Source organism: Ruegeria sp. CH10, from assembly GCF_056537125.1.
This window is the reverse complement of the sequence record NZ_JBQFQY010000001.1, coordinates 1-113,327: the sequence shown is the minus strand read 5'-3', so window position 1 is coordinate 113,327 and position 113,327 is coordinate 1. Positions and strand designations below refer to the sequence as shown.

Below are 113,327 nucleotides of genomic sequence, written 5' to 3'. Positions count from 1 at the left end.
GGTGCGATTGCACCTGCGCCGGAGTCCCCAGCGCCAGCATCGCACCGTCGGCCATCGCCAGCACCCGGTCGGATACGCCCGAGACCAGCCCCATGTCATGTTCGACCATAAGCACCGTGATCCCCATCTGCCGCCGGATATCGTCGATCCACCAGCGCATATCCGTGGTCTCTTCGACCGACAGGCCCGAGGCCGGTTCGTCCAGCAACAGCAGCTTGGGGTCGGTGGCCAGCGCGCGGGCGACCTCGACCACTTTGCGCACACCATAAGGAAGGCCCGAGATCATCTTGTCGCGATACGCCTGCAAATCGAGGAAATCGATGATCTGCTCGACCTTTTCACGGTTCTCGATCTCTTGTCGTCGGGCCGAGGGTAAGAACAGCACCTCGGACAGCAGGTTGGTCTTGCGATGGCGGTGCCGCCCGACCAGCAGGTTCTGCAGCACGGTGGCATGTTCGAACAGCTCAATGTTCTGGAACGTGCGCGCCACGCCATAAGCTGCCACGCCCGAGGGTTTGACCTGCAACAGATCATGCCCGTCAAAACGGATCGATCCGTCAAACGGGTCATAGAACCGCGAGATCAGGTTGAACACGGTCGATTTGCCCGCGCCATTGGGGCCAACGATGGCAAAGACCTCACCTTCTTCGACCGAAAAGGACAGGTCGTTCACCGCCGTCAGGCCGCCGAATTTCAGGGTGACGTTCTGGAACGCGAGCAGGCTCATCTCAGGCGCTCCGTCTTAAGGTAGGATTTCTGCCGTTTGAACATGTCCTTGCGGTAGAAGGGGAACAACTCAAACCAGGTGCGGATTTTCAGCCAGCGCCCGTACATGCCCATCGGTTCGAACAGGATGAACGCGATAAGGATCATTCCAAAGATGCCAAACTCCAGCCCTGGAATGGCAACAGTGTTGCCGCCGAACAAAGCGCCGACATATTCCTTTGAGATCGATAGAAACTGAGGCAGGAAACCGATGACAATCGCGCCCAGAAACGCGCCGTGAATCGACCCCAGCCCGCCGATTACGATCATCATCAGCAACTGGATTGAGATCAAAACGCTGAACGTCTCATTGTTGAACGCGCCCGAGAACATGCCCATCAACGCGCCTGCCCAACCCGAGACCGCGCAAGACAGCGCGAATGAAATCATCTTGGTCCGCGCGATATCGATACCCATCGCCTGCGCCGAGACCTCGGAATCGCGCACAGCGATGAAGCTGCGCCCCAAAGGTGCACGCAGCAGGTTGATGTATCCCAGCGTCACCAGAACGGCGACAACCAGCACCAACCAGAAAAAGGGGGCAGGGGTGCCCCAACGATCGATGGTCAGGCCAAAAATATCGACCCCGCCGATGAACTTGCCGCCAACGCCGCCCGTGATCGGTTCGGCCAGAACGATGACGTCATCCATCAGGATCGACAACGCCATGGTGAAGATCGCCAGATAGATGCCATGCAGTCGCAGGGCGGGGATTGCGACGGTTACGCCCGCAATGCCGGTCAAGATACCGGCCAGTGGAAAGGCGATCAAAAACGGCACGCCCGCCTCAAGCAAGATGACATTTGCATAGCACCCAAAGGCCAGAAACGCGGCGTGGCCCAGACTGACTTGACCGGTATGGCCGGTCAGCACCATCAGGCCCAGACCGGCAATGGCCCAGATCAGGACGTTTGTCAGCTCACCCAGATAAAAATCGTCCAGCCACCACGGGGCCGCCGCGACGACCGCCAGCAAGATCAGGTAGAGGCCCAGTTGATAGCCATCTTTCCAAGGGCGGATGTCCTGCATGTAGCTGGTTTTGAAAACGATCCGCATGCCCCTAGACCTTTTTGACCCGAACCTGACTGAACAGCCCGTTGGGCCGGAAGATCAGTACGGCCAGCAGCAACGCATAAGGCGCGATCTGGCTATAGCCTGCGGCGACATAGCGGCTGGCGAAGGGTTCGATGACACCAACGATCAGCCCTCCGGCCAGCGCGCCGGGCAGGCTGCCGAAACCGCCAATAACGGCGGCGGCAAAGGCCTTAATCCCCAGCAGACCCGTGGTCGGGTCGACAGACCCTTTGGCGGCGAACAGAATGCCGGCGATCCCGGCCACAACACCCGCCAAACCCCAGATAAAGCCCTGCACCCGTTTGACAGGAACGCCCATGTAATACGCCGCCAACTGGTTTTGTGAGGCCCCCTGCATCGCCAGACCCAGCTTGGTGCGGCTGAAGAAGACATACAGCCCCCAGGTCAACAGGATGGTGACGATGATGACAGCCACATCCTCCATCCCCAGAACCAGCCCGCCGAACCGCACCTCTTTCCCGGCCAGCGGGTTCTGCAGCGTCTGCGGCTCATGCCCCCAGATCAGCCCGGCCACAAAGCGGATCACAAAGCCCAAAGCGATGGTCAGGATCACCACAGCGGTCTGGCTTTCTCCGAACAGCCGTCGGATGATCAGACGATCCAAAAGATACCCAAGCGCGCCCATGATCCCCAATGAGATTGGCAGCGCCAGCCAGAAAGGCAGCCCCATATATTCGGTGTTTGTCAGTCCGATGGTGACAAAGGCCCCCAACATCATGAAATCGCCCTGCGCGAAATTCACCGCTTCGGTCGCTTTGTAAATCAGAACAAATCCAAGCGCGATCAGGCCGTAGACACAGCCATTCGCCAGCCCGCTGATTAGCAGCTGCGCGTTGTCCAAGTTCACCTCCCAATACCGGTTTGCCCGGCGTTGTTGATGCCGCAGAGGTCGCTGCGCCCCCAAGGCTTGGGATCACTATGGCGTGATTATCACCTTTCCGTCACTCTTTTTCAGCGCGCCCGCCAGATCAGAGACCACATTTCGCAGCGCAAGCCGTTCAGAAACATCGGTTTTCCATCGTCCGTCTGCAAATCGGGCCTGCACCTCGGACACAACGCGCATCTGATCGGCCGGAGGGGTTGAGGTCATCCATTTCGTCAGCCAGAACCCCTCGATCCGTTTGCCCATAAAGATCAACTGGCCCATCTGCGTGAGCTTCGGCAACTCGGCGCTCAGCTTGCCATAGCACACCCACCGGGCGCCGTTCGGCATGGCGCAAAACACCTGCTCCGAAAGCTGATCGGCAACTGCGTCCAGAAACACGCGGGGTTTCAGCTGTTGGCTGAGGGACGCAAATTGCTCGGGCATATCCGGGTCCGAAGTCACCAGCACCGCATAGGCTCCCAGATCCTGCAAAGCGCTGACGGCCTCAGCGCGGCGGACCAGCGCGATGGGCTTCAACCCCAGATCGCGCCCGAGGCTGCACATCAGTTTGCCCAACTGACTGGTCGCAGCCGAGACAACAAACGCATCGCCCGCCGCCCTTGCAATATCAACCATCGCCATTGCGGTCATCGGATTTACGATCTGGGCGGACCCGTCATCGTCCGAGATGTCAGGGCGCAGGGGGATGCACATCAAAGCCTGCGTGACCACATATTCCGCCCAGGCACCGGCGGCGGCGACAAAAGCCACGCGCTGACCCTGCAGGGCCTCAGCCCCAGCGCCGGTGGCCACCACATCTCCGCAGCCTTCGAACCCGGCAGCGGCCCCTTGGACACGCGGCTGTCCGTATTCGCCCTTGATGAAATGGATGTCGGACGGGTTCACCGATGCGGCGCGTAGTCGGATCAATACTTCACCCGGCCCGGGGTTGGGAACAGGCAGCTCTGCCTCGGCCAACCAATCAGACGCGTCCTCAAGTGACGGCCCTGTAGCCTGGCCGGAATAGCCATCCTGAGTTTGAATAACGGCAAACATGGTTGCTGGCAGGTCGGGCATGGGGGCTCCTTCAGAAATCCTTGCGACGGGGTATCTGTCGCAGTTCGGCAAAGCGAATTCTCCGCTTTGCCGTTTGTCTTGCAGCGAAACAAATACCACGGAACGGGTCAACGCTCCGCGTGTGTGACCTTACGCAAGGGGTTCGGTCACTGTCCGCTCAGCAAAGTTCTGAGCTCTTGCAGTTTGATCGCGATGGTTTCCGGCGATGCCTGGATATCCTCCAGAATCTGGATGGCCTGTGTTTTCATCTCTTGCGCCAGATCGCTGTCCTCGATCGAGGTCATCACCGTGTCATAGTCAAAATTCTCAAGCGACAAGGCGCCGCTTTCGATCCAGCTGTTCAGAAGGTCCTGACCCTGATTGGCCAGTGCGGCCGCATCCTCACCAGCCTGGTTGGCCAGATCGGTTGCTGCTTCGCTGGCTTGTTCTGCCGCGTCCGATGCCTGATCGACAAGGGATGAGGCCGCGTCACTGGCTTGCTCGGAAACTGAGCTTGCCGCTTCACTGACGGCATCCCCTACGTCTTGTGCCGCTGTTTCCAATTGCTCAGCAGGGGTGGGTTCAGGTTGGGTCAGGTAATAATAGGCGCCAGCGCCAAGTCCGGCGATGACGACTGCAAGTAATAGAGTACGCGACATGAGAGTCTCCTTTGGAAAATGTGCCGCCTTGGTGATGGGATTCTAACCGAAGGCAAAGGGGGAAATCCCTGAAACTATTTTCATTTCCATGGATTGAGCCGGGGTTCGCCGGTCCGGCCAATACGGACGGCAACAACATGCCGGATCATTGGATCAAACGAAGTGCGCGTGTGATCAAAGGCTGTCTGCGCACGGGCGTGTTCGACGTTGACCTAACACTTTTGGTCATTCGGCCTGACGGCTGGACGTACGATACCGTTCGGAGGTTTCATAATAGTCATCGAACCCAATCCTGCGGCGCAGTTCTGAGAACTCCATCAATCCGGGGCGCTCGTCGTTGCGCATTGCGCCAAGGGTCTGGACCATGGCCTGCATTGCAACGGCCATCAAAGACAGCGGATAGGCGGCAATGGAATAGCCAATGTCACGCAACACCGCGTTCGGCAGGTCGGGGGTTTCGCCGCCCTCAACGATATTGGCCATCTTTGGGCCGGGCAGGGCGCTGCAGATCACCCGCATCTCAACCTCGGTCTTGGGGGCTTCGACAAACAGGATGTCCGCCCCAAGTTCGGCAAAGCGTTCCGCCCGGGCGATTGCCTCGGACATGCCGTGTTCGTGGCGCGCATCGGTCCGTGCAAGGATCATGATATCTTGACCGGCCTCTTGCAGCTCGGTCTGTGCATCCACCGCAGCGCGGATGCGGTCATAGGCTTCATCACGGCTCACAACGGCCTTGCCCGGCGTGTGACCACAGCGTTTGGGGGCCAGTTGGTCCTCGATCATTACCGCCGCACAGCCAGCGCGGGCAAAGCCCTCAACCGTGCGGCGGACATTCATGGCGTTTCCATAACCGGTATCGCCATCTCCGATCAGGGGTATATTGACCGCGCCCGCAATGTTGCGGGCCTGATCCAGAACCTCACCATAGCTCATCAGGCCCAGATCGGGTTCGCCAATCCTGCTGGCCGATGCTGCAAAGCCTGACATGAAGGTCAGATCATAGCCTTCCTGCGCGATGAGTTTCGCGGACAGCGCGTCAAAACAGCAGGGCATGATGTGACAGCGATCTTGTTGCAAAAGGCTTCGCAAGCGCGCGGTTTGGGTCATTTTATCACCACTTAAACGGAATATAGAGGGCCAGATCAGGCCACAGGTAAAGAATGATTGCTGTCACCAATAACAGAGCGAGAAACGGTAAAACACCCTTGGCTACGTCACCCAACGACGCGCGGGCAACAGCCTGAATGACATACAGGTTTAGCCCTACAGGCGGCGTGATCAAGGCGCATTCCACCATGATCACCATGAAGATGCCGAACCAGATCGGATCGAACCCCAGCGCCATGGCTGCGGGCAGCAGGACAGGGGTCATGATCAGGATCATCGACAGGGCCTCAAACACCAGCCCCATCAGCAGCAGAATGACCGAAACCAGCAGGATGAACACAAGCGCACCGTCGATATTGCTGGCGATAAAAGCCGAGATGTCCTGCGGAATCCGATAAAGCGCGATGGCTTTGCCGAAAATCTTGGCCCCAGCGATGATCAGCAGGATCGCGGCCGTTGTGATGGCACTGTCGCGAATGGCCTCCCACAGTTTCGACCATGTCAGAGTGCGCAGGATCAGCCCTGTGATCAAAAGCGCGGCTGCAAAGCCGACGGCGGCGGCCTCGGTCGGGGTGAATGCCCCTGAGTAAAGCCCAAGGACGATCAGCAGCGCCAGCGCCAGCGAAGGTGTCGCGCGCAGAGAGGCGTCGATCCTCTGCCTGCGGTCGGCCTTTGGTACAGGTGTGTAGCTGTCGGAAAACCGTGCATGGATCATTGCAAATCCCACGAACAGCGCGACCAGCAACAGACCCGGGCCGATGCCTGCCAGAAACAGGGCGATCACGGATTCCTCGGCCACAAATCCGAAGACGATCATCGGAATGGAGGGCGGGATCAGGATGCCCAGCGTGCCGCCCGCCGCCAACAGGCCGTAGACAAAGCGGCGCTCGTACCCTCGGCTGACCATTTCGGGGATCGCCACCGTTCCGATCGTGGCCGCGGTTGCCACGGATGAGCCGGAAATCGCGGCGAATAGCCCGCAGCTGAGGATCGTCGCAACCGCCAGCCCACCGGGCCAGTGCCCGACCCACGCCTGTACCGCTGCAAACAGGTCTCGACCCACACCGCCTTTCAACAGCACATTGGACATCAACAGGAACAGAGGCACTGCAAGCAGGATGAACCCGTCCAGCGTCGACAGAATGGCCTGTGGCGCCATAAGCGGTGAGAACCCGCCCAAGAGCAGCATTCCCAGCCCGATCCCGCCAAGGGCAAAAGCCACCGGCACGCCGATTAGAAGCAAGCCAAACAGGCAGATAAGGATCAGCAGGATCGTCATTCGTGGCTGCTCCCCAATGTTGTCAGGTCGCGTGTCTTCAGGCTCAGCAATTCGACGACGGATTGTGCGATGAGTAGGGCGAAGCCAACGGGAACAGAAAGCTCAGCAATCCAGATCGGCAAGTTCAGCAACGAGCCCGTCGTGCGGCCCCGGATCAGACTTTCAAAGAAAATCTGCCACCCCCAGATCACGACAACGACCGAGAACGCAATGATGACAAGCAGGGCCACGACCACACAGACCTGCTGCGCCGGTTTGGGCAGCAGGTTTGTGACCGCATTCACGGTGATATGTCGGCGTTGATGCAGCACCCAACCCATCGCCAGAAGACACCCCCAGATCAGGCAGAGCTGGCTGAGTTCGGCTGCCCAGATCGTGGGACGGGTAAAGAAATACCGCGCGACGACCTCATAGGTCAGCATCGCACCGGTCGCGGCCAGTAGAATTGCCCCAAGCACACCAGCCCAGAGCGAAAGGGTTGTGACAAATTTCATGATGATCTCATCGGGCGACCGGGTGGGTCGCCCGCAATTGCGAGGTTGCGATCAGTTTCCGGCCGCCTCAAGAACGGCCTCGCCTGCATCACCGGCCGACGCCACATAGGCGTCGTAAACAGGCTGAGCCACCGCTTTCCAGGCGGCCAGATCCTCATCGCTCAGCTCCACGATGGTCATCCCGTTTTCTGCGGCGGCGGCATAGGCGTCGGCCTCGATCTGAGCCATGCGGTCGCGCACATCCGCCTGAGCCACGGCCGCTGCATCAGTGATATGACCCCGAATATCTTCGGGCAGACTGTCCCACCATTCGGTGTTGACGACCACGACAAACTCAATATCCGCGTGGTTGGTGACGGTGATGGTGTCCATAACCTCCCACAGCTTGCGGGATTTCACGCCGGACACACCGGTCATCCCCACATCCACCGTGCCACGCTGATAGGCCAGATACTGTTCTGAGCCCGAAATCAGCGTCGGCGCACCACCCGCCGCCGTCACGAAATCACCCAGCGTTTTGCCGAAAACGCGGACCTTCTTTCCCTCCATATCCGCAGGGGTTTTGATCGGCCCACCATTGGACAGCATGATCGCACCGCCATAAGCCTGCCAATAGAGGATCTGACCGCCGGTCTCGGCAACTTCGGCCTCAATCGTGGTGCGGACCGGGCTGCCTTCGGCGACGGCGGCGCGCACCTTGTCTTCAGTGTTCAGCAGGAACGGCATGTAGAACACATCGACGACAGGCGCATCACCAACGTATCGGGTCAACGAGGCCACACCAGCCTCAATCGCGCCCGAGCCAACAGCGGCGGGAACTTCCTTGTCTTTGTAGAGGGTCGCGCTGTCGTAAATCTCGACATCAATTGCGCCGCCGGTGCGCTCTTCGACTTCTTTTTCGAACATCAAAAGGTTTTGACCAAGATGGCTTTTCAACGGCAGCTGAAGCGAAATCCGCATCTTTTCCTGCGCGTGCGCGCCGCTTGCCAAAACACCAAGACCTAATGCGGCCGTCACAATCAATTTACGCATCATTTTTCCTCCCATTGGTGGTTCAGCACACGCGAGGCTGGCTGCCACGGGGCATAAGTATCAATATGATGCTAATCAGACAAACCCTGTTTTCGATGAAAGCCCGGACAACAGTCTGTTTTATGGCCAGTTTTCCCGATCACCCGCAAACGAACACAGATAGAAACGCCCGAAAAGGCGGTTTGGAACAGTGATACAAGCCAGGGAAAGTGGCGGAGAGACAGGGATTCGAACCCTGGGTGGGCTTGCACCCACAACGGTTTTCGAGACCGCCCCGTTCGACCACTCCGGCACCTCTCCGCGGGGGGCTGTGAGGGGGGATTTAGTCAGGAACGCGCAGGGGTGCAAGCAGAAAATTCCCTAAATTCACTATGACGGGATTTTCCATTGCCAGATGGCTTAAAACGCCTAGGATTCCGCACATGACACATCTTATGCGCCGCCTTACCGTTTTCACCGCCTCTCTGGTTTTGGCCTTTGCCACAGTGACCTTGCCCGCATCCGCGGCCAGTCGCGACCGGATCGAAGCGTTTCTGACCACAACCGGCTTTGACGTCGCGCTGGAAAGCATCGCGCTGGCCTCGGCATCGGCCCCGCAGATGCTGGGGATCGATCCCGACGGGTTTGGGTCGGACTGGTCTCGGCTGACCGAAGAAGTGTTCAACACCGAAGAAATGCACGAAATTGCCGTTTCGATTCTTGAACAGACACTCAGCGATGAGGCGCTGACCCATGCGGTGGGATTCTACGCCTCGGATTTGGGTCAGCGTCTGGTCGAGGCCGAAAATGCCTCGCATATGGTGGAAGATGACGATGCCAAGCAGCAAGAAGGGCAGGAGATCGTTTCTGACCTGATCAAAGAAGGTTCCTCCCGCGTCGAAAGCATCAAGCGTATGAACGCCGCAATTGATTCCAGCGATACGGCGCTGCGGGCATTGCAGGAAATTCAGGTCCGGTTTCTGCTGGCAGCCAGCGCATCCGGCGTGATCGATCTGCAATTGGGTGCCGATGACCTGAGAGAGATGATGCGGCAGAATGAGGCGGGCATGCGCCAGGCGCTGCAGATTTCCGCTCTGGCCGGGTCGGCCTATACGTATCAGGGTTTCTCGGACGATGACATCATCGCCTATGCTGAGGCGCTTGAGCAGCCCCTGATGCAAGAGGTTTACGAGCTGCTGAATGCCATTCAGTATGAGATCATGGCGATGAAGTTCGAAGTTCTGGCCGCCCGCATGGCCGAGCTGCACCCTGCACAGGATATCTGATGAGACTGTTTTCTGCAGCGTTGGCCTTGTGTCTTTCAAGCGCGCCACTGCTGGCCAATGAGAAGGTCGAGCAGCTGATGACTGCCTTGCAGCTTGATCAGACAATCGAGGTTCTGCGCGACGAGGGCCGCGCGATGAGCGAAGAGTTGCAGGAGGATTTTCTCAACAATGCCGGTGGTCCTGTTTTTCATCAGCAGGTGGATCGTATCTTTGATGCCGAGACGATGCGTTTCCATATCGTTGAGGCATTCGAACAAACCCTTACCGAACAGCAACTGGATCGCGCCATTTTGTTTTTTGAAAGTGATCTTGGCCAAACCCTCGTGTCGCTTGAGATCACCGCGCGCATCGCGCTTGGCGACGAAGCCATCGAAGACATGGCTCAGGACACCTATGAAAACGCCGATCCGGATGCTGAGACCTATCGCCTGATCGAAGAGTATATTCAGGTCAACAATCTGATCGATGAAAACGTTCAGAACGCCATCAGTGCCGATTTCAACTTTTTCCGGGGTCTGAATCTGTCTGAAGGGCTGGATGAAACCGAATTGCTGGCGCAGTTGCTTGCCCAAAAGGACGACACGACCGAAAGCACACGAACATGGCTGTATTCTTTCTTTCTGTTGGCCTATAGCCCGCTGACTGATGCCCAGATGCGCGAGAATATCGCGTTCTCCCGTACTGAGACGGGCAGGGCGGTGAATGAAGCCTTGTTCGTGAGTTTCGATCGCATGTACGACAACATCTATTTTCAACTGGGCGAGGCAGTTGGACAGGTCCTGAAAGGGTCAGACCTTTAAGCCTGCATTTGATGTTGACTTTCCCCCGCAATCTATGGATAAGCGCGCATCCCGGCCGGTTCTTCCGCGCCGGGTCTCGTTATTATTGACCCAAAGGGCGTGGCCCAACGGGTCGTCACACAGCCCGAAAAGGGCGCGCTGTTCGAGGTGGCGAAAGCCAGCAACACCCAATCGGGGACCACAGAACGCGGGTTAGAAAAGGAAAGACGCATGTTTGCGGTCCTCAAGACTGGCGGCAAGCAGTACAAGGTTCAGGCGGGCGATGTGCTCCGTGTTGAAAAGCTGGCTGCCGACGCAGGTGAAAAAGTTCAATTCAACGATGTTCTGATGCTGGGCGGTGACGCTCCGGTTGTTGGCGCACCTTTCGTTGAAGGCGCAGGCGTTCAGGCCGAAGTGATCGAACAGATCAAAGGTGACAAGGTCATCAAATTCGTCAAGCGCCGTCGTAAGCACAGCTCGAAGCGTACCGTTGGCCACCGTCAGAAACTGACCCTGGTCAAGATCACCGACATTCTGGCGTCGGGCGCTGACAAGTCGGGCATCAAAGCGGCTACCGGTTCGGCACCGGCTGGCGAAGCGGCACCTGCTGCAAAGCCTGCCAAGAAAGCTGCTGCCAAGGCAGAAGCACCCGCCGCCGCTGCAGCGGCTGCTGACGATCTGACCAAGCTGAACGGTGTCGGCCCCGCCGCTGCCAAAAAGCTGAACGACGCTGGTATCGAGAGCTTTGCCGCTCTGGCTGCCTTGTCGGACGAGCAGATTGCTGCTATCGACACCATCAAAGTGAAGCCCGAATGGGTTGAGCAAGCCAAAGAGCTGGCTCAAGGCTAAGGAGAGAGAGAATGGCACATAAAAAAGCTGGCGGTTCCTCCCGTAACGGTCGCGACTCAGCAGGTCGCCGCCTTGGCGTGAAACTGTATGGTGGCCAGGCAGCCATCGCAGGCAACATCATTGTGCGTCAGCGCGGCACCAAGTTCTGGCCGGGCGAAGGCGTGGGCATGGGCAAAGATCACACCATCTTTGCAACTGTTGATGGCGCCGTGAAGTTCCACAAGGGACTCAAAAACCGCACCTTTATTTCGGTCCTGCCAGTGGCGGAGGCCGCAGAGTAAGCCGAAACCCATAAGGTTTGAAAATAATGGGGGACCGGCAGAAATTGCCGGTCCCCTTTCTCGTTTTAACGCAGTTTTGATCTATGAGCCTGATGACTGACCCAACGCGCACTATGCCGTCCTTGTTCCAAGGTCGGATCGCCCACGCGGTTGAAGATCGTCTGGGCCGAAAATATCTGATGTGGACGCTGGCCGGCTTTGCCGTTGCCCGCGCAATTTACGTGTTGTTCGGAGGAGGACCGCACTGATGAAACTTGAGGCAATCATAAATCAGCCGGTGATTGAAACCGAGCGGTTCGACCTGCGCCCGTTGCGCCGGTCGGATATGGGTCTCATTGAACACTATGCCGGTGACGAACGCGTGGCGCGCATGACCACGTCGATTCCGCACCCGTTGCCGCCGGGCTCGATCGAGGCGTTTGTGACGCGCGCTATGTCCGAAGACCGGGACGAAGACGTCTGGGCGATGGACGCCACCAAGGATGGTGGCCCCGAACTGATCGGCCTGATCTCGCTGACCCGTCTGGACCGCAACCAGTCCGAGGTCGGCTATTGGGTCGCGCCCATCTATTGGAACACGGGTATTGCTTCGCTTGCCGTAGAAACGCTGGTCAAGGCCAACCCGCTTGAGAACGCCAACATGTTCGCCAGCGTGTTTCAGGACAATCCGGCTTCGGCGCGGGTGCTGACCCATTGCGGGTTTGAATATCTGGGCGATGCAGAAAGCTATTCGGTGGCGCGCGATGCGAATGTGCCCACCTGGACATATACCAAGAAACTCTGACTTGTGGCCGATGGGGCCTTTGCAGTAGGGGACAGTCATGAAATTTCTCGATCTTGCAAAGGTCTACATCCGGTCCGGGGCCGGAGGTGGCGGCTGCGTCAGCTTTCGGCGCGAAAAATACATTGAATATGGCGGCCCTGACGGCGGTGACGGCGGCAAAGGCGGCTCGGTCTGGGTTGAGGTCGTGGACAGCCTGAATACGCTGATCGACTTCCGCTATCAGCAGCATTTCTTTGCCAAGAACGGCCAGCCTGGTCGCGGCCAGCAACGCACCGGCAAGGATGGTGACGACATCGTCCTGCGCGTGCCTGTCGGGACCGAAATTCTGGACGAGGACGAAGAAACCGTCATCTGCGACCTGACCGAGGTCGGGCAGCGCGTGCTGCTGGCCAAGGGCGGCAATGGCGGTTTCGGCAACCTGCATTTCAAATCGGCCACCAACCAGGCTCCACGCCGCGCCAATCCGGGGCAGGCAGGGATTGACCGCACCATCTGGCTACGGCTGAAGCTGATTGCCGATGTGGGACTGTTGGGCATGCCCAATGCGGGCAAATCGACCTTTTTGGCGGCCACCTCGAATGCGCGACCCAAGATTGCGGATTATCCGTTCACCACTCTGCACCCAAATCTGGGAGTTGTGGGGGTTGATAACGTCGAATTCGTCGTCGCTGACATCCCCGGCCTGATCGAAGGCGCCCATGAGGGCCGCGGGATCGGAGACCGTTTTCTGGGTCATGTCGAACGCTGCGCCGTGTTGCTGCATCTGGTCGATGGCACTTCGGAAACCGTGGCCGAAGATTACCGCACCATCATTCATGAGCTTGAAGCCTATGGCGGTGAGCTGGCCGATAAACCCCGCATCACCGTGTTGAACAAAGTCGACGCGCTGGATGATGAGGAACGCGAACTGGCTAAGGCGGAGTTGGAAGAGGCCGTGGGCGGCCCCGTCATGACCATGTCCGGCGTGGCGCATGTGGGCGTGACCGATGTTCTGCGGGCCTTGCGTGCGCAGATCGACGACAACCGCGTCCGCCACAAACCCGCTGAGGAGGCCGCGCCTTGGCAACCCTGACGTCTGCAAAGCGTCTTGTTGTAAAGATCGGGTCTGCCTTGCTGGTGGATCGGAATACAGGGTTGTTGCGGTCGGATTGGCTGCATTCGCTGGCGCAGGACGTGGCGTGGCTCAAGGGGCAGGGGACGGATGTAATTCTGGTGTCATCCGGGTCGATTGCGCTGGGGCGTGGGGTGCTGGGCCTTCCGATGCAGACCTTGCCGCTGGAACAATCGCAGGCCGCCGCAGCCGTGGGTCAAATCCGGCTGGCCCGCGCCTATGAAGAGGTTCTGGCCCCCCACAATATCACCACCGCTCAGGTGCTGGTCACGCTGGAAGACAGCGCGGATCGACGGCGCTACCTGAATTCGCGCGCCACGCTTGAAACCTTGCTTGGCCTCGGCGTTGTGCCGATTGTCAACGAAAATGACACAGTAGCCACGGATGAAATCCGTTACGGCGACAATGATCGCCTGGCTGCCCAGATCGCGGTGACCGTGGGCGCAGATCAGCTGATCCTATTGTCGGATGTCGATGGGTTCTACACGGGCAACCCGTCCGAGGATGCCTCGGCCACGCGCTATGATGTGATCGAAGACATCACGCCCGAGATTGAGGCCATGGCCGGTGATGCGGGGTCGGGCCTGTCCAAGGGCGGGATGAAGACCAAACTGCTGGCCGCCAAGATGGCAACGGCTGCGGGCTGTGATATGGCCATTACTGAAGGATCGCCCATCAACCCGCTGAAAACGCTGGAAAACGGTGCGAACTGCACGTGGTTCACGGCGACGGTTGATCCGCATGCTGCCCGCAAACGCTGGATCTCGGCCATGAAGCCACGGGGTGAGATCGTGGTCGACGCTGGCGCCGCCACAGCGCTTGGCAATGGCAAGAGCCTGCTGCCTGCGGGTATTGTCGAAGTGACCGGCGATTTCGGGCGCGGCGATCCGGTGGCGATCATCGATCCGCAGGCCCGGCGACTGGCACAGGGCCTCAGCCGCTATACCGCGCAAGAAGCGGATGCAATCAAAGGGCGCAAATCATCCGAGATCGAGGCGACGCTGGGCTATCCGGGCCGCGCCGTCCTGATCCACCGGGACGATCTGGCGCTGTAAGACAACAGGAAAGGCATCAAAGATGAAGGATTTCGACAGCATTCCCGCCCTGATGGCCGATCTGGGGGCACGGGCCAAAGCCGCCTCGGCTGAACTGGCCTTTGCCACTGCCGAACGCAAGCACGCCGCTCTGATTGCTGCGGCGGATGCGGTCTGGGCCAATCGCGCCGAGATCATCGAAGCCAACCTGAAAGACCTGGAATTCGGCCGCGAAAAGGGTCTGAGCCCGGCGATGATGGACCGTCTGATGCTGGATGAATCCCGCATTCAGGGCATGGTCGACGGTCTGCGCACGGTTGCGGATCAGGCCGATCCGGTGGGCGAGGTTCTGACCGAATGGGATATGCCCACGGGCCTGAATATTCAGCGCGTCCGCACGCCTCTGGGTGTGATCGGCGTGATCTATGAAAGCCGACCGAACGTCACTGCGGATGCCGGAGCGTTGTGCCTGAAATCCGGGAACGCGGTGATCCTGCGCGGCGGGTCCGAGAGTTTTCACTCGTCAGGCGCGATCCACGCCTGTCTGGTTCAGGGCCTGAAGGCCGCGAACCTGCCCGAAGATGCCATTCAGCTTATCCCGACCCGCGATCGTGCCGCCGTTCAGGAACTGCTGACCCTGACCGATTATGTCGACGTGATCGTGCCGCGCGGCGGCAAAGGTCTGGTTGGTCTGGTACAGCGTGAGGCGCGGGTGCCTGTTTTCGCACATCTCGAAGGCATCGTGCATATCTATATCGACAAGGCCGCGGACCCTAAAAAAACACTGGACGTTGTGCTGAACGCCAAGACCCGGCGCACAGGGATTTGTGGCGCGGCTGAATGCCTGCTGATCCATCAGGACATCGCTGAAACGCTGGGCCGGGATGTGATCGCGGCCCTGATGGCCGCCGGCGTTGAGGTCCACGCCCACGGCGCGCTGGCCGTGGATGGCACGGTTGCGGCCACGGCGGAAGACTGGGGCAAAGAGTTTCTGGACAGCATCATTGCCGCCAAACCGGTCGAAGACATCGATGCGGCCATCGCGCATATCCGTCAGTATGGATCGAACCACACTGATTGCATCATGACCGAAGACGCGCAGGCCGCAGCCCACTTCTTTGAACGTCTGGACAGCGCCATTCTGATGCACAACGCCTCGACCCAATTTGCTGATGGTGGCGAATTTGGCATGGGGGCCGAGATCGGCATCGCCACCGGCAAGATGCACGCACGGGGCCCCGTTGGGGCGGCTCAGCTGACCAGCTTCAAATATCTGGTTCGTGGTAACGGCACGACCCGGTCTTAAAACCGGATCGCAACACGGGTTGAGGTCGTCTCGGCCTTGACCCGCCGACCCATTGCCGTCGCGGTTTCGGGCAACAGGGCGAACTGAACCTGCGCGGGAGTGACCTTTTTGGGGAACCGCCCGCTGGGCAGGTTCTTCCACAAGTCAGCATCAACGCTCAACTTATCCGCTGAGCCGGTCACGGCCCAGTCATTGCCCGAAGTGGTGATGGTGACTTCGCCGCCAAACGGCATCGCGCTTTCGCAGCACATCATTGCCAGGAAGGCCAGTTTGACCTGATTGCGCGGAACGGGCTCGGTCAGGTTCCAGTTAACCCGCACACGCCCGGCGCGCTCAATATCCTTAAGCAGGTCGGTGACCTCGGTCCGACCCAGAGGCTGATCGCTGGCCGCGCCGAATGCCACGCGAAAAAATCTGATCCTGGCGCCCGCACTTCCAACACTGCCCGAGATCAGCTCCATCTCGGGGCCTTGGGTTGTGCCAACCATTTCAAGCAGTTCCAGGCCGTTGGTAATCGCCCCGATCGGGCTGATCAGATCGTGACAAATCCGCGAGCCGATCAATTCAGCCAGGTTGACCTCTTTTGCACGCATGCGTACCTCCTGCTGTATCTGCCGCCTGAGCCGGAGCCACCGATGACAGACCTCAATGCTATTCTTGCACCGGGCATGTATGTCCGCCACCCCGATTTCCCCGATTGGGGCATTGGACAGGTGCAGTCCAATATCGGGGGCAAAATCACCGTTAACTTTCGCGAGCAGGGGAAAGTGGTGATAGACGGAACACGCATTGCCCTGATGCCGGTCTTTGATCCGTGAAACTGGTTTAGGAATGGTTAACGCCACGCTGTTCGAGAGGCCGTACGGGCGATGTTGCCATTCCCCCGGCACCTGCGCTATCAGCGCTGAAACGATACGGAACCGCTGATGCCGGACACAGGCCCATCCTTCACCGTCAAACTTGCCGAGACCGAGGCCGACCTGCGCGCCGCGCAACGGCTGCGCTATGACGTGTTCGTACGCGAACTGGGGGGCGGAGGTGCATTGGTCGATCATGAGGCCGGGTTAGAGCAGGATCGCTTTGATCCTTATTTCGACCATATGCTGGCCATTGATGACCAGACCGACGAAACTGTTGGTGTTTACAGGCTGTTACCGGGCAAACGTGCTGCAGAATTGGGGCAGTTCTATTCCGAGGATGAATACGACCTGACCGTGCTGAAAACAAGCGGCCGCAAGCTGTTGGAACTGGGCCGGTCCTGCCTGCACCGCGACTACCGCGGGGGTACGGCGATGTATCATCTGTGGAATGGCTTGGCCGCCTACGTGGCTGAACGTCAGATCGAGGTGCTATTCGGCGTGGCCAGCTTTCACGGCACGGATGTGCAGGCGCTGGCGCAGCCCCTGTCCATGTTGCATCACAACCACCTCGCGCCGCCGGACCTGCGGGTGCGCGCCCAGCCTGAGGTGTTTCAAAGCATGAACCTGACAGCCCCCGAGGATCTGGACCGGCGTGCCGCAATGGTACAGGTGCCCGCGTTGATCAAAGCCTATCTGCGGCTTGGCGGCTTTGTGGGCGAGGGGGCCTTTGTCGATCATGCGTTCAACACCACCGATGTGTGCCTGATCCTCGACACTGCCCGCATGAACGAACGTCAGCGCCGCATCTATACCGGAGCCTGAAACAGTGAGCGATGCATCCTGGCATAGCGATGACGCGCCCGATCCGATTGACCTGGGGGTCACGGGCTGGGCACTGGCAATCCTGCGCGGGCTTCCGCTGGCACTGTTGGTGTTTGGAGGGCTGATCATCTTGTTGACCCTGCGTCTGTTCGAGCGCCCCATCTATGGCGTTCGCCGCCCGCTGACGCCCTTCATCACGCAATTTGTCTGCCGCAACGCCTTTCGTATCCTGGGCATCGGGTTTCGCACCTCGGGGCAGATGATGACGCAGCGTGGGGCTGTGGTGGCGAACCACTCCTCATGGCTGGACATATTCTCGCTCAACGCCCGTAAAAGGGTCTATTTCGTGTCCAAGGCCGAGGTCGCGAAATGGCCGGGGATTGGCTGGCTGGCACGTGCCACGGGAACAGTATTCATCGAACGTGACCGCAAGAAAGCGCGTGAACAGACCCTGCTGTTTCAGGAACGTCTGACCGCGGGGCACAAGCTGCTGTTTTTCCCCGAGGGGACCTCAACCGATGGATTGAGGGTTTTGCCCTTTAAAACAACGCTTTTTGCTGCGTTCTTTACTAATGAGCTGCGGGATTTCATGTATGTGCAGCCGGTTTCGGTGATCTATCACGCCCCGCGCGGGGAACCGGACCGGTTCTATGGCTGGTGGGGCGACATGGACTTCGCGCCGCATCTGTTGAAGACACTGGGCGCACGCAGACAGGGATCGGTTGAGGTGATTTACCACGCGCCAGCCAAGGTCAGCGACTTTGAAAACCGCAAGGCGCTGGCAGCCCATTGCGAAGAGGCAGTACGACACGCGCATTCTTTGGCAAGGCTCGAAAAATAAGGGCGAAAGCCCCTTGCGCTGCTTTAAAACCTGCCGTATATGCGCGCCATTCAAACCCGCAGGCGGGGTTTGGCCTTTTTGAGGGAGACATCCTCATCAAGACCGCCGGTTGGAGCATCCGCTTCTTTCACCCCCGCCAAGGCGTAAACCGGAAAAGGAAAATAGCATGGCTCTTCCCGAGTTCTCCATGCGTCAGCTGCTGGAAGCTGGCGTTCACTTTGGTCACCAGACACAGCGTTGGAATCCCCGCATGGGTCCGTTCATCTACGGCTCGCGCAATGGCATCCACATCATGGACCTGACCCAGACCGTTCCGATGCTGGATCAGGCGCTGCAGGCCGTTCGTGACACCGTTGCAAAAGGTGGCCGCGTTCTGTTCGTTGGCACCAAGCGTCAGGCCGCTGGCCCGATCGCCGAAGCTGCCGAAAAGTCGGCCCAGTACTACATGAACCACCGCTGGCTGGGCGGCACGCTGACCAACTGGAAAACCGTTTCCCAGTCGATCAACCGCCTGAACCAGATCGACGAAGCGATGGAATCGGGCGCCGAGGGCCTGACCAAGAAAGAGCGTCTGGGCATGGAGCGTGACCAGGCCAAGCTTCAGGCATCGCTGGGCGGTATCCGCGAGATGGGCGGCGTTCCTGACCTGCTGTTCGTCATCGACGTCAAAAAAGAAGCACTGGCCATCGCCGAAGCCAACAAGCTGGGTATCCCGGTTGTGGCTGTTGTCGACACCAACTGCTCGCCCGATGGTGTGGATTACATCATCCCCGGCAACGACGACGCAGCGCGCGCCATCTCTCTGTACTGTGATCTGGCCGCACGTGCCGCTCTGGACGGCATGACCGCTCAGATGGGTGCAGCAGGCGTTGACCTGGGTGCATTCGAAGAAGCACCGGTTGAAGAGGTTGTCGCAGAAGAAGCCCCGGCCGAAGCGTAAGCTGCCCGTCACGTAAATGACATATGGGGCAGGGTATGACCTGCCCCAATTCCGTTTGAATTGAGGAGAGCCTAAAGATGGCAATCACAGCAGCAATGGTGAAAGAACTGCGCGACTCGACCGGCGCAGGAATGATGGACGCGAAAAAAGCGCTGACCGAAACCGGCGGCAACATGGACGAGGCCGTTGACTGGCTGCGCACCAAAGGTCTGGCCAAAGCGGCCAAGAAATCGGGCCGTACTGCAGCTGAAGGTCTGGTTGCTGTTCACGTCAACGGTGGCAACGGTGTTGCTGTCGAAGTGAACTCGGAAACCGACTTCGTTGCGAAAAACGCCGAGTTCCAGGAAATGGTTGGCAAGATCGCATATGCAGCCGAAGGCGTTGCTGACGTTGACGCTCTGCTGGCGGCTGATCTGGGCGGCAAGAACGTTGCAGATACTCTGACCGACAAGATCGCCACCATCGGCGAGAACATGTCGGTGCGCCGTATGGCCAAACTGTCGGGCGACACCGTTGTGTCTTATGTCCACAATGCCGCGACCAACGGCATGGGCAAAATCGGCGTTCTGGTTGCTCTGACCGGTGGCGACGAGGCGATCGGCAAGCAGGTTGCGATGCACATCGCGGCAACCAACCCGCTTGGAATGACAGAAGATGATGTATCGGCTGATGTCATTGCTCGCGAAAAAGCTGTCTTTGTTGGCCAAGCAAAGGAAGCCGGAAAATCTGAAGCTGGTGTGGAGAGCTGGTCTAACAAACAAGTCGCGAAGTTCATCAAGGAAAACACTCTAGCGAACCAGAAGTTCGTCGTCGACACTAGTAAGACCGTTTTCGCAGCGGCCAAAGAAGCAGGCGCAACCATCACCGGCTTTATCCGTCTGGAAGTTGGCGAAGGCATCGTGGTCGAAAAAGAAGACTTCGCAGCCGAAGTTGCCAAGGCCGCTCAGGGCTAAGGAACATCGCCGGGTCCCGTTGGGGCCCGGTTTCCAAATAAGAACCGGTCGCGCTATGCGTGGCCGGTTTTTTTTGTTCCGGGAATCAAAAAGGGCGCCGTAGCGCCCGGGTAAAAGGATGAAATTGAGGGGCCCCGCATGATGGGGATGGTCGAGGCCCCCCAAAAATTCCGACACAGAGACGTGGACGAATAGACGCCCTGATATCAGAGCGACCGGAGAGCTTTGGAATTGCAAAGATCCGATCAAATGTTCCCTGGCTAAAGCCACCACTCACGGAACAATATCACTTTGCAACCGGGCCTCGGATTCGGAAAGTCATGATTTCCTTACCCTAGGTAAATTGACGCAATTTGGCGTCAATTTTTAGTCATTACGCTTCCATAACGAACATCTGATTCTGCAGGGCAGCTTTCAAAACGGCCTGGGCCGTGGTTTCGACTGACAGCGCCTCACGCGCGAGGCGCAGGTGCTTTTCGACCGTTGCCGCCGTCAGCCCCATCAAAAGGGCGATGTCCTGCGTTGTTTTGCCGTCTCCGACCCATTGCAGTGCTTCACGCTGGCGCTTGGTCAGGGCCCGGTTCGGCGCGTTGTAGGGCAGGGTGAGAATCTTGAGATGCGCAACGTTGTTCATCAGCAGGATTTCGTCGCCATGCTTGGCCCACGTGGCCTCCACCTCGTCCTGGCTTTTGGCATGGCCAGCCGACAGGGAAATCGCCCCCTTTGACCGCATGGAGACCGACGTAAAGCTGATCGTGTAGCCGAAGGTCACACCTTGCGAGCGGTTGAACTCCAACACGTCAAGTTCCTGCTTGGTCAACTTGCCGTTGGCGACCATATCCTGCGCGATGCTCCAGCTGGCGGCGCCTTCGTTTTGCAGCGCCCATTTGAGCATGGGGGCGTGAAAATACATGCCATCCCGCAGAAAACCGTCCAAGTAGCGTTTCTCGTGGTTGGTGAGGATCACAAAATCCTCGGGGTCGCCCAGAGAGGTCTCGGTTCGATATTGCGTGTACCCGTAAATGAGACGGTCAAAACCATAGCTTGCCATCTGACGGCAATGCGCATCCCAAAGCTCTTCCAAGGTTTTGGTATAGCTCAGGAAATGCAGATACTCGGCCAGCTTCATGCAGAAGCCCCGCGCTTAAGATGTGCGGCGAGAGCATCAAGGGCCAGAACATACCCCTGCGCGCCAAAGCCACAAATCTGGCCGATCGCGACCTTTGAGATGTACGAGACGTGTCGGAAACTTTCCCGCGCATGGATATTGGACAGGTGCACCTCGACAACCGGCAGTTCGACCGACGCAATCGCGTCCATCAGGGCGATGGATGTGTGGGTATAGGCCCCGGCGTTCAGGACGATACCGTCCTGCTGACCTTTTGCCGCATGGATTGCATCGATCAGCGCGCCTTCGTGGTTAGATTGAAAGCACGTGATTTCGAACCCAGCTTTGGCCCCATAGGTTACGCATAAATCTTCGACCATCGCCAGCGTGGTGCTGCCATAGACCTCGGGCTGGCGGGTTCCCAGAAGATTTAGGTTTGGTCCGTTTAAAATCAGAGCTTTGTGCATTGGTCCATCGATCCCATCACATGTTCATATGCATGAGTTAGCTTCAATGTCCACCTGCGAACCGGCGCAATAGGCGATGAGGTGCGCACCGGGTCATTCCGTGGACTCATCCTGAGGCATAGTCACAACAGTTTTCCCAAGCGCTGCGCGACCTGCCATGTGGCGCAAGGCGCCGGATGCGTCTTGTAGGGGGAAACGTGCGCTGATTCTCGGCCTGATCCGCCCTTCGGCGTATAGACGGAACAAATCCTTTACGTTTTGCGCATGCCCATCGGGATCACGAAACACCGACGCGCCCCAGAACACACCAACGATTTCACACCCTTTGAGCAGGGGCAGATTCAAAGGGATCTTTGGAATGCCAGCCGGAAAGCCGACCACAAGGTAACGCCCTTTCCAAGCCATGCTGCGCAGCGCAGGCTCGGCGTAATCCCCGCCAACCGCGTCATAAACGACATCCACACCCGTTGGACCGGCCAGAGCTTTGATATCCTGCGAGAATTTCTTTTGCTGATCTTTTGTCATGTCATGGGAATAGACAATGGTTTCATCCGCCCCAAGTTCCTTGCAGAAATCTGCCTTGTCCTTTGAGGAAACCGCCGCAATCACCCGCGCGCCGATGGCTTTGCCCAGCTCAATCGCCGCTGATCCAACTCCACCCGCCGCCCCAAGCACCAGCAAGGTTTCACCGGATTGCAAGGCGGCGCGATCTTTCAAGGCATGATAAGACGTGCCGTAGGTGAAAATGAAACAAGCCGCGTCCTCAAACGGCATTGTCTCTGGAAATTTGACAGCTGTCGCAGCCGGTATCGCGATATGGGTGGCAAAACCGCCGTGTCCCGTCAGGGCCAAAACACGATCTCCGACCTCAAGCCCGCTGACGCCTTCCCCCAGAGCCAGAACTTCTCCGGCAATTTCACCGCCGGGTGCAAAGGGGCGGGGTGGTTTGATCTGATAGCGATCTTCGATGATCAGCGTGTCTGGATAGTTGACGCCCGCCGCCCGGATTCCCACCAGAACCTGCCCGCGATCAGGTACAGGATCGGGCAGAGAGGTCGGTTCCAGACTGTCCGGTCCGCCCGGCGCGACGCTGAGTAAAGCTTGCATATCAGCCCTTTTACACTTGTTATTCCATCAAGAGGAGCTTTGGCGCAGCAACTGGTCTTGTCAAGAAATCACCCGGTCACTTGACGCGTGGTTCACGGGCCCGTTCTGGTCAACGAAAACAAGCAGGAGACGCCCATGACCCCCGATACGCTATTCTCATTGCAGGGAAAAACCGCTTTGGTGACCGGCGGGGCCACAGGCATTGGCCGAATGGCGGCCGAGGCATTGGTACGTGCCGGGGCACGCGTCCTGATCGCGTCGCGCAAAGCTGAGGCCTGTGAGGCTGTGGCCGCCGAATTGAACGCTCTGGACGCACCCGGACAGGCCGAAGGGTTTGGCGGCGACGTGGCCACGCAAGAGGGTGTTCAAGACTTGGTGTCCAAGGTTAAAGCCCGCACGGAAATCCTTGATATCCTGATGAACAATGCAGGCGTTAGCTGGGGTGCGCCCATGGGTCAGTTCCCCTTTGAGGCGTGGGATAAGGTTATGTCGGTCAATGTGGCCGGGTTGTTTGAACTGACCCAGAGGCTCTTGCCTATGTTGATCAAATCAGGTTCGGCCGATGACCCATCGCGCGTCGTCAATGTCGGTTCGGTCATGGGAGAGGTTCCCATGGGCGACGGCGCCTATAGCTATTCGGCGTCGAAAGCTGCTGTTTTGCACCTGACCAAGATCATGGCCAAGGAGTTCTCACCGCACCACGTCACCGTGAATGCGCTGGCACCCGGACCTTTCGTATCGCGCATGACCGCCTTTGCGACCGCCGATGAAAACACACGCGAAAGGGTTGGGAAATCGGTTCCTCTGGGGCGCGTGGGGCGTGAAGAGGATATTGCAGGCTGTATGTTGTTCCTGTGCGGTCGCGGTGGCAGCTATGTCACCGGCGCGGTGATCCCGGTTTCGGGCGGGATTAACGTTGTGACCGCCGGAAACATCTTTGCCGAAGCGCTTTAACCCATAAGACGGAGAGGCGGTATGAACAGCACGCAACTGGATGTCCCGGCGGTTGACAGCTATCTCAGCCAGCATCTGAGCGGCTACCGAGGGCCCCTGACGGCGACCAAGTTTACGGTGGGCCAATCCAACCCGACCTTTCTGCTGCAAACGCCTGAAAAGTCGTATGTCTTGCGCCGCAAGCCACCCGGCGCATTGTTGAAATCTGCCCACGCCGTTGACCGTGAATTTCGCGTGCAGTCTGCCTTGGCTGACAGCGCCGTGCCAGTCCCCCAAATGCATCTGCTGTGCGAGGGCACATCTGTCATCGGGTCTGAGTTTTATGTGATGGAGCATCTACAGGGTCGCATTTTCATGGACCCGACTCTTGAGGGTGAAACCAATAAAACACGCAGTGCCATACTGGACGAAATGAACCGGGTTCTGGCCGAACTACATCAGGTCGATATCGATGCGGTGGGCCTGTCCGATTACGGCCCACCCGGAAACTATTTCGAACGCCAGATCGGGCGCTGGATCAAGCAATACCGCGCCTCGGAAACCTCTGATATTGCTGATATGAATGCGCTGATGAAGGCGCTGGAAACGGCCATACCTGCGGACGATAACCAGAGAACTCTGGTGCATGGGGATTACCGTATCGACAACCTGATGTTTGAAGAAAACGGTACAAAATGTATCGGCGTGCTGGATTGGGAGTTGTCGACAATCGGTCACCCTTACGCAGACCTCGCCGCCGTTATCATGCAGTGGCGATTGCCACCGGGGGACCAGGGGCGTGGATTGGCGGGGATTGACCGCGCACAGCTGGGATTGCCGTCCGATCAGGCGTTTATCGACCAATATTGCGCCCGTCGCGGGTTGGACGGGATAGACAATTTCGGCTTCTACCTTGCCTTCAATTTCTTTCGTATGGCCGCGATTTTGCAGGGCGTTTTCAAACGGGCGCAGGACGGAAACGCCTCGGACCCGAAACGCGCCGCCGCGTTTGGCGCATATGTGCCGATCTTTGCCAAACACGGCCTGACGGCGCTGGAGACATGATTTTCCTGTCTTTTCGCCGCTTAAGCCCCCAAGATCACCACAAAGATCCACAGGGCACGTAACCGATGACGCAACTCGACCCCAAACGCCGGGCTAACATCACCGATTGGATGCAGCGATACGTGGATGATCGGAAATACGCGGGCAGTTCGCTTTTGGTAAAGCACAAGGGTGATGAGGTCTTTTTTCACGCCTGTGGTCAGCGGGATGTGGAAAGTAATCTGCCGTTTCAGCGCGACACGCTCGTCCGTCTTTATTCCATGACCAAACCTGTAACGAGTGTTGCTCTGATGATTTTGGTGGAACGCGGGTTGTTTCACCTCGACGCGCAACTGTCAGAATTCATACCAGAATTCAGCGATATGCAGGCCCTGATACCCGGTGCCACGCGATTGGATCAGACCGAGGATGCCCTCAGCCCGACACTGCATCAACTGCTTACGCATACAAGTGGGTTAAGCTATCCGTTCAATCCGGGTCTGCTTCCGCAGGCAATGGACGCTCAGGATCTGATCTTTAAACCGGATCAGGGGCAATTGGCGGACCGCGTTGCTGACGTGGCCCATCTGCCGCTGGCGTTTCAACCCGGCACGCGGTGGGAATATTCGGTGGCCACAGATGTGCTGGGCCGCGTGATTGAGGTTGTTTCAGGCATGTCCCTGGACCAGTTCTTTGCCAACGAAATTCTTGGGCCGCTCAACATGCGTGAAACCGGGTTCCGGGTGCCCGAGGGGGCAGGGGATCGGTTCGCCTCACTCTACACGCCCTTGGCCGGTGACGCGATGGCCCTGAATGCGGCGAAAACCGGCGGAGAAACACTACGCCTTGTTGATCAGGCCAGGTCATCGCCGTTCGAGCGCACCACGACCTTTTCCGGCGGTGGCGGTTTGGTCGGCACGATCGATGACTATTCTCGTTTTGCCGAAATGATCAGGGCGCATGGGCAGGGGAACGGTCAGAGAATTCTGGGATCAAAGACCGTAGATTACATGCTTATCAACCACTTACCGGGCGATATTGCATCTATGGGTCCGCAGAGTTTTGCCGAGCAACCTATGGAAGGTACAGGCTTCGGATTGGGCGGCGCAGTCGTTGTCGACCCGGGCAGAACGCGTGTGCCGGGCTCTGTCGGGGACTTCAGCTGGGGTGGTATGGCCTCCACCTTCTTTTGGGTTGATCCGGTAAACGACCTGACAGCGGTGTTCCTGACACAGTTGTCACCGTCCAGCTCGTACCCGTCACGCGCCGAGTTGAAAGGACTGGTGCGTGGCGCGTTGATCGATTGAATTCCAGGTCAGGGACCTTCCTCAAGCCGTTGATTAAGCTTGCGCATTCCGCCCAGCCACCGATCATAGTCAGTTGTTTTTAATTGCATATAATCGCGCACCTGGGGATGCGGTAGTATCAGAAATTCCTCGGCACGAATGGCGTCGATACACGCATCTGCGACATGTTCCGGCTCTAACATGCCATCGATTGCGGCAACGGATTGCTCATGTCCGCGCGTCATATCCGTGCGAACCGCCTGAGGGCAAAGGACCGAAACACGCAAACCCTTATGGCCATAAGTCAGCGACAACCACTCGGCAAATCCTACGGCGGCATGCTTGGACACGGCATATGGTGCTGCGCCCGGTTGGTTCAGCAAACCCGCGGCTGAGGCCGTGATCATAACATAGCCCGAACCACGCGCGACCATGCGTGGCACCAGATGACGTGCGGTCCAGACGTGAGACATTACGTTGATCTGCCACGTGCGGTTCCAGTCTTCGTCCAGCGCGTCACAGCCACCAAGCGTCAAAACTCCGGCATTGGCGCAGAACAGGTCAATTGGACCAACCGTGTCTTCGACGTTGGTGATCAAAGACTTAATGTCATCTTCATTGGACACATCACAGATGATCGGGTGGCCGCCAATCTCACGGGCTACGTTTTGAACGCCTTCGGCATTAATGTCCGAACAGACAACTGTTGCACCGTCACGCGCAAACCGTTCGGCCAATCCGCGCCCAATGCCGCGCGCGGCGCCGGTGACGACCACAGTTTTTCCACTGATCTCCATATCAAGTCTCCGAACATCTGATTGGCCTCCAAACGGTAACCAGAATTCAGAGTGGCGCAATGATGACCTGATGTTACCTTTTATTTAACATAATCATCATTACGCGAAGTATAAATTATTCTAGTAGAAGGCCTGCAATCCTGTTTGCGCGCGTCCCAGGATCAGCGCGTGCACGTCATGGGTGCCTTCATAGGTGTTCACCGTCTCAAGGTTGACCATGTGGCGAATGACCTGAAACTCCAAAGAAATCCCGTTGCCGCCGTGCATGTCACGCGACATACGCGCGATGTCCAGCGCCTTGCCGCAATTGTTGCGCTTGACGATCGAGATCATCTCGGGCGCGGCTTCGGCTTCGTCCATCAAACGCCCCACACGCAGGCTGCCTTGCAGCGCCAAGGCGATTTCGGTCTGCATATCTGCCAGTTTGCACTGGAACAGTTGTGTCTGCGCCAGTGGCCGATTGAATTGCTTTCTGTCCAGACCGTATTGACGCGCGGCGTGCCAGCAACTTTCGGCGGCACCCATAACGCCCCAGCTGATGCCATAGCGCGCTCGGTTCAGGCAGCCGAACGGACCTTTAAGGCCCTGCACATGCGGCAACAACGCGCTGTCGTCGACCTCAACACCGTCCAGAACAATCTCACCGGTGATGGAGGCCCGCAGGCTCATCTTGTTCTGAATTTTCGGAGCGCTCAGACCCTTGAGGCCCTTTTCCAGCACAAAGCCGCGAATTTTACCATCATGTGCGTCAGACTTGGCCCAAACCACAAATACATCAGCGATGGGCGAGTTTGAAATCCACATCTTGCTGCCGGTCAGGCGATAGCCGCCGTCGATCTTCTCGGCACGGGTTTTCATGCCTGCGGGGTCCGATCCGGCATCCGCTTCGGTCAGGCCGAAACACCCGATCCATTCACCGCTGGCCAGTTTCGGCAGGTATTTGCGGCGTTGTTCTTCGCTGCCATAGGCATAGATCGGGTACATGACCAGCGAGCTTTGAACCGACATCATCGAGCGGTAACCGGAATCGACACGCTCAACCTCACGCGCGACGAGACCGTATGAGACATACCCTGCCCCAAGACCACCGTATTCTTCTGGGATCGTCGTGCCCAGCAGACCCATTTCACCCATCTCACGAAAGATTTCAGGATCGGTTTCTTCGTTCTGGAAAGCGTCGGTCACACGCGGTTGCAGTTTTTCCTGCGCATAAGCCTGCGCGCTGGCTGCAATCATGCGTTCATCTTCTGTCAACTGATCGGACAGACGGAACGGGTCATCCCATGCGAATTGGCCCATGTCGGGCGCGTCTTTGGCACGCAATGCAGGCTTTGTGTCAGGGGCGTTCATGGTTTCTCTCCGCTCAGTCAGCTTGGTCGCAAACTAGCGCGGCTTATCCATAAAGGACAGAAAGAGTTTCGCATCTTTCTATGAGCAAAACTCATACCCCCTGCCCCGGATTTACCCCAGCGCGTAACCTGCGCCACGGACTGTTCGAACCGGATCATCGCCGCCATGTTGCGTCAGCGCCTTGCGCAGACGTCCGATATGAACGTCAACGGTACGCGTATCGACATAGATATCGCGGCCCCAGACCCGATCAAGCAGCTGCTCGCGGCTCCAGACCCGGCCCGGTTTTTCCATGAAGGTGCTCAGCAGGCGGAACTCGGTCGGGCCAAGCTTCAGCAGCTTGCTGTCCCGGCTGACTTTGTGCGTCTCGGAATCCAGAACAATGTCGCCGAATTCCAGACGTATTCCAACGGTTGCGGGACGCACGCGGCGCAGCTGGGTACGGACCCGCGCCATCAGCTCAACCACTGAATAGGGTTTGACCACATAGTCATCCGCACCTGTTTCCAAGCCGCGCACCTTGTCTACCTCTTCAGTGCGGGCCGACAGCATGATGATCGGGATCGACCGCGTGTCAGGGCGCGATTTCAGGCGGCGGCAGACCTCAATCCCGCTGAGGTTGGGCATCATCCAATCCAGAACGATGATATCGGGATGTTCCTCGTCGACCAGCAGCATGGCCTCATCACCACTGGCAGCCTTGGACACGCGAAACCCTTCGGCCTCAAGGTTATAAGCCAGCACTTCGCGCTGCGCCGGTTCGTCTTCAACGACCAGAACTGTAGGCTGATCAGCTGACATGACTTAGACCTCCTGCGGGGTGTGCGATGTGATATCGGCCTTGGGGCGCGCCTCGGCCGGGCGTTCGCCCGTCACCAGATAGACGACCTGCTCGGCGATTGCGGTCACGTGATCGCCCATACGCTCAATATTCTTGGCGATGAAATGCAGATGCATGCACGACGAGATATTGCGCGGATCTTCGGCCATGAAGGTCAGGAATTCGCGGAACAGGCCGTTATACATCTGGTCCACTTCTTCGTCACGATTGATGACGTCTGTGGCCAGTTCGGCATCGCGCTGAATATAGGCGTCCAGTGCGTCGCGCAGCATCACCTCAACCTCGCGCGCCATGCGACGCAAGGCAGCAGCGCTGCCGTTGATCTCGCCTGCATTGACCAGAACCGTGGTCCGTTTGGCGATGTTTTTGGCATAGTCGCCAATGCGTTCAAGGTTGCCCGCAACTTTCAGCACCGACAGAACCAGACGTAAATCGCTGGCGGTCGGAGCACGCAGCGCAATCAGACGCGCCGTTTCTTCGTCGATCAGCTCTTCCAACGCATCGATGGCTTTATCGCCCTGACGCACCTGCTGGGCCAGCTCTTCATCACGGGATTCCAGCGAGCGCGCGGCGCTCATGATGGCGGCTTCGACCAGCCCGCCCATTTTCATGATATGGGCCTGGATCGCTTCGAGGTCGCGGTCAAAGGCAGATGCAATATGTTGTTCGCTCATGATTCAGTACCTGTCCTCAGCCGATCCGGCCGGTGATGTAGCTTTCGGTGCGGGGATCTTCGGGGTTGGTAAATATCTGCCCCGTCTCACCGAACTCGACAAGGTTGCCGAGGTGGAAGAATGCTGTCTTTTGGCTGACCCGCGCGGCCTGTTGCATCGAGTGGGTCACGATCACCACCGAATAGCGCGAACGCAAATCGTCAATCAGTTCCTCGACCTGCGCGGTTGCAATTGGATCCAGCGCTGAACATGGCTCGTCCATAAGCAGAACTTCGGGCTCGGTCGCCACAGCGCGGGCGATGCACAGGCGCTGCTGCTGACCGCCGGACAGGCCAGTGCCGGGGGCGTCCAGACGATCCTTGACCTCATCCCAGATCGCGCCGCGACGCAGGGATTTCTCAACGATCTCATCCAGTTCCGCCTTGTTCTTGGCAAGGCCATGGATGCGCGGACCATAGGCCACGTTGTCATAGATCGACTTGGGGAACGGATTCGGCTTTTGGAACACCATGCCCACCTTGGCACGCAACTGCACCGGATCGACGCGCTTGTCATAGATATCCTCACCGTCCAGCAGGATATCGCCCTCGACCCGACAGATGTCGATCGTGTCGTTCATCCGGTTCAGACAGCGCAGGAACGTGGATTTGCCGCAGCCCGACGGGCCGATAAAGGCGGTCACGGTCTTGTCTTCGATCTGAACATCCACATCCTTGATGGCGTGGTTGTCGCCGTAATAGACCTGAACCTTGTTCGCGGCGATCTTGATGTCTTTGGAGTCCACGGCTCTCTCCACTCGTGTCATGTCGTTCATAATAAGCCTCCTACCAGCGGCGTTCAAAGCGGCGGCGCAGGATGATTGCGATGATATTCATGGTCAGCAGGAACATCAAAAGGATGATAATGCCGCCCCAGGCTTTCTCATAGAAACCCACATCGGCGCGGGCGGCCCAGGTATAGATTTGCGCAGGCATGGCCGAGTTCGGCTCGGTAAAGCCCGCCATGAAGCCATCGGGATAACCGCGGGCCACAAAGCCCACCATACCGATCAGCAGCAGCGGCGCGGTTTCTCCAAGCGCTTGCGCCAGACCAATGATGGTGCCGGTCAGGATACCGGGCGCGGCCAGCGGTAGAACGTGGTGGAACACCGCCTGCATTTTCGAAGCCCCTACCCCCAGCGCTGCATCGCGGATGGATGGCGGCACAGCCTTTAGCGAGGCACGGGTTGAGATAATGATTGTCGGCAGTGTCATCAGGGTCAGCACCAGACCACCGACCAAGGGCGCGGATTGCGGCAAGTGCATGAACTGGATGAATACTGCCAAACCCAGAATACCGAACACAATCGACGGAACAGCGGCCAGGTTGGAAATGTTGACCTCGATCAGGTCCGTAAACCGGTTCTGCGGTGCAAATTCCTCAAGATAGATCGACGCGGCGACACCAATGGGCAGTGACAGCCCCAATACCACCAGCATCATGAAGAACGAGCCCACAACCGAGGCACCGATACCAGCGCCTCCGGGGTTATCAACGCCGGAATCCGCACCGGTAATAAAGGGCCAATTGAACGCCTGTTTGATGATACCCGCCTCTTCCAGCGCATCCACCAGATCCAGATCGCTTAGCTGCAGAAAGCGGCTGTCTTGCAGGGTGTCACGCGAAACACGGCCTTTGAAGTAGCCGTCAACCCGGCTTGAGGCCGCCAGATCGAACTGTACCGGTTCGCCCAGTTTATCGGGGTTGTCGGCGTAAAAGGTACGGATCGTGCCACCAACTTTACCCAAAAGACGCTCGATCGCATCCTGATCGAAATCGACGGTGACGCCGCTTTCGTTCAGTTGATCGTTCAGCGCACCGATGAAGAGGTCGGAATAGGCTTTGGTCTTGAACAGGGTGCTTTCCGCCTCATCCCGCTGTGCGGGTGACAGGGTGAATTCGACACTGACCACGGTGCGCTGGAAGGCTGGTAAGCCTTGCGACAGGATCGACGCGAACAGAACGATCAGAAAGAAAAGCCCTGTCGCAATCGCAACGATGCCATAGGCGCGAAACCGTTTTTCTGCATTCGCACGCTTTTTTGTGCGCGCGTCCGTGTCCATCAACGAGGTCGCATGGCGACTTGGCTGAGGGCTGTCCATGCTTGCGTCGGTCATTCGTACTGCTCCCGATACTTACGCACGATGTAAAGGGCAAACACGTTTAGCCCCAGCGTGAGGATGAAAAGGGTCATGCCAAGTGCAAAGGCGACAAGGGCCTCTGGCGAGGCGAAATCCGCGTCGCCGGTCAATTGGCTGACGATTTTGGCGGTGACAGTTGTCATCGCCTCAAAGGGATTGAGGCTCAGGCGGGCAGCGGCCCCTGCCCCCAAGACCACGATCATGGTTTCACCGATGGCGCGCGACGCCGCCAGCAGGATCGCGCCGACGATCCCGGGCAAGGCTGCGGGCAGAACCACCTGACGGATGGTTTCGGACTGTGTCGCACCCAACCCGTAGGACCCGTCACGCATCGCTTGCGGTACCGCGTTGATAATGTCATCGGACAAGGAGGACACAAATGGGATCAGCATTATGCCCATCACAAGACCGGCAGTCATCACGGCCGTACCGGCCTTCATCCAGCCCAGCCCGTTGTCACCGAATACATCCAGCAAAAGCGGGCCGACTGTCAGCAATGCAAACAGACCGTAGACAATGGTTGGGATCCCGGCCAGAACCTCGAGCAGCGGCTTGGCAACAGAGCGCACACGAGACGACGCGTATTCACTGAGGTAGATCGCGGCAAACAGACCGATGGGCACGGCAACCAGCAGAGCCACCAGCGAGATGTAGAACGTGCCCCACAGCAGCGGGATGATCCCCAGATCCGAGGCACCACCGCGACCCGAGAAGCTGGGCGCCCAGGTTGTACCAAAGAAGAACTCGGACGCGGGGTAGAGTTTGAAGAACTCCCACGTGTTGAAAACCAGCGACAGTACAATTCCGATTGTTGTCAGGATGGCAATAGATGCGGCTGCAAGCAAAAGGACGCGGACGCCCTGCTCGACCACATTGCGCGCGCGGTATTCAGACTGTGTTTGGAACCAGCTGATTGCGGCCCCGAACAGAGCGACCAGAATGACGGCCCCCGTCATGATCCCGTAGCCGGTGGAGTTCATAACGCGGTAGCTTTGTGCGGCCCGCAGTACCGGCTGAGTGATCTCGGACGTCACCACTTGCCCGGCATCTTTCAACCGCTGGGTCATATCGGTTACATCCGCGCGCGCGTTGCGGGCCTGATCTTCAGAAATCAGCCCGGCGGCGACCGCGTTGTCCAGCCCGTCTGCGGTTCGGCGCACTTCGGCCATGACAAGGCTTAGGGACGATCCTTCTTTGACGGCCGTCTCGGGGATCATGTCCGAGACCTGAGAGGAAACATAAAGCGGCTGCGCCAGAAGCCAGATGATCAGCAGACCAAAGGCAGGCACAATCGCTTTGAGGGCAACATTTGCACCATAATAGGTTGGCAGCGAGTGCAGGTTCCTGCTGTCTCCGCCGGCGCTTTGCAGGGCGCGTGCGCGTCCTAAAACATAACCGACTGCGGCGATCGCAAGCACGATCAGAAAGAGCCATAGTATCGGCATGACACCCCCGTTAGGTCTTGGCTGGGTATTTCGGAAAACACAGTTGGGGGCGGCATAAGCTGCCGCCCCCGGTCATTCAAGCCAAAGGCGGGATTAGCTACCCGAACCCATGGTCACTTCGTTTGCAATCGCATCCTGAGTCTTTGCCAGCTCAGGGTCGGCAACCAGGCCATAGTTGGCCAGCGGGCCCGAACCACCTGCGATTTCGTCAGCAGTGAAGAACTGAGCGTATTCTTTCAGGCCGGGGATCACGCCGATATGCGCTTTCTTGACGTAGAAGAACAGCGGGCGCGACACAGGGTACTCACCCGACGCGATGGTCTCGGTCGACGGTGCGATACCGCCCATGGTGGCCACTTTCAGCTTGTCGGTGTTGTTTTCATAGAAAGCCAAACCGAACACGCCGATGCCGTTGGGGTTGGTGTCGATACGGGCCAGGGTCTCGGTGTAGTCACCATCGATGTCGACCGACTTGCCGTCGGTGCGCACGTCCAGGCATGCGTCTTCGGCGTCATCTTCGCTCATGCCGCCTGCGATCATGGCTTCCATGGCGCCAGTGGCTTCGCAGCCTTCCAGCAGAACTTTGTCTTCAAAGACTTCACGGGTGCCGTGCTTGGTGCCAGGGATGAACATCGCGATTTCAACATCCGGCAGATCGGCGTTGAACTCGGCCCAGCTGTTAAAGCTGTTGTCGACCAGCGCACCGTCTTTCATGACTTTCGAGCCGATGGCGTTGTAGATGTCGGCGGGTTCAAACGCGGTGAAGGACGGGCCGGACTGTTGGCTTGCGAATACGATGCCATCGTAACCGATGCGGACTTCCATGATGTCGGTCACGCCGTTTTCGGCACAGGCTTTGATCTCTTTTTCACGGATGGCGCGCGATGCGTTTGCAACGTCGATGGTGTTTTCGCCAACGCCCTCACAGAAACGCTTCAGGCCTGCCGACGAGCCGCCAGATTCGACAACCGGTGTCGGGAAATCGGTGTTCTCACCGAACAGTTCGGCAACGATCGAGGCATACGGCAGAACGGTCGACGAACCGGCGACCTGTACGTTGTCACGCGCAGCAGCAGTGGTTGCCGATACGGCAGCAATCGCCAGCGCAGAAGCCGACAGTTTAACAAAGGACATCTCAGTCTCCTTGAGAAATAGAACTATGATCATCCCCATGATGATCTTGCGGGCACCTCTAAGGACCGCGCGTAAGCCTTTTGTGACAGGTTTGTAACAGCTTTATGACAGTTGACGGGAAATCTGCGTTATCCACAACAAACCAGACATGCAGCATTCACATAGGTAAACGGAACTTTACCCGGATCAGGTGAATTTTACTGGTTTATCGGGGCAGTATGACAGTGAATGTCGTGCCTTTGCCAAGGTCACTTTCCACCCGCAGCCGCCCGCGATGGCGGTTGATGATGTGTTTGACGATGGCCAGCCCAAGACCCGTGCCCCCCAGTTGCCGCGATCTGTGGCTGTCCGCGCGATAGAATCGCTCGGTCAGACGGGGCAGATGAACGGAATCGATTCCCGGCCCCTTGTCGATCACCTGCACCCGGACCGCCGGACCGCGCAGCGCAGAATCGCGGTCTGACGTACCAACGCAGACTTCTACACTGCCGCCGCTGCCACCATATTTGATGCCGTTCTCGATCAGGTTGGTGAAAACCTGGCGCAGCTGATCATCATCCCCAGTCAGGGAAACGGCTTCATCCGGCGCACGCATGTTCAGATGCACCCGAGCGTCATCCGCCAGCGGGCGCAGAGAGTTCAGGGTGGATTGCAACAGACCCTTCAACTCCAGCTGTTCCTTGGGGCGCACCCGCTCTTCGCTTTCGACGCGGTTCAGGGACAACAGATCGCCCACCAGCCGATTCATGCGGTTGGCTTCATCCGTCATGATCTGCAAAAACCGCTCGCGGGCGGCCGGATCATCGCGGGCCGGGCCGCGCAGGGTTTCGATAAACCCCATCAACGCGGTCAGAGGGGTGCGCAATTCATGGCTGACGTTGGCGACGAAATCGCGGCGCATCTGGCTGGCTTGCTCAACATGGGTAATGTCCTGAAAGACCACCATCAACGCACCGCCGGATACGGCACCTACGCCGTTCATGTACCGGCATTCAACCTCGAACGTGGTGTCTTGGGCGCCGTCATTGGACAGGTGCCGTGTCTTTGCTGTGTTTTTGGTGCGCAGGCCCTGTTCAATCGCTTCGATCACCTGCGGCTGCCGCAGAATCGTCGCAAAATGGCGACCCGTGATGTTTTGCGACAACAGGGTCTTCGCGTCGGTATTGGCGGCAATGATCCGCTCGGTCTGATCCACCATCAGCGCAGGCATAGGAATAGCCGCGACAAATTCGGCCAGCAGGTCGTCTGACATCGTTCTGATCTTTCCGATTTAGACCACAGGCTTCATCTCATCGCGGAACCGCCGCATGTTCTGCTGATAATGCAACGCGCTGAGCGTGATTTTCTGTGCGGCGGCCTCATCCAACTGGCGCACGACCTTGCCGGGTGTGCCCATGACCAGTGAATTGTCGGGAATCTCTTTGCCTTCGGTAATCAGGGCCCCTGCCCCGATCAGACAGTTTTTCCCGATCCTGGCACCGTTCAGAACGATAGCGCCCATGCCGATCAGAGTATTTTCCCCAATCGTGCAGCCATGCAGCATGACCTTATGCCCAATTGTGCAGTTCTTGCCGATGCTCAGCGGGAATCCGGCGTCGATATGCATGACGCAATCTTCCTGTACGTTGCTGCCTTCGCCCACTCGAATCTCTTCGTGATCGGCGCGGATCGTGCAGCCAAACCAGACCGAGGCCCCCTGCTCCAAAACCACCTTGCCGATCAGGTTGGCATCCGGCGCGACCCAGGTGTCTTCATGTATCTGCGGCGCACGCGCGCCCAAGGCGTAGATGGTCATGACAGGCCCTCAAACTCATTTTGCAAGTTACGCACGTGATTTTGCAGGCGCGGCTGCTGGATGCGGCGCATGCGTTCAGCGGCTACGATGGTTTTCAGCTTGTCTTCGGTGCTGTCCAGATCGTCATTGACCAGCACGTAATCGTAATAGCCCCAGTGGCTGATCTCATCCCAGCTTTTCAGCATCCGTTTGGCGATCACGTCTTCGCTGTCCTGCCCGCGGGTTTCCAGACGGCGGCGCAGTTCGGGGATCGAGGGCGGCAGGATGAAAATCGACAGTGCGTGCTTGCCCAGATCCGAGTTTCTGATCTGCACCTCACCCTGCCAATCGACGTCAAACAGCACATCCCGGCCCGCATTGATCGACTCGCGCACCGGCCCGGCGGGCGAGCCGTAGAAATTTCCGAACACGTGCGCATGTTCCAACATCTGCCCGTCGGCCACCTGCTGTTTGAACTCATCTTCGGACAGGAAATAGTATTCGCGCCCGTGCTCCTCACCCGGACGTGGCGCGCGGGTGGTGGCCGAGATCGAAAACTCCAGCCCTTCATCCCAGGCCATCAATCGGCGGGCCAAGGTGGATTTCCCCGCGCCCGACGGCGAGGACAGGATGATAAGTAGCCCGCGGCGATCTGCCATGTCAGTGGTTCCCATTGTCATTCTACGTTCTGCACTTGCTCGCGCATCTGGTCTATTACGGCCTTCAACTCAAGCCCTACCGAGGTCAGATCAGCACTTTGGGCTTTGGAGCACAGCGTGTTTGCCTCGCGATTGAATTCCTGCATCAGAAAGTCCAGCTTGCGCCCCACGGCACCGTCCTGCGACAGCAGATCGCGGGCGGCCACCACATGGGCCTTGAGGCGGTCGATCTCTTCGGTGATGTCCGCCTTGACCGCGATCAGGGCCAGTTCCTGCGCAACGCGGTCCGGGTCTACGCCTTGCGCGTTGTCCATCACACGCGCCAGATTGTCCCGCAGCGCCTCGGCGGTTTTATCCTTGCGCAGCTCTGCCAGCTTAGCGGCCTGTTCGGTCAGGTCCGAGACTTGCGACAATTGCCCGTCCAGAATATCCGCCAGCGCGGCACCCTCGGTCTGACGCATGTCGACAAACGCCTGTAACAGCGCGCCGAATTCTTTGGACAGTTGCGCGACCAGCGGCGCGGGATCGTCCACGTCACTGCCAACCTCAAGCATGCCCTTGATCGCGATCAGTTCGGCCGCGGATGACGGGGCCAACGTAACGCCTGCGGCTGCGGCCATCTCTTGCGTGCGCGCAAGGGCCGTCAGGGCGGCGGACATGGCGTCTTCGTTCAGGGCCAATTCGGGTGTGGATTCGTCTCGGCTGAGCTTTAACGACAGGGTGACGTTGCCGCGGCTTAGGGCTTTTGAGGTCTGCGCCCGCAGCGCCGCCTCAAGCCCGGTCAGCCAATCGGGCACGCGCAGGCGCATATCCAGGCCCTTGCCGTTTACACTGCGCAGTTCCCACGTCCAGCTATGCGGGCCAAAGGCCCCCTTGCCCGAGGCGAAACCAGTCATGGATCTGATCATGCCTGCCCTTTCCGTCCTTGCCTTTTTTCTGCTTGCGCCCCGCACCTAATGCCATCGCCGGGGGCAGAGCAAGAGATTGCTGAGTTTGCGCCTATCGCCAGAAGTTAACCATTCGTTAAAGATTTCCTCCAAAATAGACATAACCCGTGTCAATCTGGCCAAAGCCAGCGACTGGTCGGACAAACCCGGCCCCGTTAGATGGCATTTTATGAAAATGACGGTCAATCGGCACTAGGGTGATGAGATGAAAGCCTTTTTTGGAAACGGCTCCGGGTCAAGTTTTGGAAAGATCGTCGCAATGGATCGTTTTGACAGCGGGCGCAGCCTTTCGCCCATCCGACAGGTCGAAGCGTATTGGACTGCGCTGTTAAGCGGTGACATTGTTCCCATGCGGTCGCAGATCGATCCGCGCGGGCTTGAGAATATTCTTGAATATACGTTCATCCTTGAACGGATCGCGCCCGGTCTTGCGCGGTTTCGTCTGGCCGGAAGCCATCTGAACACATTGGCTGGGATGGAGGTGCGCGGCATGCCCCTGACCGCCTTTTTCGAAGCATCCGCCCGGCAGGAGGTGACTGACACGCTGGAGCAGGTCTTTGCCCAACCCGCCATCGCCGATCTTGAGATGGTGTCGACCGGCCGCTTGGGCCGCACCCGCATGCAGGCCCGCATGATCCTGTTGCCGTTGAAAAGCGACCTTGGCGATGTCAGCCGCGTGTTGGGTGTTTTGGTCAGCGATGGCGCAATCGGGGCGACCCCTCGCCGGTTTACCGTGCCAAAGACCCGCGTCCGCGCCGTGTCGGACATTCAGGCCCCGCAGCCACAGCCCGAGCGTAAACTGGCCGGGTTTGCCGAGGATCAGGAAAATTTCAAGCAGCGCGGCGCGCATCTGCGGCTTGTGGCGTCGCGTGACGATTAAAGCCTGACGTTCATTCAATGCGCTCAGAAAGAAAAAGGCGGACCGAACTGGCCCGCCTTTTCTTTTTCGTTCGCAATTGCCCTTAGCTTGCAGCGCGTTTGCTGCGGTCCCGGCGCAGGTTGGTCAGCTCCTCTGCCACCAGGAAGGCCAGCTCAAGCGATTGCGACGCGTTCAGGCGCGGGTCACATGCGGTGTGGTACCGGTCCGAGAGATCCTCTTCGGTCACCGCCCGCACGCCACCGGTGCATTCGGTCACGTCCAGGCCGGTCATCTCGAAATGCACACCACCGGGGATCGTGCCCTCGGCCTGATGCACACCAAAGAAGTCGCGCACCTCGCGCAGGACCGAATCGAACGGACGGGTCTTGTAACCCGTGGCCGATTTGATCGTGTTGCCATGCATCGGGTCGCAGACCCAGGTGACCTTGGCCCCCTCTTCCTTGACGGCCTTGACCAGACGCGGCAGATGCTCGCCCGCTTTGCCCGCGCCGAAGCGCGCGATCAGGGTCAGGCGACCCTCTTCGTTTTCGGGGTTCAGCTTGGCCATCAGAACCTTGAGGTCTTCGGCTGTGGTCGTCGGACCGCATTTCAGACCGATCGGGTTCAGAACGCCACGGCAGAACTCCACATGTGCACCGTCCGGCTGACGGGTGCGGTCACCGATCCAAATCATGTGGCCCGACCCGGCCAGCCAGTTGCCCGAGGTCGAATCAAGACGGGTCAGCGCCTCTTCGTATTCCAGCAGCAGCCCTTCGTGGCTGGTGTAGAATTCTACGGTCGAGAATTCATGCGTGGTGTCGGCGTTGATCCCGGCGGCATCCATGAAATCAATGGAATCCTGAATGCGATCAGCGATCTCCGAATATTTCTGCACGTCCTGATCATCTGTGAACCCAAGGGTCCACGAATGCACCATGCTCATATCGGCGAAACCACCGGTTGAGAAGGCGCGCAGCAGGTTCAGCGTGGCAGCCGCCTGCGTGTAGGCCTGCAGCATCTTGCCGGGGTTCGGAATGCGCGCTTCGGGCGTGAAGGCCAGTTCGTTGATGATGTCACCGCGGTAGCTGGGCAACTCAACGCCATCCACCACCTCGGTCGGCGCGCTGCGCGGTTTGGCGAATTGTCCGGCCATACGGCCCACTTTGACCACCGGCACCTTGGCGCCATAGGTCAGAACCATCGCCATCTGCAGCATCACCTTGAACGTGTCACGGATCGCATCCGCGCTGAATTGCTCAAAGCTTTCTGCACAATCGCCGCCCTGCAGCAGGAAGGCTTCGCCGCGACCGGCGGCCCCCAACAGCTGCTTGAGCCGGCGCGCCTCACCGGCAAAGACCAGCGGCGGATACTGTGAAAGCTGGCCCTCGACCTTGGCCAGAGCGGCCGCGTCGGTATAGTCTGGCATCTGAACCCGGGGCTTGTTGCGCCAGTTCGTTTTTTGCCATTCGGTCATAGCTTTGATCTCCGCTGAAGTGTTCAGGTCGTCTCTATACAAAATGCAATGAAGAGTGACCATATCCCTTTTGCGCCCCTTGACGTCGTAAACAAGCTTTGATCATGGTGGCTGCCAAATCTGCCGCAGGGTTAAACCGACCATGCGCCGAATCAAGGACCCCTCGCCATGCAAGAGCAACGCCAAGTTGTCACGGTGGAAGACAAGAAATCCCACCCAAAGAACTTTGTATTTGTCCTGCTGGACAAGTTCTCGCTGCTGTCTTTTGCATCAGCGCTGGACAGCTTGCGCATTGCCAACCGCATGGCGGACAGAGAGCTTTACACGTGGACCCTGATGGGGGATGGCGGCGAGGTGGTGCAATGCTCGGCCGGTACATCGTTTCATCTGGATTCGGATCTGGTCGATCTGCAACGCGATGACGTCGTTCTGATCTGCGGCGGCGTGGATGTTCAGACCGCAACCACCAAACGGGTGCTGAATTGGGTCCGCCGCGAGGCGCGCCGGGGCTTGCGCATCGGCGGGTTGTGCACTGCAGCCTATACTTTGGCCAAAGCCGGTCTGCTGGACGGCAAGCGCGCCACGATCCACTGGGAGAACTCGGACAGTTTTGTCGAAGAATTCGACGAGGTCGAACTGACCAAATCGGTCTTCCTAATTGACGGCAACCGGATGACCACGGCGGGCGGTACATCCTCCATCGATCTGATGTTGAAGATCATCGCCGATGACTATGGCGAGGATCTGGCCAATGCCGTGGCAGATCAGATGATCTATTCTTCGATCCGAACCGACCAGGACACGCAGCGCCTGTCTACGCCAACCCGCATCGGCGTCCGGCACCCCAAGCTAAGCCAGGTGATCCTGATGATGGAGAAGAACATCGAAGAGCCGATCTCGCCTTCGATTCTGGCCAAGGACGTGGGCATGTCGACCCGGCAGCTTGAGCGGCTGTTCCGCCGCTATCTCAGCCGTTCGCCCAAGCGCTATTACATGGAATTGCGCCTGCACAAGGCCCGCAACCTGCTGATGCAAACGGATATGAGCGTGATTAATGTGGCGCTGGCCTGCGGCTTTGCATCCCCCAGCCATTTCTCAAAATGCTACCGGGCGCATTACAACACCACACCCTACCGCGAGCGCGGCGCACAGGGTGAGCGTCTTTCGGGCTGAGTTACGACGGATCGCCTTCGGGGCTCATGCGGTAAACGGCCCCTTCTCCCACGGAAATAAACCAGATCGCGCCGTCCGGGGCCTCGACAATATCGCGGACCCGGATCGTTTCCGGCCCTTTGATTTGCTCAACCTCGGATAGCGGATCACCGGTCAGGCGCGCGATATAGTCGAACTTGAGCGAGCCGACAAAAATGTTGCCCTCCCATTCCGGCCACAGCTTGCCCGAATAGACCATCAGGCCAGACGGCGCGATGGACGGGTCCCAATAGTGCTGCGGCTGCTCCAATCCGGGTTTTGATGTTCCTTCGCCGATCTTTTCGCCCGAATAATGCACACCATAAGAGATCACCGGCCACCCATAGTTCCGCCCCGGTAGGATCAGATTGACCTCATCCCCGCCACGCGCCCCATGTTCCGACGTCCAAAGATTACCCTCGGCGTCCAGACCCGCGCCCTGCGGGTTGCGGTGGCCATAGGACCAGATTTCCGACCGCACGTCGTCATCATTCACAAACGGATTGTCGTCAGGCACGGTGCCGTTGCGGTTAACGCGGATGATTGAACCGATGTGGTTCGATGTGTCCTGCGCCGCCGGCCGGTCGCCACGATCCCCGATTGTGACGAACAGCGTGCCATCCCGCGCCTCAACCACGCGCGATCCGAAATGCTTGCCGGTACGTCCGCCCGGGACAGCTTCGAAAACCACCCGCACCCGGGTCAGATGGGTGCCGTCTTCGGATAACCGCGCCACGGCCAGCGCGGTACCCGCCTTGCGGAACTGCCGTTTCGAGAAGGTCAGGAAAATCTCGCGCGTTTCCGGGAAATCGCGGGCAATGGTCACGTCCAATAACCCGCCCTGCCCATCTGCGGCCACCCGGGGCACGCCTTTCACGCGGTTTGTCTGCCCATCTTTGACATGAAGAAGATTGCCGTCGCGCTCGGTCACAAGGAACCCTTCCTCGGGCAGGATGCCGATAGCCCAGGGGGCATCAAGGTCCTGAACCATGGGTTTGACCTCTATCGGCCCGGCCGAGGTTTGCATCGTTTCGGCGCTCGCCAAACCAGCCGCCAGCGACAGAACCAGAATCAGGCTACCTTTGAACATCATTCCCTCCAGCATCGCATGACTGCCCACACAGCAACCATGCCAGCAAACCAATGCAGAGCCTAGCTGGCAACAACACATTTGTGTGAGGACTTTTCTTTTCCGAACAGCTTGCCTAGGGTCGTGCTCAGAACGAAGACGTTCCAACTTGGGAGTAACCACATGAAAAAGCTGCTTACCGCAACTGCAGCAACCGCCCTGCTGGCGGGCACCGCAATGGCCGACGATGTAAAACTGGGCGTTCTGTTCGGTTTCACCGGCCCGATTGAATCGCTGGCCCCTGCGATGGGTTCGGGCGCTGAAATGGCCATGGCCGAAGTCACCGAATCCGGCAAACTGCTGGACGGCGCAACCGTCACCGGCAGCCGCGCCGATACCGGTTGTATCGACAACGGTCTGGCCACCTCGAACGGGGAACGCATGATCGCCGATGGCGTCGCTGGTATCATCGGCGGAGACTGCTCGGGCGTGACCGGTGCAATCCTGCAGAACGTTGCGATCCCGAACGGCATGGTGATGATCTCGCCCTCGGCCACATCACCCGGTCTGTCGACCATGGAAGACAACGGCCTGTTCTTCCGCACCGCCCCGTCGGATGCGCGCGAAGGTCAGGTGATGGCCGACATCCTGAACGATCGTGGCATCAGCTCAATCGCGCTGACCTATACCAACAACGACTACGGCAAGGGTCTGGCAGATGCGATCCAGTCCTCGTTCGAGGCGTCGGGTGGCGAAGTCACCATCGTTGCCGCGCACGAAGACGGCAAAGCCGACTATTCCGCCGAAGTGGGCGCGCTGGCCTCGGCCGGTGGCGACATTCTGGTTGTCGCGGGCTACTTGGATCAGGGCGGTCTGGGCATCATCCAGTCGGCACTGGACAGCGGTGCATTTGACACCTTCGGTCTGCCCGGTGGCATGATCGGTGACTCGCTGCCTGCCAATGTTGGCCCCGACCTGAACGGCTCGTTCGGTCAGATTGCCGGTTCGGGTGGTGAAGGTGCTGAAAAGTACTTTGCCATGGCCGAAGCCGCAGGGTTCGACGGCTCGTCGCCCTATTCGCCGGAAAGCTATGACGCAGCTGCGCTGTTCATGCTGGCGATGCAGGCCGCAGGGTCGACCAACCCGGCCGAGTACGGCGCGAAAATCATGGACGTCGCCAACGCCCCGGGTGAGAAAATCTATCCCGGTGAGCTGGCCAAGGGCCTGGAGCTGCTGGCCGCAGGTCAGGACATCGACTATGTAGGTGCGTCCGGCGTTGAGCTGATCGGCCCCGGTGAAAGCGCGGGCTCGTATCGTGAGATCGAGGTGACCGACGGCGAAAACGCAACCGTCAACTTCCGTTGATTCTGCGTTAAAAGTCATAAAAACAAGCAGCCCGGGCCTTGTGTCCGGGCTGTTTCAATGACAAAAGCCCGCACCATTCGCACAGGGAAGTGGCAACAACGCCGGAAAACGGCGGCTAGGGGAAAAGATGATCGTCGTCGAAGACGTGCACAAGCATTTCGGCGGGTTTCATGCGGTGGACGGGGCATCGCTGGAAATCCAAAAGGGCTCGATCACCGGTCTGATCGGGCCGAACGGGGCCGGAAAAACCACTCTGTTCAATGTCATCGCGGGTGTCCTGCCGCCGACCAGCGGCAAGGTCTTTATGGATGGTGAGGATATCACCGGCCTGCCCCCGCATGAGCTGTTTCACAAGGGCCTGCTGCGCACGTTCCAGATCGCGCATGAGTTTTCCTCGATGACCTGCCGCGAGAACCTGATGATGGTACCCGGCGCGCAATCGGGTGAATCGCTGTGGAATACCTGGTTCGGGCGCAAGCGCATCGCGGATGAGGAACGTGCTTTGCGCGCCAAGGCCGATGAGGTGCTGGAGTTTCTGACCATCGAACATCTGGCCGACCACAAGGCGGGTCAGGTCTCGGGTGGGCAGAAGAAACTCCTGGAACTGGGTCGCACCATGATGGTCGACGCCAAGATCGTGTTTCTGGATGAGGTCGGCGCGGGCGTGAACCGTACCCTGCTGATGACCATCGCCGACACGATCCTGCGCCTGAACAAGGAACGCGGCTATACGTTCGTGGTCATCGAGCATGACATGGATTTCATCGGCAAGATCTGCGATCCGGTCATCTGTATGGCCGAAGGCAAGGTGCTGGCCGAGGGTAATCTGGACGAAATCAAAGCCAATGAGCTTGTGATCGAAGCCTATCTGGGCACCGGCCTCAAGAACAAAGACAAGCTGGAGGCGGGCGCATGAGCGACAACCCCTACCAGGATGACAAGGGCAACAAAGACGCCTCGATCACCAATACCCATGGGGTCGGTACCATGACCCCCGCTCATCCCAAAAGCGGTGAGACGCATAAGGTTGATGGCGGCCCCTTCCTGATCGGTGACACGATGACGGGCGGGTATGGCAAGGGCCCCGACATCCTGCACGACTGCACCATCGCCGTGGACAAGGGTGAAATTGCGGTGATCGTCGGCCCCAATGGCGCAGGCAAGTCCACTGCGATGAAAGCCGTGTTCGGCATGCTCGACGTGCGCTCGGGCGCGGTGCGGCTGGATGGTGAGGATATCACCAACCTCAGCCCACAAGACCGTGTGATGCGCGGCATGGGATTTGTGCCGCAGACCTCGAACATCTTCACCTCGATGACGGTGGAAGAGAATCTTGAGATGGGCGCCTTCATCCGCCGCGATGATATTTCGGGGACGATGGAGCAGGTCTATGACCTGTTCCCCATCCTGCGCGACAAGCGCAACCAAGCCGCCGGAGAGCTGTCGGGCGGTCAACGCCAGCAGGTCGCCGTGGGCCGCGCGCTGATGACCCAGCCCAAGGTGCTGATGCTGGACGAACCCACCGCCGGTGTCTCACCCATCGTGATGGATGAGCTGTTCGACCGCATCATTGAGGTTTCACGCACCGGGTTGCCGATCCTGATGGTCGAACAGAACGCCCGTCAGGCGTTAGAGATCGCGGACAAGGGATATGTGCTGGTTCAGGGGCGGAACGCCTATACCGGCACGGGCAAGGAACTGCTGGCCGATCCCGAAGTGCGTAAGAGTTTCTTGGGAGGGTGAGGATGGCCAAACTTGCTGCAACGTCTTTATTTCTCGCGATCTCGACTTCTGCCGCTTTGGCATATTCGGCACCGCAAAGCCTGTTCATGGAGTGGGAATGTACGATTGTTGAAAAATGTGACCACCAATTCCTATGTAAAAAAACCGATGAAGTTATCAGCGTAACCTACACATTTTTGGTTTATGATTTGCGAGGCATCGACCCGAGTGAGAGAGGCTCACTTTCCTTTCTCGATTGGCAGGAAGAGACGGTTTGGGTGGACTTCATAAACCCCAAAGCTGGCAAACTTCCTTTGCCCGTTTGGTACGCCGCAGATTTAGAGTACGCGCCCGAAGTAACCTTTAGTTTGCAAGATTGGCTGACTGGGAAACAGTCCTCCCCTTACGGCATAAGTTGGTTTGCGTTTGTCATGACCGGCGACGAAGAAGAGATTTACGAAAGCAGGGCGAATCTGGACACAAGTGACGACTTGCCCTGGGAAATAACCGTCTACAAAACTCATCATGGTGAGACCGGCACATATACCACCCAGAACCTACTCTGTGATACCAATAGGTAATCGACATGGACTTCCTCAACGCCCTTGTGGCGCTCTCCAACTTCGTTCTTGTTCCCGCAATCGCTTATGGCAGCCAGTTGGCGTTGGGCGCTCTGGGGGTGACGCTGATCTATGGCATCCTGCGGTTCTCGAACTTTGCCCATGGCGATACGATGGCCTTTGGTGCGATGATCGCCGTGCTGGTGACGTGGGGCCTGCAGGCCGCCGGGGTCAATTTCGGGCCGCTTCCGACCGCTCTGCTGGCCCTGCCCTTTGCCATTCTGGGCTGTATCGTTCTGGTGCTGATCACAGACCGGCTGGTTTACAGGTTCTACCGAGACCAAAAGGCCAAACCGGTCATACTGGTGATCGTGTCGATGGGTGTGATGTTCATCATGAACGGCCTCGTGCGGTTCATCATCGGGCCGGATGATCAACGGTTCTCGGACGGTGCAAGGTTCATCGTCTCGGCGCGGGATTTCAAGGAAATGACCGGGCTGCGTGAGGGGCTGGCGATCAAAACCTCTCAGGGCATTACCGTGGTTGTGGCCGTTCTGGCTGTGGTGCTGCTGTTCTGGTTCCTGAACAAAACCCGCACCGGAAAATCGATGCGCGCCTATTCGGATAACGAGGATCTGGCGCTGCTGTCCGGTATCAACCCCGAACGCGTGGTGATGATCACGTGGATCATCGTGGCCGCACTGGCGACCACGGCGGGGGTTCTGTACGGGCTGGACAAAAGCTTTAAGCCGTTTGTCTATTTTCAGCTTCTGCTGCCGATCTTTGCCTCGGCCATCGTGGGCGGCCTCGGCAACCCGCTGGGGGCCATCGCAGGCGGGTTCATCATCGCGTTTTCCGAGGTGACGATCACCTATGCCTGGAAAAAGGTCCTTACCTATCTGGCCCCCGAAAGCCTTGAGCCGTCGGGATTGGTCCAGTTCCTGTCCACCGATTATAAATTCGCCGTCAGCTTCGTTATCTTGCTGATTGTGTTGCTGTTTAAGCCCACGGGCCTGTTCAAGGGGAAAGCGGTATGACCGTGTCTGTCAAAAACACGCTGCTTTTCGTTGTCGTTGGTGGGCTGATCCTTCTGACCGGGTTCACGCAAAGCTGGAACGCCGCGATCCTGATCCTGAATATGGGGCTGATCTCGGCCATCATGGCGCTGGGCGTGAACCTGCAATGGGGGTTTGCGGGCCTTTTTAACGTCGGCGTTATGGGCTTTGTCGCGCTGGGCGGGTTGGCAGTTGTGCTGGTTTCAACCCCGCCGACGCCGGGGGCCTGGACCGCCGGTGGTTACGGCGTCATCCTTGCGCTGTTGCTGGGGGCCGCGACCGTCGTGGCCGCTGTCATGATCTCGCAAAAGATGCAGAAAGGCCGCGTTCGTACGCTGTCGATCATCGCGATCCTGATTGCGGGTTTCTTCATCTACCGCGCCGTGTTCGACCCTAATATCGCAGCGATTGAGGCGATTGATCCCGCCGTTGCGGGCAATATTGGCGGCCTGAACCTGCCCGTTCTGCTGGCTTGGCCTGCGGGCGGGCTCTTGGCCGCCGGGGCCGCGTGGCTGATCGGGAAAACCGCTCTGGGGCTGCGTTCGGACTATCTGGCGATTGCGACACTGGGCATTGCCGAAATCATCATCGCGATCATGAAAAACGAAGACTGGCTGGCCCGTGGGGTCAAGAATGTCTACGGCATCCCGCGCCCTTCGCCCGTGGTGGGCTATGAGGTTGAGTTACAACAAGACCCCTCATTCCTCGCGCGGGCCGATTGGCTTGGGATCGATCCGGTCACAGCCTCGACCCTGTCGGTCAAGCTGGGCTATTCGCTGCTGTTTACCATCGTGCTGCTGTTGCTGCTTTGGATGGCGCAGATGGCGTTGAAAAGCCCGTGGGGCCGCATGATGCGCGCCATTCGCGACAATGAGGTCGCGGCCGAGGCGATGGGCAAAGATGTCACCCGCCGCCACTTGCAGATTTTCGTTCTGGGCTCTGCCATTTGCGGCATTGCTGGTGCGATGATGACCACGCTGGATGGGCAGTTGACGCCGGGCACATACAACCCGCTGCGCTTTACCTTCCTGGTGTGGGTCATGGTGATTGTCGGCGGGTCGGGCAATAATTTCGGCGCCGTACTAGGGGCCTTTCTGATCTGGTTCCTGTGGGTTCAGGTCGAACCTATGGGGCTGTGGCTGATGAACCTGATCACCTCTGGACTGCCGGATGGCAGCGGGCTCAAATCGCATCTGATCGACAGCGCCGCGCATATGCGCCTGTTCACCATGGGTTTGATCCTGTTGATTGTCCTCAGATTCAGCCCAAGAGGTCTAATCCCCGAAAAATAGATCAAATTTCTGCTAAATTTTTGAAACCGCGCTGCGTCATCGGCGCGGTTTCTTGATTCATCTTCGGAACATGAATAGACCGAATGACAGTTGGGCACTGTCCGGACCCGCGCCAGATCGCCTTCACGTTAAATTAGTCAGTTCACGCTGATACTACAGGTCACCTTTCGAGAGTAAGAAGACGACACATGAAACCTTCGTATATCCCCAAGATTCTGCTGCTGCCGGTTGTGATCAGCCTGGCCGCCTGTATCCCCTCGCCCAAGGATTTTGAAACCGATCCGGTCACGATCCAGACCCCCAAAGGCGAAGTCACCTGTCAGCTGTACCGCCCTGATCGCGTTGTCTGGGACCGGGCGATTGATTTCCCGGCGACCAAAATGTCGGTCAGTGAGGCGGACGCCTATTGCCAACAGGAAGGCCAGCGTCAACTGGGCTGATGTGCTGCGCGCCGGGCGGACCTTTGGCAGCCCGGCGCCCCTGATCTATCTGGCGCGGAACAATCCGCCCAGAATTCCGCGAACGATGCGGCGCCCGGTTGTGCCTTTCAGCTCTTTGATAACCGCGTCGGTCATGGCGGTGGCAAATGTGTCTTTCTGCCGAGTCACGCGCGAAGAGGACCGCCCGACCCGACTGCCGGAATAGCGGCGCGCCGTTGCGAATTCTCGTTCTGCAACGGTTTGTGTTTCCTCCTGCTCTTCGGCCTCGGCGGCGGCTTGCGCGGCCTGATCTGACCGGGCCTGCAGGATTTCAAAGGCGGATTTTCGATCTTTCAAGGTCCCGTATTTGGCCTGCATTGGCGAGGCTGCCAAAATGGCCGTACGTTCGGCTGGCTCAATCGGTCCAAGCTGGCTGCCGGGCGGTCGGATCAACGTTCTTTCTACAACCCCCGGAACGCCCTTTTTCTGCAACATCGAGGTCACCGCCTCACCCACGCCGACCTCACGGATGGCGGCCTCGGTATCGAAAGCCGGGTTTTCGCGATAGGTCTCGGCGGCAAGGCGCAGATTCTTTCGGTCCCGAGCCGTAAAGGCGCGCAAGGCGTGCTGCACACGGTTGCCAAGCTGACCCAGAATATCCTCGGGAATATCCGCAGGGTTCTGCGAGATGAAATAGACCCCCACACCTTTGGAACGGATCAGCCGAGCCACTTGTTCAACCTTATCGACCAGTACCTTGGGCGCGTCTTCGAACAGCAGATGCGCCTCATCAAAGAAAAACACCAGTTTGGGTTTGTCGGGGTCGCCGACCTCGGGCAGTTCCTCGAACAGCTCGCTCAGCAACCACAGCAGGAACGTGGCATATAGCCTGGGCGACCCCATCAGCTTGTCCGAGGCGAGGATATTCACCATCCCCTGCCCATTTTCATCCGTGCGCATCAAATCCGCCAGTTCCAGTGCGGGTTCGCCAAACAGATTGGTGCCGCCCTGGTTTTCCAGCACCAGCAAGCGCCGCTGGATCGCCCCGATTGATGCGGTCGAGACATTGCCATAGCGCAAAGACAGCTGCGCGCGGTTCTCACCAATCCACACCAGCAACGCCTGCAAATCCTTGAGGTCCAGAAGCGGCATGCCTTCCTCATCTGCCACGCGGAATGCGATATTCAGAATACCTTCCTGCGCCTCGCTCAGATCCATGAGGCGCGACAACAACAGCGGACCCATCTCGGTCACGGTCGTGCGCACCGGGTGTCCTTGCTGTCCGAACAAATCCCAAAAGGTCACAGGGCATGCGGCATAGGCGTAGTCCTGAAACCCGATGCGGGTCGCACGATCCTGAAACGCCTGATGCAGCTTATGTGTCTCACTGCCCGCTTTGGCCAAACCAGACAGATCGCCTTTGACGTCGGATAAAAAGACCGGCACCCCCGCTTGCGAGAACCCCTCGGCCAATATCTGCAGCGTGACCGTCTTGCCGGTCCCCGTCGCACCGGCGATCAGCCCATGCCGGTTGGCATATTTCAGTGTCAGGGATTGAGGCTGGCTGTAGTCGTTACCCCCGCCACCGAGAAAGATGTTTTTGTTCATATCTGCAAGGCCTTAATTCTACCGATCTGCACCCAGCATACAAAGTTAACCTTTGACTGCGATAGTCTATTTGCCGCCCTCGTGGCCATTGGTTCGGGGCGGCAGACTTCCTCCCTGTCGACTGGCCGCGCCCTTGGGCGCGGTCTTTTTTAAGGAAATGCTGTAACAACCATTAAATTTCAGGTTAGCAGTTGACCGATGGCCCCGCCTTTCGTAACGTCTGCGCATAACTAAGTCGGCCAGTCCGACGGGGAGAAAATTTTTGAAGGGAGCCGCTCCACCGGCTCTCTTCTTTTTTGGGTAAGCCCAGCGAAAACGGCAAAAAAACGTTCACAACAATCCGATGGCGCAGGTTAAGACCTGACACTGTAGCCGAAGGATGGTATGAGCCAGAAAAAAGCTCAATCACTCTGCCGAGGCATTCATGATCAAGAAACTTATCCCCTTCACTGTGGTGGCCGCTGCGCTGTGCACTGGCGCTGTTTACGCACAAGAGGCACAACCCGAAAACGAAGTACCGCAGACCGAAGCCGGGTCCGAGCTTGACCTCGGCGAAAGCGGTCCCCGGGTTGGCGAGCAATATGTCAGAGAAGAATTCGAAGACTGGGACCTGACCTGTCTGAAGCTGGAAGAGGGCGAAGATCCGTGCCTGCTGCGCCAAATTCTGTCGGGACCGGAAGGCCAGCCAATCGCCGAGATTACCATCGAAAAGCTACCTGAAGGGATCGCAGCCGTGGGCGCGGCCAGCGTTACTGTTCCATTGGAAACAACGCTGCAAGCGCAAATTGCCATTTCGATCGATGGCGCACCGGGCAAACGCTACAACTATCATCACTGCAACCCGGTTGGGTGCGTGGCTCAACTGGGTTTCGCGCAGAATGATATCGACGCCATGAAGGCAGGAACAACCGCAACCATTTCATGGGTTTCGATCGTTCTCCCTCAGCAGTTGCAGCAGGCCGAAGTTTCTCTGGCCGGCTTTACCAAAGGGTTCGAAACGCTGACTCCGTTCCGGAGGTAATCGATGAAACGAACGTCGCCGCTGGGGCTATCCAGCGGCGATGTTCCATTGGCCTTCAGGCACGTTTTAGCGCCAATACAGCGTTTAATCCGCCAAACGCAAAGGCGTTACTGAGAACAACGTCAACCTTTGCCTCTCGGGCGACATTCGGCACCACATCCAACGCGCATTCGGGGTCGGGCTCTTCATAGCCAATGGTAGGAGCAATCACCCCATCCCGCAGTGCCATGATACAGGCCAACAGCTCAACCGCCCCGGTGCCGCCGATCAGGTGACCATGCATGGACTTTGTGGATGAGATCATCAGATCATCCGCATGCGGACCGAACACATCCGCAACAGCCGCGCATTCGGTTTTGTCATTGGCTGCCGTCCCGGTGCCGTGGGCGTTGATATAGCCCACCTGATCCGCATTCAGCCGCGCATCGGCCAAAGCTCCGGCCATGGCCCGTGCAGCCCCTTGTTTGCTGGGCATAACGATGTCCGACGCATCCGAGGACATGGCAAACCCCACGACCTCACACAGAATCTCGGCCCCGCGCGCCCGGGCGTGATCGTATTCCTCGAACACAAAAACACCCGCACCTTCGCCCTGAACCATGCCGTTCCGGTTCGCGCTGAACGGGCGGCAGGCGTCCTTGGACATCACGCGCAACCCTTCCCAGGCTTTCACGCCGCCAAAGCACAGCATCGATTCCGACCCACCGGTGACCATCGCCGGAGCCGCCCCGCTGCGCACCATCTGGAACGCCTGCGCCATTGCGTGGTTGGATGACGCGCATGCGGTGGAAACGGTAAAGCTGGGGCCTTTGAGGTTGTGTTCCATCGACACATGGCTGGCCGCTGCGTTGTTCATCAGCTTTGGCACAACAAAGGGATGCACCCGGTTCTTGCCGTCTTCATAGACCGACCGGTAATTGTCGTCCCAGGTCGACACACCGCCACCGGCCGTGCCCAGTACGACACCTGACCGGGCGGCAAGCTCACCGTTGAACTTGATACCGGACTGATCAATCGCCTCTTTCGCGGCGGTCAACGTGAATTGAGTGAACCGGTCGTAAAGGCTCATCTGTTGGCGGTTAAAACGGCCCTCGGCCTCAAACCCGCGCACCTGACCGCCGATTTTGATGGACAGGCGATCCACATCCCGAAACTCAAGCGGGGAAATCCCACAGCGCCCTTCGCGCATGGCCTCCAGCGTATCGGGAACGGAATGGCCCAGCGAGTTGATCGTCCCGGCGCCGGTAATGACTACGCGTTTCATCGGAGGGGATCAGACCTTTTCCGACACAAGCTTTTCGATACCGGCAATGATGGCCGCGACATTCGAGATATCGAAATCGCTGGCCTCGGGCTCGTTGGCGTTGAAGGGGACGGAAATGTCGAACTCTTCCTCGATGGCAAAGATGCTTTCGACCAGACCCAGACTGTCGATGCCCAGATCCTCAAGCGTGCTTTCGGGTGTGACATCCGAAGGCTCCAGCACGGCCTGCTCAGCAATGATTGCGATGACGCGGTCGGTGATGCTCATGTCGGTCCTCTGATTAACCCGTTGCGGATGATTTAATCGCTCGGGGGCTGTTTGAAAACCGCCTTTTTCAACGCCTCTACGTCACGCGCCATACGCGGCAGGCGACGCTGGGCTTTGTAGATTTCGGTATGGGTTGCCATCTTGATGCCCGGATAGCCCATGATCACACGGCCTGCGGGCACATTGGACAGAATCTTGGTGCCGCCGCCGGATATCACGCCGTCCCCAATAAAGATATTGTCGACTACGCCGGTCTGGCCGCCCAGAACCACGTTATTGCCGATCTCGACCGAGCCCGAAACACCGGTTTGCCCGCACAAAAGACAATCCTGCCCTACCCGCGTGTTGTGGCCGACATGAACCAGGTTATCCAGCTTGGATCCGCTGCCGATCTTGGTGTTGCGGATCGTGCCATTGTCGACGGTGCAGTTCGAGCCGACTTCAACATCATCCCCAATCTCAACCGCGCCCAATGAATGGATACGCAGCCAGCTTTGCGCCCGCGCATCGCCCTGATCTCCAAGGGTTTTCCGAGCATTCTCGGCCCCCGACACCTCGGGTGTGACATAGCTAAAGCCGTCGCCGCCGATCCGCGCACCGGGTTGCGCGATAAAGCGGTCGCCGATTTGCGCGCGCGCGCCGATGCTGACCATTTCGCGCAAAACCACATTATCACCCAGAACGGCATCCATGCCGATCACACAATGCGCGCCGATCACTGCGTTCTTGCCGATCCGAACCCGCGCACCGATCACCGCCAAAGGCGCTATCGAGGCCCCCTCACCAATCTCAGCCGTCGGGTCGATCACCGCCGAAGGGTGAATGCCCGGCTCAACCCCCTGCCCGCGATCCAGCATTGCGGTCACACCCGCCATTGCCATACGGGGGCGGGGCACGAAAATCGCAGCCTCCAGCCCCAATGTCTGCCAATCCGCACCTTCCCAAAGGATCGCCGCACGGGCTGAACCCTGGCTCAGCGCCTCGGCAAATTTGGGAGACATGGCCATCGCCAGATCTGACGTCGTCGCATCGCCGGGCTCAGCCGCACGGTTAATGATCAGGCTGGTGTCGCCCTCACTGGCCGCCCCAAGGGCGTCGGCGATTTGCTGGATGGTATACTGCATGTCGGGCTTCCCGGTTTAAGGACCTGCCCTGCTGATTACCCCTGAACGTCCGGCAGGACCACCCCTGCTTTCTGCAGAGCCGCCCAGATTTTTTCATCCCGCTCATAGACATCGCGACGGTACTGAACCTTGCCTTTGGGGCCGATGTAAGCGGTGCGGTAATCCAGATGGACCGGAACGTGCTGTTCCAGATGCACGGTCGTCTCTTTGCCCGAGTTCAGAATGCGGTGGAAAAACGCCTTTGGGTCCTCTTCCTGCTTGGCCAGCAGGGCATAGGCGAACTCAAAAGGTTGCGCCAGGCGGATACAGCCGTGCGAAAAGGCACGAACCTCACGCGCGAACAAGGATTTCTGAGGCGTATCATGCAGATAGATGTTGTATTGGTTCGGGAACATGAACTTCACCAGACCCAGCGCATTGCTTTTGCTGGGCGGCTGACGCATCGCAAACGGGAAGTTCCGCGCGGTGAACTGTGTGAAATCCACAGCGCCCCTGTCGACCTGACGCCCGCTGCGGTCAGTGATGTGGATATGCCCCACGGCGTTTGGATTTGACTGCAATTGCGGCAGGTATTCCTTGGTGATGATCGAGCGCGGCACGTACCAACTTGGGTTGATGACCATATGCTCCATCTCGTCCGAGAATTCGGGGCTGCGGCGGTCATGGACGTTTTTACCGATCACGGCGCGGGTTTCGAAAGTGACCAATCCGTCATCCACGATCTTGGCCGAGAAATCCGCCTGGTTGACCAGAATATGCCGTTCCCCCCGTTCGCGCGGCAACCAGCGTTCCCGTTCCAGGGCAACATAGACGGATTTCAGCCGCTCGGACGCGCTGCGGTTCAGTTCAGTGAGCGTGCCTTGCCCGGCCACCCCATCCGTTGCGAGGCCATGGTCGTTTTGAAAGGCCTGCACAGCCACCAGCAACGCATCGTCGAAATCTGGGTTTGCCGTCGGGCGCAGATACCCCATCGCCACCAGACGATTGCGCAGTTTTATGACATTGGGCCCCGTGTCGCCATGTTCCAGCTTGGCCACCGGAACCGTCGCGCCCCATCCCCCTTGTTTTATCAGGGACTCGAGCACGAGTTTCTGTTTCATCAATGCGCGATACTGGGTGGACTGCGGCGCAAGATCATCAAAATAGCTGTCGCCTTCGGCCGAAGCCAACGCCTTGAGGTGATCTTTGCCCGATGCCCGCTCAACCTCGCGTACAAGGCCGTCGTCGATCTCACCTGGGCGCAGCGCGCCCGATTGCAGGTTTTTGGCATATTCCACAAAAGCGCGGGTCAGCTGGATTTCAACGGCCCCCATATCCCGTGTCGTGCGCGCATTCTGCATCTGCTCCAAAAGCGCCTGAACGCTGTGGGACCCGCGCGGCAGCCCGTGCATATCCGTTGATGACAGAGCTTGAATCAGTCGTGCGCGCCTTGCCTTGTGATCTGCTGTTTCCCCCACCCAAAGCGGGGCGAATCCGTTTTCGCGATAAAACGCAGCAATCCCACTGCCTGCCGGAGCAAATTCGGCCACAGCCATCTGATAGGCGGTTTGCGACTGGGTCTGCGCACCCACAATCGAGGCCGACGCCAGAAAACATGCCGTTAAAAGAAAACCAGTACGTGTACGAAAACCTGACAACATGGGATGACCTTGATAATTCTCATTTTTTTCACGCTGGGAACGCGCTTTCTTACAATATGTTTGCGCCACAGGCGGGTTGTCTATTCACAAATGCATCACTTCACTGCATCTTTCCCCGCGTGATGCCACTTTGCATCGCCCGGCATCCTCGCAGGGCCAACTGCCTTTAAATCTTACAGAAAAACATCACCTGCGCAAAAAATTGCCGAAAATTCCCCCTTGAAAAGGTGAATATGAAAGACTTCTTGGCTGGTTTTCGCGTCTGTGCCATAAATTCGCCATCTGGGATGGGAAAAATTAAGAACGCGCGCGTAACATCGTGTGCAGGCAGGAACAGTACGGGACGAAACAAAATGACGAAGAGCAGTACTTCGGGCTTGACCCGGCGTGCCCTATTGGGTGCATTCGCAGCAACAGCAGTCATAGCCGCACCAACATATTCCAACGCAGCAGGGTTCCTTCGCGGTGGTGGCGATATTCGTCGCATTCGCATGTATTCCGGTCGCACCGGTGAGCGTATCGATATGATATATTGGGTCGATGGCAAGTACATCAAGGACGCTGTCAAAGAAGTGAACCACTTCATGCGCGACTGGCGTACCGATCAAGTCAAGGACATGGATCTGCGCACCATCGACATCATGGCAGCCTCGCACAACATGCTGGACGTCAACGAACCCTACATGCTGCTGTCCGGCTATCGTTCGCCGCAAACCAACGCCATGTTGCGATCCCGCTCGCGCCGGGTTGCCAAGAACTCGCTTCATATGAAGGGCCAAGCCGCTGATCTGCGTTTGTCGTCACGCTCGGTCTCGCAAATGGCTCGGGCGGCCATGTCCTGCCGCGCCGGTGGCGTTGGCAAATACTCCCGTTCCAATTTCGTCCATATGGATTGCGGTGAGGTCCGCAGCTGGGGCGGCTAATCCGCCACCATAGCATTTCAAAAACAGGCGCCTTTGGGTGTCTTTTTTTGATTCTGAATATTGGGCGCAATACCCATCAAGGTCGAACGGCGAATTGGAAGAATGGCGCACCTGAGAGGATTCGAACCTCTGGCCTCTGCCTTCGGAGGGCAGCGCTCTATCCAGCTGAGCTACAGGTGCCTTGGCCGTTAGCTAACCTTGTTCCGATCCGGGTGCAACTGCAAATCCACCCCGATCAGATAGGTTTCACGCAAACAGATCATGCGCCAATTCCAGCGCGTCGATCAGAGTGTCGACCTCATCCGTTGTATTATAAAGGCCGAAACTGGCGCGGCAGGTTGCCGTCACCCCAAGATGATCCATCAGTGGGCCAGCACAATGGTGCCCGGCGCGCACCGCGACGCCTTTTTTGTCCAGAATAGTCGACACGTCATGGGCATGCCCTGCCCCGTCCAGCGTAAAGCTGAAGATGGCCGCCTTGTCGGGGCGTGTGCCCTGGACCTGCAGCCAGTTCAGACCGGTCAGGCGTTGCATCGCATAGTCGCGAATCCCGGCCTCATGCGCCGAGATGTTCTCCATCCCCAGATCCATCATGTAATCCAGTGCGACACCCAGACCGATGGTTTGCACGATACCAGGGGTTCCGGCCTCAAACTTCATGGGCGGGTCGTTGTAGATCACCTGATCTTTGCTGACCTCTTTGATCATGTCACCGCCGCCGATAAAGGGGCGCATCTCGGCCATGCGCTCAGACTTGATATAGATCGCGCCCGAACCCGACGGACCATAAAGCTTGTGCCCGGTGATGGCATAAAAATCGCAGCCAATATCCTGCACGTTCACGGGCATATGCACCGCGCCCTGGCTGCCATCCACCAGCACCGGAACGCCCTTGGCATGGGCCCCTTCGGTGATCGCTTTGACATCGACAATTGTGCCCAGAACGTTGGAGCACTGGGTCACAGCCACCAGTTTGGTTTTCGGGCCGATTGCGTCGATCACCGCCTGCGGGTCCAGCCCGCCCTCGGCATCCGTGTCGACCCATTTCAGAACCACGCCCTGCCGTTCGCGCAGAAAATGCCAGGGCACGATGTTGGCGTGATGCTCCATGACCGACAAAACGATCTCATCCCCCGCCTTCAGGCGCGGCATGGCCCAGCCATAGGCCACAAGGTTGATGCCCTCGGTCGTGCCCGAGTTCAGGACGATCTCATCCTCATCCGCCGCGCCCAGAAAGCGCGCAATGGTGCCCCGCACGGATTCGTATTTCTCGGTCGCCAGATTGGACAGGTAATGCAACCCGCGATGAACGTTCGAGTATTCCTCGGCATAGGCGCGGGTCACCGCATCGATCACGACCCGCGGTTTTTGCGCCGAGGCGCCATTGTCCAGATAGGTCAGCGGCTTGCCGTTGACCTCGCGCGACAGGATCGGAAAATCGGCGCGGATTTTTTCTACGTCATACATGGTCTTTTTCGTTCCTATACCGGGCCGCTGGGCGCAAATGCGAGGACAAAGGGCACCGCCACCAGAGCGGACAGTAAGATGACCCCAAAGGATTTCCAGAGCGAACCGAATTTATGTGCTTCATTCAGGAAATGAAGCGAGACGTAAAGGCTCAAAACCGCAATGGCGAGCGTAATCATCAGGATCAGAAAAGGCATTACCAGCAGCGAGATCAATGTCAGAACCAGCCCGGCAATCTGCAGATATTGCACCCAGATCGTCAAAAGGAAGATGTCATCGAAACTGGCAACCCCGCCCAAAAGGCGCCCTATGATCAGAAAAGTGGCCACAGTCAGCATCATCGCACCTGCCGATCGGGCAAGGATCAGCACCACCGGATCGCTCTGCGGGGCCGTTTGGCCGTCGACCACCGGCAAAAACTGCCCGATAGCCAGTTGCAACAGGCAGCTTAGGACAACGGCAAGAAAAAATCCCAGCCAGAGAACCTCGCGCTGGGGGTTAATCGTCAGAAGGTACCGGGCGGTCTGGGCCGGGTTCGATACCGTCTGAACGGCAAGGTTAGCAAGCGATATCTGGGTCATTTCACCTGCCTTTGCGCATGCACCAGCCCGGCCAGCCAGAACCACAGGAACACCACAAACCACAGCGCGCCCACTGCCGTCAGCACCGGGCCCGAGCCGATGAAACCCGCGACCAGACCATGTAACAATAGCAATGGGGTCGAGGACAACAATGCCCAGAACAAGGCCAGACGTGCACCATAGGACGTGCCATGGCCACCAAACAACCGCGCCACCCCAAAGGATACAAACGACAGGACGTAAAAGAGCAACGGCAGCAGAAAAACCGTCCCAAACAGCGCGGCCCCCATCAGGGCGTTCAGCTCCAGCCCCTCAAGGTGCGCACGGCGGGCAAGGCCGGGCAGTTGCGCGATGAATGCCACCACGCAGAACCCCATGACAAAGATCAGCGCCCGGTCTTCCCGTTCACCCAATTCCAGAAGCCGACGCACCACGCGCCCCGGCCCCCGGTACGTGGCCACGATATCTGTAGTGACAGGCATTAGCTGTGACGCGCCAACCAGCCTTCCAGACGGGTCACGATCTCTTCGGCCAATGCGCTGTCTTCGATCTCGTCCACCGCCTCGGCCAGAAAGGCCAGTGTCAGCAGGTTGGTGGCCTCCTTCACAGGTACACCACGTGACCGCAGATAGAACAAAGCCGTTTCATCGATCGCCCCGGATGTCGACCCGTGCGAACACGCAACGTCATCGGCATAGATCTCAAGCTCCGGCTTGGCGAGGAACTGGCTGTCGTCATCCAACAGCAGAGACTGGCTGATCTGATACCCGTCCGTCTTCTGCGCGCCCTCTTTCACAAGGATTTTGCCCTGAAACACACCGGTCGCGCCATTGCGCAGCACCTTTTTGAACACCTGACGGCTTTCGCAATTCACCGCGTCATGGGTGATGAACACCGTATCGTCGTGGTGGAAGTCGCCGTCACCCACGCAGGCCCCGGCCACATGGGCCACCGCATCGTCACCGGTCAGTTCCACGATCTGTTCGTTGCGGGTCAGAACGCCATTCGCGGTCAGGGTAAAGGACTTATAGGTCGATTCCTTACCAAGGCGCGTGAACATATGCGTCACCGCGCGACGCTCATGATCGCGGCCTTGCGCACGGATGTGATGCAACGCGCCGGTGTCGGCGATGTCGATCTCCATGCACTTGTTGAAACGCGACGCCGCCGGGCCAACCTCAAGCACGGTCAGTTCGGCTTCGGGTTCAACGCGGATTATGTGGTGCAGCATCGCATCCGAATTCTCGGACGCATGGCGATAGACCAGACAGATGGGCTTTGACGGCTTGCCCGTCACGTGGATGGCCACACCATCCTTGGCAAAAGCCGTGTTCAACGCCGCCAGAGGGCGCTGCACAGGCACCTGCCCGCGCGCCTCAAGCGTACCGTAAAGTTGCTTGGCCCAGTGGATATCCTTGCCGCAGATATCCTCAATCCGGTCAATCTTGACGCCTTCGAGGCTCAGATCATCCGAGTCCTCGGGGCTGTAAACACCGTCGACGAACACGATCTTGAGGCTGTCGATGGCTGAAAACACCAGCGACTCGCCATCGTCAAACACCGCAGCCTGCGGCGCGTCCGCCGATACCAGCGTGTCGGGACGGGTGTATTTCCAGTATTCGTCGCGACGGCTGGGCAGGCCCATTTCCTGAACACGCGCAAGGGCATCTTCGCGCGCGGCGCGCGTGCAGCCGCCTTCGGGCAGCACCAGGGTCGCCAGACGCTCGTCCGTAACCGATTGTTTTGCTTGCGGTAAAGCCATCAGTTCACCTCGGCCAGAATGTCGGAATAGCCGTTATGCTCAACTTCCAGCGCCAGTTCCGGGCCGCCGGATTTGACGATGCGACCGTCTGCCATGATGTGCACGACATCGGGTTTGATGTGGTCCAGCAGGCGCTGATAGTGGGTGATCACCAGGAACCCGCGGCCTTCGTCGCGCAGGGCATTCACGCCCTCGGACACCAGCTTCATCGCGTCGACGTCTAGGCCCGAGTCGGTCTCGTCCAGAATGCACATCTTGGGTTCCAGCATGGCCATCTGCAGGATTTCGTTGCGCTTTTTCTCACCGCCCGAAAAGCCCACATTGACCGGGCGTTTCAGCATATCCGCATCGATTTTCAGCGACTTGGCCTTGGCGCGGACCTCTTTCAGGAAGTCAGCCGCCGACAGTTCCTCTTCGCCGCGTGCTTTGCGCTGTGCGTTCACGGCAGTTCGCAGGAAGGTCATGTTGCCAACGCCCGGAATTTCGACCGGGTACTGGAACGCCAGGAACACACCCGCGGCGGCGCGCTCCTCCGGCTCCATCTCCAACAGGTCTTCACCATCCAGAGTGGCCGAGCCTTCGGTGACCTCATAGCCATCGCGCCCCGACAGCACATAGCTGAGCGTCGACTTGCCCGAGCCGTTGGGCCCCATGATCGCGTGTACCTTACCGGCCTCAACCGTCAGGTCGACACCTTTGAGGATCTGCTTGTCTTCTTCTTCAAGCTGCACGTGCAGGTTCTTGATTTCCAGCATGTTTCTTCCTTTTCTCCCGACCGGGCGATGCGCGCTCCGGCCATTATCCCGATGTTTCAGGCCAGGCGGCGAACACGGCCCCGGACCCTCGATTCTGTTAGCCCCCTGCAGCCGCCAGGCGCAGTGCCAGCGATGCGACGCCAGCACCTATGAAAAAGGCTGCAATGGGTGCATTTCTTGCCCGACCCTTTTTGAAGGTCAGCAGCGCTTTTGCGCCCCAAATAATAAAGGCCATAAAGATCAGCCCGGACAGACCAGCCGTCAGCAGAACAGACTGAATGAAGTCTGGAACATCTGCAGCATCGACCTTCATCTTTTCATAATTGGCATTCGTGAACGCCAGTATCAGGCTGACAGCAAAGCCAAGCAGACCGCAAAAAAGCGTGGCAAGAATCCGCAGAACGGGACGCCGTTTTGGTCCTGCTGTTTGCTGGACTGTCGAGCCGCCAATGCCCGCCAGCAATACGGCAGAACCTTCGTTGGACTGAATACGTTCAATCCTGCTTTTGAAGTCCGAATTGCTCATGGGTCAGCCAACCGACCCTTCCAGCGAGATGGCGACCAGTTGCTGCGCTTCCATGGCAAACTCCATCGGCAGCGCTTGCAGCACGTCCTTGCAGAACCCGTTGACGACCAACGCCACGGCCTCTTCTTCGTCCATGCCACGCTGGCGGCAATAGAACAGCTGATCGTCATCCACCTTGGATGTCGTCGCCTCATGCTCCACACGGGACGAGTTGTTCTTGACCTCGATATACGGAACCGTATGCGCGCCGCATTTGTCGCCGATCAACAGGCTGTCACACTGGGTATAGTTGCGGCTGTCCTTGGCCTTCGGGTGCATCGAGACCAGCCCACGATAGGTGTTCTGCGCCTTGCCCGCGCTGATACCTTTGGACACGATCCGCGACTTGGTGTTCTTGCCCAGATGGATCATCTTGGTGCCGGTATCGGCCTGCTGGTAGTTGTTGGTGATCGCGATCGAATAGAACTCACCCTGGCTGTCATCGCCGCGCAGGATGCAGGACGGGTATTTCCAAGTCACGGCCGAACCGGTTTCAACCTGCGTCCACATCACCTTGGACCGGTCACCCCGGCAATCGGCGCGCTTGGTCACAAAATTATAGATGCCACCCTTGCCGTTCTCATCCCCGGGGAACCAATTCTGAACGGTCGAGTATTTCACCTCGGCGTCTTCTTCGACAATGATCTCAACCACCGCGGCATGCAGCTGCGCCGTGTCACGCTGGGGCGCAGTGCAGCCCTCAAGGTAGGACACGTATGAACCCTTGTCGGCAATGATCAGCGTGCGTTCGAACTGACCGGTGTTTTCTGCGTTGATGCGGAAATATGTGCTCAGCTCCATCGGGCAGCGCACGCCCGGCGGGATGTAGACGAACGAACCATCCGAGAACACGGCCGAGTTCAGCGTGGCATAATAGTTGTCGGACACAGGAACCACGGTGCCGAGATATTTCTTGACCAGCTCGGGATGTTCCTTGATCGCCTCAGAGATCGAGCAGAAGATCACGCCCGCTTTCTTCAATTCGGCCTGGAACGTCGTGCCCACGGATACCGAGTCAAACACCGCATCCACAGCAACCTTGCGGCCCTCTGCGGGGATGTCTTCAGCCCCCTCGACGCCGGCCAGAATCATCTGTTCTTTCAGAGGGATACCTAGCTTTTCGTATGTGGCCAGCAGCTTGGGGTCGACCTCATCCAGCGATTTGGGTTTTTCTTCCATCGATTTCGGACGGGCATAGTAGTACTGGTCCTGAAAATCGATCTCGGGATAGTCGACCATGGCCCAGTTCGGTTCTTCGATCTGCTTCCAGCGTTCGAACGCGGCCAGTCGCCATTCGGTCATCCATTCGGGTTCGTCGTTCTTGCCCGAAATCAGACGGACAATATCTTCGTTCAGCCCCTTGGGGGCATATTCCATCTCAATCTCGGTTTCCCAACCGTATTTATAGGTGCTTACATCGCGCACCGCATCCACGGTTTCCTGATCGACGCCTTCTTTTACTTGGGTCTGGTCCAAAGCGGCCATTTCCTTACTCTCCGTCAGATCACGCGGCACGCGCGCGATGTTTCTTTTCTTTTTCAAGCCACGCTTCGGCGAAACGCAGCACATCTTCTTCTACAGTTTCGGGCCCCAGCGACACGCGTATCGCACTGGCCGCGGTCACCTCGTCATATCCCATCGCGGTCAGCACTGCGCTGGCGCGCACCTTGCCGCTGGAACAGGCGGACCCTGCGCTGATGGCAAACCCGGCAAGGTCCATCTGCATGACCTGCGTTTCGCCCTTCCAGCCCGGGGTTGCAAAACACAGGGTGTTTGGCAGACGGCTCTGATCTTTCCCGACAAAAATAGTAGCTTTAGAACTGGCCTCAAGGGCCTTTTCTAGAATATTTCTAAATTCTTTGACCTGATCCCAAACGCCATTGGCCAGATCCCGTGCCGCCGCTTCAGCAGCGGCCCCGAAGCCCGCGATTCCAATGACATTTTCTGTCCCGGACCGGCGGCCCATTTCCTGTCCGCCACCTTTGATCTGCGCAGGCAAATCTGTGCCGCGTTTCATGACAACCGCGCCAACACCCTTGGGACCGCCCAGTTTATGGGCAGAAATCAGCGCCATCTGGCATCCCATCCAGTTGAACGCGACCGGCAATTTGCCAAACGCCTGCGTGGCATCCGTCACCGCCAGCCCATCCGGCAGTGTCTGCACGATGCCGGTTTCCGAATTCGCAAGTTGCAGGGTCGAGCGGCCCGGATCAGTCACCTGCACCTGACCGTCCTTTGAAACCGCCAAATCCTCAGAAATCCACGACCTTACGGCATCATGTTCGATAGCTGCGCCACGCAGGTCACGCCCAGCCAGCGCAAGTGCCGCCCCTTCGGTCGATCCCGAGGTAAAAACGATATCCGCACCATCTGCACCAAAGGCGGCGGCAATCTGGGCCCGCGCGCGTTCAACCAAGGCTTTGGCCGCCCGTCCTTCGGCATGGACCGAGGACGGGTTGCCGCAGACATCCATCGCAGCAATCATCGCCGCCCGGGCCTCGGGGCGCAGCGGCGTCGTTGCGTTATGATCCAGATAAACGCGAGTCACAGAGTCACCTTTTCCGATGCCGCAACGCCCGATATGTGCCGAAGCCCCAGCACCACGCTATTCATCCACCACGGCAAACAGGCTGGGGACCGCAGGGCACGGCGCCAGATCGTTCTTGATCACATCAGACAAGCGTGTCTGGTGCAGAAAAACGTAAACATTCGCGCTTAGGCTTTCCCATAGGCGGTTGGTCAGCGATTGCGCCCGGCTGCCGGACGACGCGCCCGAGGCACCCGCCCCTTTTTGCAGCGCATCGACGGTCTCATCCACCGCAGACAGAACCTCGACCACGCGAATTTCCGAGGCCGGGCGATTCAGACGATAGCCACCGCCGGGCCCGCGCACCGAGGACACCAAATCCGCCCGGCGCAGCTTGACAAAAAGCTGTTCGAGATAGGGCAGCGAGATGTCCTGACGTTCAGAAATTTCGCTGAGTGTAACCAGGGTGTTCTCGGGTTGAATCGCAATATCGGCCAACGCGACCATTGCATAGCGACCTTTGGTCGACAGCTTCATTCTTTTCCCCTTCTGGCTGGCACCGCGCGAAAACATTGACGCCGCCGCCACCAGTGCGTATCTCCGACGGACAGCGACTTGCGCAACGCAATATAATTAGAACCGTTCTAAGGTGCCCGAGCATAACCGTCAAGTATCTCGGGAGACCAGGAAGAAAAAGACAGGACCAAAGCACACATGCCCGAGGTGATTTTTCCCGGACCCGAAGGCCGCCTGGAAGGCCGTTACCACCCGCAAAAGGAAAAAGACGCACCGATCGCCATCGTGCTGCACCCGCATCCTCAGTTTGGCGGGACCATGAACAACAAGGTGGTCTATAATCTGCACTACGCGTTCTACAACATGGGCTTCACCGTGTTGCGCTTTAACTTTCGCGGCGTTGGCCGCAGCCAGGGCGAATATGACCAGGGCGTGGGTGAGCTGAGCGATGCGGCATCGGCTTTGGATTACCTGCAGTCGATGAACAACAACTCCAAGCATTGCTGGGTTGCTGGGTTCTCGTTCGGGGCATGGATCGGTATGCAACTGCTGATGCGCCGGCCCGAGATCACCGGGTTCATCAGCGTATCGCCGCCCGCGAACATGTACGACTTTTCCTTCCTAGCACCCTGCCCGTCCTCGGGTCTGATCATCAACGGATCGGCCGACCGTGTCGCGCCGCCCTCAGATACCACGGCGCTGGTGAACAAGCTGCACGAGCAAAAAGGCATCACCATCACCCATAACGAGGTGGAAGAAGCCGACCATTTCTTCCAGGATCGTCACATGGACACGCTGATTACCGATGTCAGCGACTATGTGAAACGCCGACTGACCGAGACCACACGCTGATGTCTGATACCATCATTATCCTGGCCTCCAAACTGGCCGAGGACACGATGAAAGTGATGGACGAAACCGGTGACGACCGCTTTTTTGTTGAGGTGGGCGAACTTCTGGGGGCGTCCTCGCAGACCTTGGAAGAGGCGTTCCTGACCGAAATCCGCGTGCGGCTGGCCGAACGCAAGGCCCGACAATTCGTGATCAAGCGGTTGTCGGACCATAGATCGAAAACCAAAGCGATTGAGTTGAAATGACCGAAAGACTGTCCGCGCAAATCGAATTCCTGAAACGCGCGGACGGCCTGAAATCGGTTGATCGCGCCAATTTCCTGTTGGATCAATCCCGTCCAGAAAATGCGGCGGAACACAGCTGGCAACTGGCCCTATGGGCGCTGGTGATGCAGCCTCTGGCCGATAAAACAGTCGACATCGACCGCGTGATCCGGATGCTGTTGCTGCATGATCTGGTTGAGATCATCGTCGGCGACCACCCTATCCATCTGCACACCGATTGGAGCGCGGTCGAACAGCAAGAACAAGTCGCGGCAGCCGAGCTGTTTGGCCTGTTGCCCCCGGATCAGTCGCAAGACTGTCTGAGCCTGTGGCAAGAGTTTGAGGCCGACCAAACCCCGGATGCGAAATTCGCCAAACAGCTGGACCGCTGCCAGCCGATGTTTCAGGTTCTGTGCGCATCCGACCCGCTGCCCGAACACCGTGCTATCGTGCAGGACAACCTGAATGGCGGGCGGGCAGCCTATCTGAAAACAGATTTCTCGCAGGCCCACGCGGCAGCGGAAAGCCTGTTGTTGGGCGACAAGCCTCAGGAAACACCGTTTTCATCGCGACTGGCCTTTCTGGCTGAGACAGACAAGTTGAAATCCGTCTACCGGGCCTCGCGCCTGCTGAATGGTGCGCGATTTGAGAACTCAGCCGAGCATTCGTGGCATATCATGCTCTATGCTTGGATATTGAGCGATCACGCGTCCACCGATGTTTCAATTGACCGCGTGCTGAGAATGCTGTTGCTGCATGATATTGTCGAGATCGATGCCGGAGACCACCCGATCCACGGTCATGTCGATCACGCCGCACAAGAGGCCGAGGAACAGGCCGCCGCAGATCGCCTGTTTGGCTTACTGCCTGAACAGCAACAATCCGAGTTCATGGCCTTGTGGCAGGAATTCGAAGCGGCCAACAGCGCGGATGCCCGGTTTGCGAAGGCGATTGACCGCTTTCAGGCCCCAATTGGCAATCTGGCAACCGGAGGCGGATCGTGGACCGATTATAACGTCACCTATGCCCAGATCGAACAGCGTGTCGGAACTCCGGTCAAACGCGGTGCGCCTGGCCTGTGGGCATGGCTAACACCGCAATTGCAAGAATTCTTTGCCACACCCGTCAGCTGAAAAAGAAAAAGAGGCCAAATGGCCTCTTTTTCCCCGAGCTTCGACAGACGCGAAAACCTTCGAAACTATCTAACCAATCAACAAACAGGCTGCATATTTGTCGACGGACCCCCCGTCAGCAAGCCACCCTTGCGTCATTTTCGAAGTCGAAAACCAAGACATTATGTCCTGAAAAACAGATGTTTCAATCTATGGATAAACAAAAAACATTTAAAAACAATTTCTTGTTACCATGAAGGCCAATTTCAAAATAGTAAGGTAATCCTGACTTTTCAAACCTTGTCAGGCGCGTGGCCCGGTCAGATTCAATGGCGCAAAAACTCCAGAATCTTCTTGCCCGCCCAGATGAATCCATGCTCAACCTCGGAAAACTGAGTTTGAGACTCCGACCGTGCCCAAAGCCTACCTGATCCTGATGCTGGCGGTTGCCGCTGAAACCATCGGAACCACCGCCTTGCAAGCCAGCCAGCAATTCAGCCGGTTCTGGCCTTCCGTTCTCGTCGTCGTCAGCTATGGCATCGCCTTTTACCTGCTGGGTTTGACGTTGAAATACATGCCGGTGGGCGTCGTTTACGCGATCTGGTCAGGACTTGGCATCTTTCTGATCGCAATCATCGGATTTGTCGTCTTCGGGCAAAAACTCGACTGGCCGGCGGTCATCGGGCTGGCGATGATTTTGGCGGGAATCCTGATCATTCACCTGTTTTCCAAGACCGCAGGCCACTGAGCATCGGTTAGGGCTGGCCTATTTGGTCAAACCGCGTTATGCGCGCGGCAACTTCCCGTTCAAAGGCTGACCTCATGGACCTGCGCAATATCGCAATCATCGCTCACGTGGACCACGGCAAAACGACCCTGGTGGATGAGCTGCTCAAACAATCCGGCGCGTTCCGGGAAAATCAGGCCGTGGCGGAACGTGCCATGGACAGCAACGATCTTGAGCGCGAGCGCGGGATCACCATCCTTGCCAAAGCCACCAGCGTCGAGTGGAAAGGCACGCGCATCAACATCGTCGACACCCCCGGTCACGCCGATTTCGGTGGCGAGGTTGAACGCATCCTGTCGATGGTCGACGGCGTTGTCCTGCTGGTCGATGCTGCCGAAGGCCCGATGCCGCAGACCAAGTTCGTGACCTCCAAGGCGCTGGCATTGGGTCTGCGTCCGATCGTGGTGCTGAACAAGGTCGACAAACCTGATGCCGAACCGGACCGCGCGCTGGATGAGTGTTTCGACCTGTTTGCCAACCTCGGTGCTGACGACGATCAGCTGGATTTCCCGGCCATGTACGCCTCGGGCCGGTCTGGCTGGGCCGACATGGAGCTGGATGGTCCCCGCAAGGATCTCACCGCCCTGTTTGACCTTATCGTCGACCACGTGCCCGCCCCCAAACAGGCTGACAAAAAAGACGAGCCGTTCCGTATGCTGGCCACGACCCTCGGCAGCGACCCCTTCATCGGTCGCATCCTGACCGGTCGTGTGGAAAGCGGCACGCTGAAGGCAGGTGACAGCCTCAAGGCGCTGTCGCGCGATGGCACGCTGATCGAGAACTTCCGTGCCTCGAAAATCCTGGCCTTCCGCGGTCTGGGCCAACAGCCCATCGACGTGGCCGAGGCCGGGGATATCGTCACCATCGCAGGCATGAGCAAAGCCACCGTGGCCGACTCGCTGGTCGCGCCGCAGGTGGAAGAGGCCCTGCCCGCGCAACCCATCGATCCGCCGACCATTACCGTGACCTTTGGCATCAACGATTCGCCGCTGGCCGGTCGTGACGGTAAAAAGGTGCAGTCCCGCGTGATCCGCGACCGTCTGATGAAAGAGGCCGAATCAAACGTCGCTATCCGCATCACCGACACTCCCGGCGGCGAAGCCTTCGAGGTCGCTGGCCGAGGCGAATTGCAAATGGGCGTTCTGATCGAGAATATGCGGCGCGAAGGGTTCGAACTCAGCATTTCGCGCCCGCAGGTCCTGTTCCGCGAAGAAGATGGTCAGCGCCTTGAGCCCATCGAAGAGGTCACCATCGACGTGGATGACGAATTCTCGGGCGCGGTGATCGAAAAGATAACCGGCGCGCGCAAAGGTGAGCTGGTCGAAATGCGCCCCGCCGGTGCCGGCAAAACCCGCATCATCGCCCACGTGCCCTCTCGCGGCCTGATCGGTTATCACGGCGAATTCCTGACTGACACCCGCGGCACCGGCGTGCTGAACCGCGTGTTCCACGACTGGGCCCCTCATAAAGGTCAGATTCCAGGCCGTCGCGCAGGCGTTCTGATCTCGATGGAGAACGGTCAGGCCGTCGCTTATGCGCTGTGGAACCTTGAGGAACGCGGGCGCATGTTCGTCGCCCCGCAGACCGATGTCTATCAGGGCATGGTGATCGGCGAGCATTCGCGCGACAACGATCTGGAGGTGAACCCGCTCAAGGGTAAAAAGCTGACCAACGTACGTGCCAGCGGATCGGATGATGCGGTTCGTCTGACACCGCATGTGCAGTTTTCATTGGAAGAGGCCATCGCATATATCGACGATGATGAGCTGGTCGAGGTCACGCCAAATGCGGTCCGTTTGCGCAAACGCTACCTGGATCCGCACGAGCGCAAACGCATGGCAAAATCTGCCTGAGGTTGACAGTGGCATAGTTCACAAATGCGAAACAATATGGCCATTGTGGCAGTTTTGCATCCATTTCTGCCCCTTATCTATCAGAAAAGCCCGCCCTTGTGGCGGGCTTTCTTGTTGTTTTTTGGTTAATTTCAACCCTTGCGTGTGAAGACGGGAGCGGTTCTTTACACACTCCCCTTGAAATTGTGACGAAAAGCGGATGTAATTAAGTTATAAATGTGGCACGATCCATTTTGATTAATCATGTGTCTCCGAAGTTAGTGTGACCAAGTGTAACGAGTTTTGAAGGAGTGGCGCTATGCGCGTGAAATCCCGTTTATTATCCATTGTGTTCGTTTCAGCGGCATTTCCGCTGGTAACATCAAGTGCGGCTTTTGCCGAAAGATGTAACATCAATACGGCCCGTCAGTCCGTGTCGACGGAAACCCTGTGTAACTGCACAGTCGTCGATACGCGCATGCTGCGGTACATACAACGCCGGGCAGATTTCGAAGACATCCTGGCCCGCACCCTGGACAGCTGCCCCGCGTTTGCAGCTGTACTTACTGACGTTCCAACAGCAACCACTGCAGCTTCGGACCGCGATGGAGAAGACGGCACTTCATCCGACGTCGACGGTGGTGATGGCGGCGACGGCGGTGGTGATGGCGGCGACGACGGCGGTGATGGTGGCGACGACGGCGGTGATGGTGGCGACGACGGCGGTGATGGTGGCGACGACGGTGGTGATGGCGGCGACGGAAACGGCGACGACAATGGCGGCGACGGAAACGGCGACGACAATGGCGGCGGCGGTAACGACGGCAACGGCGGCGGCGGCAACAATGGCGGCGGCGGCAACTCCGGTGACGGCAACGGCGGCAACAATGGCGGCGGTGGCAACGACGGCAACGGAAACGGCGGCAACAATGGCGGCGGTGGCAACTCCGGCGATGGCAATGGCGGCAACAATGGCGACGGCGGCAACTCTGGCGACGGAAACGGCGGCAACAATGGCGGCGGCGGCAACTCTGGCGACGGAAACGGCGGCAATAACGACGGCGGAAGCAACTCCGGTGACGGCAATGGCGGCAACAACGGCGGCGGCAGTAACTCCGGCAACGGCAATGGCGGCAACAACGGCGGCGGCAGTAACTCCGGCGACGGAAACGGCGGCAGCAACGGTGACGGAACTGACGGCGGATCAGGCGGCCAGGGTGGCGGCGGAGAATCTGGCGGCAACAGCGGCCAAGGCGGCGGTGGCAGCGCTGGTGGTAACGGTGGCCAGGGCGGCGGCGGAGCTGCAGGTGGCAGCGGTGGCCAAGGCGGTGTCTTCTGATCTGTCTCGTTTGATCCAGTGTTACCGCATTCTTTGCGGCACGAACAAACAGATGTGACTTGTTAAAGTGCAAAAGGGCGGCCCTACGGCTGCCCTTTTTCTAGCACCCCTGACAAACAGGCGCTGCGTTAGCTGCTAACATAGACGCCGACCCAGCTGCTCGGACGGCTGGGATTTTGCATTCTGAGAAACAGATAGTCTGTTGCAGACCACGGTTTGATCTGATTGGTTAGGTTGTCCAACACCAGATCCCCAGCCGCCGAACGATACACCAACACGGCATGCGAGTTGCGGCGCTTGTCCAGAACCGTTGCAATCAGCAACTTACTGGGATCAACACCGGCGCGGATCAAGTCACGCTTTTTCAACAGCGCAAAATCTTCGCAATCTCCGCCGCGCGAGGTCGGCAAGGCCCATCTTTCCGCAGTGCGATACTGCGAGAAATCCGTAACCGATCGCGTTGTCGCGTTCACCTTACGGTTAATCTGCCGAATTAGCTGCATTTCCTGCCGCGTGCTTATCCGCGCGGATGCCTTGGTTGAGCACGCCCAATTATACTGCCGACAGAGTTGGCGGGCACCACTGGGTGGTGGGGAAGCCGACACGCTACGCAAGAAACTGCTTTCGCTGGCACTTGCGGATGTGCCAATGCCTAAACCGCCAAAAGCAATAGCGGACACGACCAGCACACGACCGAATGACACGGCCGCTCGCGGGAAAACCTTTCTGAATTCCAAGTTCAAGGGATTCATGCCTGTTCCTCGATCATTATTCATCCTCAGGATTGCGGATAAACGAGACCGTACTGCGTTCGGGTTAACTATCAGTAGACGAGGTCGTTTGCGCAATCTGGGTAAACCGTGCAAGCGAAAAGAGGCGGAAATCCGTTCCGCATTTTGACCATTTCAGGCAAGAATTGAACCAAAATAGCCACAATCCCTATGATTGCGGCGCAAAAACTACTGCAAAGTCGCAGCGTAATAATATGTGACTAAATGATTTTCCACCGCTCATCAGGATGAACAAACACGACCATCCTGCTGACTTATTCTGTTGGCTGGAATCCGCTCACACAACCCTAAGGTGGCATAACTTTGCCAATGCGGTTCTAATCCGTGATCTCAACAACCACCAATTCACGCTCGCTGGCGCCGCGTGCATGGTCCAGTGCCTGTTGATATTGGGAGGAGTTGTAGCACTCGACAGCGGCCTCAACCGAAGGGAATCGGGCCACCACATTGCGTGGCCGCTCTTTCCCTTCCAGCTGAACATAGCGCGCGGCGCGGGCGATAAATTCTCCGCCATGCGCCGCAATGGCAGGGCCGGCCAGTTCAGCATACTTTGCGTAGGCTTCGGTATCCGTCACCGTAACATGAGCAATCCAGAGTGCGGGCATCTTACCCTCCCAATACGTTTTCTGCAGCTTTGATCGCCGCGTCCGAGTTCGAGGCGTCGCGCCCACCGCCCTGCGCCATGTCGGGACGTCCACCGCCGCCTTTGCCGCCCAGCTCGGCCACCGCTGCGCGGACCAGATCCACGGCAGACACCTTATCCGTCAGGTCAGTCGTCACACCAGCCGCGACGGCGGCCTTGCCACCGGCATCCGCGATCAGCAGCACGGCGCCCGAACCCATACGGCTTTTGTGTTCATCGATCAGCGCGGGCAGATCCTTGCCCGAAACACCGCTCAGCGCCTGAGCCAGAAAGGGCACGCCATTCACGTCGCGCGCCTCGGCACCGCCCTGCCCCGAACCACCGGCCATGGCCAGATCGCGACGCAGCTGGGCAACCTCGTTCTGCAACGCCTTGCGTTCGTCCAACAGCGATTTGACCCGGCTTACCACATCATCGGGCTGCGCCTTGAGTTCAGTTGCAATCTGACCAAGCCGTTGATCCTGCGCGGACAAATGGCGGAATGCCTCATCCCCGGTCAGGGCTTCGATCCGGCGCACGCCTGCACTGCTGGCGCTGTCGCCCAGCACAACAAAGGTCCCGATATCGCCGGTTTGGCGCACATGCGTGCCACCGCACAGCTCAATCGACCAGATTTCGCCATCCTGCCCTTTGCCAGTCGGGGCCTTGCCCATCGACACAACACGCACTTCGTCGCCGTATTTCTCACCGAACAGAGCCTGCGCGCCCAGTTCGCGCGCGTCGTCCGGCGTCATGATCCGGGTTTCCACGGTCGAGTTCTGGCGGATGAACTCATTCACCTCGCGCTCAACCTTCTGGATTTCCTCGGTGCTCAGCGCCCTGGAGTGGCTGAAATCGAACCGCAACCTGTCCGACGCATTCAGCGATCCGCGCTGCGCGACGTGATCGCCCAGCGTTTCCCGCAGTGCTTCGTGCAGCAGGTGTGTGGCCGAGTGGTTCGCGCGGATCGCGGAGCGGCGGGCATGATCGACCTCAAGCTCGACGCCGTCGCCTTTGGACAGCGTGCCCTGATTGACCGTCACCTGATGGGCATAGACCTTGCCCTCGGCAAATTTGCGGGTGTCTCCGACTTTGGCAACGTCCTGCAGATTTTCCAGCCGCCGGATTTCGCCACTATCCCCCACCTGGCCACCAGCCTCGCCATAAAACGGCGTTTGGTTCACGATGACCCAGCCCGTGCCGCCTGGTTCAATCTTGTCGACCAAAGCGCCATCAACGACCAGCGCGGCAATCTGACCCTCAGCTTTCTCGGTATCGTAACCCAGGAAATCGGTGGCCCCTGCGCTGTCGAGCACGTCGAACCACACGGCCTGATCGGCGGATTCACCCGACCCGGCCCAGGCCGCGCGGGCCTTGGCCTTTTGCTCGGCCATCGCGGCGTCGAACCCATCCGTATCGACATTGCGGCCTTTTTCGCGCAGCGCATCCTGCGTCAGGTCCAGCGGGAACCCGTATGTGTCATAAAGCTTGAACGCCGCATCGCCGGGCAGCGCAGCCCCTTCGGGCAGGCGGGCCACCTCGTCATCCAGCAGTTTCAGGCCCCGATCCAGCGTCTGCTTGAACCGCGTCTCTTCCAGCAGCAGCGTCTCTTCGATCAGAGGCTGCGCCTGCCCCAATTCTGAATACTGCGCACCCATCAGTTGCACGAGGCTGGGCACCAGACGGTGCATGACCGGGTCTTTTGCCCCCAGCAGATGCGCGTGCCGCATGGCGCGGCGCATGATCCGGCGCAGAACATAGCCGCGCCCGTCATTGCTGGGCATCACGCCATCCGCAATCAGGAACGAGGTCGAACGCAAATGATCCGCAATCACGCGGTGATGCACGTTCTGGTCGCCATAAGGATCAACGCCCGTGGCCTCTGCCGAAGCCTCGATCAACGTTTTGAACAGGTCGGTGTCATAGTTGTCATGGCTGCCCTGCAACAGAGCACCGATCCGCTCCAGCCCCATGCCGGTGTCGATCGACTGCATGTCGAGCTCCACCATTGAGCCGTCTTCGAACTGCTCGTTCTGCATGAAAACGATGTTCCAGATTTCAATGAACCGGTCGCCATCTTCCTCGGCCGAACCCGGAGGGCCGCCCCAGATGTGATCGCCATGGTCAAAGAAAATCTCGGTGCACGGACCGCAGGGGCCGGTCGGGCCCATCTGCCAGAAATTGTCGCTGGTGGCGATGCGGATGATCCGGTCCTCGGGCACGCCAACCTTTTTCCAGATCTCGAACGCCTCATCATCGGTATGGTAGACCGTCGTCAGCAGGCGGTTCTTGTCGATTCCGAATTCCTTGGTGATCAGCTCCCAGGCAAACGGGATCGCCTCATGCTTGAAGTAATCTCCGAACGAGAAATTCCCCAGCATTTCAAAGAATGTATGGTGGCGCGCGGTATAGCCCACGTTGTCCAGATCGTTATGCTTGCCGCCTGCACGCACGCATTTTTGCGCGGTGGTGGCGCGCGTGTAATCGCGCGTCTCAACGCCGGTGAACAGGTTCTTGAACTGCACCATGCCCGAGTTCACGAACATCAAGGTCGGGTCGTTGCGCGGGACCAGAGGGCTGGACGCCACCACCTCATGCCCCTGTTTGGCAAAGTAGTTCAGAAAGGTCGATCGGATATCGTTCAGCGTGGGCATTTGGGCTCTCTCAGCGCGCAATCATTTTGGTCCGCAAAGGTTTAGCCCTGTCCCACAGGATAGTCCACAGCCGAGGCGCCCGGAACGAAACAAGGCGGCCCTTTCGGACCGCCCTGCCATTCTAGGTCGCACTTGGGCTCTACGCCTCGAGGATATCGTCATCCTCGGCCACACCCGGGGGCATGTCGAACTCCAGCCCGTGTGCAGCGCGGATTTTGTCCTCAATCTCAAGCGCGGCGCGGCTGTTGTCGCGCAGGTATTGCTTGGCATTCTCACGCCCCTGCCCGATCCGCTCGTCGCCATAGCTGAACCATGACCCCGATTTCTCAACCACACCGGCCTTGACGCCCAGATCCAGCAGCTCACCCATTTTGCTGATGCCTTCGCCATACATGATGTCGAATTCCACCTGCTTGAACGGCGGTGCCACCTTGTTTTTGACGACTTTCACGCGGGTCTGGTTGCCAACAACCTCGTCCCGGTCCTTGATCGCGCCGATGCGACGGATATCCAGACGGACCGAACTGTAGAATTTCAGCGCGTTACCACCGGTTGTGGTTTCGGGACTTCCGAACATCACGCCGATTTTCATCCGAATCTGGTTGATGAAGATCACCATACAGTTCGAGCGGCTGATCGAACCGGTCAGCTTGCGCATCGCCTGGCTCATCAGGCGGGCCTGCACGCCCACGCTGCTGTCGCCCATATCGCCTTCAAGCTCAGATTTCGGCGTCAGCGCCGCGACCGAGTCGACCACGACCATGTTCACAGCCCCCGACCGCACCAGCGTATCGGTAATCTCCAACGCCTGCTCACCAGTGTCGGGCTGCGAAATCAGCAACTCATCCAGATCGACGCCCAGCTTGCGGGCATATTGCGGGTCCAGCGCGTGTTCCGCGTCCACAAAGGCGCAGACACCGCCGCGCTTTTGCTGTTCTGCGATACAATGCAGCGTCAACGTGGTCTTACCCGAGCTTTCAGGCCCATAAATCTCAACAATCCGGCCCATCGGCAGACCGCCAATCCCCAGCGCGATGTCCAGACCCAGCGATCCGGTCGAGCTGGCCTCGATATCCTGCTTGGCATCCTCGCCCAGCTTCATGATCGAGCCTTTGCCGAACTGCCGTTCAATCTGCGCCAGCGCGCTGTCGAGCGCCTTTTGCTTGTCTGCGTTTTTCTTGTCGCTCATCGTCAGAAGATCCGCCATTGTCCTGTCGCCTTCCCTTTTGTCACACCCTTGATCGGGCGGCAATCGCTGCTTTGTTCGCCTCTTGTTCCTTATGGGACCAAAAGTAGAACATTTCAATAAAAACTTACAGACCTCACTGTTGGGCAATTGTGTTAAAGAGTCGTTTACGCCAATCTGCAACAGTAGTGATACCAAACAAAAGGCACATAAATGCTTGTTTTCTATAAGGAACGCCTTGCGTTTCTGGCCGTTCCCAAGACAGGCAGCACCGCCTATCACTCGGCGCTAAAGGATCGTGCTGACTTTGTGGTGACGGGACCACCAGACCTGAAACACGCGCCGGTGCGCCGCTATGATCGCTTTTTCCAGAACATTTTCAGAAAAATGTACGACACCGAGATGGAGATTATGGCCGTTGTGCGTGAACCGATCGACTGGCTGGGCAGCTGGTACAAGTTTCGCAGCCGCGATGATCGGATCGGGCACCCCCATTCGACACACGACCTAAGCTTTGACGATTTCGTGCAGGCCTATATGCAAAACCCTCGCCCCGAATGCGCCGATGTTGGTAGCCAAAGCCAGTTCTTTCGCACCAGAAACAACGGGTTTGGCGCCAGCCGCGTGTTCAAATACGAAAACCAGGACAAGATCCTTGAGTTTCTGCAAGACCGCCTGAACATGCAGATTGAACTGAGACAAGAGAACGTCTCTCCCCATCGGGACCTGACCCTGACGCCCGAGACCGAGCGCGCCTTTCGCTCAGCGCACGCAGCTGAGTTCGCCTGTCACGAGGCCGCGCTTTAGTTCAATTGCTGAAACACTGTCTCGGTCAGTTGATTCAGAGAAAACGGCTTTGGCAGGAAGGTCGAATTGGCAATCTCGGGTCCTGAATCACCGAACGCTCCTTCGGTGTATCCCGACATAAAGACCACCTGAACATCCGGCCGCGTCTTCATCGCCTCACGCACCCAAGTGGGACCATCCATGCCGGGCATCACCACATCGGTGACAAAGACATCAACGCTCAGGCCCTCATCTTCGAGCAAGCGCAGCGCTTCTTCCGCCGACTCGGCCTCAAGCACCGTGTAGCCTTTTAGCCTGAGTGCACGGGTGGCAAAGGCGCGCACGGGGGCTTCGTCTTCAACCAGCAAAACCACGCCTTCCCCTTGCCGCGCTGTCTGCGCATCCTCCACGGCGGGTATCGCGGGCTGAACGTCCGGTCGAACCGTACAAACCGGCAAATAGACGATAAACTCCGTCCCATGCCCCTGCAGGCTGTCGACAAAGATGAAACCCCCTGTCTGTTTGACGATGCCGTAAACCGTAGACAACCCCAATCCGGTACCTTCACCGGTGCGCTTGGTGGTGTAAAACGGCTCAAACACCTTTTGCAGCTTGTCCGCAGGGATACCGACACCGCTGTCTATGACCTTGACCGTGACATACTCGCCGGGCTGAACCGTAGCCCGGTCGCGGGCCAGGGGTGTGTTCAAGACCACAACCTCGGTCTCGATCCGCACCTCTCCTCCGTCTGGCATGGCATCGCGTGCGTTCACCACGAGGTTCATCAACACCTGCTCCAGCTGCCGCTTGTCCGCCCGCACGGGTTTCAGAACCGGATCATGGCTGAGGATCAGGCGGACTTTCTCGCCCACCAATCGGTTGAGCAGATGGATCAGGTCCGAGATCGTGTCACGCAAGTCCAGAACCTCAGGCTGCAAGGTCTGCTTGCGCGAAAAGGCCAGCAACTGGCTGACCAGCGCCGCGGCCCGGTTGGCATTCTGGTTGATCTGAACCAAATCGCCATAATTCGGGTCATTCTGATCATGGCGCAATAGCAGCAAGTCGCAATGCCCTGATATCGCAGTCAGGAGGTTGTTGAAATCATGTGCAACGCCGCCCGCCAATTGCCCGACGGCCTGCATCTTTTGACCCTGCACAAATTGTGCTTCAAGCGTTTTCAGTTCGGTGGCATCGTTCAGGACAGCTATCAGTTGGACTTGCCCATCTGTCACAATCCGGTTCAGGGTGACCTGAACAAACACCTCTTTGTCACGGCGATTAAGACGCAGAAATTCGGATCGCGTGGCAGGCTCTTGCGCAGCCGTTCGCGTTAACCAGTCCAAAATGGGATACCCGAGACCGCACAACAGATGGTCTGCATTGGTTACGCCGGGCTCAATGTCCCCGATCAGCGCCAGGGCAAGCCGGTTGGCTTCCAGGATACATCCGTCCGGAGCCAGATGCAGCACCGGTACAGGAAGATCGGCAAAAGATGCGCCCGGGCTTTCTTGCCCCCCCGTGTCGATGGGCGCGATAAGCAGGTCACGGACACTGCCTGATCGCCCCAGTTCGCACACCACAGCCGAGACCGGGCCGGTTTCCGTTTGAACGTCAACAAACGCGCCCTGCGCGTGGATTTCACCAGAGATGACGTTGTGCAGTGTCTCTGGTCTGCGACCAAGCAGATGCGCCGCGGCATCGTTGATCCGCAAGACTGTGCCGTTGCGCCCTTCGGTCAAGACCGGAACGGCGGCGGTGTCCCACTGGCCAGACGTATCCAGATGAAACCGCCAGCAAAAACGACCGCCTCCCACGTCGAAAACGGAAACCGGCACAGTGGAACCAACGGTAACAATATCCTCACGCACTTTGCCGTAGATTTCCGCCTTGGATTGCAACCGCAGCAAAATCGATGACGGGTTGGCAAACAAGGACTTCAGGCTGCGTTCCAGTCGCGCTCCTGGAAAGGCTTGAAACTGCGTACGTGCTTCGGGATTGGCGGCCAGAATGACACCCTCTGCGCTTGTGATAACACTTGGGAAGGCGTCCTGGTCCGTAAACACTGCCATGGTTTTGACGGTTTGCCGGGCCTGGTACTCGGAGATTTTGCTTTTCAGAACGACCAGAAAAACCGCAGCCAACAAGGAAACGCCGGCCACGACAAATCCCGTCTGCCAGAGCCGAGGTACCACGCCCATTAACGGTGAGGCGATTAACACTGCTCCGATCAAAATCGGTGGCGTCAATCGCAGTCCGGTCGGGGTACCCTGAGAAGATGGATCGGCAAAAACTTCGGTAATATCGGTCATTTACAACTCAATTCGATAAGTGCCCGGACAAGCAACCTAAATATAGTTAATGACAGTTTAAGAAAAACCGGCATTTCTACCTTAAGTTGCTAAAGACCGAAACGTTATCGCGTCAAGTGTGCCGAGAAAAATCCATCTGTACCGTGGGAAACAAGCCATGTTTTCTGCAAACCCGCAGCCCAATCCGGGTTTTTGCGCAAAAAAGCGTCAACCACTGCGCCATTTTCATCTTCAAGCATCGAGCAGGTGGCATAGGCCAGAACACCACCCGGCGCGACCATGGGGGCAAGCTGGTTCAGAATACCCACCTGAATCTCTGTCAGTTCGTGCAGACGGTTTTCGGTCAAAGCCCATTTCCCCGCAGGTGCACGCCGCCACGACCCACTGCCCGAACAGGGTGCATCCACCAACACCACATCAAACGGCCCGTTTTGATCAACGTCTTTTAGCGTTAGGATTTCAACTTTGGCCCCGGCCCGGTCAGCCCTTGCGGGGATGTCGCGCATACGGGCGGGATTGATGTCATGGGCAAAAACCTGAACCCCCTGATGCGCGGCCAGCGCCAGCGATTTGCCACCACCGCCGGCGCAATAGTCCAGCACACGCAGCCCAGGGCGCAGGTCCAAAGCCGCAATAACGGCCTGACTGGCAGCGTCCTGCAATTCGACCAGACCACCGGAAAAAGCACGACTTTGGCCGATCTTGCGCGCCCCTTCGGTAACTTCCAGAGCTGTGTCACAGGCAGGATGCGGCGCAGCCTCGATCCCGTCACCGGCCAAAGCGGCAATAGCATCCGGGCGGGAGGTCTTAATCAGGTTCACCCGCAGATGCACGGGCGCGCGGCGCTGCAGTGCCTGTGCAACAGGCACAGTCTGATCGCCTAACGCGGCCTCAAACCGGGGCCAGAGCCATTCGGGAACGTCATACCGCTCTGCGTCCGAGACAAAGTCGCGCCCGACCTCATCTTCGGCGACAGGTTCAGGTGCATGGCGGATACCAGTGAACAGTTCGGCCACGTCGCCACCCAAGGCGCGAACGGCACCAATCATCATGCCGCGCCCGGTCTCAGCCCCGCCAAGCGCAGCGTAAGAGCGTTTGCAGCGCAGGGCGTCGAACACATGATCCCGCACAGCAGCGCGATCCTTGGAGCCCGCAAACCGGCTGCGCCGCGCCCAATTGGTAAGGGATTTTTCGACAGGTGCGCCCGACAGTATCTGATCAAGGATTTCGATGGCTGCCTGTATGCGTGCAGACGGTGTCATGAGGGTGTCCGATCCTGATAGCGCACCAAAAATACAAAACGGCGCCCAAACGCGGGCGCCGTGAACCTTGAAGACCGGGCTTACATGACCCGGTAGTTCGGGCTTTCGCGGGTGATTTGCACGTCATGCACATGGCTTTCTTTCAGCCCCGCGCCGGTGATTTTGACGAAATTGCAGTTCTTGCGCATCTCTTCCACGGTGGCGCAGCCGGTATAGCCCATCGCAGCACGCAGACCGCCGACCAGTTGGTGCACCACGGCGCTGGCCGAGCCTTTGTAAGGCACCTGGCCCTCGATCCCTTCGGGCACCAGCTTGTCATTGGCCGCGTCCTTCTGGAAATAACGATCCGCCGAGCCGCGCGCCATTGCACCAAGGCTGCCCATGCCGCGATAGGATTTGAACGAACGGCCTTGGTACAGAATGACCTCGCCCGGGCTTTCATCGGTGCCCGCGATCATCGATCCAACCATGGCACAAGACGCACCCGCCGCAATTGCCTTGGCAAAATCGCCCGAAAACTTGATGCCGCCATCGGCAATAACCGGAACGTCTCCAGCGGCCGAGGCGCAATCCATGATCGCCGTCAGCTGCGGCACGCCGACCCCCGCAACCATCCGCGTGGTACAGATCGAACCCGGCCCGATCCCTACCTTGATCGCATCCGCCCCCGCATCGATCAGCGCCTTGGTGGCTTCGCCAGTCGCGACGTTGCCCGCGATGATCTGAACCTCATTCGACAGGGTTTTGACCCGGCTTACCGCATCCAGAACACCCTGCGAGTGGCCATGCGCTGTGTCCACTACGATAATGTCGACACCCGAATCCACCAGCTGTTCGGACCGTTCAAACCCGGCATCCCCAACCGAGGTCGCCGCCGCAACGCGCAACCGGCCCAAGGGGTCTTTACAAGCGGTCGGATTCAGCACGGCCTGCTCGGTGTCTTTCAACGTCAGCAGGCCCGTCAGTTTACCCGTGCCGTCGACAACCAGCAGCTTTTCGATCCGACGCGCCTTCATCAGGCTTTTGGCTTCTTCCAGATCGGCGGGTTCCTGCAGCATCGCCAGATTATCGACAGTCATCATCGCGCTGATCGGCTGATCATCGGACGTTGCAAAGCGCATGTCGCGGTTGGTCACGATGCCCACAACGCGTCCGTCCGCGTCGACAACCGGGAAACCGGTAAAATTGTAGCGGTCAACCAACGCCTTGGCATCGGCCAGCGTCTGATCCGCGCGCAGAGTGACCGGATTGTAGACGATACCCGATTCAAACCGCTTGACCCGCCGCACCTCGCGGGCCTGTTCCTCGACCGTCAGGTTTTTGTGGATGACACCAATGCCGCCCGCCTGCGCCATGGCGATGGCCATGCGCGCCTCGGTCACGGTGTCCATTGCTGAACTCAGCAGCGGGATGTTCATGCTGATTGCGCGTGTCACGCGCGTGGTCGTATCCGCCGTTGCAGGCAGCACAGAAGATGCGCCCGGAACAAGAAGAACGTCGTCAAAGGTGAGTGCCTCACGAATCTGCATCTGTTAACCCCATGCAAAAGCCCGTTTGGCGGTGACCCTATTACATGGATTGAACCCAAGGAAAAGCCCCCGACCTGAACTAGTTTCACCCTGCGGGCGGATGACGCGGCAAAAAACGACGCAACATGTGCAAAAGGTGCCGCTGAATGCCCTTTCCCTTTGGCTGCAAAACCATATCTTGCCCGGAATACGCGCGAATACAAAAAGGCATGTCCCAGATGACCACCGAACCTCTTGTCGTTTTTACCCCATCCGGCAAACGCGGGCACTTTCCCGTCGGCACCCCGGTTTTGACCGCCGCCCGGCAGTTGGGCGTTGATCTGGATTCCGTCTGTGGCGGGCGTGGGATCTGTTCGAAATGTCAGATCACACCCAGCTATGGTGAGTTTCCCAAGCACGGCGTGACCGTTTCCGAGGACGCGCTGAGCGAATGGAACGCGGTCGAACAACGCTATGACGATAAACGCGGGTTGAAACCGGGCCGTCGTCTGGGCTGTCAGGCCACCGTTCAGGGTGACATCGTAATCGACGTGCCACCAGAAAGCCAGGTGCACCGACAGGTCGTCCGCAAGGCCGCCGCGGCGCGCGCCATCACTATGGACCCGGCCACCCGCCTGTATTTCGTCGTGGTAGAAGAACCCGACATGCACTCACCCACCGGCGATCTTGAGCGTCTGGAACGCGCCCTGCGCGCCCAGTGGGAGATTGAAGCCGTCACTGCCGATCTGTCCCTGATGGCCAAGCTGCAACCCGTTCTGCGCAAGGGTAAGTGGGAGGTCACAGTCGCCGTCCACAAAGGCCACAAAGACACCGTGGGCCGCATCGTCGAAATCTGGCCCGGCCTGCACGAAAAGGGCCTGTACGGTCTGGCCATCGATCTGGGCTCGACCACCGTGGCCGCGCATCTGACCGATCTGGAAACCGGCGAGGTCAAGGCGTCCTCGGGCCTCATGAACCCGCAAATCCGCTTTGGCGAAGACCTCATGAGCCGCGTTTCCTATGCCATGATGAACCCCGGCGGCGATCAGGAGATGACCAAGGCCGTGCGCGAGGCGATCAATGATCTGACCGTCTCAATCGCGCAAGAGGCCGAGATCGATCCCGAACTGATCGTCGAGACGGTGTTTGTCTGCAACCCGGTCATGCACCACCTGCTGCTGGGTCTGGACCCGGTGGAACTGGGTCAGGCTCCGTTCGCGCTGGCCACGTCCGAAAGCATGTCCCTGCCCGCGCGTGAGATGGACCTGACCAAGATGAACCCGCGCGCGCAGATCTATATCCTGCCCTGCATCGCGGGCCATGTGGGGGCGGATTGCGCCGCCGTTGCCCTGTCCGAGGAACCCGGCAAATCCGAAGACCTCGTGCTGATTGTAGACGTGGGCACCAATGCGGAAATCCTGCTGGGCAACACCACCCGTGTGCTGGCGTGTTCCTCGCCCACCGGCCCCGCGTTCGAGGGCGCTCAGATCAGTTCCGGCCAACGCGCCGCACCCGGTGCGATTGAACGGATCGAGATTGATCCGGTCACCAAAGAACCCCGGTTCCGCATCATCGGGTCCGACAAATGGTCTGACGAGGACGGCTTCGATCAGGACGTCGCCACCACAGGCATCACCGGCATCTGCGGCTCGGGCATCATCGAGGCCGTGGCCGAGATGCGCATCGCCGGTCTGCTGGACGAAAGCGGCCTGATCGGCTCGGCCGAACAAACCGGCACCGCGCGTTGCGTGCCCGAGGGGCGCACCAACGCCTATCTGATCCACGACGCCAGCGCCGAAGGTGGCCCGCGCATCACCGTCACCCAGGGCGACATCCGCGCCATTCAGCTGGCCAAATCGGCGCTCTATGCCGGTGCGCGCCTGCTGATGGATGAGATGAATGTCGATACCGTGGACCGGGTCGTTCTGGCCGGCGCATTCGGCGCGCATATCTCAACCAAACACGCGATGGTTCTGGGCATGATCCCCGACGCGCCGCTGGACAAGGTGAGCAGCGCCGGCAATGCCGCTGGCACCGGGGCGCGGATCGCGCTCTGCAATATCGGAGCACGGGTCGAGATTGAGCGCGTCGTGCGCGAGATCACCAAGGTCGAAACCGCCATCGAACCCAAGTTTCAGGATCACTTCGTGGCCGCAAACGCGATCCCGCACAAAACCGATCCCTTCCCCGAGCTTGGGCAGGTGGTCACCCTACCCTCACCGTCGTTCAACACTGGTGGCGGGGATGACGAAAAATCTGGCCGTCGCCGCCGCCGGAGGTCATAGTCCTCGCAAACGGCGGAGGCGACATGGCCATAGCGAACGAAGAACAGGCTGAATTCTGGGGAAACTCGCCCTCAGGGGCCAAGTGGTTGACCTATGAAGACCAGATGGACGCCCTTCTGGCCCCGGTTCTGGATCTGGTGCTGGCACGTGCCGATCTGCAACCGGGGCACCGCGTTCTGGATATCGGCTGTGGCACCGGGGCCAGCACGGTTCTGGCGGCCCAAGCCGTCGGACCGGACGGCCATGTGCTGGCCGCCGATTTCTCACAACCCTTCCTTGACCGCGCGTCCCAGCGTGCGCAAGAGGCGGGGCATCAGAATGTCGGCTTTCAATACGCGGACGCCCAGACCCATCCCTTTGCCGAAGGCGACCGGGATGCCATGATCTCACGCTTTGGCGTTATGTTTTTCGAAGACACGGTCGCGGCCTTTACCAACATGGCCCGCGCTTTGAAACCCGGCGGTCAGATGACCTTTGCCGCCTGGGGCCCGCTGTCGGGCAACCCGTGGTTCCATCTGCCTCATGTCGCAGCGACCGAGCGTTTGGGCACCCCGCCCAAAATGGATCGCAACGCACCGGGTCCGCTGGCCTTTCACGATCAGGAACGGGTATGCGGCCTGCTGGCCGAGGCCGGTCTGACGGATATTCAGGTGGATGCGGTCCCTGTCACCCTGCCCGTGCACGGCTCGCTTGACGACTGCGCAGCACTCTGCACCCGGATTGGCCCCGCCGCGCGTGTGATTGCCCATTTCGACGGTGGACCCGAGGATATCGCGGTCATTCGCAAAGCGGTTGCTCGTGAATTCGCGCCCTTTGCCACGGGCGATGTCGTGAACATTCCCGCCCTGATCAACCTGTTTCAGGCGTGGCGGGCCGTGTAGGCCCTAAAGCGTTTCGGGTTTAACTTGAGACACGAATACCCTGCCGCGCCTGCGGCGTTCTCGGGACATTCGTGTCACAGAGTGATTCAGGTAAAATCCGAAACGCCCTAAAGCTCTTGCAGATTGGTGTCGCGGAACTTGTTGGAGATGAACACCGCATCCCCAAAGCGCCGCTGGCCATTTGCAAAAGAACGCCCGGGAAAGATGTTGTACATTGAGTAGTTGCGGCGATCGAGCTCGTTCCAGAGGTCCAGGATCAGCGGACAATTCTCATAATGCGGGGTGTTGAACCATTCGAACATGATCATGTCGATCCGCTGTTCCGTCAACATTCGCTCAGCGCCGCGAAAGATGTTCAGTTCTGATCCTTGCGCGTCGATCTTCATGCACGCGACATGGTCGATCCCGTTCTCTTCGCAGAACGTATCGATGGTGTTCAATTCAACATCGATGGAGGTCGCCACTGTCGCCTCGGGATGATGTTCCAGCGCGGCCTCATTCATCGACAGCAAAGAGGACGTGCCCAAACTTTCACCCACAAAGAACTCGGACCTTCCAACCTCATTGCTCAGCGCCTGCTCGACGACATTCACATGTCTGAACTCTTTGAACCGTTCGGCGACATAAGCCGCCTGCTGCGGCAAGGGCTCGAACAGATAACACTGACTGTTGGGAAAGATGCGGATCAGATGGCGCGCTATCGTACCCCGGTTGACGCCAATATCGAAAACAGCCCCGGAATGATCGACCACTGCCGAAAGCCTGGCCAAAGCGCCGACTGGTCCACCTCTTTTGGCCAGCCCCCTGGCACGCCGTGTCAGTTCAGTTTTCATTCAAATCAGTCCTTTGGAGCGGGTAGCGGGAATCGAACCCGCGCGTTCAGCTTGGGAAGCTGACAGGCTACCATTACATCATACCCGCCGCGCTGTGATGGATAACACCGCCCCCGGAGCGACTTCAAGCGTCATTCGGACGGGATCAGAATTTACTCGGTCCGGGCGCGCAGACTGTCGATCAAGGCCTGATCCACGTCCAGCGCTTCGCAGGCTGCATCCAGTGTCCGTCTGTCCAGATGTTGCGGGCTCAGATCGATATCCTTCGAGAACGCATCGACAATCGCCTGCATTGCTGTGATCCGCGCATGTTTCTTGTTGTTGGCCGGAATCACATGCCAGGGCGCGATTTCGGTCGAGGTCCGGGCCAGCATCTCATCCACCGCGACCTCGGCCTCGGACCAGCGCTCACGGTTGCGGAAATCCTCATAGGTCAGCTTCCAGCGCTTCATCGGGTTTTGCAGACGTTCGGTGAACCGGGCCATCTGCTCCTCGGGCGAGATGTGAAAGAACAGCTTTACGATCCGCGTTCCGTCATCGACCAGCATCCTTTCAAAATCATTGATCTCGCGATACGCGGCGCGCCAGCGGTGCTCGGGCGTGAAGTGTTCAAGCCGTTCAACCATCACCCGGCCATACCAGCTGCGATCAAAGGCCGAGATCGCGCCCGCAGGTGGCAACCGCTCCCAAAACCGCAACAGGTAATGGCGGTTCAGATAGTAGTTGCGGGGCGCGCCAATGGGCCAGACCTTGAAACTGCGCGGATCAAGCGCCTGGCTGATGCGCCGAATGGTGCCGCCTTTGCCCGCTGCATCCCAACCTTCAAACACAATCACCCCCTTGGCGCCGTGAAACAGAAAAGCTTGCTGGATCAGGGCCAACTGCGCCTGAAGCTCTACCAGCTTTTCGAAATACGCTTTCTTGCCCAACCGTTTAGATAGGTCTGCGTCGCCCAGTTTCGGAGGATGATGCTGCGTCATGAAAATACCTGTGTGCCGTAAAGACACACTCAGTATCCCCTGCCCCTTATGATTTGACCTTGATCGGTATCAAAACGAAAAAGGCCGGGCGCTGGGCCCGGCCTTTGTCTTGTCTGTTGCGCGGATCAGGCGCGGCGACGACGGCCACCGCCACGACGACCACCACCGGCTGCACCGGCCTCATCAGGGGCTTTGTTGAACTTGATCCACTCACCGCCATGCGGGTCGTTGTTGGTCAGCAGGTTGGCGGCACGGATGGCCTCCATCTCTTTACCGGCGCGCGGCAAAGTGGAACCCAGACCAAACAGCTGGCAGAAGGTTTCATCATCCATATCAGCAGGCAGGATGATCCCCTTGGCTTCGACTTCGGCTTTCTTTTCGGCCAGTTTCTTAGGACCAACCGGCAGAGCCACCGGGTTCATGATCGCCGAGGTCATGCCAGCGCCCATTGCCATCGGCAGGAAGGCGTTGTTGATGCCGTGACGGTTCGGCAGGCCAAAGGACACGTTCGACGCGCCGCAAGTGGTGTTCACGCCCAGCTCTTCGCGCAGACGGCGGACCAGAGCGAACACCTGTTGACCGGCTGTTGCCATCGCGCCGATGGGCATGACCAGCGGATCAACCACGATGTCATGCGCGGGGATGCCATAGTCAGCAGCACGCTCAACAATGGTTTTTGCAACGGCGAAACGCACATCGGGGTCTTCCGAAATCCCGGTGTCGTCGTTCGAGATCGCAACAACCGGAACGTTGTATTTCTTGACCAACGGCAGAACCATTTCCAGACGCTCTTCTTCACCCGTGACCGAGTTCAGCAATGGGCGACCTTCGGCCGCGGCCAGACCGGCCTCAAGCGCGCCAGGAACCGAGCTGTCGATACAAAGTGGCACGTCAACCAGGCCTTGCACCATCTCGACGATCTTGGTCATCAGCGGCGGCTCGGTCTCGTTCGGGTTGGGGTTCGAGTTGTAGACAACGCCCGCGTTGATATCCAGAACGGTCGCGCCTGCCGCAACCTGTGCCAGCGCGTCTTTCTCAACGGTCGAGAAATCGCCCGCCTCAAGTTCAGCAGCCAGCTTTTTACGACCGGTGGGGTTGATCCGCTCACCGATAACACAGAACGGCTCGTCAAAGCCCAGAACGGCTGTTTTTGTTTTTGATTCTACGACTGTACGGGTCATGTCCGTTCCTTAGGAGTTTACAGGCTTTGCCGAAGCGCCGCCGTTATTGATTGCCCAGTTGGCATTGGTCTTGATGCCACCAAGCGGGAAGAAATGCACGTTGGTGATGTTGAAATCCGGGTTGGCCGCCTTGTGGTTGGCCAGTTCGGTGATCACGTCTGTGGGCTCATAGGGCAGCAGCAGCTTGGACACATCCATGGCGCGCTTTTGCAGAACCTTCAGCGACGGGCCAACGCCACAGGCGATGGCGAACTTGATCAGGGTCTGCAGCTTGGCCGGGCCTGCGATACCAATATGAATCGGCAGATCGATGCCCGCCTCTTTCAGGCTGTCGGCCCAGGCGATGATCGGCTTGGCGTCGAACGCGAACTGCGTGGCCAGCGCCATTTCGGCATCGGTGGTTTCGCTGAACTTCTGCTTCCAGCGCAGCGCATCATCCACGTTCTTGGTCGAGCCGTCGGGATCAATGTCCTTGTTGCCTTCGGGGTGGCCAGCAACGTGCAGGCGCTTGAAGCCCGCCTTGTCGAACAGACCGGTTTCCAACAGCTGCATCGAGCTGTCGAAATCGCCGTGCGGCTTGTCCACGCCACCGGCCAGCAGCAGCGCCTGATCGACGCCTGCTTCGCCCTGATACATGGAAATCCAGTTTTCCAGCGTCGCTGCATCCTTGATGATCCGCGCCGGGAAATGCGGCATGACCGGATAGCCTTCGGCAGCAATGCGTTTGGCGGTTTTGACCATGTCCTCGATGGGCGTGCCCTCGATATGGGCGATGTAGACGCGGGTGCCTTCGGGCAGCAGCGCGCGGAAATCCTCGACCTTTTCGGCGGTGCGCGGCATTACCTCGATCGAGTAGCCCTGCAAAAAGGCTTCGACGGTCGGGTTCACAGGGCCGTTTTCGACGGCATCACGTTTTTTGAAATTCAGCAAAGCCATAGCGGCCTCCCATATAGATCCGGGCTTCATGCCCAACCGTCATTGGCGATCAGGGCCTTGATGCGATCCTGATCGTATTCTGTTTCCAGACGCACAGCCTCGGATTCAGCGATTTCGGACGGATCGCCCTCAACCACGAAAGGGTCGGCTTTGCGCCATTCGGCCAGATAGGCATCGCTGTCCTTTGCGTTCACCTTCATCGCGGCCCGGTCGATGGCTTGTTCGAACCGTTCTTCCAGCTGCCGCTTTGCGCCGCGGCGACCCTTGCCCACGATGACTTGGGCGGGAATGTCGCGCCAATATACGATGGTGACGTCAGGCATAGCCTTTGATTCCTCCTAACCAGATGGCCCGGTTCTAAACGTCTATATGGGTTTGGGCCGGTCGATTTTCGACACAAGGCGCTTTTCAAGCGACGTTTTCGCCCACGACGGTGTACCGGGTGTCTAACGGGTTTCCCGGCCAGCGCGTAGATCAAATTTCTAAACACTTGCATGAATGCGCCGCATAACAACGTGAAAACCCCGGACAGTGGCGACCATCCGGGGCTGAATTGGCAAATGTTGGCTGGCCTTAACCTACTAGGCCGCCATCCTCGCGAGTCACCGCAATGATGGCTGAACGCGGAACCGCATCCCCGCCCTCGGGCCAGTGGCTGTTGCCCTCTTCGCCGGGGTGCTGAATGCCCACGAACATGGTGCGACGGTCGGGTGACCAGCTGAGGCCGGTGATCTCACACTCATTCGGGCCGACCAGGAAACGGCGGATTTCACCGGTGACCGGGTCGCCTGCCAGCATCTGGTTGTTGCCCTGGCCCTGGAAATCACCCTCATTGCCATAGTTACCGTCAGTCTGAATCCACAGCAGGCCGTTGCTGTCGAATTTCAACCCGTCGGGTGAGTTGAACATGTTGTCAGCGCTGACGTTTTCCGAGCCGCCATAGACGTCCTGATGCACCGTCGGGTTACCGGCCAGCACGTACAGATCCCAATCGAAATCCGCCGACGCGTGATCCCCACTGGCAGGACGCCAGCGCACGATCTGGCCATAGTTATTGGCCTCACGCGGGTTGGGACCATTGACCGAAGTGTCGTCACCCCCGGCATTCGGTTTGACGCCACGGTTCTTGTTGTTGGTCAGACAGCAATAAACCTCGGGCAGGTTCGGGTTGGCCGCAACCCATTCAGGGCGGTCCATCGTGGTCGCGCCAACCGCCGATCCGGCCTGACGCGTATGCACGCTGATCTCGGCCAACGAGGCCATTCCGGTGGTTTCGGGCGTCAACTCCAGCCACTCACCCGTGCCGTTCTCATAGAACCGCGCCACCGACAACGTGCCGTTTTCCAACAGCGCGTTGGTGTCCACCCCTGCCGCATAGACGCCGTCCGAGACAAAGCGATACAGGAACTCTCCCCGCTCATCATCGCCCATATACACGACCACGCGGCCATCCTTGTTGACGATGGCTTCGGCGTTTTCATGTTTGAACCGGCCCAGAGCGGTCAGTTTGCGTGGGGTTGAGGTGGGATCGGTCGGGTCGATTTCGACCACATAACCTGCGCGGTTGGGTTCGTTGGGATTTTTCGACACGTCAAAGCGATTATCGATATTGGCCCACCCATAGCCCCAGTCCGACGCCGAAACGCCATAGCGCTGCAGTTCAGGGCTGATTTCATAGGCTTCGTCAGAGGACGAGAAGTATCCGTTAAAGTTCTCTTCGCAGGCCAGATAGGTGCCCCAAGGCGTCATGCCATTGCCGCAGTTGTTCCACGTTCCCTTCGAGGTTGTGCCTGTGGCGTCGGCTTCGGTTTTCAAAAGATCGTGACCTGCCGCCGGACCGGTCAGGGCCATATCTGTCTGGGGCGTGATGCGACGGTTATAGGGGCTGTCCTTTACGATGGCCCATGTGCCGTCGGTATTGGCAATTTCAACCACGGTGACACCATGCGCCATCATCCCCTTGGCAACATCGTCATACGAGTTGGCCAGCGCCTCGGGGTTGTTGCCCCACAGAATATCGCGGTTGGTGTATTCGTTGTTCACGACCAGCAGGACGTGGCCATCGTGCAGGAACACATCCTGACCGTCCGTGTTGTCGCCAAAGGCACGTTCCTGGCTGGCGGCAGTGCCGCGCGTCGCGTGGTCGAACTCGGGCGCGTCAGACCACAGCGGATCACCCCAGCGCACCAATACTTCGGCTTTGTACCCCTGCGGGACGATCACCTCATCGGCTGTGGACACCGGAACCGCCTTAAAGGCAAACCGGTCCGAAGCGGCGCGTGCGCCCGATGGGATCATCCCACCCGCCACGGCAGTAAAGCTGCCCATGGCCAGAACACCGCCAAGGAAGCCGCGCCGCGACAGCGCACGTTCAACGACACGGTCAAAATCGCATTCTTCGGGACGCGGATTCACAACTTCGTCAAATTCGTCAAAGGTGAGGCGGCGATCATCTTTCATGGCAGACTCCGTATCTGGCTGTAAGCTGGTGAGGAATCCCAAGGCAGGGACTGCACTCCAAATGGCACCCGAGTGTAAATGAGATATGACAGCCTCATTGATTTCAACTTTGAAATCACTTGCGCGTCGGCAAAGCGCCGCCTAGGGTCAAAGCAACTCGAAAATCGGAGGGCGTTAAAGATGGCGCCCAAGCGTCCCAAAGGTGCGGGCGCGTTCCCCAAGGCGGTCGAAAGCCCCGCGCCGGCAAGACCCGATCCGGATGCGCTGTATGCGGCGCTGGATTTGGGTACAAATAGTTGCCGCATGTTGATCGCCCAGCCCAAGGGCAGCGGGTTCCATGTGGTCGACAGTTTCTCGAAATCCGTGCAATTGGGCGCGGGTTTGGAGCGGACCGGACGGCTGTCCCGGTCTTCGATGGCGCGCACCATTCAGGCGCTGCGCATCTGTCAGCAAAAGCTGAAACGCAACAAGGTCAAACGGATGCGCCTGGTCGCGACCGAGGCCTGTCGGCGTGCGAAGAACTCGCGCGATTTCATCCGTCAGGTGCGCCGCGAAACCGGGCTGAACCTTGAGATCATCCAGCCCGAGGAAGAGGCCCGTCTGGCCGTGATTTCCTGCGCGCCACTGGTATCCACCAAGACCGAACAGCTTTTGGTGGTCGATATCGGCGGCGGCTCGACCGAACTTGTTTGGATCGACATCTCATCCATACCGCGCCGGGATCGCCCGGCGGCGATCATGCGGTTGCATGCCGGGTTTCACACAAGCGACAGCCCCTTTCCCGCCGCCAAGGTGGTCGACTGGATCAGCGTGCCCCTTGGCGTAGCAACGCTGCGCGATCAGTTCCATGATGTCGAAGACGACTCGGCCCGCTTTGCGCTGATGAGCTGGTTTTTCGAAGAAAACCTTGCGGATTTCGCCCCCTACAAGGACGAACAAGCGCGCGAGGGCTTTCAGATCGTCGGCACCAGCGGGACCGTCACCACGGTGGCGGCCTCACATCTGGGGCTGAAACGCTATGACCGGACCAAGGTGGACGGTCTGCGTATGACCAGCGATCAGATTGACAAAGTCATACGGGGATACTTAGAACTCGGCCCACTGGGGCGGCGGCGCGATCCGCGTATCGGCGATGACCGGCAGGCCCTGATCATGTCCGGCTCGGCCATTCTGCAAGCATTGCTGCGCTGCTGGCCCACAGATCGCCTTTCGGTGGCGGATCGTGGGCTGCGCGAAGGATTGCTGTATGCTCAGATGAGTGCCGACGGCGTATTGGAAGACGGACCGTTTTGATGGCGAAGACACCAAGTGGCAAAAACAATTCAGGCCGTGGACAGCGCGACCTGAAGGTTAAGGTCAAGACCGCGCGCGGGCGCAAGCTCAGCTCGACCCGTTGGCTTGAGCGGCAGTTGAACGATCCTTATGTAAAACGGGCAATTGCCGAAGGCTATCGTGGGCGTGCCGCCTATAAGATATTGGAGCTGGACGACAAGTTCCGCTTCCTCGTCCCCGGCGCGCGTGTTGTTGATCTGGGTTGCGCGCCCGGAGGTTGGCTGCAGGTGGCGGTCAAACGCGTGAACGCGCTGGGCGAACGTTCAGGCAAACGGATCGGCACCGTTTTGGGCGTCGACCTGCAAGAGGTCGAACCCGTTGCGGGCTCCACCGCGCATGTGCTTGATTTCATGGAAGATGACGCCGATCAAAAGGTCAAAGACTGGCTGGGCGGCAAGGCGGATGTGGTGATGTCGGACATGGCTGCGGCCTCATCCGGGCACAAACAGACCGACCATTTACGTATCATGGCGCTGTGCGAAACGGCGGCCTATTTTGCCTTTGACGTCTTGGAGGAAGGCGGCACCTTCGTGGCCAAGGTTCTGGCCGGGGGCGCCGAGGGCGATCTGCAAAAGCTGCTTAAGCAGAAATTTGATAAGGTTGCCAACGTCAAACCGCCCGCGTCCCGCTCGGACAGTTCCGAGAAGTTCGTGGTTGCCACCGGGTTCCGGGGCTAGGATCAGTCCTCCAACCAGATCCGGTCGCCGGTCAGGAACTGCTCTCGCAACGAGGCCGAGGCGGTTTGTTGCAGCAACAGAGCTTCACCGTGTTTAATGTATTCAGCTTTCTTGGACTGAAGATTCGCCACACGCTGATCCACTGTTAAGGGATATTGCAGCTGGGATGTATGAACCGGCTTACCCGCCATAAGTCACCTATACGCATACCAAAACGCTAACGTGACCTAAGGTTAACGATGAATTTTGCCGGGATCGTGGCGCAAAGCTGGCCGTTTTGCGCGGTTTGCTAAGGCTGTTCTGGGGTCGAGCTGTCCAGTTCAGTGTCCGGGTCATCCGCACCCTGCAGGTCCATCAACGCGCCGTTATACTCAGCCCCCAGGATCAGAATTGCTGCACACAAATACAGAAAGATCAGCGCCGCCATGGCCCCGGCCAGACCGGCATAGGTCGCGCTGTACGAGGCGAACTGGGCGATATAGACCGAAAACCCCCACCCTCCGGCAGCCCAAAGCGCCAGGGTCACCAAGACGCCCGGTATGATCTGACGAATCTTGTGCCGCCCGGTTGGCAGGATCAGATGCGCAAACAGCACGACAAAGACCGGTACTGCCACTGTAAAGGTCCAGCGCAGGCGGTCGACGGACAGCCAGTCAGAGACGTTCACATCGGTCTTTTCCGAAACCAGTTGCGTGTAGGCCGGTAAAATGACCTCGACCGCTGCGATGATCATGATGGCAATACCGCCGAAGATCACGAGGCTCAGGCATAACAGGCGCGTTTTCCAGAACGGCCAGCTGTCATGATCGTGATAGGCTTGGTTCATGGCTTTGCGCACGGCCACCACCCCGTTTGAGGCAAAGAACACCGCCAGCAAACCACCCAGCGTAATCACGCCCGAGCCGGACTCGGCCAGAACCGCGCGCAATTCAGTGACGATCGGCCCCGCGACGTCCTGCGGCCATGCGCCGAAAATCAGCTCGATCAACTCATCCGTCACATAGTCCTGCGACAGAGACCCCGCCAGGGCGACGGTGAACAGGACAAACGGAAACAAGGCCAGCATCATCGACATCGCGACGTGGCTGCTCATGACAAATCCGTTTTTGGAATCAAAGCGTACGACGGCCATCCAAAGCCCCTGAATGGGACGGCTGACATAGGGAATCACACGCGCGCTCATCCCATGAGCCTAGCCTGACTGCCCCCGCCGCAGAACCTGCAAAACCACGCGGCGTGCAAATATTCAAAGACAAATATCTGGGCGCATTGCATAATCCAACCCGGCTGTGCAGGATCAGACAGGACTGCAACGCGAACCATCTAAGATCGGCTGGCCATGACACCGGACCCCAGTTTTCCCGAGACACCGTCAAAGCTGAAGCTGTCCGTTGTTCGCGACGTGTGCATTGTGGCTACACTGGTGGTGCTGGGTCTTTATGCAGGCGCCGCCTTTTTGATCCCTTTGACCATGGCGTTGCTGACAAACGTGCTGATTATCGCATTAAGCGACCGGATCATTGCACTGACCCGCATGCCGGTATGGCTGGCCAATGTGGCAGGGGTTACCGTGGTTTTGGCGGGCTTGTTCATGATCATGTATATCCTGGGCAGTCAGGCCACCCAGTTTGCGCGCACGATCAGCACCTATGAAAACCAGTTCGACGAAGCGGTCAATCGCGTAACCGGTCTTGTGGGCAATGACGTCACCACTTTCATTCGCGACAATCTGATCAACATCGACATGTCCTATATCGCGCGTGTGTTGCTGGGCAGTGCAACCTCGCTGCTGAACCAGTTCTTTCTGATCAGCCTTTATGTCGCATTTCTGATGGCTGAACGGCTGGCCTTTCGCAAAAAGATACAGTTGGCCGCCGGCAACGTGAAAACCGGGCAGGAATTCGCGGCCATTCTGGATGCGATCACCTTCAGCCTGCAGCGGTATGTGGGCGTCAAAACCCTGATCAGCCTGATCACCGCCGGGATCAGCTATACGGTTTTCAAAATCATGGGCCTCGAATTTGCCGAGACCTGGGCTGTACTGACCTTTGCGCTGAACTTCATACCCTCAATCGGGTCGATTATCGCCGTGATCTTCCCCTCGATGATCGCCCTGGTGCAGTTCGACAGCATCGGCCCCTTTCTGGTGATCGTGTTGGGCTGTGGCACCATTCAGTTCATGATCGGGAATTTTCTGGACCCCGCCATGCTGGGACGGTCGCTGAACATGTCTACCTTTCTGGTGATCCTCGCACTGATGTTCTGGACCACGATCTGGGGCCTGATCGGAGCCTTCCTCAGCGTCCCGCTAACGGTGTGCATCCTGATCGTGTTCAGCCACATCCCGGCCCTGCGGCCCATCGCCATCCTGATGTCGCTGGACGGCAGGCTGGGCGAGGATGGTGACACGCAACCGGCCAACTAAGTCATGAAGCCCCCAATTTTCATCGGGTCAGAAATCTACCGCAGCTCGACTTACGGCTCAAAGCACCCGCTGGCGATCCCGCGTGTGTCCACCGTGATCGATCTGTGCCGGGCGCAAGGGTGGCTGACCCCAACAAACTACCGGGTGAGCCCGCGCGCCAAACCCTCGGCCCTGACGGCATTTCACTCGCCCGACTACATCGACGCCTTGTATCAGGCCGAGCAGAACCAGGCCGTCTCGGACGAGGTGCGGCAGAGACATGCGCTGGGCACCCTGTCAAATCCGATATTCCCTGAGATGTATCGACGTCCGGCCACCGCCGCAGGCGGGTCGATGTTGGGGGCCGAGATGATCCGTGACGGTGGCGTTGTTTTCAGCCCCGCTGGCGGCACGCATCACGGGTTGCCCGAGCGGGCCAACGGGTTTTGCTATCTGAACGACCCGGTTCTGGCGATCCTGACTTTGCTGAAGGCGGGGCTGAACCGCATCGTCTATATCGATATCGATGCTCACCATTGCGACGGGGTCGAACTGGCCTTTCGCGGATCATCGCAAGTACGCATGATCTCGGTCCACGAAACCCGCCGCTGGCCATTCAGCGGCACATTGGACGATGATGCGGGCGGTGCAGCCTTTAACATGCCGGTCCCGCGCGACCTCAACGATGATGAGTTTGACGCGATCCTTGAGGAGTTGATCCTGCCCGCAACCGTTGCTTTCTCTCCTCAGGCCATCGTGCTGCAATGTGGGGCGGATGCGGTGGCCGAGGACCCGCTTTCCCGTCTGACCCTGTCCAACAACGCCCATTGGCAAACGGTTGCGCATCTACAAAATCTGACCGCGCGCCTGCTCGTGCTGGGCGGTGGCGGCTACAACCCCTGGTCTGTTGCCCGATTGTGGAGCGGTGTCTGGGCGACGCTGAACGGACATGAGGTTCCCACTCGTCTGAACGCCGAATCGCAAACCATCCTGCGCGGGCTGACCTGGAACCGCGCCGCCGGAAAACAACGCCCCGCGCATTGGGTCACCACACTGCGCGATGCCCCGAACCGGGGTGCCATCCGGCCTGAAATACGCGCCGACCTTGCCCATCTGGCGCAAAGGATTTGACGGTAGATCAGGTGCCAAAACCCTGTTAAGCTGCTGCGACCAATAGGAATTCCCGCATTGACACTTTGTGACAGGTCAGCTTTTCAAATCTGGCTGCAATTGGATCAACCAAATGAATGCAATTAATCAGATAAATGAACTCAAATCCCGTATGGGACAGTCGATCATCGGGCAAACCGACGTGATCGACCGGCTGGTGATCGGGCTGCTGGCCAATGGCAACCTGCTGATCGAAGGCTTGCCCGGGCTGGCAAAAACCCGCGCCGTCAAAGCCATGGCCCGCAATCTGGATGCGCTTTTCAGCCGGATACAGTTCACGCCTGACCTGCTGCCCTCGGATGTGACCGGAACCGAAGTGTTCCAGCAAACCGACGACGGCGGCACCTTCCGGTTCGAGCCGGGCCCGATCTTTGCCAACATCGTGCTGGCCGATGAGATCAACCGCGCCCCGGCCAAGGTGCAAGCCGCCTTGCTGGAGGCGATGGAGGAACGTCAGGTCACCGTGTCCGGTACAACCCACAAGATGGACCCGCTGTTCATCGTGATGGCCACGCAAAACCCGATTGAGCAAGAGGGCACCTATCCCCTGCCCGAAGCTCAGATGGATCGCTTTCTGATGCATGTTCAGATCACCTACCCACCGGTCGAGGACGAGGTCGAAGTGATCCGTCTTGTGCGAAACGAAGAGATTGCCGCTGGTACGGGATCACCTGACAGCCTGCCCACACCCATCCCGCAAGACGCCGTTTTTCAGGCGCGGGCTGAGATCGGACAAATCCACGTGTCCGAGGCCATGGATCGCTATATGGCGGACCTCGTGCAGGCGACCAGAACCCCTCAGATTTACAACGATGACCTCGCCAGTTGGATTGAGATCGGCGCCAGCCCGCGTGCATCGTTGGCGCTGGACAAATGCGGGCGCGCGCATGCCTGGTTGAACGGGCGTGACTATGTGGATCCTGCGGACATTCGCGCGATTGCCCATGACGTGTTTCGGCATCGCCTCACACTCAGCTTTGAGGCGCTTGGAAACGCCAAAACCCCGGATGACGTCATCGCCGACATCCTGCGCCTGGTGGCCCTGCCATGACCAAGAGGCATAACGTGTGAGCCAACCCGCCCCATATCAGAACGACCCTCGTATCCATGTGGACGCGAACCACCTGCTGCGGTTGGGTGCAATGTCCCGTGCGATCAGCCTGCTTCCGCATCAGCCGGCACGCTCTGTTCTCAATGGTCGCCATAGCTCGCGTCTGCGAGGTCGGGGTTTGAACTTTGAAGAGTTGCGGAACTATTTGCCTGGCGATGACATCCGAACCATTGACTGGAAGGTCACGGCGCGCACCGGTAAACCCCATGTTAGGGTCTATACAGAAGAGCGCGATCGCCCTGCCCTTTTGCTGGTTGATCAGCGTGTTTCGATGTTCTTCGGGACAAAGCAATACATGAAATCGGTCATCGCCGCCGAGGCGGCCGCAATCGCCGCGCATCGCATCCTGAGCCAAGGGGATCGGGTTGGCGGCATTGTCTTTGGCGACACGGATCTGGCCGAACATCACCCGCAGCGCCGCCCGGCTGCCCTCAGACGGTTCCTGTCGTCTGTCGCAACTGCAAATTGCCGGTTGAACGCCTCGTTACGGCCTTCGCCAACTCTCGGGCTGAATGACGTTCTGAAACAGGCCACGCGCATTGCCCATACCAACGCGCTTGTTTGTGTCTTTTCCGACTTCGACGGGCTGGACGAGGCGTCCGAGCGTTTGTTCAGGCAAATTGCGCGCTCGAATGATCTGATATTATTCAATATATCCGACCCGAGCGCGCGCGAGTTGACACCCGGCCTGAGGGTCACCGTGTCCGACGGGGATCAGCAGATTGAGATCAACGCTTCTGACCCAGACCTGGCGGGCCGCATTCGATCCGGGTTGGAACACCGGTTGTCCAACCTGCACGACTGGTCCCGGCGTTACAACTTTCCAATCGTTCCAATGACCACTTTGGACCCGGCTTTGTCGCAATTAATGAAACAATTCGGCCATCGAGAGGTAGGAAGATGAGCGTCGATGTTCAGGGCAAATCTTTGGTTGAGCTTTTGGACATGCTCGAACCCGCCCCTGTTCCTGCGCCGATCCCGATGACACCGCAGACCTGGGGATGGGTTGTATTGGCTGTTCTGGTCTTTTCGATCCTGACATATGGGCTGTACGCCGTCAGACGGCACCGCCAATCAAACGCCTATCGGCGCGCAGCCCTGCGCGCATTGGATGCTGCGGACAACGACGTTGCCGAGATCGCCGAAATCCTGCGTCGCACGGCCTTGGCCGCTTATCCACGCGACAGGGTTGCCTCATTGCACGGCAAAGACTGGATAAGTTTTCTCTCGCAATCAGCTGAAATGAAAGGTCTATCTGAATCCAATAGCAAGATACTGTCCGAAGCCCCTTTCAGAACCACGTCTTCCAGCCCTGCCATTGCAAGCTATGCACGTCAGTGGGTAAAGACTCACAAGCCGGAAAGGCGGTCGCAATGATTTCATTCGCTGCCCCCTGGGCCTTCGTCGCCCTCCCGCTTCCTCTGTTGATCTATCGGTTCGCACGCCCGTACCGGAAAAAGACCAGTGCAATCCGCATACCCTTTTTCCGGCACGTCGCCAAAGCTGCAGGGATCACGCCCAAGTCCGGGTCAAGTATTGCCCATAGAACGGCGCTTCAAACCGTGATCGTTTCAGTCATCTGGGTGTTGCTCGTGTCAGCCCTTGCCCGGCCCGAGAGGTTGGACGACCCGATTGTAGTTGAAAAATCTGCCCGGGACGTGGTTTTGGCGCTCGATATCTCTGGGTCGATGGATCAAAGAGATTTTGTAGGTCCGGACGGAACCCCTACCCAGAGGCTGGCAGCGGTCAAGGACGTCGTGCGCGGTTTCATTGCTGATCGTCAGGATGATCGCATGGCGTTGATCATTTTCGGAACACGGGCTTTTGTTCAGGCGCCCTTTACCGAAGATATCAACAGTTTGAATGGGTTCCTGGACCAAACACAGGTAGGTATGGCCGGTCCAAACACGGCGTTGGGCGATGCGATCGGCCTTGGCATCCGGCTTTTCGAGTCCAGCGAAGTTGAACAACGCCTGATGATCGTTCTCAGCGACGGGGCCGATACATCCAGCCGCATGGCCCCCGCCAACGCCGCCGCCATCGCGGCAGACAAAGGTGTCACCGTCTATACTATCGGCGTCGGAGACCCGGACGCATCAGGCGAGGATCGCGTCGATCTGGATGCGCTGAAGGCCATCGCCGACCGGACCGGAGGACAATACTTTTTCGCTGGCGATCAGTCCGCCCTGACAGAAACCTATCAAATCATTGATGACCAAAACCCGCGCGTGGTCGAAACCCAGAGCTACCGCCCGCGCATCAGCCTTGCGCATATCCCTTTGCTGATCGCCTTAACACTTATGCTTGTGACGATCACTGGGCTCAACATCGCATACCGACGGCGGGGCATCCAATGATTGACGCAGTTTCAGAGTTTCATTTTATTCGAACGGGTTATCTTCTGCTCTTGATCCCGATATTTGGCCTCTGGTGGGCGGTGCGCCCCAAAGCCTCGGGGACAGCGCAGTTGCCATCCGGCATCGCACCTCATCTGGCACGGGCTTTGACGTTGAACGCGGAAACGACCCGCCGCCTCTACCCTGTAGATGTTGCGATGATTGCAGCCATCTTGGTCACTTTGGCCGCCGCAGGGCCGACTTGGGCGCGGATGTCCAACCCATTGGTTGCAGATACGGCCCCTCTTGTCATCGCCCTCAAGGTTACCGACAGCATGGAAGCCGGCGACCTTGCCCCATCCAGGCTTGACCGGGCGAAATTCAAAATCGCGGACCTGATCACCGCAAGATCCGGCGCGCAAACGGCCTTGCTTGCCTATGCAGGCTCGCCTCATCAAGTGGCTCCGTTGACCGAGGACGCATCGATCCTACGCCCCTTGCTTGAGGGGTTGGCACCCGCTGTCATGCCCATCCCGGGCGATGCGGCCGGTGACGCACTGACCTTGGCGGAAACGGTTTTGGAGGGCAACGAAACACCGGGGGCGATCTTGTTCGTTTTGGACGATATAGACCCCGCACAGCTTGCACCGTTCCAGAACACAGCGACACAGGTGTTGTTTCTGACGATGTTGCCAGAGGGCGGGACAATTGCCCAACTTGATAATGTGCCGGACGCAACAGTGGTGCCCTTTTCCGATGGTGATCGCGACATTACCCGGCTGCAAAAACATATCCAGACAGCCTATGAGGACGCCTTGGATGAAGACAATCAAAACGTTTGGAGGGATCAGGGATGGCTTCTGGCGTGGCCTGCCGCCTTGCTGACCTTGTTGTGGTTCCGTCGCGGTTGGGTCATTCGTTGGGCTTTGCTGGGGGCGTTTCTGCTGCAACCTGCAAGCCCGGCCTCGGCCCAGGGGTGGCGCGACTGGTTTCTGACGCCGGACCAGCAAGGTCAGATCGCCATGAATGCCAAACGCTATGCGGATGCCGCAGAGCTGTTTCAAGACCCGTATCACCAAGGATACGCCAAGCTGAAATCGGGCCAGTACCCCGAAGCGGCCGCCATTTTCGCTGAGCTGGACACGCCTGAAGCCGCCTTTGCCGAAGGCATGGCGCGGATTGGAAACCGTGAATACCGGCCTGCGATCGCCGCCTTTCAGACTGCTTTGGAGCGGCGCCCGGAATGGGCCGAAGCGCAACACAATCTGGACGTCGCCACGGCAATTCTGGACTATGTCGAAACCTCACGTGAACAGTCCGACACCGGCGAGGAATCCGGGATCGGAGCCGACGATACCGTTTTCGATAACGAAGATGCTCGGGGCGAGACAACTCAGGTTGAGGCGCAGACCGACGGCGGAACGGCGCTTTCCCCGGATCAATGGATCAGTGCCATTGATACGGACATGCAGGATTTTCTACGCAATCGATTCCGATTGGAAGATCAGGTGCAGAACCAATGAGATACGCCCTGATCCTTATCTTTTCTGCACTTCCTGGCATTGGCCTTTCACAAGGCACGCCCGATTTGACTCCCCGCGTGACGATCAGCGCACCGACCAAAGATGTGGTGGTCGGCCAACCCGCCGATATTCGCATTCAGGTTCTGGTGCCTACCTTCATGCCGTCACCTCCGGTCTTTCCCACGCTTGAGCAGGAAAACCTTTTGGTTCGCTTGCCCGAGCGCGCCTCGGGGCCTGTCAGCGAGTCCATAGACGGGGCGACGTGGTCCGGTGTTCAGCGACGTTATCGCGTCTATCCCCTGACACAGGGAGAGGTGCGCTTTCCAGCGCAGGACATGACCGTCACCTATGCCGATCCTGAAACAAATGCGCCGGTTCAAGTGTCTGTGCCGCTTCAAGCCATTGCATTCAACGCCGTGGTCCCAGAGGCCGCGCGCGATCTGGCCCCGTTGATTGTTGCAACCGGTTTTGAGCTGAGCCAGGACATCGAAGGTTCCACAGAGATGCAGACAGGCGGAGCCATAACCCGTCGCCTGACCGCCCGGATTGACGGGGCAAGCCCTTTGCTGATTCCCGTATTAATAACTGAAAATCAAACGGATACGTTGCGCTCCTATCCCAAAGAGCCCCGTTTCAGCGAAACCGAAGAGCGCGGCATACTGTCCGGGCAGCGTGTGGATGAGATCACCTATGTCGCGCAAGACAGCGGTCAGACACAATTGCCTCCGGTCACGGTGCAATGGTTCAATCTTTCAAGTGACAGTGTCGAAACGGCCACATCGGATGCGGTTGAGATCACGGTTGCAGCGGCCGGGCCCGGAATTCCCTCGCTTCAAGACCTGCTTCGATACGGTTTTTGGGTGGTCGGGGTCGCCGTTGCGGTCGGTGGAGCGTTTCGGGTGTTCGGACCGCGTATTGGCAGGTGGCGACAAGACCGTGCGGAAAGATACCGGGCATCCGCCAGATACGCCGGGTTGCAGTTAGGACAAGCCCTGCGTGATCAGGACCTGACTGCCGCCTATTCCGCGCTGGAGGTATGGAAAGCCCGCTGTCGCGATCCGCAAGGGTACAGGCGGTTAGAGGGCACGCTGTCCGACATTGGTGCTGCGCGCTATGCACGTGATGGCCATGACGAGACCGCAGCATGGTCCTCTGCCCGCACGGCTCAAAAGCGATTGCGGGACGGCGGTGCCCTTCAACAACAGCCTCTTCCGCCCTTGAACCCTTAGTTCTGACAGCTCGCAATCAACGCTTGCCTGTCCTTCAACCGAACCCGTCCATAACCCAGTTCGATCAGACCCAGATCGGACAGCCTGTGCAGGCTGCGATGCAGTGTTGGCTGTGATACGGCAATCATCTCGGCCAACTCTTCCTGGGAAACAATAATCCACCCTTCGGACTTGCTGGTGCATTCGCTCAGATGCAGCAGGCGAAGGACCAACCGCTTTTCGCTGCCGGTGACGGCCATATTGGCCATGATCCGCAGCGCGGTTTGCATGTTCTCCTGCGTCAGAGCGTAAAAATCACGAATGTAATCCGGGTTCGCCTTGATCAATTTGGCAATCGCCGCATTCGGAAAAAACAACGCCTGCGTTTGCTGCGTTGTCGCAACGCTCACCAATCGCGGAGCGCCCCCAAACAAAGCCAAATCGCCGATCCAAAACCCTGCACCTTCGCGGTGCACCACGAATTCCTGCCCGTCATCTGCGGGTGCTGTGATCTGTATGCCACCGTTCAGAATGGCAAAAATCCCATTGGCCGGATCACCATAGTGATACAGCGCCTCACAGGCGTCAAAACACTTGGCAGTACCGCATTTCAGCAGATCCTTCTGGAACGATTCGGACCGTTTACTGAACCATCCAACCTCTTTCAAGAGGTTAATATCATTCAATTTATTTCGCATCATTACCTATACATATCATCATATGATGGGTTTCAAATAGAGCTTTTGGCCTAAGCTGCCAGTGTTCGATTCCCAACCGTGTGACCAGTCGCCGATACGCGATCGACATCTTCATGGCAGCAATAGCCAGCCTCCGAAGGAAATTACAACTCGGAGTTTCACCAACTCTTTTAAATCAGGAGCATACAATGTCCCCACCACGAACGCTTTCACACAGCTGGCGCGCGGGTTTGCGTCGCTTTGCTGTGGCGACCGTTGCCGTTGCGTTGGCAATCCCCGCCTGGGCGCAGGATCAGAAGCCCAACATTCTGGTCATCTGGGGCGACGATATCGGGCAATCCAATATCTCGGCCTACACGATGGGTCTGATGGGATACAACACGCCCAATATCGACCGCATAGCCAAGGAAGGCATGATTTTCACCGACTATTACGGTGAGCAATCCTGTACCGCTGGCCGTTCATCCTACATCATGGGGCAGTCGGTTTATCGGACAGGTCTGTCCAAGGTAGGTTTGCCCGGTGCGGATCTGGGCATGCAGGTCGAAGACCCCACAATTCCTGGCTTGCTCAAGGATCATGGATACGTCACCGGTCAGTTCGGCAAGAACCATCTGGGCGACAAAGATGAGCACCTGCCCACAAACCACGGTTTTGACGAGTTTTTTGGTAACCTGTATCACCTGAACGCCGAAGAAGAGCCCGAGAACGAGGATTATCCCGGCGATGCGGTTCTGGCCGATGGCCGCACGTTCCGCGACGCTTATGGTCCCCGCGGTGTGATCAAATCCAAAGCCGATGGCACCATCGAAGACACCGGCCCGCTGACCAAAAAGCGCATGGAGACAGTGGACGAGGAAACCGTTGCCGCCGCGATCGACTTTATCAAGCGCGCGCATGAGCAGGACCAGCCCTTCTATGTCTGGTGGAACGGCACTCGTATGCACTTCCGCACCCATGTCAAAGACGAGATGCGCGCCCAGGCCAATGAGATCGCAGGCCGTGTTACCGACGAATACTCGGCCGGTATGATCGAACATGACATGCATGTAGGCCAATTGCTGAACCTGCTGGACGAGCTTGGCATCGCCGACAACACAATCGTGCACTACTCGACCGACAATGGCCCGCACATGAACACTTGGCCGGACGCTGCCGCGACGCCGTTCTGGGGTGAGAAAAACACCAACTGGGAAGGCGGATGGCGTGTGCCGTCGATGGTGCGCTGGCCGGGTCAGATTGAGCCCGGCTCGGTCACGAACGAGATCGTGCACCATATGGACTGGCTGCCCACCTACCTGGCCGTGGCAGGCGATACTGAGATCAAGGAAAAGCTGAAAGAGGGTTACAGCTCGTCGGGTATGGGCCGCGACTACAAGGTTCATCTGGACGGTTACAACATCCTGCCTCTGCTGACTGGTGAAGCAACAGAAAGCCCGCGGAAAGAGATCTTTTATTTCTCGGATGATGGTGACCTGACCGCGCTGCGCTTTGACGACTGGAAGCTGATCTTCCTTGAGCAGAAGGCCTGGGGCACCCTGCGCGCCTGGATCGAACCCTGGACCGAACTGCGCATCCCGCTGATCATCAACCTGCGTCGTGATCCGTATGAGCGCGCCTATCGCACATCCAACACCTACTATGACTGGCTGTTGGACCGGGCCTATTTCCTGGTGCCCGCGCAGCAATATGTCGGAACTTTCCTGGAAACCTTCCAAGAATATCCGCCGCGCCAAAAGGCGGCCAGCTTCAACTTGGAGCAGGTGATGGATAAACTCTCGGCACCGACCAACAACTGATCCTGTGTAAAATCCAAGGGGCCGCCGGTTCAACGGCGGCCCTTTTTCAATTGAGATACAAAGGAATTTCACATGAAGCACGCAGTTCTCTCTGCCGCTTTTCTGCTTTTGCCGCTGGGGTCGGCAGCCGATCCTCTACCAAGCTGGGACACATCCGACGCCAAGACCCGTATCGTGGATTTCGTCGAAACCGTCACCGATCCCAACAGCGCCGACTATGTAACCCCGGCCGAGCGGATTGCGGTGTTTGACAATGACGGCACGCTTTGGGCCGAACAACCGGTTTATTTTCAGCTGACCTTTGCCATGGATCGTCTGGCGGACCTTGCAGGGGCTGACCCGTCGATCTTGACCACACCGACGCTAAAGGCGGCGGCGCAAGGCGACCTGCAGGCCGTTCTTGAAGGCGGCCATGAGGCGCTGATCGAAGTGGTGAATGCCTCCCATTCCGGCATCAGCGTTGACGATTTCAAGACTGCCGTCGCCGAATGGCTGGACACGGCGCGCCATCCGGACACGGGCCTGCCCTATGATCAGATGACCTATCAGCCGATGGTCGAACTGCTGCGCTATCTGCGCGATGAAGGATTCCGGACCTATATCGTGTCAGGCGGCGGTCTGCATTTCATGCGTGTGTTTGCCGAGGACGCCTATGGCATCCCACCCGAGCAGGTTCTGGGCACATATACTGACACGATCTATGACACCGCAAGCGGCTCTCCGACCATCACCAAGGCACCGGATATCGCCTTTGTCGACGACAAAGAGGGCAAACCGATCAACATCGAACGTACCATCGGACGACGCCCCATTCTGGCCGGAGGAAATTCGGACGGCGACTTTGCGATGCTGGAATGGACCACAGCCGGGGACGGCCCGCGTCTTGGCGTTCTGGTTCATCACACCGACGCCGAACGCGAATGGGCTTATGACCGCGAAAGCCCGATTGGCAAACTGGTCGATGGTTTGGACAAAGGCCCTGATATGGGCTGGGTCATCGTTGATATGGCGCAAGACTGGGATCGCATCTACACTGGGGCCGACTAAGGCAACCTGAGACCGATAACCCCATGTGGACATTGCTTGTTTCCGCGGCCGTCTTCTTTCTGTACGTGACGGCCGCGTTGTTCGCGATACGCGCGGCGCAGACCGCGCGCACCCCACAGGGCGCGGTTGGCTGGGTGGTGTTTCTGATCGCAACGCCAATGCTGGGGGTGCCGCTTTACTTGTTTTTGGGTCATCACCGGTTTCGCGGGTATCGTATCGCCCGCCAACGCAGCGAACGTGTTGTCGAAGGAATCAAGAGCTTTGCCGATTTCTCGGCTCCCGACCCCGATACGATGCCGATCAATCCCCGCCCGTTTGAGGCACTTGCCCACCTGCCCGTCTCGCGCGGGAACGGGGCTGAGTTGCTGATCGACGGACAGGCTACGTTTGATGCCATCTTTAAATCCATCGACGCCGCCCGGTCCTATATCCTGATCCAGTTCTATATCGTGCGCGACGACACGTTGGGCCAGCAGTTGCGGGACAAGTTGCTGGCCGCCTGCAAACGTGGTGTGACCGTGCGGTTCATGACGGATGCGGTGGGCAGCTATGGTTTGCCGACCGCCTATCTTGACACGCTGCGTGCAGGCGGTGTGCAGATTGCCAATCCCCGCGACCGGCGCGGCCCGCAATACCGCTTTCAGCTGAACTATCGCAATCACCGCAAAACCGTGATCATCGACGGTGAGACCGGATTTATAGGTGGCCACAACGTAGGGGTCGAGTATCTGGGTCAGAGCCCCTATTTCGGCCACTGGCGCGACACGCATATCAAGATGACCGGTCATATCGTCCGGCAGTTGCAGTTGATCTTTACCGAGGACTGGCACTGGGCCCACGAAGAAGACCTGATCGACGATCTGGACTGGGCAGGAACCGAATCCGAGCAGGACATGAACGCGCTGATCGTCGCAACCGGCCCGGGTGATGACACGGAAACCGGCGCGATGATGTTCTTTGCCGCCATTGCCGAGGCCAGGGAAAGATTGTGGATCGCCTCGCCCTATTTCGTGCCCGATATCGACATCATGACCGCCCTTCAGCACGCGGCCTTGCGCGGTGTGGATGTGCGTATTCTGGTGCCCGAGGTGATGGATCACCGCCTGCCCTGGCTGGCGGCCTTTGCCTATTTTGATGAGGTCACGGCCTGCGGCGCGCGCGTGTTCCGCTATACCGATGGGTTCATGCACCAAAAGGCGTTTGTCGTGGACGATACGCTGGCCGCCGTTGGCACCACAAATCTGGATAACCGCTCATTCCGGCTGAATTTTGAGGCGATGGCGCTGTTTTTCGACCAGCGGGCCGCGCAAGCGGTCGAGGCCATGCTGCTGGCCGATTTTGAAAAAAGCTATGAGTTGACAAAGAAACTGCCGGATCAACCCGCCTATATCCGGTTCGGTTCGCCCATTGCGCGGCTGTTCTCACCGATCCTTTAGGACATCAGCTCTTCTTTGAAGACCTGCGTCATCAGGGCAACCATGAAGGCCGTCGACAGGCCAAAAGCCAACAAACCGGTGACCGAGGCAAAGGCACCGAATATCCGCAATGCCTCACCCAGAACGATGTCGCCATAGCCCAGCGTCGTGAATGTCACCAACGAGAAGTACAGCGCCGAGTTCCAATCCGGCAGCACATCACCCAGCACCCACACAATCGCCCATAGCCAGACCTGAAACGTGTGGATCGCGACGATAAAGACCAGCGCAATGCAGATCGGAGCCGCAATCGAGATGAATTTTTTGCTGTTCTCCAGCCGCAGGGACACCTGACGCAGCACCTGCGTGCACCATGTCAAAAGGATGATCTCAAACAGGAAGCAGACGCCCAGATAGACACTGCCCCAAAGAATCTGCTGCGTTAGGGTCATCGGTTCGCGTACCATATGAGGATCACAAGAAGTTGTCTCACAATGGCGACTTAGCGGACAAAGGACAAGGCTGCGACCAATGGAAACGTGTACGGCACTGCGCTGGACTCTGGCGCGATCAGGCGCACATTGTGCCCCACACAGATAAGGACGTTGTGCATGTTGCTGGCGATCGACAGGGTTCAGAAATCCTATCCGGGCGGCCGCCCCGTTTTGCGGGATGTGTCGCTGACGCTGGATCAGGGTCAGACCTTGGCCCTGACCGGCGAAAGCGGCAGCGGCAAGAGCACGCTACTGAACCTGGTGGGCGCGCTGGACAGGTTCGACGGCGGAGAGATCACGCTGGATGGCACCCCTTTGTCGCCGCTGGATGACGCCGGGCGGGCGGCGTTGAGGCGGCGCAGCGTCTCGCTTGTTTTTCAGCAGTTCAATCTGATCCCGTCGCTGACGGTCGGGCAGAACCTGTCGTTCCATGCCCGGCTGGCCGGGCGCGAAGACCCCCGCTGGACCGCGCAATTGGCCGAACGTCTTGGTCTGGCCGACTTGCAAGAGCGCTATCCCGAGAACCTGTCGGGCGGCCAGCAACAGCGCGTCGCAATCGGGCGCGCGATGACCCCCCGGCCCAAGCTGTTGCTGGCGGATGAACCCACCGGCAATCTGGATGAAACCGCCAGTGCAAACGTTCTGGACCTGATGCTGACTCTGGTGTCTGAAACAGGTGCGGCCCTTTTGCTGGTCACGCATTCTCAGGACATTGCCGAACGGCTGGACCGGCATGTACATCTGGCGGGTGGACACATCTCATGACCGTGGCCGTCATTCAGGCCCTGATGTCGCATTGGCGGCGTCACAAGCTGCAATTGGCCACGTTGCTGATCGGCATCGCGCTGGCCACCGGGCTGTGGTCTGCCGTGCAGGCCATCAATGCCGAGGCCCGCGCCAGCTATCAGCGCGCCAGTGATCAGCTTGCCTTGGGGCAATATGACGAACTGCGCCCACCCTCGGGCCTGATTGCTCTGGACCAATACGTGGCGCTACGCCGCGCCGGTTGGCAGGTGGCGGCGGTGCTTGAAGGGGCAATGCGCCTGAACGGACAAAGGCTGCAGGTCATGGGCGTGGACATGGTAACGCACCCGGCCCTGCCTGCCGTGTCGCAGGTTGAAAGCTCGGACGCGCCGCCCGACCCGGCCGATATGCTGACCGCACCGGGCCGCCTGCTGGCCGCGCCCGATCTGGCCACGTTTCTGACGCGTATTGACGGGTTACCGCCAGTTTTGACCTCGGACGCGCTGCCGCCCGATCTGATCCTGACTGACATTGGTGTTGCCGAGACACTGTTGGATCGGCCCGGCCAAATCTCTCGGCTCTTGATCCTGCCCGAGCAGCCACGAGACCTGCGGCCACTGATCGAAATCGCGCCCGAGTTACAGCGCGTTGCGGCCACCAACCGGCTGGACGCGGCGCAATTGACGGATAGTTTCCATCTGAATCTTACCGCCTTTGGCCTGCTGTCTTTTGCTGTTGGCCTGTTCATCGTACATGGGACGGTCGGGCTGGCTTTTGCCCAGAGACGCCCGATGATCCGCACCCTGCGCGCGCTTGGCGTATCGATGCGGCGACTGGTGGTGATGATCTCGGTCGAACTCATACTGCTGGCTCTCATTGGCGGGGTGTTGGGTCTGATCCTTGGGTTCTTTTTGGCCGGGCTGCTATTGCCTGATGTCGCCGTCACGCTGCGGGGGCTTTATGGCGCCCCGGTTGACGGGCAGATGTCGCTGCAGCCGCAATGGGTTCTCGCGGGTCTGGCGATGGCCTTGGCCGGCACCCTGCTGGCCAGCAGTCAGGCGCTGTACCGGCTTGCCCAAATGCCACTGCTTACAGGCGGAGGGCTGCAGGCCTGGCGCGGTGCTGCAACCGGGCAACGCACCCTTGGCCTGCTTGGCGTGCTGCTGATCGTCGGTGGATTTGTCACCGGATACACGATTGAAGGTCTCGTCGCCGGGTTTACCATGGTTGGTGGCATTCTGACCGGGACAGCCCTGCTTTTACCCTACCTGCTGTCCCTGGTTCTGGCCGTTTTTGAAACCAGGGCGCGAACCCCTGTGGCGCAATGGATTTGGGCGGATATGCGCGCGCAATTGCCCGGCCTGTCCCTGGCCCTGATGGCATTGCTGCTGGCGCTGGCTGCGAATATCGGTGTTGGCACGATGGTGTCCAGCTTTCGACTGACCTTTGTCGGTTGGCTGGATCAGCGCCTGACATCTGAGCTTTACGTGACCGCCGCAGACAATGCGCAAGGTCAACAGATCGCGCAATGGCTGGACCCGCAGGTCGACGCCATCCTGCCCATCCGCAGTGTTGAGCTGGCGCATGACAGCGGGCCCTTGTTCCTTTATGGGATCAAGGATCACGAAACCTATCGCAAACATTGGCCGCTGATCTCGGCCTCTGACAACGTTTGGGACCGCGTCCATGGCGAAGAGGCCGTTCTGATCAATGAACAACTGGCCCGCCGCGCCAACCTCTGGCCCGGTGATACGTTGAGCCTTGGAGCCCCGCACAGGTTGACCATCGCCGGGGTTTATTCCGATTATGGCAACCCGACCGGTCAGGCAATCGTTTCGATGCCCCAACTGGACCGGATCGCCCGTGGCGTGGACACGCGCCGCTTTGGGGTCGTGCTGAACCCGGATCGTGCGACCGAGATGGCCCGGGCACTGCGGGATCGCTTTGACCTCCCGCGCGGGGCGGTTGTGCAGCAGGCCGCGATGAAGGCGCAATCGCTGGCGATTTTCGATAAGACCTTTGTCGTGACATCGGCCCTGAACGTGCTGACGCTGGGCGTCGCGGGCTTTGCCATTCTGACCAGCCTGTTGACCCTGTGGACCCAACGCCTGCCACAGATTGCGCCTGTCTGGGCCCTTGGCCTGACCCGCGCGCATCTGGCCCGGTTAGAGCTGTTGCGCAGTGTGCTGCTGGCCGCCCTGACGGCGGTTCTGGCGCTGCCGCTGGGGTTGGCTCTCGCCTGGGCGCTGCTTGCTGTCATCAATGTGCAGGCTTTTGGCTGGCGGCTGCCGATGCACCTGTTTCCCCTTGATTGGGCCTATCTGTTTGGCCTGACCCTGCTGGCCGCCGGGATCGCAGCCGCCCTGCCCGCGCTGCGCCTGTTGCGCCTGCCACCTGTCAATTTGCTGAGGGTGTTTGCCAATGAACGTTAAAGCTGTCCTGTGCATCCTTTTCCTGCTCATGCCTGCGGCCCTGCGGGCGCAGGGCTATGCCGGTCTGGGTGGCACAGCCGAAGGGTTCGACGTTCCTCAGCGCGGTTTTCAATTCGAATTCCCCCGCGATCACGGCCCGCATCCTACGTTTCGCATCGAATGGTGGTATCTGACAGCAAACCTGACCGGTGAAGACGGCCGGGACTATGGCATCCAATGGACGCTGTTCCGCTCGGCCCTGAAACCGTCCCAAACCGAAGGCTGGCAAAGCCCGCAGCTGTGGATGGGCCATGCCGCCGTCACCACCCCTGACGCGCACTACTTTGCCGAGCGCCTGTCACGCGGCGGCATCGGTCAGGCAGGTGTGACGGCCCAGCCCTTTGAGGCATGGATCGACGAATGGCACATGCGTGGGGACGATTTGGATAAGGTGGACCTAACGGCCAGCGGCCCGGAATTCTCTTATGCGCTGGACCTGACCACCCAGGGCCCGCTGGTCTTTCATGGCGACGCCGGATACTCAGTCAAATCCGCTGATGGACAAGCCAGCCACTATTATTCACAGCCTTTCTACACGGTCGAAGGCGTTTTGCGCCTGCCCGAAGGCGATGTTGCGGTCACAGGTCAGGGCTGGCTGGATCGCGAATGGTCCTCGCAACCCTTGGCGGCGGATCAAAGCGGCTGGGACTGGTTCTCACTCAGCTTTGAGGGGGGTGATAAGCTGATGGCCTTCCGCCTGCGCGGCGGGCGCGGCGATTTCACGGCGGCCACATGGATCGCCGCGGATGGAACCGCGACAGCGTTGCCCGACGGCGCGGCATCCTTCAAACCGCTGGACAGCGCGCGGGTCGCGGGGCGGGACGTTCCGGTGCATTGGCGCGTCACCCTGCCCGACCGTGGTATAGATGTTGAGGTCTCAGCCCTCACGCCCGGTGCCTGGATGGGCACCCGGTTCGAATACTGGGAAGGCCCCGTCATCGTGTCCGGCAGCCACAGCGGGCGCGGCTACCTTGAGATGACGGGCTATTGATTCACCTGACCACGTATACGGATGCAGTTGAGTGTCTGACGACTCTGGCGGCGTTTGGGCCGAGGAGGTAGTCTTTGAGGTCTGGTTTGTGGGCTCCGA

Annotated in this window: 111 protein-coding genes, 3 tRNA genes and 1 pseudogene (1 of these 115 running past the window's edge); 53 read left to right on the top strand and 62 right to left on the bottom strand. The window is 58.6% G+C overall.

Annotation, left to right across the window (positions count from 1 at the left end):
* The 10 genes from ACRZ94_RS00575 to ACRZ94_RS00530 all read right to left on the bottom strand — a co-directional run.
* Positions 1-727: the 5' portion of an ABC transporter ATP-binding protein gene (locus ACRZ94_RS00575; protein WP_480796439.1), read on the bottom strand. Its footprint begins 38 nt before the window's first position; the window shows 727 of its 765 coding nt (coding positions 1-727); it begins with the start codon at positions 725-727; its stop codon lies beyond the left edge, outside the window.
* Complete coding sequence (locus tag ACRZ94_RS00570) at positions 724-1,821, bottom strand: branched-chain amino acid ABC transporter permease (protein WP_480796438.1); 1,098 nt, start codon at positions 1,819-1,821, stop codon at positions 724-726. Before ACRZ94_RS00570 ends, ACRZ94_RS00575 begins: the two co-directional genes overlap by 4 nt.
* Positions 1,822-1,825: 4 nt before the next feature.
* Positions 1,826-2,701: a branched-chain amino acid ABC transporter permease gene (locus ACRZ94_RS00565; protein WP_480651213.1), complete on the bottom strand. Its 876-nt coding sequence runs from the start codon at positions 2,699-2,701 to the stop codon at positions 1,826-1,828.
* A gap of 75 nt (positions 2,702-2,776) precedes the next feature.
* Positions 2,777-3,802 carry an alcohol dehydrogenase catalytic domain-containing protein gene (locus tag ACRZ94_RS00560; RefSeq protein WP_480796437.1) on the bottom strand — a complete coding sequence of 342 codons (1,026 nt, stop codon included), beginning with the start codon at positions 3,800-3,802 and terminating at the stop codon, positions 2,777-2,779.
* A 146-nt stretch (positions 3,803-3,948) separates the two neighbouring features.
* On the bottom strand, positions 3,949-4,440 hold the full coding sequence (locus ACRZ94_RS00555; RefSeq protein ID WP_480651216.1) for a hypothetical protein: 492 nt from the start codon (positions 4,438-4,440) through the stop codon (positions 3,949-3,951).
* 225 nt (positions 4,441-4,665) lie between these two features.
* On the bottom strand, positions 4,666-5,547 hold the full coding sequence (locus ACRZ94_RS00550) for an isocitrate lyase/PEP mutase family protein (RefSeq protein ID WP_480796436.1): 882 nt from the start codon (positions 5,545-5,547) through the stop codon (positions 4,666-4,668).
* 4 nt (positions 5,548-5,551) lie between these two features.
* The gene (locus ACRZ94_RS00545) at positions 5,552-6,826 is read right to left on the bottom strand and encodes a TRAP transporter large permease (protein ID WP_480796435.1); all 1,275 of its coding nucleotides are present in this window, start codon (positions 6,824-6,826) and stop codon (positions 5,552-5,554) included.
* Positions 6,823-7,320, bottom strand: coding sequence for a TRAP transporter small permease (locus tag ACRZ94_RS00540; RefSeq protein ID WP_480796434.1), 498 nt, complete (start codon positions 7,318-7,320; stop codon positions 6,823-6,825). The genes ACRZ94_RS00545 and ACRZ94_RS00540 overlap by 4 nt, the downstream gene beginning before the upstream one ends.
* Before the next feature lie 51 nt (positions 7,321-7,371).
* Positions 7,372-8,355, bottom strand: coding sequence for a TRAP transporter substrate-binding protein DctP (dctP, locus tag ACRZ94_RS00535; protein WP_480796433.1), 984 nt, complete (start codon positions 8,353-8,355; stop codon positions 7,372-7,374).
* Between the two features lie 207 nt (positions 8,356-8,562).
* Positions 8,563-8,652 (bottom strand) — tRNA-Ser (locus tag ACRZ94_RS00530).
* Between the two features lie 122 nt (positions 8,653-8,774).
* Here ACRZ94_RS00530 and ACRZ94_RS00525 point away from each other — a divergent pair.
* From ACRZ94_RS00525 to ACRZ94_RS00485, 9 genes are all read left to right on the top strand, one after another.
* Positions 8,775-9,617 (top strand): DUF2059 domain-containing protein, encoded by an 843-nt coding sequence (locus ACRZ94_RS00525; protein ID WP_480796432.1) that lies wholly within the window; start codon positions 8,775-8,777, stop codon positions 9,615-9,617.
* Positions 9,617-10,417 carry a DUF2059 domain-containing protein gene (locus ACRZ94_RS00520; RefSeq protein ID WP_480651228.1) on the top strand — a complete coding sequence of 267 codons (801 nt, stop codon included), beginning with the start codon at positions 9,617-9,619 and terminating at the stop codon, positions 10,415-10,417. The genes ACRZ94_RS00525 and ACRZ94_RS00520 overlap by 1 nt, the downstream gene beginning before the upstream one ends.
* A gap of 210 nt (positions 10,418-10,627) precedes the next feature.
* Positions 10,628-11,245, top strand: a complete 618-nt coding sequence (locus ACRZ94_RS00515) for a 50S ribosomal protein L21 (RefSeq protein ID WP_480651450.1) — start codon at positions 10,628-10,630, stop codon at positions 11,243-11,245.
* Positions 11,246-11,256: 11 nt separating this feature from the next.
* A complete protein-coding gene (rpmA, locus tag ACRZ94_RS00510; RefSeq protein ID WP_010440093.1) occupies positions 11,257-11,526 on the top strand; it encodes a 50S ribosomal protein L27 in 270 nt (89 codons plus the stop codon).
* A gap of 83 nt (positions 11,527-11,609) precedes the next feature.
* Positions 11,610-11,774 carry a hypothetical protein gene (locus ACRZ94_RS00505; RefSeq protein ID WP_480796431.1) on the top strand — a complete coding sequence of 55 codons (165 nt, stop codon included), beginning with the start codon at positions 11,610-11,612 and terminating at the stop codon, positions 11,772-11,774.
* A complete protein-coding gene (locus tag ACRZ94_RS00500) occupies positions 11,774-12,310 on the top strand; it encodes a GNAT family N-acetyltransferase (protein ID WP_480796430.1) in 537 nt (178 codons plus the stop codon). The genes ACRZ94_RS00505 and ACRZ94_RS00500 overlap by 1 nt, the downstream gene beginning before the upstream one ends.
* A gap of 37 nt (positions 12,311-12,347) precedes the next feature.
* A complete protein-coding gene (obgE, locus tag ACRZ94_RS00495) occupies positions 12,348-13,382 on the top strand; it encodes a GTPase ObgE (RefSeq protein ID WP_480651234.1) in 1,035 nt (344 codons plus the stop codon).
* Complete coding sequence (proB, locus tag ACRZ94_RS00490; protein WP_480651236.1) at positions 13,370-14,476, top strand: glutamate 5-kinase; 1,107 nt, start codon at positions 13,370-13,372, stop codon at positions 14,474-14,476. Before obgE ends, proB begins: the two co-directional genes overlap by 13 nt.
* A 22-nt stretch (positions 14,477-14,498) precedes the next feature.
* Complete coding sequence (locus ACRZ94_RS00485; protein ID WP_480796429.1) at positions 14,499-15,761, top strand: glutamate-5-semialdehyde dehydrogenase; 1,263 nt, start codon at positions 14,499-14,501, stop codon at positions 15,759-15,761.
* Here ACRZ94_RS00485 and ACRZ94_RS00480 read toward each other — a convergent pair.
* Positions 15,758-16,354 carry a histidine phosphotransferase family protein gene (locus tag ACRZ94_RS00480; protein ID WP_480651240.1) on the bottom strand — a complete coding sequence of 199 codons (597 nt, stop codon included), beginning with the start codon at positions 16,352-16,354 and terminating at the stop codon, positions 15,758-15,760. The genes ACRZ94_RS00485 and ACRZ94_RS00480 overlap by 4 nt on opposite strands.
* A 42-nt stretch (positions 16,355-16,396) precedes the next feature.
* Here ACRZ94_RS00480 and ACRZ94_RS00475 point away from each other — a divergent pair, with 42 nt between their 5' ends.
* The 5 genes from ACRZ94_RS00475 (at position 16,397) to tsf (ending at position 20,177) form a co-directional block, all read left to right on the top strand.
* Positions 16,397-16,579 carry a DUF3553 domain-containing protein gene (locus tag ACRZ94_RS00475; RefSeq protein ID WP_299946036.1) on the top strand — a complete coding sequence of 61 codons (183 nt, stop codon included), beginning with the start codon at positions 16,397-16,399 and terminating at the stop codon, positions 16,577-16,579.
* Between the two features lie 108 nt (positions 16,580-16,687).
* Positions 16,688-17,443 (top strand): L-ornithine N(alpha)-acyltransferase, encoded by a 756-nt coding sequence (olsB, locus tag ACRZ94_RS00470; protein WP_480796428.1) that lies wholly within the window; start codon positions 16,688-16,690, stop codon positions 17,441-17,443.
* A gap of 4 nt (positions 17,444-17,447) precedes the next feature.
* Positions 17,448-18,284 (top strand): lyso-ornithine lipid O-acyltransferase, encoded by an 837-nt coding sequence (gene olsA / locus ACRZ94_RS00465; protein ID WP_480796427.1) that lies wholly within the window; start codon positions 17,448-17,450, stop codon positions 18,282-18,284.
* Positions 18,285-18,450: 166 nt separating this feature from the next.
* Positions 18,451-19,224, top strand: a complete 774-nt coding sequence (gene rpsB / locus ACRZ94_RS00460) for a 30S ribosomal protein S2 (RefSeq protein ID WP_480651246.1) — start codon at positions 18,451-18,453, stop codon at positions 19,222-19,224.
* Positions 19,225-19,301: 77 nt separating this feature from the next.
* Positions 19,302-20,177, top strand: coding sequence for a translation elongation factor Ts (tsf, locus tag ACRZ94_RS00455; RefSeq protein ID WP_480796426.1), 876 nt, complete (start codon positions 19,302-19,304; stop codon positions 20,175-20,177).
* A 373-nt stretch (positions 20,178-20,550) separates the two neighbouring features.
* On the opposite strand, the gene ACRZ94_RS00450 is transcribed toward tsf, so the two are convergent.
* The 3 genes from ACRZ94_RS00450 to ACRZ94_RS00440 form a co-directional block, all read right to left on the bottom strand.
* Positions 20,551-21,306, bottom strand: coding sequence for an autoinducer binding domain-containing protein (locus tag ACRZ94_RS00450; protein ID WP_480796425.1), 756 nt, complete (start codon positions 21,304-21,306; stop codon positions 20,551-20,553).
* Positions 21,303-21,752: a type II 3-dehydroquinate dehydratase gene (gene aroQ, locus ACRZ94_RS00445; protein ID WP_480796424.1), complete on the bottom strand. Its 450-nt coding sequence runs from the start codon at positions 21,750-21,752 to the stop codon at positions 21,303-21,305. The genes ACRZ94_RS00450 and aroQ overlap by 4 nt, the downstream gene beginning before the upstream one ends.
* Before the next feature lie 93 nt (positions 21,753-21,845).
* Positions 21,846-22,859, bottom strand: a complete 1,014-nt coding sequence (locus ACRZ94_RS00440; protein ID WP_480796423.1) for an NADPH:quinone oxidoreductase family protein — start codon at positions 22,857-22,859, stop codon at positions 21,846-21,848.
* A gap of 135 nt (positions 22,860-22,994) precedes the next feature.
* Between ACRZ94_RS00440 and ACRZ94_RS00435 the strand changes: the two genes are divergently transcribed.
* The 3 genes from ACRZ94_RS00435 (at position 22,995) to ACRZ94_RS00425 (ending at position 26,143) form a co-directional block, all read left to right on the top strand.
* Complete coding sequence (locus ACRZ94_RS00435; protein WP_480651254.1) at positions 22,995-23,813, top strand: SDR family NAD(P)-dependent oxidoreductase; 819 nt, start codon at positions 22,995-22,997, stop codon at positions 23,811-23,813.
* Positions 23,814-23,834: 21 nt separating this feature from the next.
* Positions 23,835-24,857: a phosphotransferase family protein gene (locus ACRZ94_RS00430; protein WP_480796422.1), complete on the top strand. Its 1,023-nt coding sequence runs from the start codon at positions 23,835-23,837 to the stop codon at positions 24,855-24,857.
* 65 nt (positions 24,858-24,922) lie between these two features.
* Positions 24,923-26,143: a serine hydrolase domain-containing protein gene (locus ACRZ94_RS00425; RefSeq protein WP_480796421.1), complete on the top strand. Its 1,221-nt coding sequence runs from the start codon at positions 24,923-24,925 to the stop codon at positions 26,141-26,143.
* An 8-nt stretch (positions 26,144-26,151) separates the two neighbouring features.
* Here ACRZ94_RS00425 and ACRZ94_RS00420 read toward each other — a convergent pair whose 3' ends face one another.
* The 12 genes from ACRZ94_RS00420 to ACRZ94_RS00365 form a co-directional block, all read right to left on the bottom strand.
* Positions 26,152-26,919 carry an SDR family oxidoreductase gene (locus ACRZ94_RS00420; RefSeq protein WP_480796420.1) on the bottom strand — a complete coding sequence of 256 codons (768 nt, stop codon included), beginning with the start codon at positions 26,917-26,919 and terminating at the stop codon, positions 26,152-26,154.
* A 120-nt stretch (positions 26,920-27,039) separates the two neighbouring features.
* On the bottom strand, positions 27,040-28,269 hold the full coding sequence (locus ACRZ94_RS00415; RefSeq protein WP_480796419.1) for an acyl-CoA dehydrogenase: 1,230 nt from the start codon (positions 28,267-28,269) through the stop codon (positions 27,040-27,042).
* Between the two features lie 111 nt (positions 28,270-28,380).
* The gene (gene phoB, locus ACRZ94_RS00410; RefSeq protein ID WP_480651264.1) at positions 28,381-29,070 is read right to left on the bottom strand and encodes a phosphate regulon transcriptional regulator PhoB; all 690 of its coding nucleotides are present in this window, start codon (positions 29,068-29,070) and stop codon (positions 28,381-28,383) included.
* A 3-nt stretch (positions 29,071-29,073) separates the two neighbouring features.
* Positions 29,074-29,784 carry a phosphate signaling complex protein PhoU gene (gene phoU, locus ACRZ94_RS00405; protein WP_480651266.1) on the bottom strand — a complete coding sequence of 237 codons (711 nt, stop codon included), beginning with the start codon at positions 29,782-29,784 and terminating at the stop codon, positions 29,074-29,076.
* A 16-nt stretch (positions 29,785-29,800) separates the two neighbouring features.
* Positions 29,801-30,598 carry a phosphate ABC transporter ATP-binding protein PstB gene (pstB, locus tag ACRZ94_RS00400; RefSeq protein WP_480651268.1) on the bottom strand — a complete coding sequence of 266 codons (798 nt, stop codon included), beginning with the start codon at positions 30,596-30,598 and terminating at the stop codon, positions 29,801-29,803.
* Positions 30,599-30,608: 10 nt separating this feature from the next.
* Entirely contained in the window at positions 30,609-31,940 is a 1,332-nt protein-coding gene (pstA, locus tag ACRZ94_RS00395) for a phosphate ABC transporter permease PstA (RefSeq protein ID WP_480796418.1), read from the bottom strand.
* On the bottom strand, positions 31,937-33,409 hold the full coding sequence (gene pstC, locus ACRZ94_RS00390) for a phosphate ABC transporter permease subunit PstC (RefSeq protein WP_480651272.1): 1,473 nt from the start codon (positions 33,407-33,409) through the stop codon (positions 31,937-31,939). The genes pstA and pstC overlap by 4 nt, the downstream gene beginning before the upstream one ends.
* A 93-nt stretch (positions 33,410-33,502) precedes the next feature.
* Positions 33,503-34,543, bottom strand: coding sequence for a substrate-binding domain-containing protein (locus ACRZ94_RS00385; RefSeq protein WP_480796417.1), 1,041 nt, complete (start codon positions 34,541-34,543; stop codon positions 33,503-33,505).
* Positions 34,544-34,748: 205 nt separating this feature from the next.
* A complete protein-coding gene (locus ACRZ94_RS00380; RefSeq protein WP_480796416.1) occupies positions 34,749-35,795 on the bottom strand; it encodes a sensor histidine kinase in 1,047 nt (348 codons plus the stop codon).
* An 18-nt stretch (positions 35,796-35,813) separates the two neighbouring features.
* Positions 35,814-36,338, bottom strand: coding sequence for a gamma carbonic anhydrase family protein (locus ACRZ94_RS00375; protein WP_480651278.1), 525 nt, complete (start codon positions 36,336-36,338; stop codon positions 35,814-35,816).
* A complete protein-coding gene (gmk, locus tag ACRZ94_RS00370) occupies positions 36,335-36,976 on the bottom strand; it encodes a guanylate kinase (RefSeq protein WP_480651280.1) in 642 nt (213 codons plus the stop codon). Before gmk ends, ACRZ94_RS00375 begins: the two co-directional genes overlap by 4 nt.
* Before the next feature lie 17 nt (positions 36,977-36,993).
* A complete protein-coding gene (locus ACRZ94_RS00365; protein ID WP_480796415.1) occupies positions 36,994-37,884 on the bottom strand; it encodes a YicC/YloC family endoribonuclease in 891 nt (296 codons plus the stop codon).
* Between the two features lie 298 nt (positions 37,885-38,182).
* On the opposite strand from ACRZ94_RS00365, the gene ACRZ94_RS00360 reads away from it, so the two are divergent.
* Positions 38,183-38,803, top strand: a complete 621-nt coding sequence (locus ACRZ94_RS00360) for a PAS domain-containing protein (protein WP_480796414.1) — start codon at positions 38,183-38,185, stop codon at positions 38,801-38,803.
* Positions 38,804-38,885: 82 nt separating this feature from the next.
* Here the strand turns inward: ACRZ94_RS00360 and ACRZ94_RS00355 are convergent, their stop codons facing one another.
* Positions 38,886-40,256: a class II 3-deoxy-7-phosphoheptulonate synthase gene (locus ACRZ94_RS00355; RefSeq protein WP_480651285.1), complete on the bottom strand. Its 1,371-nt coding sequence runs from the start codon at positions 40,254-40,256 to the stop codon at positions 38,886-38,888.
* A 168-nt stretch (positions 40,257-40,424) separates the two neighbouring features.
* Between ACRZ94_RS00355 and ACRZ94_RS00350 the strand changes: the two genes are divergently transcribed.
* On the top strand, positions 40,425-41,429 hold the full coding sequence (locus ACRZ94_RS00350; protein WP_480651287.1) for a GlxA family transcriptional regulator: 1,005 nt from the start codon (positions 40,425-40,427) through the stop codon (positions 41,427-41,429).
* Position 41,430: 1 nt separating this feature from the next.
* Here the strand turns inward: ACRZ94_RS00350 and ACRZ94_RS00345 are convergent, their stop codons facing one another.
* Positions 41,431-42,537 (bottom strand): PQQ-dependent sugar dehydrogenase, encoded by a 1,107-nt coding sequence (locus tag ACRZ94_RS00345; protein ID WP_480651289.1) that lies wholly within the window; start codon positions 42,535-42,537, stop codon positions 41,431-41,433.
* A gap of 162 nt (positions 42,538-42,699) precedes the next feature.
* Between ACRZ94_RS00345 and ACRZ94_RS00340 the strand changes: the two genes are divergently transcribed.
* The 7 genes from ACRZ94_RS00340 to ACRZ94_RS00310 all read left to right on the top strand — a co-directional run bounded on the left by ACRZ94_RS00340 (position 42,700) and on the right by ACRZ94_RS00310 (position 48,950).
* Positions 42,700-43,881: an ABC transporter substrate-binding protein gene (locus tag ACRZ94_RS00340; protein WP_480651291.1), complete on the top strand. Its 1,182-nt coding sequence runs from the start codon at positions 42,700-42,702 to the stop codon at positions 43,879-43,881.
* Between the two features lie 127 nt (positions 43,882-44,008).
* Entirely contained in the window at positions 44,009-44,797 is a 789-nt protein-coding gene (locus tag ACRZ94_RS00335) for an ABC transporter ATP-binding protein (RefSeq protein WP_480796413.1), read from the top strand.
* The gene (locus tag ACRZ94_RS00330; RefSeq protein ID WP_480796412.1) at positions 44,794-45,624 is read left to right on the top strand and encodes an ABC transporter ATP-binding protein; all 831 of its coding nucleotides are present in this window, start codon (positions 44,794-44,796) and stop codon (positions 45,622-45,624) included. The genes ACRZ94_RS00335 and ACRZ94_RS00330 overlap by 4 nt, the downstream gene beginning before the upstream one ends.
* A gap of 2 nt (positions 45,625-45,626) precedes the next feature.
* Positions 45,627-46,184, top strand: a complete 558-nt coding sequence (locus ACRZ94_RS00325; protein ID WP_480796411.1) for a hypothetical protein — start codon at positions 45,627-45,629, stop codon at positions 46,182-46,184.
* Between the two features lie 5 nt (positions 46,185-46,189).
* Positions 46,190-47,200: a branched-chain amino acid ABC transporter permease gene (locus tag ACRZ94_RS00320; protein WP_480796410.1), complete on the top strand. Its 1,011-nt coding sequence runs from the start codon at positions 46,190-46,192 to the stop codon at positions 47,198-47,200.
* Complete coding sequence (locus ACRZ94_RS00315; RefSeq protein ID WP_480651298.1) at positions 47,197-48,510, top strand: branched-chain amino acid ABC transporter permease; 1,314 nt, start codon at positions 47,197-47,199, stop codon at positions 48,508-48,510. Before ACRZ94_RS00320 ends, ACRZ94_RS00315 begins: the two co-directional genes overlap by 4 nt.
* A gap of 188 nt (positions 48,511-48,698) precedes the next feature.
* Positions 48,699-48,950 (top strand): hypothetical protein, encoded by a 252-nt coding sequence (locus tag ACRZ94_RS00310; protein WP_480651300.1) that lies wholly within the window; start codon positions 48,699-48,701, stop codon positions 48,948-48,950.
* Positions 48,951-48,995: 45 nt separating this feature from the next.
* On the opposite strand, the gene ACRZ94_RS00305 is transcribed toward ACRZ94_RS00310, so the two are convergent.
* Complete coding sequence (locus ACRZ94_RS00305; RefSeq protein WP_480651302.1) at positions 48,996-50,537, bottom strand: helicase HerA-like domain-containing protein; 1,542 nt, start codon at positions 50,535-50,537, stop codon at positions 48,996-48,998.
* Positions 50,538-50,961: 424 nt separating this feature from the next.
* Here ACRZ94_RS00305 and ACRZ94_RS00300 point away from each other — a divergent pair, with 424 nt between their 5' ends.
* Positions 50,962-51,558: an invasion associated locus B family protein gene (locus ACRZ94_RS00300; protein ID WP_480796409.1), complete on the top strand. Its 597-nt coding sequence runs from the start codon at positions 50,962-50,964 to the stop codon at positions 51,556-51,558.
* 55 nt (positions 51,559-51,613) lie between these two features.
* Here ACRZ94_RS00300 and ACRZ94_RS00295 read toward each other — a convergent pair whose 3' ends face one another.
* The 4 genes from ACRZ94_RS00295 to ACRZ94_RS00280 are packed head-to-tail and all read right to left on the bottom strand — an operon-like array spanning position 51,614 to position 55,853.
* A complete protein-coding gene (locus ACRZ94_RS00295) occupies positions 51,614-52,822 on the bottom strand; it encodes a beta-ketoacyl-[acyl-carrier-protein] synthase family protein (RefSeq protein ID WP_480796408.1) in 1,209 nt (402 codons plus the stop codon).
* Between the two features lie 9 nt (positions 52,823-52,831).
* Positions 52,832-53,089 carry an acyl carrier protein gene (locus ACRZ94_RS00290; protein WP_170324939.1) on the bottom strand — a complete coding sequence of 86 codons (258 nt, stop codon included), beginning with the start codon at positions 53,087-53,089 and terminating at the stop codon, positions 52,832-52,834.
* 32 nt (positions 53,090-53,121) lie between these two features.
* Positions 53,122-54,213, bottom strand: a complete 1,092-nt coding sequence (gene lpxD, locus ACRZ94_RS00285) for a UDP-3-O-(3-hydroxymyristoyl)glucosamine N-acyltransferase (protein ID WP_480651308.1) — start codon at positions 54,211-54,213, stop codon at positions 53,122-53,124.
* A gap of 35 nt (positions 54,214-54,248) precedes the next feature.
* Positions 54,249-55,853 (bottom strand): L,D-transpeptidase family protein, encoded by a 1,605-nt coding sequence (locus ACRZ94_RS00280; RefSeq protein ID WP_480796407.1) that lies wholly within the window; start codon positions 55,851-55,853, stop codon positions 54,249-54,251.
* Positions 55,854-56,206: 353 nt separating this feature from the next.
* On the opposite strand from ACRZ94_RS00280, the gene mepK reads away from it, so the two are divergent.
* On the top strand, positions 56,207-56,776 hold the full coding sequence (gene mepK / locus ACRZ94_RS00275) for a peptidoglycan L,D-endopeptidase MepK (RefSeq protein WP_480651312.1): 570 nt from the start codon (positions 56,207-56,209) through the stop codon (positions 56,774-56,776).
* Positions 56,777-56,879: 103 nt separating this feature from the next.
* Here the strand turns inward: mepK and ACRZ94_RS00270 are convergent.
* The 10 genes from ACRZ94_RS00270 to iscR all read right to left on the bottom strand — a co-directional run bounded on the left by ACRZ94_RS00270 (position 56,880) and on the right by iscR (position 64,970).
* Positions 56,880-56,956 (bottom strand) — tRNA-Arg (locus tag ACRZ94_RS00270).
* Positions 56,957-57,022: 66 nt separating this feature from the next.
* Entirely contained in the window at positions 57,023-58,243 is a 1,221-nt protein-coding gene (locus ACRZ94_RS00265) for a cysteine desulfurase (protein WP_480796406.1), read from the bottom strand.
* Between the two features lie 14 nt (positions 58,244-58,257).
* On the bottom strand, positions 58,258-58,824 hold the full coding sequence (locus ACRZ94_RS00260) for a YIP1 family protein (RefSeq protein WP_480796405.1): 567 nt from the start codon (positions 58,822-58,824) through the stop codon (positions 58,258-58,260).
* Positions 58,821-59,306, bottom strand: a complete 486-nt coding sequence (locus ACRZ94_RS00255; RefSeq protein ID WP_480651318.1) for a YIP1 family protein — start codon at positions 59,304-59,306, stop codon at positions 58,821-58,823. The genes ACRZ94_RS00260 and ACRZ94_RS00255 overlap by 4 nt, the downstream gene beginning before the upstream one ends.
* The gene (locus tag ACRZ94_RS00250; RefSeq protein ID WP_480796404.1) at positions 59,306-60,586 is read right to left on the bottom strand and encodes a SufB/SufD family protein; all 1,281 of its coding nucleotides are present in this window, start codon (positions 60,584-60,586) and stop codon (positions 59,306-59,308) included. Before ACRZ94_RS00250 ends, ACRZ94_RS00255 begins: the two co-directional genes overlap by 1 nt.
* The gene (sufC, locus tag ACRZ94_RS00245; protein ID WP_480651322.1) at positions 60,586-61,341 is read right to left on the bottom strand and encodes a Fe-S cluster assembly ATPase SufC; all 756 of its coding nucleotides are present in this window, start codon (positions 61,339-61,341) and stop codon (positions 60,586-60,588) included. Before sufC ends, ACRZ94_RS00250 begins: the two co-directional genes overlap by 1 nt.
* 97 nt (positions 61,342-61,438) lie before the next feature.
* Complete coding sequence (locus ACRZ94_RS00240; protein ID WP_480796403.1) at positions 61,439-61,867, bottom strand: hypothetical protein; 429 nt, start codon at positions 61,865-61,867, stop codon at positions 61,439-61,441.
* 3 nt (positions 61,868-61,870) lie between these two features.
* Positions 61,871-63,391 (bottom strand): Fe-S cluster assembly protein SufB, encoded by a 1,521-nt coding sequence (gene sufB, locus ACRZ94_RS00235; protein ID WP_480651453.1) that lies wholly within the window; start codon positions 63,389-63,391, stop codon positions 61,871-61,873.
* A 19-nt stretch (positions 63,392-63,410) separates the two neighbouring features.
* The gene (locus ACRZ94_RS00230; RefSeq protein ID WP_480796402.1) at positions 63,411-64,454 is read right to left on the bottom strand and encodes a cysteine desulfurase family protein; all 1,044 of its coding nucleotides are present in this window, start codon (positions 64,452-64,454) and stop codon (positions 63,411-63,413) included.
* Between the two features lie 57 nt (positions 64,455-64,511).
* Positions 64,512-64,970: a Fe-S cluster assembly transcriptional regulator IscR gene (iscR, locus tag ACRZ94_RS00225; protein WP_480796401.1), complete on the bottom strand. Its 459-nt coding sequence runs from the start codon at positions 64,968-64,970 to the stop codon at positions 64,512-64,514.
* 177 nt (positions 64,971-65,147) lie between these two features.
* On the opposite strand from iscR, the gene ACRZ94_RS00220 reads away from it, so the two are divergent.
* From ACRZ94_RS00220 to ACRZ94_RS00195, 6 genes are all read left to right on the top strand, one after another.
* On the top strand, positions 65,148-65,801 hold the full coding sequence (locus ACRZ94_RS00220) for an alpha/beta hydrolase (RefSeq protein WP_480796400.1): 654 nt from the start codon (positions 65,148-65,150) through the stop codon (positions 65,799-65,801).
* Positions 65,801-66,046: a hypothetical protein gene (locus tag ACRZ94_RS00215; protein ID WP_480651331.1), complete on the top strand. Its 246-nt coding sequence runs from the start codon at positions 65,801-65,803 to the stop codon at positions 66,044-66,046. Before ACRZ94_RS00220 ends, ACRZ94_RS00215 begins: the two co-directional genes overlap by 1 nt.
* Positions 66,043-67,197, top strand: coding sequence for an HD domain-containing protein (locus ACRZ94_RS00210; protein ID WP_480651333.1), 1,155 nt, complete (start codon positions 66,043-66,045; stop codon positions 67,195-67,197). Before ACRZ94_RS00215 ends, ACRZ94_RS00210 begins: the two co-directional genes overlap by 4 nt.
* A 391-nt stretch (positions 67,198-67,588) precedes the next feature.
* Positions 67,589-67,924, top strand: a complete 336-nt coding sequence (locus ACRZ94_RS00205; RefSeq protein ID WP_480651335.1) for a DMT family transporter — start codon at positions 67,589-67,591, stop codon at positions 67,922-67,924.
* A gap of 74 nt (positions 67,925-67,998) precedes the next feature.
* Positions 67,999-69,816, top strand: a complete 1,818-nt coding sequence (gene typA, locus ACRZ94_RS00200) for a translational GTPase TypA (RefSeq protein WP_480651336.1) — start codon at positions 67,999-68,001, stop codon at positions 69,814-69,816.
* A 298-nt stretch (positions 69,817-70,114) separates the two neighbouring features.
* Positions 70,115-71,134 (top strand): hypothetical protein, encoded by a 1,020-nt coding sequence (locus tag ACRZ94_RS00195; RefSeq protein ID WP_480796399.1) that lies wholly within the window; start codon positions 70,115-70,117, stop codon positions 71,132-71,134.
* A 128-nt stretch (positions 71,135-71,262) separates the two neighbouring features.
* On the opposite strand, the gene ACRZ94_RS00190 is transcribed toward ACRZ94_RS00195, so the two are convergent.
* The 4 genes from ACRZ94_RS00190 to recA all read right to left on the bottom strand — a co-directional run bounded on the left by ACRZ94_RS00190 (position 71,263) and on the right by recA (position 76,408).
* Positions 71,263-71,886 (bottom strand): transglutaminase-like cysteine peptidase, encoded by a 624-nt coding sequence (locus tag ACRZ94_RS00190; RefSeq protein ID WP_480651340.1) that lies wholly within the window; start codon positions 71,884-71,886, stop codon positions 71,263-71,265.
* A gap of 356 nt (positions 71,887-72,242) precedes the next feature.
* Positions 72,243-72,530, bottom strand: coding sequence for a DUF1330 domain-containing protein (locus ACRZ94_RS00185; protein ID WP_480651342.1), 288 nt, complete (start codon positions 72,528-72,530; stop codon positions 72,243-72,245).
* A gap of 1 nt (position 72,531) precedes the next feature.
* Positions 72,532-75,201 (bottom strand): alanine--tRNA ligase, encoded by a 2,670-nt coding sequence (gene alaS, locus ACRZ94_RS00180; protein WP_480796398.1) that lies wholly within the window; start codon positions 75,199-75,201, stop codon positions 72,532-72,534.
* 139 nt (positions 75,202-75,340) lie between these two features.
* On the bottom strand, positions 75,341-76,408 hold the full coding sequence (gene recA / locus ACRZ94_RS00175; RefSeq protein WP_480651346.1) for a recombinase RecA: 1,068 nt from the start codon (positions 76,406-76,408) through the stop codon (positions 75,341-75,343).
* Positions 76,409-76,600: 192 nt separating this feature from the next.
* Between recA and ACRZ94_RS00170 the strand changes: the two genes are divergently transcribed.
* Positions 76,601-77,194 (top strand): sulfotransferase family 2 domain-containing protein, encoded by a 594-nt coding sequence (locus ACRZ94_RS00170; protein WP_480796397.1) that lies wholly within the window; start codon positions 76,601-76,603, stop codon positions 77,192-77,194.
* On the opposite strand, the gene ACRZ94_RS00165 is transcribed toward ACRZ94_RS00170, so the two are convergent.
* From ACRZ94_RS00165 to guaB, 3 genes are all read right to left on the bottom strand, one after another.
* Positions 77,191-79,482, bottom strand: a complete 2,292-nt coding sequence (locus ACRZ94_RS00165; RefSeq protein ID WP_480796396.1) for an ATP-binding protein — start codon at positions 79,480-79,482, stop codon at positions 77,191-77,193. The genes ACRZ94_RS00170 and ACRZ94_RS00165 overlap by 4 nt on opposite strands.
* A gap of 104 nt (positions 79,483-79,586) precedes the next feature.
* Positions 79,587-80,744 carry an RsmB/NOP family class I SAM-dependent RNA methyltransferase gene (locus ACRZ94_RS00160; RefSeq protein WP_480796395.1) on the bottom strand — a complete coding sequence of 386 codons (1,158 nt, stop codon included), beginning with the start codon at positions 80,742-80,744 and terminating at the stop codon, positions 79,587-79,589.
* Between the two features lie 80 nt (positions 80,745-80,824).
* Complete coding sequence (guaB, locus tag ACRZ94_RS00155) at positions 80,825-82,273, bottom strand: IMP dehydrogenase (RefSeq protein WP_480651354.1); 1,449 nt, start codon at positions 82,271-82,273, stop codon at positions 80,825-80,827.
* 218 nt (positions 82,274-82,491) lie between these two features.
* Here guaB and ACRZ94_RS00150 point away from each other — a divergent pair, with 218 nt between their 5' ends.
* The gene (locus tag ACRZ94_RS00150; RefSeq protein WP_480796394.1) at positions 82,492-84,537 is read left to right on the top strand and encodes an ASKHA domain-containing protein; all 2,046 of its coding nucleotides are present in this window, start codon (positions 82,492-82,494) and stop codon (positions 84,535-84,537) included.
* 23 nt (positions 84,538-84,560) lie between these two features.
* Positions 84,561-85,418, top strand: a complete 858-nt coding sequence (locus ACRZ94_RS00145; protein WP_480796393.1) for a class I SAM-dependent methyltransferase — start codon at positions 84,561-84,563, stop codon at positions 85,416-85,418.
* A gap of 107 nt (positions 85,419-85,525) precedes the next feature.
* On the opposite strand, the gene ACRZ94_RS00140 is transcribed toward ACRZ94_RS00145, so the two are convergent.
* From ACRZ94_RS00140 to ACRZ94_RS00110, 7 genes are all read right to left on the bottom strand, one after another.
* Complete coding sequence (locus ACRZ94_RS00140) at positions 85,526-86,251, bottom strand: FkbM family methyltransferase (protein WP_480651358.1); 726 nt, start codon at positions 86,249-86,251, stop codon at positions 85,526-85,528.
* 14 nt (positions 86,252-86,265) lie between these two features.
* Positions 86,266-86,339: transfer RNA gene (locus ACRZ94_RS00135), tRNA-Gly, on the bottom strand.
* A 64-nt stretch (positions 86,340-86,403) separates the two neighbouring features.
* Positions 86,404-87,231: a polyphosphate kinase 2 family protein gene (locus tag ACRZ94_RS00130; RefSeq protein WP_480651360.1), complete on the bottom strand. Its 828-nt coding sequence runs from the start codon at positions 87,229-87,231 to the stop codon at positions 86,404-86,406.
* A 125-nt stretch (positions 87,232-87,356) separates the two neighbouring features.
* Positions 87,357-88,412, bottom strand: a complete 1,056-nt coding sequence (locus ACRZ94_RS00125) for a methyltetrahydrofolate cobalamin methyltransferase (protein WP_480651362.1) — start codon at positions 88,410-88,412, stop codon at positions 87,357-87,359.
* 9 nt (positions 88,413-88,421) lie between these two features.
* The gene (locus ACRZ94_RS00120) at positions 88,422-89,348 is read right to left on the bottom strand and encodes a methylenetetrahydrofolate reductase (protein ID WP_480651364.1); all 927 of its coding nucleotides are present in this window, start codon (positions 89,346-89,348) and stop codon (positions 88,422-88,424) included.
* Positions 89,349-89,374: 26 nt separating this feature from the next.
* Entirely contained in the window at positions 89,375-89,671 is a 297-nt protein-coding gene (locus ACRZ94_RS00115) for a virulence factor (RefSeq protein WP_480651366.1), read from the bottom strand.
* Between the two features lie 250 nt (positions 89,672-89,921).
* Positions 89,922-91,808: a PhoX family protein gene (locus ACRZ94_RS00110; RefSeq protein ID WP_480796392.1), complete on the bottom strand. Its 1,887-nt coding sequence runs from the start codon at positions 91,806-91,808 to the stop codon at positions 89,922-89,924.
* Positions 91,809-91,988: 180 nt separating this feature from the next.
* On the opposite strand from ACRZ94_RS00110, the gene ACRZ94_RS00105 reads away from it, so the two are divergent.
* The gene (locus tag ACRZ94_RS00105) at positions 91,989-93,101 is read left to right on the top strand and encodes a Ppx/GppA phosphatase family protein (protein WP_480651370.1); all 1,113 of its coding nucleotides are present in this window, start codon (positions 91,989-91,991) and stop codon (positions 93,099-93,101) included.
* Positions 93,101-93,817, top strand: coding sequence for an RlmE family RNA methyltransferase (locus tag ACRZ94_RS00100; protein WP_480796391.1), 717 nt, complete (start codon positions 93,101-93,103; stop codon positions 93,815-93,817). Before ACRZ94_RS00105 ends, ACRZ94_RS00100 begins: the two co-directional genes overlap by 1 nt.
* A gap of 2 nt (positions 93,818-93,819) precedes the next feature.
* On the opposite strand, the gene ACRZ94_RS00095 is transcribed toward ACRZ94_RS00100, so the two are convergent.
* The gene (locus ACRZ94_RS00095; protein WP_480796390.1) at positions 93,820-93,948 is read right to left on the bottom strand and encodes a hypothetical protein; all 129 of its coding nucleotides are present in this window, start codon (positions 93,946-93,948) and stop codon (positions 93,820-93,822) included.
* Between the two features lie 158 nt (positions 93,949-94,106).
* A complete protein-coding gene (locus ACRZ94_RS00090; protein WP_480651376.1) occupies positions 94,107-95,000 on the bottom strand; it encodes a YihY/virulence factor BrkB family protein in 894 nt (297 codons plus the stop codon).
* A gap of 156 nt (positions 95,001-95,156) precedes the next feature.
* Here ACRZ94_RS00090 and ACRZ94_RS00085 point away from each other — a divergent pair, with 156 nt between their 5' ends.
* The 8 genes from ACRZ94_RS00085 (at position 95,157) to ACRZ94_RS00050 (ending at position 103,590) form a co-directional block, all read left to right on the top strand.
* The gene (locus ACRZ94_RS00085) at positions 95,157-96,242 is read left to right on the top strand and encodes an AI-2E family transporter (RefSeq protein WP_480796389.1); all 1,086 of its coding nucleotides are present in this window, start codon (positions 95,157-95,159) and stop codon (positions 96,240-96,242) included.
* A 3-nt stretch (positions 96,243-96,245) separates the two neighbouring features.
* A complete protein-coding gene (locus ACRZ94_RS00080) occupies positions 96,246-97,352 on the top strand; it encodes an acetoin utilization protein AcuC (RefSeq protein WP_480651380.1) in 1,107 nt (368 codons plus the stop codon).
* Between the two features lie 112 nt (positions 97,353-97,464).
* Positions 97,465-98,442, top strand: a complete 978-nt coding sequence (locus ACRZ94_RS00075) for an AAA family ATPase (protein ID WP_480651382.1) — start codon at positions 97,465-97,467, stop codon at positions 98,440-98,442.
* 16 nt (positions 98,443-98,458) lie between these two features.
* Complete coding sequence (locus ACRZ94_RS00070) at positions 98,459-99,406, top strand: DUF58 domain-containing protein (protein ID WP_480651384.1); 948 nt, start codon at positions 98,459-98,461, stop codon at positions 99,404-99,406.
* Positions 99,403-99,879 carry a DUF4381 domain-containing protein gene (locus tag ACRZ94_RS00065; RefSeq protein ID WP_480796388.1) on the top strand — a complete coding sequence of 159 codons (477 nt, stop codon included), beginning with the start codon at positions 99,403-99,405 and terminating at the stop codon, positions 99,877-99,879. The genes ACRZ94_RS00070 and ACRZ94_RS00065 overlap by 4 nt, the downstream gene beginning before the upstream one ends.
* The gene (locus tag ACRZ94_RS00060) at positions 99,876-100,859 is read left to right on the top strand and encodes a vWA domain-containing protein (protein ID WP_480796387.1); all 984 of its coding nucleotides are present in this window, start codon (positions 99,876-99,878) and stop codon (positions 100,857-100,859) included. The genes ACRZ94_RS00065 and ACRZ94_RS00060 overlap by 4 nt, the downstream gene beginning before the upstream one ends.
* Complete coding sequence (locus tag ACRZ94_RS00055; RefSeq protein ID WP_480796386.1) at positions 100,856-102,361, top strand: VWA domain-containing protein; 1,506 nt, start codon at positions 100,856-100,858, stop codon at positions 102,359-102,361. The genes ACRZ94_RS00060 and ACRZ94_RS00055 overlap by 4 nt, the downstream gene beginning before the upstream one ends.
* Positions 102,358-103,590 (top strand): hypothetical protein, encoded by a 1,233-nt coding sequence (locus ACRZ94_RS00050; protein ID WP_480796385.1) that lies wholly within the window; start codon positions 102,358-102,360, stop codon positions 103,588-103,590. The genes ACRZ94_RS00055 and ACRZ94_RS00050 overlap by 4 nt, the downstream gene beginning before the upstream one ends.
* On the opposite strand, the gene ACRZ94_RS00045 is transcribed toward ACRZ94_RS00050, so the two are convergent.
* Entirely contained in the window at positions 103,587-104,255 is a 669-nt protein-coding gene (locus ACRZ94_RS00045) for a Crp/Fnr family transcriptional regulator (RefSeq protein WP_480796384.1), read from the bottom strand. The genes ACRZ94_RS00050 and ACRZ94_RS00045 overlap by 4 nt on opposite strands.
* Positions 104,256-104,455: 200 nt before the next feature.
* On the opposite strand from ACRZ94_RS00045, the gene ACRZ94_RS00040 reads away from it, so the two are divergent.
* From ACRZ94_RS00040 to cls, 3 genes are all read left to right on the top strand, one after another.
* Positions 104,456-106,066 carry an arylsulfatase gene (locus ACRZ94_RS00040; protein WP_480796383.1) on the top strand — a complete coding sequence of 537 codons (1,611 nt, stop codon included), beginning with the start codon at positions 104,456-104,458 and terminating at the stop codon, positions 106,064-106,066.
* Between the two features lie 72 nt (positions 106,067-106,138).
* The gene (locus tag ACRZ94_RS00035; protein WP_480651397.1) at positions 106,139-107,113 is read left to right on the top strand and encodes an HAD family hydrolase; all 975 of its coding nucleotides are present in this window, start codon (positions 106,139-106,141) and stop codon (positions 107,111-107,113) included.
* 23 nt (positions 107,114-107,136) lie between these two features.
* Positions 107,137-108,549 carry a cardiolipin synthase gene (gene cls / locus ACRZ94_RS00030; RefSeq protein ID WP_480651399.1) on the top strand — a complete coding sequence of 471 codons (1,413 nt, stop codon included), beginning with the start codon at positions 107,137-107,139 and terminating at the stop codon, positions 108,547-108,549.
* Here the strand turns inward: cls and ACRZ94_RS00025 are convergent.
* Positions 108,546-108,980 carry an ion channel gene (locus ACRZ94_RS00025; protein WP_480651457.1) on the bottom strand — a complete coding sequence of 145 codons (435 nt, stop codon included), beginning with the start codon at positions 108,978-108,980 and terminating at the stop codon, positions 108,546-108,548. The two genes, cls and ACRZ94_RS00025, sit on opposite strands and share 4 nt — an antisense overlap.
* 159 nt (positions 108,981-109,139) lie before the next feature.
* On the opposite strand from ACRZ94_RS00025, the gene ACRZ94_RS00020 reads away from it, so the two are divergent.
* The 3 genes from ACRZ94_RS00020 to ACRZ94_RS00010 are packed head-to-tail and all read left to right on the top strand — an operon-like array spanning position 109,140 to position 113,228.
* Complete coding sequence (locus tag ACRZ94_RS00020) at positions 109,140-109,787, top strand: ABC transporter ATP-binding protein (protein WP_480796382.1); 648 nt, start codon at positions 109,140-109,142, stop codon at positions 109,785-109,787.
* The gene (locus tag ACRZ94_RS00015) at positions 109,784-112,198 is read left to right on the top strand and encodes an FtsX-like permease family protein (RefSeq protein ID WP_480796381.1); all 2,415 of its coding nucleotides are present in this window, start codon (positions 109,784-109,786) and stop codon (positions 112,196-112,198) included. The genes ACRZ94_RS00020 and ACRZ94_RS00015 overlap by 4 nt, the downstream gene beginning before the upstream one ends.
* Complete coding sequence (locus ACRZ94_RS00010; protein WP_480796380.1) at positions 112,188-113,228, top strand: lipocalin-like domain-containing protein; 1,041 nt, start codon at positions 112,188-112,190, stop codon at positions 113,226-113,228. The genes ACRZ94_RS00015 and ACRZ94_RS00010 overlap by 11 nt, the downstream gene beginning before the upstream one ends.
* Position 113,229: 1 nt before the next feature.
* Here the strand turns inward: ACRZ94_RS00010 and ACRZ94_RS00005 are convergent.
* Positions 113,230-113,327 (bottom strand): annotated as a pseudogene (locus tag ACRZ94_RS00005) (universal stress protein); the annotation flags it as partial.

Coding starts and splice junctions, on each gene's coding strand:
- ACRZ94_RS00570 (WP_480796438.1), bottom strand. CDS start 1,821: ATGCGGATCGTTTTCAAAACCAGCTACATGCAGGACATCCGCCCTTGG.
- ACRZ94_RS00560 (WP_480796437.1), bottom strand. CDS start 3,802: ATGCCCGACCTGCCAGCAACCATGTTTGCCGTTATTCAAACTCAGGAT.
- ACRZ94_RS00555 (WP_480651216.1), bottom strand. CDS start 4,440: ATGTCGCGTACTCTATTACTTGCAGTCGTCATCGCCGGACTTGGCGCT.
- ACRZ94_RS00550 (WP_480796436.1), bottom strand. CDS start 5,547: ATGACCCAAACCGCGCGCTTGCGAAGCCTTTTGCAACAAGATCGCTGT.
- ACRZ94_RS00545 (WP_480796435.1), bottom strand. CDS start 6,826: ATGACGATCCTGCTGATCCTTATCTGCCTGTTTGGCTTGCTTCTAATC.
- ACRZ94_RS00540 (WP_480796434.1), bottom strand. CDS start 7,320: ATGAAATTTGTCACAACCCTTTCGCTCTGGGCTGGTGTGCTTGGGGCA.
- dctP (WP_480796433.1), bottom strand. CDS start 8,355: ATGATGCGTAAATTGATTGTGACGGCCGCATTAGGTCTTGGTGTTTTG.
- ACRZ94_RS00525 (WP_480796432.1), top strand. CDS start 8,775: ATGACACATCTTATGCGCCGCCTTACCGTTTTCACCGCCTCTCTGGTT.
- ACRZ94_RS00520 (WP_480651228.1), top strand. CDS start 9,617: ATGAGACTGTTTTCTGCAGCGTTGGCCTTGTGTCTTTCAAGCGCGCCA.
- ACRZ94_RS00515 (WP_480651450.1), top strand. CDS start 10,628: ATGTTTGCGGTCCTCAAGACTGGCGGCAAGCAGTACAAGGTTCAGGCG.
- rpmA (WP_010440093.1), top strand. CDS start 11,257: ATGGCACATAAAAAAGCTGGCGGTTCCTCCCGTAACGGTCGCGACTCA.
- ACRZ94_RS00505 (WP_480796431.1), top strand. CDS start 11,610: ATGAGCCTGATGACTGACCCAACGCGCACTATGCCGTCCTTGTTCCAA.
- ACRZ94_RS00500 (WP_480796430.1), top strand. CDS start 11,774: ATGAAACTTGAGGCAATCATAAATCAGCCGGTGATTGAAACCGAGCGG.
- obgE (WP_480651234.1), top strand. CDS start 12,348: ATGAAATTTCTCGATCTTGCAAAGGTCTACATCCGGTCCGGGGCCGGA.
- ACRZ94_RS00485 (WP_480796429.1), top strand. CDS start 14,499: ATGAAGGATTTCGACAGCATTCCCGCCCTGATGGCCGATCTGGGGGCA.
- ACRZ94_RS00480 (WP_480651240.1), bottom strand. CDS start 16,354: ATGCGTGCAAAAGAGGTCAACCTGGCTGAATTGATCGGCTCGCGGATT.
- ACRZ94_RS00475 (WP_299946036.1), top strand. CDS start 16,397: ATGACAGACCTCAATGCTATTCTTGCACCGGGCATGTATGTCCGCCAC.
- olsB (WP_480796428.1), top strand. CDS start 16,688: ATGCCGGACACAGGCCCATCCTTCACCGTCAAACTTGCCGAGACCGAG.
- rpsB (WP_480651246.1), top strand. CDS start 18,451: ATGGCTCTTCCCGAGTTCTCCATGCGTCAGCTGCTGGAAGCTGGCGTT.
- tsf (WP_480796426.1), top strand. CDS start 19,302: ATGGCAATCACAGCAGCAATGGTGAAAGAACTGCGCGACTCGACCGGC.
- ACRZ94_RS00450 (WP_480796425.1), bottom strand. CDS start 21,306: ATGAAGCTGGCCGAGTATCTGCATTTCCTGAGCTATACCAAAACCTTG.
- aroQ (WP_480796424.1), bottom strand. CDS start 21,752: ATGCACAAAGCTCTGATTTTAAACGGACCAAACCTAAATCTTCTGGGA.
- ACRZ94_RS00440 (WP_480796423.1), bottom strand. CDS start 22,859: ATGCAAGCTTTACTCAGCGTCGCGCCGGGCGGACCGGACAGTCTGGAA.
- ACRZ94_RS00435 (WP_480651254.1), top strand. CDS start 22,995: ATGACCCCCGATACGCTATTCTCATTGCAGGGAAAAACCGCTTTGGTG.
- ACRZ94_RS00430 (WP_480796422.1), top strand. CDS start 23,835: ATGAACAGCACGCAACTGGATGTCCCGGCGGTTGACAGCTATCTCAGC.
- ACRZ94_RS00425 (WP_480796421.1), top strand. CDS start 24,923: ATGACGCAACTCGACCCCAAACGCCGGGCTAACATCACCGATTGGATG.
- ACRZ94_RS00420 (WP_480796420.1), bottom strand. CDS start 26,919: ATGGAGATCAGTGGAAAAACTGTGGTCGTCACCGGCGCCGCGCGCGGC.
- ACRZ94_RS00415 (WP_480796419.1), bottom strand. CDS start 28,269: ATGAACGCCCCTGACACAAAGCCTGCATTGCGTGCCAAAGACGCGCCC.
- phoB (WP_480651264.1), bottom strand. CDS start 29,070: ATGTCAGCTGATCAGCCTACAGTTCTGGTCGTTGAAGACGAACCGGCG.
- phoU (WP_480651266.1), bottom strand. CDS start 29,784: ATGAGCGAACAACATATTGCATCTGCCTTTGACCGCGACCTCGAAGCG.
- pstB (WP_480651268.1), bottom strand. CDS start 30,598: ATGAACGACATGACACGAGTGGAGAGAGCCGTGGACTCCAAAGACATC.
- pstA (WP_480796418.1), bottom strand. CDS start 31,940: ATGACCGACGCAAGCATGGACAGCCCTCAGCCAAGTCGCCATGCGACC.
- pstC (WP_480651272.1), bottom strand. CDS start 33,409: ATGCCGATACTATGGCTCTTTCTGATCGTGCTTGCGATCGCCGCAGTC.
- ACRZ94_RS00385 (WP_480796417.1), bottom strand. CDS start 34,543: ATGTCCTTTGTTAAACTGTCGGCTTCTGCGCTGGCGATTGCTGCCGTA.
- ACRZ94_RS00380 (WP_480796416.1), bottom strand. CDS start 35,795: ATGTCAGACGACCTGCTGGCCGAATTTGTCGCGGCTATTCCTATGCCT.
- ACRZ94_RS00375 (WP_480651278.1), bottom strand. CDS start 36,338: ATGACCATCTACGCCTTGGGCGCGCGTGCGCCGCAGATACATGAAGAC.
- gmk (WP_480651280.1), bottom strand. CDS start 36,976: ATGGCAGATCGCCGCGGGCTACTTATCATCCTGTCCTCGCCGTCGGGC.
- ACRZ94_RS00365 (WP_480796415.1), bottom strand. CDS start 37,884: ATGATCAGATCCATGACTGGTTTCGCCTCGGGCAAGGGGGCCTTTGGC.
- ACRZ94_RS00360 (WP_480796414.1), top strand. CDS start 38,183: ATGGATCGTTTTGACAGCGGGCGCAGCCTTTCGCCCATCCGACAGGTC.
- ACRZ94_RS00355 (WP_480651285.1), bottom strand. CDS start 40,256: ATGACCGAATGGCAAAAAACGAACTGGCGCAACAAGCCCCGGGTTCAG.
- ACRZ94_RS00350 (WP_480651287.1), top strand. CDS start 40,425: ATGCAAGAGCAACGCCAAGTTGTCACGGTGGAAGACAAGAAATCCCAC.
- ACRZ94_RS00345 (WP_480651289.1), bottom strand. CDS start 42,537: ATGTTCAAAGGTAGCCTGATTCTGGTTCTGTCGCTGGCGGCTGGTTTG.
- ACRZ94_RS00340 (WP_480651291.1), top strand. CDS start 42,700: ATGAAAAAGCTGCTTACCGCAACTGCAGCAACCGCCCTGCTGGCGGGC.
- ACRZ94_RS00335 (WP_480796413.1), top strand. CDS start 44,009: ATGATCGTCGTCGAAGACGTGCACAAGCATTTCGGCGGGTTTCATGCG.
- ACRZ94_RS00330 (WP_480796412.1), top strand. CDS start 44,794: ATGAGCGACAACCCCTACCAGGATGACAAGGGCAACAAAGACGCCTCG.
- ACRZ94_RS00325 (WP_480796411.1), top strand. CDS start 45,627: ATGGCCAAACTTGCTGCAACGTCTTTATTTCTCGCGATCTCGACTTCT.
- ACRZ94_RS00320 (WP_480796410.1), top strand. CDS start 46,190: ATGGACTTCCTCAACGCCCTTGTGGCGCTCTCCAACTTCGTTCTTGTT.
- ACRZ94_RS00315 (WP_480651298.1), top strand. CDS start 47,197: ATGACCGTGTCTGTCAAAAACACGCTGCTTTTCGTTGTCGTTGGTGGG.
- ACRZ94_RS00310 (WP_480651300.1), top strand. CDS start 48,699: ATGAAACCTTCGTATATCCCCAAGATTCTGCTGCTGCCGGTTGTGATC.
- ACRZ94_RS00305 (WP_480651302.1), bottom strand. CDS start 50,537: ATGAACAAAAACATCTTTCTCGGTGGCGGGGGTAACGACTACAGCCAG.
- ACRZ94_RS00300 (WP_480796409.1), top strand. CDS start 50,962: ATGATCAAGAAACTTATCCCCTTCACTGTGGTGGCCGCTGCGCTGTGC.
- ACRZ94_RS00295 (WP_480796408.1), bottom strand. CDS start 52,822: ATGAAACGCGTAGTCATTACCGGCGCCGGGACGATCAACTCGCTGGGC.
- ACRZ94_RS00290 (WP_170324939.1), bottom strand. CDS start 53,089: ATGAGCATCACCGACCGCGTCATCGCAATCATTGCTGAGCAGGCCGTG.
- lpxD (WP_480651308.1), bottom strand. CDS start 54,213: ATGCAGTATACCATCCAGCAAATCGCCGACGCCCTTGGGGCGGCCAGT.
- ACRZ94_RS00280 (WP_480796407.1), bottom strand. CDS start 55,853: ATGTTGTCAGGTTTTCGTACACGTACTGGTTTTCTTTTAACGGCATGT.
- mepK (WP_480651312.1), top strand. CDS start 56,207: ATGACGAAGAGCAGTACTTCGGGCTTGACCCGGCGTGCCCTATTGGGT.
- ACRZ94_RS00265 (WP_480796406.1), bottom strand. CDS start 58,243: ATGTATGACGTAGAAAAAATCCGCGCCGATTTTCCGATCCTGTCGCGC.
- ACRZ94_RS00260 (WP_480796405.1), bottom strand. CDS start 58,824: ATGACCCAGATATCGCTTGCTAACCTTGCCGTTCAGACGGTATCGAAC.
- ACRZ94_RS00255 (WP_480651318.1), bottom strand. CDS start 59,306: ATGCCTGTCACTACAGATATCGTGGCCACGTACCGGGGGCCGGGGCGC.
- ACRZ94_RS00250 (WP_480796404.1), bottom strand. CDS start 60,586: ATGGCTTTACCGCAAGCAAAACAATCGGTTACGGACGAGCGTCTGGCG.
- sufC (WP_480651322.1), bottom strand. CDS start 61,341: ATGCTGGAAATCAAGAACCTGCACGTGCAGCTTGAAGAAGAAGACAAG.
- ACRZ94_RS00240 (WP_480796403.1), bottom strand. CDS start 61,867: ATGAGCAATTCGGACTTCAAAAGCAGGATTGAACGTATTCAGTCCAAC.
- sufB (WP_480651453.1), bottom strand. CDS start 63,391: ATGGCCGCTTTGGACCAGACCCAAGTAAAAGAAGGCGTCGATCAGGAA.
- iscR (WP_480796401.1), bottom strand. CDS start 64,970: ATGAAGCTGTCGACCAAAGGTCGCTATGCAATGGTCGCGTTGGCCGAT.
- ACRZ94_RS00220 (WP_480796400.1), top strand. CDS start 65,148: ATGCCCGAGGTGATTTTTCCCGGACCCGAAGGCCGCCTGGAAGGCCGT.
- ACRZ94_RS00215 (WP_480651331.1), top strand. CDS start 65,801: ATGTCTGATACCATCATTATCCTGGCCTCCAAACTGGCCGAGGACACG.
- ACRZ94_RS00210 (WP_480651333.1), top strand. CDS start 66,043: ATGACCGAAAGACTGTCCGCGCAAATCGAATTCCTGAAACGCGCGGAC.
- typA (WP_480651336.1), top strand. CDS start 67,999: ATGGACCTGCGCAATATCGCAATCATCGCTCACGTGGACCACGGCAAA.
- ACRZ94_RS00195 (WP_480796399.1), top strand. CDS start 70,115: ATGCGCGTGAAATCCCGTTTATTATCCATTGTGTTCGTTTCAGCGGCA.
- ACRZ94_RS00190 (WP_480651340.1), bottom strand. CDS start 71,886: ATGAATCCCTTGAACTTGGAATTCAGAAAGGTTTTCCCGCGAGCGGCC.
- ACRZ94_RS00185 (WP_480651342.1), bottom strand. CDS start 72,530: ATGCCCGCACTCTGGATTGCTCATGTTACGGTGACGGATACCGAAGCC.
- alaS (WP_480796398.1), bottom strand. CDS start 75,201: ATGCCCACGCTGAACGATATCCGATCGACCTTTCTGAACTACTTTGCC.
- recA (WP_480651346.1), bottom strand. CDS start 76,408: ATGGCGGATCTTCTGACGATGAGCGACAAGAAAAACGCAGACAAGCAA.
- ACRZ94_RS00170 (WP_480796397.1), top strand. CDS start 76,601: ATGCTTGTTTTCTATAAGGAACGCCTTGCGTTTCTGGCCGTTCCCAAG.
- ACRZ94_RS00165 (WP_480796396.1), bottom strand. CDS start 79,482: ATGACCGATATTACCGAAGTTTTTGCCGATCCATCTTCTCAGGGTACC.
- ACRZ94_RS00160 (WP_480796395.1), bottom strand. CDS start 80,744: ATGACACCGTCTGCACGCATACAGGCAGCCATCGAAATCCTTGATCAG.
- guaB (WP_480651354.1), bottom strand. CDS start 82,273: ATGCAGATTCGTGAGGCACTCACCTTTGACGACGTTCTTCTTGTTCCG.
- ACRZ94_RS00150 (WP_480796394.1), top strand. CDS start 82,492: ATGACCACCGAACCTCTTGTCGTTTTTACCCCATCCGGCAAACGCGGG.
- ACRZ94_RS00145 (WP_480796393.1), top strand. CDS start 84,561: ATGGCCATAGCGAACGAAGAACAGGCTGAATTCTGGGGAAACTCGCCC.
- ACRZ94_RS00140 (WP_480651358.1), bottom strand. CDS start 86,251: ATGAAAACTGAACTGACACGGCGTGCCAGGGGGCTGGCCAAAAGAGGT.
- ACRZ94_RS00130 (WP_480651360.1), bottom strand. CDS start 87,231: ATGACGCAGCATCATCCTCCGAAACTGGGCGACGCAGACCTATCTAAA.
- ACRZ94_RS00125 (WP_480651362.1), bottom strand. CDS start 88,412: ATGACCCGTACAGTCGTAGAATCAAAAACAAAAACAGCCGTTCTGGGC.
- ACRZ94_RS00120 (WP_480651364.1), bottom strand. CDS start 89,348: ATGGCTTTGCTGAATTTCAAAAAACGTGATGCCGTCGAAAACGGCCCT.
- ACRZ94_RS00115 (WP_480651366.1), bottom strand. CDS start 89,671: ATGCCTGACGTCACCATCGTATATTGGCGCGACATTCCCGCCCAAGTC.
- ACRZ94_RS00110 (WP_480796392.1), bottom strand. CDS start 91,808: ATGAAAGATGATCGCCGCCTCACCTTTGACGAATTTGACGAAGTTGTG.
- ACRZ94_RS00105 (WP_480651370.1), top strand. CDS start 91,989: ATGGCGCCCAAGCGTCCCAAAGGTGCGGGCGCGTTCCCCAAGGCGGTC.
- ACRZ94_RS00100 (WP_480796391.1), top strand. CDS start 93,101: ATGGCGAAGACACCAAGTGGCAAAAACAATTCAGGCCGTGGACAGCGC.
- ACRZ94_RS00090 (WP_480651376.1), bottom strand. CDS start 95,000: ATGAGCGCGCGTGTGATTCCCTATGTCAGCCGTCCCATTCAGGGGCTT.
- ACRZ94_RS00085 (WP_480796389.1), top strand. CDS start 95,157: ATGACACCGGACCCCAGTTTTCCCGAGACACCGTCAAAGCTGAAGCTG.
- ACRZ94_RS00080 (WP_480651380.1), top strand. CDS start 96,246: ATGAAGCCCCCAATTTTCATCGGGTCAGAAATCTACCGCAGCTCGACT.
- ACRZ94_RS00075 (WP_480651382.1), top strand. CDS start 97,465: ATGAATGCAATTAATCAGATAAATGAACTCAAATCCCGTATGGGACAG.
- ACRZ94_RS00065 (WP_480796388.1), top strand. CDS start 99,403: ATGAGCGTCGATGTTCAGGGCAAATCTTTGGTTGAGCTTTTGGACATG.
- ACRZ94_RS00060 (WP_480796387.1), top strand. CDS start 99,876: ATGATTTCATTCGCTGCCCCCTGGGCCTTCGTCGCCCTCCCGCTTCCT.
- ACRZ94_RS00055 (WP_480796386.1), top strand. CDS start 100,856: ATGATTGACGCAGTTTCAGAGTTTCATTTTATTCGAACGGGTTATCTT.
- ACRZ94_RS00050 (WP_480796385.1), top strand. CDS start 102,358: ATGAGATACGCCCTGATCCTTATCTTTTCTGCACTTCCTGGCATTGGC.
- ACRZ94_RS00040 (WP_480796383.1), top strand. CDS start 104,456: ATGTCCCCACCACGAACGCTTTCACACAGCTGGCGCGCGGGTTTGCGT.
- ACRZ94_RS00035 (WP_480651397.1), top strand. CDS start 106,139: ATGAAGCACGCAGTTCTCTCTGCCGCTTTTCTGCTTTTGCCGCTGGGG.
- cls (WP_480651399.1), top strand. CDS start 107,137: ATGTGGACATTGCTTGTTTCCGCGGCCGTCTTCTTTCTGTACGTGACG.
- ACRZ94_RS00025 (WP_480651457.1), bottom strand. CDS start 108,980: ATGACCCTAACGCAGCAGATTCTTTGGGGCAGTGTCTATCTGGGCGTC.
- ACRZ94_RS00020 (WP_480796382.1), top strand. CDS start 109,140: ATGTTGCTGGCGATCGACAGGGTTCAGAAATCCTATCCGGGCGGCCGC.
- ACRZ94_RS00015 (WP_480796381.1), top strand. CDS start 109,784: ATGACCGTGGCCGTCATTCAGGCCCTGATGTCGCATTGGCGGCGTCAC.
- ACRZ94_RS00010 (WP_480796380.1), top strand. CDS start 112,188: ATGAACGTTAAAGCTGTCCTGTGCATCCTTTTCCTGCTCATGCCTGCG.